Raw genomic sequence first — 115343 nt, forward strand, 5'->3', positions numbered from 1 at the left:
ACGAATCAGGGGAATGGCCAGACAACAACACCGGATGCAGGTACCTTTAATAGTGATACCACGGTAAATCCAGTTACCACGGATCCATCTACCACAGGAACCACACCGGATGGAAATCAGGAAACCAACTCCAACGGTCAGTCGAGCTCCAATCGTGGGCATCGCAACCGAGATTAGAAGAAGTATGCTGTGGGTGATTTGAATTTTTTATACTAGAGGTGTTTTCGGACCATATTATGGTCTGGGAATACCTTTTTTGTTGTGATAAAGGGTGTTATTTTTGAGTGTACAGATTAAATATGGTAAGCTGGTTTTACCAATGTTGGAGAGGAACATCATTTATGAAGCGCAAATTCGGAGATCGGGCCAACTGGCGCAGAATAACGAGCCGCAAGTTTGCTTGCCGGTATGTGGAAAGTGACGTGTTTACAGGATATGTGACCTTGTATACCATTTTGAGTCTCAAAGAGCCGTTATGGAAAAGCTACGGCAATCATACGTTTTGCATAGCGGACAAAGGATATTCCTGGTTGCAATACTATCCGAAGGGTGAGCATTATGTAGTAACTGCTATGTTCGACAATCGGGAGCAGATTGTGGAATGGTATATTGATACCTGCCGAAATCAGGGAGTGACCGATCAGGGAGTGCCCTGGTTTGACGATTTGTATTTGGATGTTGTTGTACTTAAAAATGGCGAAATCTTTTTAGTGGATGAGGATGAGTTGGAGGATGCGTTACAGCGCGGGCATATATCGACACAGGAGGCAGAACTGGCTAATCGTACTGCGGCTGAGGTTTTACGACGGATAGATGCCCATATATTCCCCTATTTTAAAATGTCGCTGAAACACCGGGCAGAATGGTTTCACAACGGTGATTTTAAGAGGGAACGATGAAGGTATTGCAGAGGATTAGAGGCACTGGGCCTAAAGATTTTGAATCAAAAAGCAGGCTGAACCGCCCAGAGAAAAAGTTTTCAGCAGCCAAACGTCTTATGCTTTGTCTGCTGGTTATCATCATAATCGGTTTGGTATGGGGAGGTATTCGATTTTGGGATATGAATAACGCTGCCTCTACCACTCCGCTTCAGCAAGCACAGGTAGGAATTGTACTTGGGGCTTCCATGTGGGGAGCAGAACCAAGTCCGGGGCTAAAGGAGAGGCTGAACGAGGCCCTGCAGCTATACCGTAACGGTACAGTAAAGCGTCTGATTGTAAGCGGAGGGCTGGACAAACCAACTTACCCGTATACAGAGGCTGAGGGGATGCAACGCTATTTGGTTGACAGAGGTATTCCAGCGCAGCATATTGTGTTGGAAAACCATGCGACCAGCACCTACGAAAATCTGTTGTATAGCCAGCGTATCATGCAGGAGTATGGTTGGACCTCGACTGTGATTATCACACATAGTTATCATGGCCCACGGGCGCTTGAGATTGCCCGATTTTTGAATTTGGAGCATCCCCAGATGGCTCTGGCGGAATCTAAAGTACTGAATATGCCGCTTCATCAATCGAGAGAGGTACTGGCTTACGCCAAATGGACGCTGCAAAAGTGGTGGCTCAGTGCCCAAACCTGGGTGTCCTGAAACGTACAACGTTTTCTCATAAAGGCATCTTCTCTATATACAAAATGCTTTGCACAAGCTCCTGTTGCTTTTATGCTAATAAGGACATGCCGGGCCGAATACATTAATAGGGTAAGCTGTGCCTGAAGAAATGTTGAGGTGATGGATGCATGAACGGACGGGGAATCGCTGCGGGCAAGCGGACGGAGGAAAGACCTTCCAGACAAATCAATGTCGTGCTGCGTAGCCCGGAGCCGATAGCTTCGGTAAATGTTGATGAGACGGATGCAGTAACTTCGACCAAGTCGCAGGCGTTACCGCAGTATCTTAGTCTCTATCAGGAAATTCAGAAGGAACTCGATCATCTCGTCGGCTTGGATAACATCAAAGACCTGGTATTTGAAGTATATGCTTTTTTGCAAATTGCCCATATGCGTACTGATGCGGGGCTGTTGAGTAACGCGCACGTATATCACATGATTTTCAAAGGGAACCCAGGTACAGGGAAAACGACGGTGGCCCGCATTATCGCTAAAATGCTGCAAAAAATGGGGGTACTGAGCAAGGGCCATCTGATTGAGGTGGAGAGGGCTGATTTGGTAGGCGAGTATATCGGACATACAGCGCAAAAAACGCGGGATCTGGTCAAGAAGTCTCTGGGTGGAGTGCTGTTTATTGATGAAGCCTACAGTTTGGCGCGGGGAGGGGAAAAGGATTTTGGAAAGGAAGCTATTGATACCTTAGTAAAATCCATGGAGGATCAGAAAAATCAATTTATTTTGATTCTCGCTGGATACTCGGGAGAGATGGACTTCTTTTTGCGTACGAATCCTGGATTGCCTTCCCGTTTTCCCATCCAGCTGGATTTTCCGGACTATACCGTGGATCAGCTTATCCAAATTTCCGAAATGATGGCCAAAGAACGGGATTATATTCTTATGCCTCAGTCCATACTCAAAATGAAAGAGTATCTGTTGAATGAACGCAACGACAGTATTCATGCATTTAGCAACGCACGTTATGTCCGCAATGTGATTGAAAAAGCGATTCGGCATCAGGCTGTCAGGTTGCTCAATCAGTACAGAAGCGGGCAGCCGGGAAAGCAGGAGTTGATGACGCTGCGTCCAGAGGATTTGAAAATGGACAAAAGATAGGCGATAATAGAAATCTGAATCACATCGAATTGTATAACGTCGAACGGGGGCCGGCCTGAATATCAGGTCGGTCTCTGTGCGAGAGTTAATATGGAAAATAAAGGAGCAAACAATATGGCGAACTCCACTTATGATACACAAACCGAAATGCAGGATAAAGCGGTACTTGTCAGTCTGATTACGGATGAAGTCAAACGTTCTGGGATTAATACAGAATACTCTCTGAATGAACTCGTGAAGCTGGCCGAGACCGCTGGTGTTGAAGTGCTTAGTGTTTTGACCCAGAACAAGGAAGCAAAGGATTCCAAATGGTTTATCGGTAAAGGTAAGGTAGAGGAACTGCGTGCGGCAGCCGAGGAATTGGGTGCGAATACGGCTATTTTTGATCAGGAGCTTTCGGGGGCTCAGGTGCGAAATCTGGAAGAAAGTCTGGATCTCAAAATTATCGACCGTACGCAGCTTATTCTGGATATTTTTGCTCAGCGTGCGAAAACACGGGAGGGCATTATTCAGGTTGAACTGGCGCAGCTGTCCTATTTGTTGCCCCGCTTGTCTGGACACGGCAAAAATCTGTCACGACTTGGTGGCGGTATTGGAACACGTGGTCCCGGTGAAAGCAAGCTGGAGACAGATCGTCGTCACATCCGTGATCGTATCAGCGATTTAAAACGTCAGTTGGAGGAAGTGACCCGTCATCGGTATTTACATAGAGAGCGCAGACAAAAGAGTGGTATTGTGCAGGTAGCGCTTGTTGGCTATACCAATGCGGGGAAATCGACGCTGCTAAAGCAATTGACGGCGGCTGATGTATATATTGAGAACCAACTGTTTGCGACGCTGGACCCTACCTCCAGAACGATGGAACTGCCGAGCGGCAAAGAGATTATTCTTACGGATACCGTTGGTTTTATTCAAAATCTGCCTCATGATTTGGTTGCTTCTTTCCGTGCTACTCTGGAGGAAGCTAATGAGGCTCATCTTATTTTGCATGTGGTAGACGCTTCTTCGGATATGCGTGACGAACAGATGAAGGTCGTGGAAACGATTTTGGAGCAACTGGGAGCGGCGGACAAGCCGCAGATCGTATTGTTTAATAAAAAAGATGCTTGTACTCCTGACCAACTGGAAATGCTTCCTTCCGGCGAGGGATATTTGAAAATCAGTTCATTTGACGAAAGTGATCTGCTGCGTCTTCGTGAGCTGATTCAGGAGCATCTGAGCGGAGATACGCTGAGATTCCGTATTCCGGCGGAACGTGGGGACTTGACATCGGTGCTTTACCGGATTGGGGATGTACTTCTGACCGAGTATGATGGTAATGATGTCATTTATGAGGTAGAAGTTCAGCGAGGCGAGTATGAAAAATATGGTCATGTCCTCAAGGACTTCACAGAAGGATAACTTCTGATGACGTTTTTAGGTCAATTCAATGATAAATGCACACCATTCCGAGGGAAAGATGTTATAACAACAATAGCCTAAGGCTGCGTAAAGAGAGAGGGTCACGAAGGTAAAATGGTAGTTTTTAGTCCGGAAATCCAACAAATACAAGAAACAGCAGAACGCAAAATACAGGAACGGCTACAGCGCATAGATCATATTGTAGATGCAAATCAGTGGAAGGTTATTCAGGCATTCCAGCGGAAGCAAGTGAGCGATTTTCATTTTGCCGGCTCTACGGGATATGCGTACAATGACCGAGGGCGTGAGGTACTGGAGGAGGTCTATGCCGATGTGTTCGGTGCGGAGGCGGCATTGGTCCGCCCGCATTTTGCCTCGGGAACTCATACGATTTCCACTGCTTTATTCGGCGTTCTACGTCCAGGTGATGAGCTGTTGTATATTACGGGGCAACCGTATGATACGCTTCACAAAGTGATCGGCAAGCCCGGCGATGGGACCGGGTCATTGCAGGATTTTGGCATTACTTATGGAGAAACAGCGCTGACAGCAGAAGGTAAGGTAGATTGGAAAGCAGTGGAGGCTACAATCCATGCCAATACGAAGGTGATCGGCATCCAGCGTTCACGCGGCTATGATTGGAGAGCTTCCTTTAGTGTGGCAGATATCGAGGAAATGACAGCCCGTGTAAAGGCGATTAAACCTGACGTTATTGTCTTTGTGGACAATTGTTATGGTGAATTTACCGAAAAGCTGGAGCCTACGCAGGTCGGTGTCGATTTGATGGCAGGTTCACTGATTAAAAATCCCGGCGGCGGCATTGCCGAAACGGGAGGATATATTTGCGGTAAACAGGAGTATGTTGAGCTGGCAGCCTACCGCTTAACTGCGCCTGGAATCGGTGGTGAAGTAGGGGCCATGTTAGGTACCACGAGAGGTATCTTTCAGGGCTTATTTCTTGCTCCAACACTGGTTGGGCAAGCGGTTAAAGGAAGTATATTCGCAGCTGCGGTCTTTGAAGACATGGGATTTGAAACGAAACCTGCCTGGCATGAGGAACGCACCGATTTGATTCAGGCCATTTCTTTTAACGGACCGGAGCATTTAATTGCTTTTGTCCAAGGAATTCAGCGTGCTGCCGCTGTGGATAGTCATGTGGTACCGGAGCCGTGGGATATGCCGGGCTACGAGCATCCGGTTATTATGGCTGCAGGCACTTTTATACAAGGAGGAAGTCTGGAATTATCTGCAGATGCTCCGATTCGTGAACCCTATATTGGTTACATGCAAGGGGGGTTAACCTACTCTCATGTGAAATATGGAGTGCTGATGGCCCTACAAACCATGAAAGATCGTAAATTATTGTGAGTTTTTCTAACATGTCATTGACACTTTGCATCAGCTAAATGTACAATAAGGTGAATAATAGATCACTGGAAGGTTGATGACAAATGGGCGACGAAATTCGCAGAAACATGGCCTTATTTCCAATAGGTATTGTCATGAAGCTAACGGACTTGTCAGCACGTCAGATTCGTTATTATGAACAACATAACTTGATAGTTCCTGCCCGCACGTCGGGTAACCAACGTCTTTTTTCCTTTAATGATGTAGAGCGTTTGCTTGAAATCAAGGCGTTGATTGAGAAGGGTGTTAACATTGCGGGAATTAAACAAGTCATGAATCCGGTCACCAAGGAATCGGAAGAAGCAACAGTTATTACTGCAGATACGGAAGTTAAACGTCGTGAAATGTCCGATACCCAGCTTCACCGCTTGCTGAAACAACAGCTTGTGGCAGGTAAAAGACCGGGACAGGTATCCCTGATCCAAGGTGAATTATCACGTTTTTTCAATAAGAGATAATATATTGCCTGCATTTTGGCATACTACCGCTTTACTTGCAGACCAGGCCTCATTATTTAAAAGGATTATGGAACAGCTGATTTGTAATACTCGTTACAGAAAGGGAGAGGTTAGTGTGAGTTATACCAGAGAAGATATTCTTCGGATTGCCAAAGAAGAAAATGTTCGTTTTATTCGTTTGCAGTTTACAGATTTGCTTGGTACGATCAAGAACGTAGAAATTCCGGTTAGTCAACTGCCAAAAGCGCTGGATAACAAAATGATGTTTGACGGTTCTTCCATTGAAGGTTATGTGCGCATTGAAGAATCTGACATGTACTTATACCCTGATCTGGATACATGGGTAGTTTTCCCTTGGGTAACCTCGGATCGTGTAGCTCGTCTGATCTGCGATATTTATAAGCCGGACGGAGTTCCATTTGCCGGCGACCCGCGCGGTATCTTGAAACGTGTACTCAAGGAAGCAGAAGAAATGGGTTATACTTCGATGAATGTCGGACCGGAGCCTGAATTCTTTCTGTTCAAAACCGATGAAAAAGGCGAACCGACTACAGAATTGAATGACCAAGGTGGATATTTTGACTTGGCACCGATGGATCTGGGTGAAAACTGCCGTCGGGAAATTGTTCTTAAGCTTGAAGAGATGGGCTTTGAAATTGAAGCGTCCCATCATGAAGTTGCACCTGGACAGCATGAGATTGACTTTAAATATGCGGATGCAGTTAAGGCTGCCGATCAGATCCAAACGTTCAAGCTCGTTGTTAAGACGATTGCACGCCAGCATGGTCTGCACGCCACCTTTATGCCAAAACCTTTGTTTGGCGTGAATGGCTCCGGTATGCACTGTAACCAATCGTTGTTCAAGGACAATGAAAACGTATTTTATGATGAATCAGACGAACTCGGATTGAGCAAGACGGCCCGCCATTATATGGCTGGTATTCTTAAGCACGCACGTGCGATGGCAGCAATCACGAATCCAACGGTGAATTCATATAAACGTCTTGTACCAGGTTATGAAGCTCCTTGTTATGTTGCCTGGTCTGCCAGTAACCGTAGTCCGATGATTCGAATTCCGGCATCTCGTGGCTTGAGTACCCGCGTCGAAGTTCGTAATCCTGACCCGGCTGCGAATCCTTATTTGGCACTGGCTGTGATGCTGAGAGCCGGTTTGGATGGTATCAAACGTCAAATGGCTCTGCCAACTCCGATTGATCGTAACATCTATGTTATGTCTGAGGAAGAGCGGATTGAAGAAGGGATTCCAAGCCTGCCAGCAGACTTGAAAGAAGCTTTGTCCGAGCTTATTCGAAGCGAAGTTATCTCTGACGCTCTGGGTGACCATGCGCTGGCTTACTTCTATGAGCTTAAGGAAATTGAATGGGATATGTACCGGACCCAAGTGCATCAATGGGAACGTGATCAATATCTGACGCTTTACTAAAATGTGGAATCCCTTGGCGCTCTAAGCGTTGAGGGATTTTTAGTTTGGGGGCAGTGAGTAAAATTATATGGCGGGAAACCGCATTTTTCAATTGGAGGTACTAAAAGAATTGCAAGGAAGAGTTTGCGAGTTGGATCGAAGCCCGTAAGCAAGAACATCGTGTATTAATACTATGTTGTCCTGTCTCTTTTGGCTGATTGTATTTTATGATTTTTTTGATCGTTTGTATCATCCTAAATAATTAAAGAAGAGAACCTGTATGAATTGGAATGAAATTCTAGATACATTTTTCCATGATCCGGGACTTATCAACGAAAAGTGGGAGGAAGATGGTATTTTCCAACTCGTGAAATATGAGTTTTTTTGAAATATGGCTCTTAGAGCAATAAACATATTGTAAGGAAACGTGCGAAAAATATTTACCCAGCATAATACATAAAATATTCCAAATAAACAGGTAATTGTATTTCTATACTGTTATAGCAAATATAGAATTATAGTGTTGGTTACAATGGTGAGAAGGGGATATGTGTTATGTGGGAGCCTATACGGTTCTTGCTTTTTTCTAATGTTGAAACATTTGCGGCGTTTGTTTTAATGCTTACTATTTTCAGAATCCGAGCTTTAGATTTTATCTGGCCTGCATTGTTTATCGGCCTGATCATGAATTTGCAAAGTCTGGTGTTAAGAGAAGAAATGTCGTTGTCTTTTTTTGCTCCGAGTATAAACATTATATTATTCACATTATTGATAACTACTGTTGTAAGGATGCCTATTATTTGGTCAGCTATTATATCCATTACAGGTACGTTTTTGTATACGCTGCTCCAAGCAATAATTATAGTAATGCTCTTTGGTACATTGACATCAGACATGGAGACCTCTCCAGAGGGATCGTTAGCTCAAGCGGTAACCAGTGCATGGGTATTAGCTATATCATGGTTAGTATTTAAATTCAAAATAGGCTTTACAGCAGATTATGAAAGCTTGCGTTTTAGGTGGGAACATGTACTTGTTGTTATTTTAATAATTGGGGTACTAGGCGCTAGTACATTTATGTTCTACGTCAATAATTTTCCTCTGAGTATTTTATTTATAGGTTTGGCATCTGGAATGTTCCTGTACTATGCGCTAAAAACGGAGCGTGATTATTATAAAAAATCTTGATTCTATTGCTCTTGATATTGCAACTCATATCAAAACAGTTGTACCGGATCATCCATCTTCTATTGCGGTTTTAAAACATGGAGTAGCCGTTGTGATTAATACAGTTTCCATCATTTTGTTAACTATTGGTATTTCATTTATTACGGGGAAGGTGCAGGAAACTGTACTGGCAATGATATCTTTTTCTATACTGCGTCAAGTTGTAGGAGGAATACATTTAAAGAGCAATATAGTATGCATTGTTGTCTCTACAGCTTTACTTACTGCCCTGTCCTTTGTGAATTTAAACTATAATTGGATAGTTATTACTTCGATATTAAGTATAATACTTGTCTTAGTTTATGCTCCGTCTAGAATAGACGGGAAGACTCGTATATCTAAACGGCACTACCCATTGTTAAAAATTTGCGGAGTTGCAATAATAACACTTAATTTGTGGCTGGCTTTTCCGGTGGTAGCGGCTAGTTTTTTTGTTCAGAGCTTAACATTAATAGAGAGGAGGTGCGAAAAATGAAAAGTCCTAAATTTAGTAAATTTAAGATTGGCATGTACTACAATGCTGCCATATTACTTACTTCACTTGCAGTTGTATCAGTGAGTACAGCGAGTTTGTCTTGGATTCACAGTCCCGAACCACCTGAAGAACTGTTGAAATAAAGTGGGAGATATATGAAATGCTAAACTTAACCGTCTCAGCTGATGATTCTCGAGGTATGAACAAGGGCGAAAACATACCAGTGGACAAGGTTCTTTTTATATCTAAAGGACGTAAGAGGGATCAGATTCTAGTTCACACATTCGAAAAAACATATTACATGATCGGCACCCTAAAGCATTGGGAAAGCTTTCTAAATAATAATGGGTTCCATTTCTTGAATGTGGATAGAAGTAATACACTGAATGTGGAGAAGGTGAAAATTGTTAATGGCATTTTCAAAGACGCTTACTTTGAATGTGAGATAACAAAAACGTCGAAGAGGTGTCCGATCTCTTATCACCGATTTGGCGAGGTTATAGAGGAAATGGGTTTCATAAATTCGAACATAATTTTCACTGGAGTTGCTACTAGATAGCGGCTCTTTTTTTTCAAAACACTCGACTTATTCGAATCATAAGAGACATTCAGCACCCTGATTTTTGTTCAGAATCTAAAGGATCATGATCATACAGTAAAGATAAAGACACAATAGTTCAAGGAGGAGAATAGACATGAAAAAAGCTTTTTTTGAATTTTCTCAGGGCTGGGATTTAAAGTGCCACTTTTTATTGTACAACTTCCGTTTTACACTAGAATGTGGCACAAAAAAGCGGGAAGAAATCCTTCCCACTTTTCGCTTAAAAACAATCATTATCGTCTGCGTTGTCTATCATTTACACTAAACAGATTAACAGCCAATGCGTTACCTCTAGCACGTGCAATAGCTCTCTGATTTGAACGGATGGATAATCCTCTTCCTCTCACGTGACGTTTGAAATGTCTTTTACACATGATATCACCTCCCTTCACAAGAAATGAAGGTACGGATGAATTTTAGAAGTGTTTATGCTTACGGTTACGTTTGGAAATTTTGATGTTCAATGCATTGGTGGCTAGTGCGTTACCGCTTCTTGTTTCGGCGGATGCGGCCTGAAAGACTTTTACGACCAGAAATTTGTTCTTGCCGATACGATGCTTATACGTTTTGACTCGATTTTTGATCATATGCTTATCTCCTTTGCTAAGGTCTACTTTATTCATATGCCAGTAGCGCTAGCATGTATCGGCATAAATCTATTAAAAGCAAAAAGAAGCTATCACCTATGATTCTAATATTCAGAAACTAATAAAGTATGGAGATACAGAATGTAAAAAAACTTATGCTTACCTGTCTTATCTTTTCCCACTTTATATTGTAGGAGAAAGTTCCAGCAGATTAGCATAAGCAGAATAGTAAAGAATGAAGTTAGTAGGTATAAACCGTCTATCTATGGGCTATCAAAGGAAAAAGAATAGCTGTGAGAAACATTTTGTGTACATAATATCAATACAAAACCGGCTTGCCATGGGCAGCCGGTTTTGTTGTAGCGGAAGAATAACGGGGCTGAAAAATGAAAAATTAGTGGAAGTCCCGGAAGAGTCCTACAACCTTACCCAAAATACTGACGTGCGTCAGACGAAGCGGTTCAAAGGCCGGATTTTCCGGTTGAAGTCGAATATGATCTTTTTCCTTGTAAAAAGTTTTAACAGTAGCCTCGTCCTCGTCTGTCATGGCCACGACAATATCGCCATTATCGGCTGTCTGCTGTTGACGTACGATGACATAATCTCCGTTGGCAATACCAGCTTCAATCATGCTTTCTCCTACAACAGATAACATGAATATTTTATCCTCACCAACAAAATGCTGGGGAAGAGGAAAGTAATCTTCAATATTTTCTGTTGCTGTAATAGGCAGACCAGCTGTAACTTTGCCGACGACCGGAACACGACTAATTGAGTAATTAATCAAGTTGCTGTTATCCGATTCGTCTTGGCCGAGTAACTCGATGGCCCGCGGTTTCGTTGGATCACGACGAATCAGTCCCTTTTTCTCCAGACGATCCAAATGACCGTGAACCGTAGAACTGGAGGCCAATCCAACAGCCTCACCTATTTCGCGTACAGAAGGGGGATAACCCTTTAGACGCACTTCATTGCGGATAAATTCAAGAATGGCCTGCTGGCGGCTTGAAATCTTAGACATACCGTATCAACCCCATTTAGTAACGTTTGGGAAAATTATAGCATAGAACCTCCGTTCGTACAAACGTAAGTTCTAAATAATCCCTAAAAAACAATCGCGAACTTTTGTTCTCTTTTCTATTGAACAAAACAGATGTTCGTGTTATATTGTGAAAAACATAGGAACAAACGTTTGGAGGACGTAGACAATGATGAAATATAGCACATATCAAAGTATTTTTCCAATGAATTTAGAAAAGATGCAAAATGTCCGTAATGAGAGAGAGGCACAGCTTGTACGGCCCATTTCTAATAGTCTTCTGTCCAAACTTCTTATTCTGGTTACCGTTTTCTGGATTGCGGATGCAGGTGTGCTGACGGTATTCGCGGCCCCTTCGGTTTCTAATGAAGAGGTAACCAAACTTATTGTACAACCTGGGGATACATTGTGGCAGATTGCCTCCAATCATAAACCGGAACGAATGGATACAAGGGTATATATAGATGGAATTGTTCGGATTAACGGACTGGAAGATCGGGGAGTGCAGGCAGGCCAGCTTTTAAAGCTTCCGCATTTCTGATCTGTCACGATTGATTAGAGCTTGTCAGAGGACGTAATGAGGGAACCTTGACAAGCTCTTTTCTACATGTCAAAGTGTATTATATCTTTGCTTATATGGAGGGGACAGAATTTGGATATAGACAGCTTGGTACAGCGCATCAATGAATTGGCTCGCAAAGCAAAAGCCGAAGGATTGACTGAAGAGGAAACAACAGAGCGCGCCAATCTTCGGGAAATTTATTTGGATAACATTCGCCGTAATTTCCGGCAGCAACTTGATACGATTGAAATTGTGGACGAAGATACGTCGAAGGGAAATGGTGGGCTGACGCATTAATGTCGCTAAAGCGGCTTAGCCCGCGTAATTTGCTTTTCGTTTTTTTAAGGTATCTATTTTGGTATCTATATAGATTAGGATGGGTGGCAATTGTTTTTAAGCAATATATTTGGGAAGGGAATTGAGAGATGGCCCGATCATTTGAAAGAAAAGTACGCAAAAACACAGCGCATTTGAATAAATCGCGCAAAAAACAAGGCATCCAAACCATTAGTGGTGCCGGTTCTGCAATGGATATTTTCCGTGGACGTAATATTACCGTGCCAATCATGTTGGCTGGACTTGCAGTTCTGTACATGCTCATGAGTTATTTTTTGACTAAGACTGGCATGCGCGGCATGGACTGGCTTGTATTTGGCTTGTATTTGATGCTGGCAGTTATCTTTTTCATACGCCGTCCTTATTTGAAGGTTGGAAAGAGCACGCTGTATATGTTGAAGGGTGGCAGAGAGCGTCCAATGACGACAGAGGATATGAAAGCCATCAAGATTGAAAAGGGTTACGTAACGGTTGAAAGAAAAGGTAAGGGTGGCAACTTTATTTTTACAAAATCACTGGGCCGTTATGATACGGATGCCATTGCAGAGCGGCTTGAGAAGTTTGCGCTATCTAATCAGGTTCAAGTAGACAAAAAATAGCGACTTCTGTTGGTACGAATCGTTTAAATTGTTTGTGGACCTGTAGCCTCTGTAAATAAGGTCGCATGATGTTATTTCATATAACACATTGCGGCCTATTGATTAATATGGGCACATAATAATTGGAATGCTTGTAGGCTCAACATGGGAGAACAAGCGTACATATAAAGTGGAAAGAGAGTGGATAATTCAGATGACGATTCAGGCGGTAATGTTCGATCTTGATGATACACTTCTGTGGGATGAGCGTAGTGTAGAAGAGGCATTTGACGCGACGTGCCAGACAGGTTCCCTGGAAGCAGACGTTGATCCGAAGGCTTTGGAAGAAGCAGTCCGCAAGGAAGCGCGTGCTTTGTATGAGTCTTATGAAACCTTTAGTTTTACTCAATTGATTGGCATTAATCCGTTTGAGGGATTGTGGGCGAATTTTAAGTCAGGAGAGCAGCCTGAGTTCCGGCAATTGGAACAGTTGGCCCCTGCTTATCGAAAGGAATCTTGGCGTAGAGGTCTGCAACAGTTGGGGATAGATAATGAAGAGTTAGCGCAAAAACTGGCAACGCAATTTGCCTTGGAAAGACGCACCCGTCCCCATGTTTATGAAGAAACATTTGAGATTCTGGAGCAATTAAAGGGGAAGTATAAGCTTCTTTTGTTGACAAACGGCTCCCCTGATCTACAGCAGGAAAAGCTGGATGGGGTTCCGCAGCTAGCTCCATTTTTTGATGACGTTGTTATTTCAGGTTCGTTTGGTAAAGGTAAGCCGGACCCGTCTATTTTTCTACATGCTTTGGGGCTTCTCGGTATTGAGCCTGAACATGCTTTAATGGTGGGGGATAAGCTGACGACTGATATTCAAGGCGCTCTGGCGGCAGGTGTGCACTCCGTGTGGGTGAACCGCAACGCCAAAACCAATACTACAGAAATCAAGCCAAAGTTTGAAATTAAGCATCTTTCTGAATTGGATGGAATTATTCAATCGTTTAAGTAAGTGCTTTTCGGATCTTATTATAGTAACAAGCCCAAAAAACTCCCTCCGCTCAGGTATCTCAGAGCAGAGGGAGTTGCTTTATCCACTTTGGATGGATTCGTAATGTAGTATTATGCTTTAATAAACGATGGATCTTCAAACGGTTCGGCAATCCACCCATTTTCTTCGATGAACAAACGTACTGCGACGATCTTCTGATTTTCCATTAAGGTAAAGAAGTGAGGAATATTTTCTGGTACGGAAATAACGTCACCAGGTGAAAGCTCGACATTAAAATATCCGATTTCTTCAGGACCTTTAATGATGAAAATGCCTTTGCCTGCTACAATAGCACGGATTTCATCTTCGGTATGAGTATGAATTTGCTCAAACTTGGCAAGCAGCTCGTCTAAATTCGGCGTTGCTTCGGACAAGGTGATAACGTCCCATATTTTATACCCACGGCGGGCGGCTAAGTCCTTGATTTCGGCTTCAAAAGTGTTTAGAACAGCTACTTTTTGCTCATCTGTCAGGGTGAAATTTTCTTGCAGCACCCCGGATAGCTTGGAATCATCCCAATGCTCGTACAATACCTCTTGACTCTCCAAAAATTCACGGACCTTGTCTTCATCGCTAATTCGTACATTCGTATTGCGTATTAAGATTTCAGCCATAGGTTATCCCTCTTTTCCACTTGGTTTAATGTTGTATACAGAATATCATGTCTTGAATCGTTGTACAATATAGGTTTGAAACATTTTATGTTGCAAATGACGGTTCGTCCTATTCCAATATAAAAGAACACCGACCTAAGTGCGTCTCATTATGCTGCAAACTGTAAAAATGAATATCGAGAGTCGTTTTTGTGCAGAAGAGGCTGTATAAAACGTATGTTTTTACTTCAATCTATCTAAATGATACGGTTTCTGCTAAACTAGGATTTAACGTTTTGCGGGGGTGAAGAGATTTTGGATAAAGTTAGCTTACAGGATGCATTACAACGAAGAATACTCATTCTTGACGGGGCCATGGGCACCATGATCCAGCAAGAGGATCTTTCCCCCGACGATTTTGGCGGGGAAGAGCTGGAGGGCTGCAACGAGATGTTGGTCTTAACCAGACCGGATGTCATTCAAGGGATACATGAAGCATACTTGGAGGCCGGATCAGACCTGATTGAAACGAACACTTTTGGAGCGACATCCGTTGTTTTGGCGGATTACGATATACCGGAGCGCGCCCGTGAAATTAACCTGGTTGCCGCTAAACTGGCGCGTAACGCGGCAGATAAGTATAGTACTGCGGACAAGCCTCGTTTTGTTGTAGGAGCTATGGGACCGACAACGAAAACATTATCCGTGACAGGTGGTGTTACGTTTGCGGAGCTAATTGAGAGCTATGAAGAGCAAGCCTTGGCGCTAATTGAAGGCGGCGTGGATGCCCTGCTTTTGGAGACCTCGCAGGATACGCTTAACGTCAAAGCCGGAAGTATTGGAATTCGGCAGGCTTTTGAGAAGACGGGTATCGAGCTTCCCATAATGATTTCGGGAACGATTGAACCCATGGGAACGACTTTGGCAGGGCAAAATATCGAATCCTTCTGCATTTCGCTGGAACACTTGCACCCGGTGTCGATCGGGCTGAATTGTGCTACAGGACCGGAGTTTATGCGGGATCACATTCGCTCTCTCTCCGATATGTCCTCAGCAGCCATTAGCTGTTATCCGAATGCAGGTTTGCCTGATGAAAACGGTCAATATCATGAATCACCTGATTCATTGGCCCGTAAAATGGCCGCTTTTGCCGAAAAAGGTTGGCTGAATATTGCAGGAGGCTGCTGTGGTACCACGCCTGAGCATATCCGGGTTATGAGTGAACGTATGGCGCAGTTTGAGCCGCGTCCGCTGGAAGGCCATCACCCACCGGCTGTATCGGGTATTGAGCCTGTATATATTGAACAGGAGAATCGTCCCTATATGGTTGGTGAACGAACGAATGTTCTTGGCTCCCGCAAATTTAAGCGTTTGATCGTGGAGGGCAAATATGAAGAGGCATCTGAAATTGCCCGTGCTCAGGTAAAGAGTGGGGCACATGTCATTGATATTTGTGTACAGGACCCGGACCGCGATGAAATGACGGATATGGAAGCCTTTTTGAAGCTGGTTGTGAATAAGGTAAAAGTCCCTCTCGTGATTGATACCACGGATATCGAGGTTATTGATACCGCCTTGCAATATTCGCAAGGGAAGGCGATCATTAACTCCATTAATTTGGAGGATGGCGAAGAGAAATTTGAGAAAATGGCACCTCTTATTCATAAATACGGCGCGGCTGTTGTTGTTGGAACCATTGATGAACGTGGTCAGGCTATTTCTCGTGAGGATAAGCTTGAAGTGGCCAAACGCTCTTATGATCTGCTGGTGAACCGTTACGGTCTGGCACCCGAGGATCTTATTTTTGATACCCTCGTATTTCCCGTGGGAACAGGTGATGAGCAGTACATCGGTTCAGCCAAGGAAACGATTGAGGGGATTCGGATTATTAAAGAGGCACTTCCAGGGGTTCACACCATTCTGGGTATCAGTAACGTGTCCTTTGGCTTACCGGAGGCGGGTCGTGAAGTGCTCAATTCCGTTTATCTATACGAATGTACCAAAGCAGGCTTGGACTATGCGATTGTAAATACGGAGAAGCTCGAACGTTATGCTTCGATACCCGAGCATGAACGGAAGCTCGCCGAAGACCTGATTTATAAAACGAACGACGATACTTTATCCGCTTTTGTAGCTGCTTTCCGTAATAAGAAAGTGGAGAAAAAAGAGAAGGTGTCCAATCTCTCGCTCGAAGAGCGGCTGGCTTCCTATGTAGTAGAGGGTAGTAAGGAGGGCCTGATTCCGGATCTGGAGCAAGCGCTTGCCAAATATTCTTCGCTGGAGATTATTAATGGACCGCTGATGAAGGGGATGGAAGAGGTAGGACGTCTCTTTAACAACAACGAATTGATCGTTGCAGAGGTGCTGCAAAGCGCTGAAGTCATGAAGGCGTCGGTTACTTTCTTGGAACCGTATATGGAAAAAAATGAATCCTCGGTCAAAGGTAAGATTTTGCTGGCTACGGTCAAAGGTGATGTGCATGACATCGGTAAAAACCTGGTGGAGATTATTCTATCCAACAATGGTTACCATATTGTAAATCTGGGTATAAAAGTACCACCAGAACGCATTATTGAGGCTTACCGTGAAGAAAAGGCCGACGCGATTGGCTTATCCGGTTTGCTTGTTAAATCCGCTCAACAAATGGTGTTGACTGCACAGGATTTGAAAAATGCGAATATTGATATCCCGATTATGGTTGGCGGAGCTGCTTTGACGCGTAAGTTTACGAAAAACCGTATCCGTCCCGAGTATGACGGCATGGTTGTCTATGCGAAGGATGCAATGGATGGTTTGGACATAGCTAACAAGCTGATGAATCCTGAGTCCCGCAAGAAAATGGCTGAGGAAATGGAAGCTGAACGGGAAGCGGAAGCCGCAACGGTTGTGGAAGCCAAGCCGTTGCCTAAACTTACCCGGGCTGTTCGCTCTAAAATCGCTCAGGATTTGCCCGTCTATATTCCGCCAGATACGGACCGTCATGTACTGCGTAACTATCCGCTCAATTATATTTTGCCTTATGTGAATATGCAGATGCTGATGGGGCACCATCTTGGATTAAAAGGAAATGTAGAGCAATTGCTGGCTTCGGGGAATCCGAAAGCGACTCAGTTGAAGGAAACCGTAGATAGCATCATGTTTGAAGCCGTTACGGATGGAATTATTCAGGCACATGCTGTATACCGTTTCTTCCCGGCGCAGTCACAGGGAGATCAGATTTTGGTTTATGATCCATCAGATGTGAGCAAGGTACTGCACACATTTACGTTTCCGCGTCAACAAGTAGAGCCTTATTTATGTCTGGCTGACTACTTGAAATCGGTGGAATTCGGAGTTATGGATTATGTAGGTTTTATGGTCGTTACGGCGGGTCATGGTATTCAGCAGCTTTCCACGCAATGGAAAGAAAAAGGGGATTATTTACGCTCTCATGCACTTCAGTCGGTAGCGCTGGAAGTGGCAGAAGGACTCGCCGAGCGACTTCATCATATTATAAGGGACAGCTGGGGTTTCCCGGACTCGGCAGACATGACGATGAAACAGCGGCATGGGGCTAGATATCAGGGCATACGGGTATCTTTTGGCTATCCGGCATGTCCTGATCTGGAGGATCAGGGGCCATTGTTCCAACTGTTGAAACCTGAGGATATTGGCGTTGAGCTGACGGAAGGGTTTATGATGGAACCGGAGGCTTCTGTATCAGCCATGGTGTTCAGTCACCCTCAGGCGCAGTATTTTAACGTCGAAAAGGTATAACACCTTTATCAGATGGGATAGCAAAGACCCTCCGAGCTTCGGAGGTTTTTTGCTGGTCAACAGGAAGAAGGTTAAAGTCATGGAATTTTATTTTCTTGGCACGAATGCAGGTGTGCCTACGATCCAGCGAAACGTGACGTCCATCGCACTCCGTTTGCTGGAGGAACGAAGAAGCATGTGGTTGTTTGATTGCGGCGAAGGAACTCAGCAGGAGATACTGCGTTCGCCGCTTAAGCTAAGCAGGCTTGAAAAAATATTCATTACCCATTTGCATGGAGATCATCTCTTTGGTCTGCCGGGCCTGCTGTCGAGCAGGGCGTATCAGGGAGGTACGACACCGTTAACTGTATATGGGCCGCCTGGCCTCAAGCAGTACATCGAATTATCTCTGGGCATCAGCCAATCCCGTATCAACTACCAACTACATATTGTGGAGCATACGGGGGGGCAGTTGTTTGATGACGGGCAATTCCGTGTGGAGTCGGCTCTGCTGGATCATCGTATTGACAGCTACGGTTATCGTATTGTAGAGATGGATAAGCCCGGCAAGCTCAATCAGGAACTGCTGGAGCGATACGGAATCAAGCCCGGCCCGGTGTATGGTAAGCTGAAACGTGGAGAAAGCGTAGAGGTGGAGGGTGGAGTCATGCTTCATCCCCAGGATGTATTGGGTGCACCGAAAAAGGGACGTATCATCACCATTCTCGGTGACACTCGACCTTGCCTGAATACCGTAGTACTAGCTCAGGATGCAACGGTTGTCGTTCATGAAGCCACTTTTCTGCATGAGCTGGCAGATACGGCGTATGAATATCATCATAGTACAGCGCTCCAGGCAGCGGAAGCAGCAAAAGCGGCAGGTGCGGGTCAGTTGATCATGACACATTTTAGTTCCAGATATAAAGATCAGGAGCAGCTCCAGCCTTTGCTGGAGGAAGCACGGATTGCATTCCCTAATTCATTGCTGGCGGAGCAGCATGTATTGTTACCAGTGCCCGATATTGGTTCATAAACGGTAGTTATAGAAGATAGACGTGTATGGGTGCCGGGGCTTGCTCCGGCGCCCTTGTTTTTCCTGTGAAATTATTTTCCGGGAAAGCGCAGGATGCGACAAGAGATGAGGACGACATATGGGTGAGACCGAATGAATATGTAATACCACATATGGAGACATGTCATATTTGGTTTTCTATATATCGAATTTTAAGGGGTTTGTATTTTGAGCAGGCTCAGGAAATACAGGAGATTTCCTTAGAAGACTAGGCATCTTCGATGGATTTCGACGGAGATGCAGCTTATTCCCTGGGAAAGCGACGGCTTTTAGCGAGGAATGGCACTATTTTGCACCGTTTACCAGCAATTCATGGACTTCATATGTATTTTTGACTTAAGATAGATAAAGTGAAATGGGGAGGCCGACTTATTTTATGACCTGAATGATTAAGGTGGTTAAATGAGAAGGTGAACATCATTCATGGGATGAATTATAATTTCAATGTTATGATGAATTGATTTGAAGTGCGGGAGGGAATTACGATAAAATCGTTACTGATTGATCTGGATGGAACATTGTATCATGGGGAACGGATGATCAAGGGTGCGGATCTGCTCATATCCCAATTGCGCACGAACCAGATACCTTACGCTTATGTTACGAACAATGCTTCACGCACACCCGAGTCGGTGGCGGAGCATTTGGTCGGTATGGGAATTGATGCAGTTAGCAATGAAGTATGTACTTCGGCGCTGGCGGCTGCACAATATGTTGCACAGCAAAGCCCTGGAGCACGTGTATATTGTATTGGTGAAACGGGATTACGTCAGGCTCTTACGGATGCCGGATTGCAGCTTGTGGAGGATCACCCTGATTATGTGGTGCAGGGGATAGATCGCCAATTTACATATGATAAGCTGGTTGCTGCTATGCGATGGATTCGGGAAGGAGCCACTTATATTTTGACAAACCCTGATCTTCAATTACCTTCACAAGATGGACTCATGCCGGGGGCAGGAACGATTGGAGCTGCGATTGAGGCGGCATCACAGGTAAAGCCCGTCGTCATCGGCAAGCCTTCAAGCGTGTTAATGAGCTATGCGCTGGATCGCTTGAACATTAGAGCGGATGAAGCTCTGGTTGTGGGCGATAATATGCTTACCGATATTGCGGCAGGTGCGGCGGCAGGTTGCAAAACAGCTCTCATACTATCGGGTGTTTCGACCCGCGCTAATATGGACGGACATATGCGTGCCGTTGGAGTAAAACCTGACCTGATATTTGACAATCTGGATGAATTGCAGGATTGGCTCCGGGAAGAGTTTAAGTAATAGTAAATATACATTTTAAAAAAATCTGCAAGAATCAAAAGTGATTTGCAGCTACGAAAGGAAAGATGTTGACATGCCGGAACTTCCTGAGATGGAGAACTACAGAACGCTATTGTCAAAACAAATTTTGGACATTCCGATTACCGGAGTGACGGTTAACCGTGTGAAATCCATTAATACCGAAGTGGAAACGTTTGAGAAGCAATTGCTGGGAACTACCGTTGTATATATGGAGCGTCGAGGCAAGCACTTGATTTTTCATCTGAACACGGGTGGGCGGCTCGTGCTGCATCTGATGCTGGGAGGACTGTTGTATCTGGGAACGGAGGAGCAGCGTCCTGATCGCACGGTTCAAATTGAACTGGATTTTAGTGGAGTAAAGCTTTATTTTATCGGGCTGCGCTTGGGTTACCTGCACCTGCTGACGGCTAAAGAAACAGAAGAGGCGATGTCTGAACTCGGACCTGACCCGCTGGATCGTCGTATGACATTAGAAAAGTTTACAGCATGTCTAAAGGGACGTCGGGGTATTTTGAAAACAACGCTGGTGAATCAGCATGTTTTTTCCGGTATTGGAAATTGTTATTCGGACGAAATTGCTTATATTGCCGGATTTACACCAGGTTCCAAAGTACAGAGCATCGTACAGTCACCGGAAAAAGTGGAAAAGCTGTATCATGCTACGCAATCCGTGCTTCGTGAAGCTACTGCGGAAGGCGGTTATATGGATATGCCTCTGATGGAGGGGGATACGCTAACGGGCGGCTTTGATCATCAGTGCCGGGTGTATGACCGTGAAGGAGAAGAATCTCCAAGTGGCGGGAAAATTGTGCGGGTTGAGCTGGCGGGAAAAAAAGCATTTTATTGCCCGGTACAGCAGCATGATGCCTAAACTGCTGATCGGCTCTCATGTTAGTACGCGAGGTGGTTTTTCCAAAGCCGCTGTACGTGCACGAGAGCAGGGTGGACGTTCTTTTCAATATTTTCCGAAAAATCCACGTAGTCTTAGAGTGAAGGAATGGAATGCTGCTGATGCGGCTGTCTGCAAAGCTTACTGTGTAAAGCATGAAATCCAATCTATTGGCCACTCCCCATATCCCGTTAATCCAGCTCACGGGCGCGAACGCGGACAGGAGCTTTATGAGCTGACAGTTGCTTCATTGCGAAACGATCTGGATATCGCTGAAGCCTGTGGCTCAAAGGGGATTGTCGTTCATTTTGGGCATACCCATGCGTCTGAACCGCTGGAGGGTTATCGAAATATCATTGTTTGTCTTGATGATGTGCTGGAAGGATGGCAGGGAAAGGCTAGAATACTGATTGAAAATCAGGCAGGGGATCACGGTCTGATGGGAACCACGTTGGAGGAAATGGTACAAATTCGCCAGTTGTGTCAATATCCTGATAGCATCGGCTTTTGTCTGGATACCTGTCATGCGTATGCGGCAGGATTGTGGAACGGTGGACGTGATGAGGCGTTGATCGAAAAAGGGGATCGTCTGGGCTATTGGCCAGCCCTGTGTGGAGTTCATTTGAACGATTCCAAATACCCGTATGGCTCTAAAAAAGACAGACATGCGCGTGTCGGGCAGGGTTGTATTGGTCTGGAGGGCATGTGTTGGATGACGGAACAGGAGCCAGTAAGGGGCATTCCTGTCGTTTTGGAAAGCGAAACGGGACCTGATGGGACACATCGCGAAGATATTCAAATGATCCAAAGCTGGCAGTTAAACGGTCTGAAGGATGATCTTCATCTTTGAGGCTTAAGAAGCTTGCATCGATGGGAAAAAGGAGGAGATGTTGATGCATTTGTTTATGGACGATTTTCGGCCTTGTCCTCCGGGCTTTAAGCTGGCAAGGGATGCGGAGGAGTGTTTGTTACTGCTTCAAGAATACCCGATTTCGGTGCTATCGCTGGATTATGATTTGGGACCGGGTCAGCCAACGGGGAAAGATGTGGCTGCTGCCATTGCAGGGCAGCAGTTGTATCCGCGTGAAATTTATTTGCATTCCTCCAGTGCGGAGGGCCGACGAGCCATGTATGAGCTGCTGTATGCCAATAAGCCGGAAGGAGTCACCGTGCATAACGGGCCGGTACCGGAGGAGCGCATGCACGAGATCCAAAAAGAGTCGGAACGATGAAGGAGCTGGGACAAAAGGAGGTGCGTCGCGCCATATGGGAGGGATGCAAGCTGGCTTTGTTTGTGTACACTCCCATGTGTGGAACCTGCGCGGCTACCCGGCGGATGCTGGAAGTGGCAGAGCATTTGCTCCCCGAAGGAGTCGTGGTGCAAAGCAACATTAACTATATTCCCGAACTGGTACAGGAGCACCGGATTTCCAGTGTTCCTGCGCTTCTTTTATATAACGGTGAGAACGGAAGTCCTGAAATCATTTACAAAATGGAATCTGTGGAACACTTGCTGAGCAGGATAAGGAGCGTGGTGGAATGATATCCATGAAGAACATCACATTGCAGCGGGATGAAAGCCGAATATTGGACGATGTGAATCTTGAAATACGGAAAAATGAGCACTGGGCCATTCTGGGGCGTAACGGCTCTGGTAAAACAACATTGCTGGAAATGATGACTGGGTATATGTTTCCGAGTCGTGGAACGGTCAAAGTGCTTGGGCAAACATATGGTCAATGTGACGTACGGGAAGTACGCAAGCAGATTGGATATATCAGCCAGACGTTGCTGGAAAAATTGGCTTTAAAAGATCCGGTATGGGAAGTAGTTGCTACTGGAGCGTATGCTTTTTTGCGTTTTTATCAGGAGATCCCTACAGAGACAAAGGAAAAAGCCGTATCTCTGCTGGAGGGGATGAATTTAGGTGCGCTGATGAATCATCCGTTGGGTACTTTATCTCAGGGGGAACGCAAAAAGGTTATGCTGGCCCGTTCACTGATGGCGGAGCCTCGTTTGCTGATTATGGATGAGCCTTGCGCCGGACTGGATCTATTTGAGCGGGAAAAAATGCTGGTTGAAATTGATCGGCTTCGCAAACGGGATTTGTCAGTGGTCTATGTAACCCATCATATTGAGGAGATAGTCCCCCTCTTTACCCATGTGGCGCTAATCCGTGATGGCAAGGTGGCAGCAGCCGGACCGAAAAAAGAGGTTTTAACGAAAGAATTGATTATGCACACTTATGAAGTTCCAGTTGAGCTGGATTGGGATGGCGAACGTCCCTGGATTCGGGTGTGCACTGGAGGGTAACGTTATTTTGGAGGAACTATACATGAGTAAAGATGTACAGGGTGGAACCGCTTTGTCATCGTCAAGATTTGTTTGCACTGCCAACCATGGGTTTGCACCTTATGCCCAGGAAGAGCTTAGAAGAATGTTTGGTTCTGTGAAAAGCACTATCCTTTTACCAGGTGAAATTTTTCTGGCTACATTACAATCGGATGCCAGTGAGGCAGTTGGGGCGATTACGGGTCAGCCGCCCATGTTTTTGCGTCACTTATTTCCTGTGCATTTTCAGGAGGAAGGTGCGGATTTGGCTCAGGTGCTGGAGCGTTTGGTTGCTTTTATCCGTAACCGCAGAGAACTGATAGACCAGCGTGTTGCTTTGCAGGTGCGTAAAGGAGCTGGCAGCAGTTGGACTGAAAACGCAGGTGCGCTCAAGCAGGCTTTGAGTGAGCAATTAAGTGATCTTCCTATGGAGCTTACGGTGCAGGGGGCAGAGGTTATTGTGTCCGTTTTTGCGGATATGGATACATGGTATGCAGGTGTGTCGCATCCACAGGACAATCTATCGGATTGGAGCGGAGGCGCAGTTCGTTTTCAGAAGGAGGACGGACAAATCTCTCGTGCCAAATTCAAGCTGCTGGAAGCAGAAGCAACGTTTGGCATTGATTTTAGCGCTTTTCATCAAGGGCTGGATATCGGGGCAGCACCAGGTGGGTGGACTTCCTTTTTGCTGGAGCGTGGACTCAAAGTAACTGCGGTTGATCCGGCAAAGATGGAGCCTTCGTTGATGAAGTATGCCAATCTGACTTTTTTACGTAAAAATGCGAGTGAGGTCAAATTCAAAGAAAATACATTCGATCTGCTGGTCTGTGATATGAGTTGGAGTCCCAAACAAATGGCGAGGCTCGTCACCGAATTGCTGTATAGTTTACGCAGTGGAGGTACTGCCATCGTAACGGTCAAGCTAATGCATAAAAAGCCTTTGGCGCTTATTCATGATGTGATCGCTTCGTTCGAGCAGTCCGGCATGCAGATTCAGCGGGCCAAGCAGCTATTCCATAACCGGGATGAGATCACACTGTATATGATCAAGTATGGAAAATAATGCTTTACAATCGATATAGGTGTGCTATATAATAAACCCAAATTGTTTCTTAAAAATAGTATAACCACGTATAAATAAAGGGAAAGCATCCCGCGAACATCATTTTCATGGTGACATGAAGATTGTGTTTTTGCGGTAGGCTTTCCCTTTTTTGTGTTGTTTGCTTATAGAAGGGAGGTAGGAGAGAAATGAAAAAACAATCGAATTTGGAATACGGTTCGATCGTGGGTGAGCGTTACCGGATTGTCCGCACGTTGGGTACGGGAGGTATGAGCAGCGTGTTTATGGCAGAGGATTTGAAGCTGCCAGGTAAGCAATGGGCTGTGAAGGAGTCCATTGCGGACCCGCAAATGATGAAGCTTGTACGTGCGGAGGCAGAGATGCTGATTTCGCTGAGTCATCCACGATTACCGAGAATTGTTGACTTCTTCGAGCATCCGCCATCCGGGGCGGTATATCTGGTTATGGACTATATTGAAGGGATTACGCTGGAAGCGTACATGAAGGGTTACCAAGGCCATATTCCGCAGGAGCAAATGGTTCCATTCGCTTTGCAGTTGCTGGATGTGCTGGATTACTTGCACACTCGCCAGTCGCCTGTTATTTATCGGGATCTGAAACCGACGAATATTATGCTGACACCAGAAATGGAATTTAAGCTGATTGATTTTGGCATAGCACGGAGCTATAAGGCTGAACTGGATCAGGATACGGTAAAGCTGGGCACGGTGGGATTCGCAGCCCCGGAGCAATATGGAGCAGGCCAAACGGATGCCCGTTCGGACTTGTACAGCTTGGGAGCGTTGTTGTTGTATCTCTGTACAGGTGGCAAATATAGCGAGTGGACGGCCGGAGTAGAAGGATATATTCGTGGGGAACTACCTCGTCATTTGATCCCGGTGATTCGCAAGCTGCTGCGTCATCATCCAGGGGAGCGATTTCAGTCTGCCGGAGAGGTGATCGGGGAGCTTCGACGTAGTGCAGATTTTCAACCTGCTCAACAAGGAGTGTCTGTTAGCGATGCTTCTATCGAATATGGAGGTACTAGGGTTGTAGCTGTGCTGGGCGTGTCTTCTGGTTCCGGTGCAACGCACACGGCGATTGTAGTGAGCCACTATCTGGCACGAAGGTCTCGTTCAGTGGCTTTGGTCGAACTGCATAGTACAGCCAAAGCATTTGCTAGGCTTCAAGAAGTGGTAGACGGAGTACCTGTTGGGCGAGCGAGTTCAAGTCGGCGCTTTGAGGTAGATGGAGTACATTATTGGCGGCAAACATCCCGTGCGGATGTCATTGCGTTACTGGGTGGCTCTTACCAATTTATCGTACTTGATTTGGGGAGTGGGCAGGACAATGAGCGGCTGGAAGAATTTTTGAGAGCGGATTACCCGCTAGTGGTCGGTTCTGGAGCCGAGTGGAGAATTCAGGATATAGCCGGGCTGTCCCGCTCACTTCAGCGCCACCCACAGCATAAATGGAATTACTGCTTGCCGCTGGCAGCATCGGAGGCTGTGCGCAGGCTACGTAAGGAATTAGATCACGATCAAGTATTTGCTTTACCGTTCCATTCCGATCCATTTGAGCAGGAAGAAGAGATGGATCAGGTGCTGGATGAGATATTTCGTGGAGCCATTCCCGATACCCGAAAGAGACGCTTCGGATTCCTCAAACGCAGTCACCGCTAGATAAAAGGTATATATCAAAAAGGCAGGGGAGAAGTTGTGTGTCCAAGCTAAGAAAAAGCAGTAAGCAAAAGCTTTACGCTGGTTGTATTGGTGCGGGTATTGTTGGCGTTGTCTTCGCGAGCTACCTTATAATTAACACCCATCAATTAAATGATGTCAGGAAACAGGCCGAAGTAGAAGCAGCACAAAAATGGAAAGGTTATGAGCAAGAACAACGAACCGCGAAAAAGGGTTGGGTTGTTGTTCGTGACATTTCTCCGGGTGAACAAATTACACCTAGTGATTTGAAGGGAATCACGGTTCCTGGCTCTCAGGCTCCAGCCAATTTGGTTGCGGGTAAAAATGAAGCTTCCGGCACCACGGCTAAAATTGAGCTGAAAAAAGGGTCCGTGCTTACATCAGCTATGATTACCACCGATGAACCCACTCCTAAAGACCTGCGTAACAGGGAGCTGAAGGTGGTGGTCCTCCCAAATAGCCTACAAGCCGGAAATGAAGTGGATATCCGCATTCAATTTCCAACGGGTCAGGATTATATTTTGTTATCCAAAAAGCGAATTTCCAAACTTGAAGGTCCGGTCATCTGGGTTACTTTGAATGAGCAGGAGATATTATCACTTTCGAGCGGAATTGTTGATGCCTATCTGCATAAAGCATCTATCTATGCATTAACGTATGTCGATCCGCAGTTCCAGCCGAGGGCGATCCCGACCTATCCACCTAATTCGAAGGTGTTAGAGTTAATGAACAGTGATCCTAATTTGATCCGCGTTGCTGAACAAAAGCTGTCCAAGCAGTTGCGGGAATCTCTTGAAAATGCAATTAGTGCATCAAACAATGTAATATCGACATCTGTAGAGAGAAGCCTGAGTGAGGAAGTTGCAGCACAGCATGCGGGAGCGAATGCAGATGGAGCTTTGAGCGAGCGTACTAATACAGGGGACGGATATGGAAACGGGCAGGATGCCAAAGAACAAGCAGATATCTTAACGCAGAGCGGTAGCTCTGATCTATATGGTAAATAAATCAGAGAAAAGGGACAAACGTATGAAAACTTGGATATTTGCCGGGCTATGTGATAAAAGCGATACCTTGTTATATATCAGCAGTATATTGGCAGCATCCGGTCAACGAGTGTTGCTTGTGGATGCTACGCTGCGGGGACAGTATCGATATAGCATAGGGATGCTCGACAAACCCCTCCCCATTGTGCAGTTTGGCGATTTTGATGTGGCCATGGGTTTTACATCTTGGGAGGATCTGCATATTGGTATGATGGCTGATCGGAAAGCAGGTTTGGCTTATGACATCGTTATTCTGGATGTAGAGTCGCCGGATTTCTGTCCGATATCTGCTTGGCAAGAGGCAGAACAGCGGATTTGGGTCAGTGACTATAGCCGGATGTTAATGGATAACGGACGGGTGTGGCTTGAGCGTTTGTTCAGTCAACCTGAATTTCCCAAAAATCTCGTATTTCACAAATTATTTATACAGGCTGTAGATTGTGGCGTGGAGGAGCCGTATTTGTGGGAATACATGAACCACTTCCCTGCCTCTTGGCAGCAGGAACCGTATGTCTTGCCATGGGATGAAGGGCATTTTGCCCTAAAGCTTGAAAATGAGCACAAACAACAGCTCAAGCTTAAGCCATTGTCTAGAGTGTACAAGAAAGAGCTGAGTCGTTGTATTGGAGAATTAATGGATTGGGAACCCAAAGAGAGCCGTCGTGCGTTAAAGCATGCGGAGAGGAGGAAAGCATGAGTACCATTTTGTTTTGGAGTCCGGTTAAGGGAGCGAGTGGAAGCAGTTCCTTAGCGGCTGCCATAGCCGTCACCATAGGTAATCTTTATAGAGGACGACTGCTGCTGACCCATTTGGGGCGCAGACATACCGGTATAGAGTCGGGATTTCCTATACAAGAACATCGTATGGACGATCCAAGCTTACAGCTTCAGGAGGGAGGTTGGGATGCTCTTGCACGATTAGCTCTGCGAGGGACATTGTCTAGAGAAAATATTCGTAATTATACGACGCCTGTACTGGAGCAGACTCTCGATGTGCTTGAGGGAACCTCAAGCTTTGGAGCCGCGCCGCCCCTGTTATCCTCTGCTCTTGTACGAGCAGTGATGGATACAGCGGATCAGTATTATGATTTGACGCTGGTTGATGCAGGGAGTGGAGCAGGATGGGGAGCTGTACAGCATGAAGCATGTGTGCGATCCAAGCTGGCGGTTCTTTCGCTAACTCAAAATATGAGAGAACTGGATGCCTACTTTGAATCAGTGTCTCCATTATCTATTTACTCGGAATTGCCACTATTGATCGTGCTTGGGAAATATGATGTGCATTCTCAAGCAAATGTGACGAATATTCGCAGGAGGTATGGCTACAAGGGAGCACTCCATACTGTTCCTTACAGCACCGAATTTATGGATGCGTGGAACCGCAGAGACATGATAGGTCATGTGCAACGGGATGTACGAAGCGGGAAAGAGAAGGACCGTAAGCTTTTTATGCCAGTAGGATGGGCACAGAGCATACGGCAGATTAGCAAGGCTATTCTGGAGGCGGCAGAGTCCGATCTTCGGCTCAAGGCTTTGGAGAGGGGCGCTTAAATGCTGTCCCCTCAAATGATCAACGTGCTAATTCTTACTTGCATCATTCTGTTGTGTATCATACTGGTTATCGTTAAATACCGAGGGAGCCTTCGCTTGCGGCATTCAACTACTCGAGTAGCTCCAGAGAGTGAAGATGCCACATTGGAGACGCTGATGGAGTACATCAAAAATGCGCTGCATGAGCTAAGTCATAGCCAGATGGCGGATGCCGGATTACATGAAGAGGAATACAGGCGGCGTATCCATCAAAGGGCCGAGCTGCGCAGGGCGTTAAAGGACTGCGCCAATGGCAGTAGTGGAGACAAACGGTTTGTTAAAAACCTGATGGCTGAGCTGCTGATTAACGGTTACGGCTTGAACGAAAAGATCGTCGATAGTGTTATGCCATTCTCCAGACCAGAGCTGTTTAGCGTACAGGACCAATTCGAAATTGTATTTTACCAATATCAGCAAAAGTTTGGTGTTGATGCTCTTTCACGCTTACTCGATACTTATGATTTGGCGGAAATGAGGTATTCGCAGCAAGGTGAAGAGGATGGAAGTTATCATATCACGGCGGAGGATATTCGCTATATCTATGACTGTGAGCATCGCCCTCTCTCCTTTCTGGAGAAGGTAGATATTATTGTACAGCGGATTTATCAGCACTATAAAGGCTTTTCCGTCATTGATGATATTCGTGACCAGCGGATCGACGGTGTCAGTGGGGGCGTTAGCGGTGTACCGGAAGGCGGAATACCTGTATCGGCGGATTGGCCTTCTGATCATTATACATCCGAACAAGTATCTGAACCGATAGCTAATGGCTATGAGAGCGTGTGGATTTTTTATAAAGGCAAGACCATTCACCTTTCGTTCCTTTCCTTCGGTTCAGAGCGGGAGCTTAAAAGGGTGTGCCAAAATATTTACAAATACAATTACCCCGGACAGCTTTCCGAAGCAAATGGATATAAGGTGAACGAAATGAAAGATGGGTCACGGGTCGTTGTAGTAAGACCTCCTTTTTCAGAATCGTGGGCTTTCTTTGTCCGTAAATTTGATATTCAAAGCGCATCGCTCGAGCAATTAATTAAGGGGGAAAATGCTGAGTTTCCGATACAGTTACTTTCTTATTTAATGAAAGGCAGCCGGATCACAGCAATCACCGGGGCGCAAGGCTCAGGTAAAACGACGCTTCTGATGGCGATGGTCAAGCATATTTACGCTTCGTATACGCTTCGTGTGCAGGAAATGGCCTTTGAGTTGCATCTGCGTAGCATTTACAGCCGCCGTAACATTCTGACCTTTCGGGAAACGGATCATATTTCAGGGCAACAAGGGCTTGATTTGCAGAAAAAGACAGATGGAACCGTCAATATCCTTGGTGAAGTAGCGAGTGACGAAGTAGCCGCATGGATGATTCAAATGTCGCAGGTTGCCAGTCTGTTCACCATTTTTACCCATCATGCCAAAACCTTTCGCGATCTTGTGTTCTCTCTTCGTAATTCACTGCTTAAAACAGGAGTGTTTCAGCATGAAGGTATTGCCGAGGAACAGGTCGTTCATGTCATTAACTTTGATGTGCATCTCAAGCGTGATGCTGAGGGACGGCGATATATTGAACGGATTACGGAATGTGTGCCGCACGATTCTGATCATATAGATTCAGGCTCCAACTCTGCGTCGAGCTATAGCTATCGTCATGTTATGGAATATCGGAATGGGAGATATATGGCGATCGAGCCTCTAACAGTCAAAAGTGCAGAAGAAATGTGTGAACAAATGAACGTCAAGGATGCCGGAGATTTTCGCAGATTCCTGACTCGCTATTGGGAGGAAGCCTATGAGTCTTAAAGTAATTTTACTGTGGGTTTTGCTCATTTCCGGTGGATGCTTTGCGCTCCTCTATGTGGCTTTGTGGTGGCTGCGTAAGCGCAATGGTCATGCAATCCGCGGAGGGCGAATTCATTCTGTGCGAGAGGGACGCAAGGGAAAAGCAGTACTGCAACGGCAAATGCAATCTGCAATGCACAAGTTGTACACGCTAGGCATGAGATACCCTATTACATCCGGGTACATCACGAGTGTACGCAAACGATTATCCGGTTTGCACGCCTATGATGAATATAAGCTTCGCCTTGAAACGATGAAAATGACGTTGTTCATCTGGGTGGCTTTTGCTTGTAGCGGCGTTGTGTTGCTTATGATGAAACCTGGGCTAGAGTTTGCCGTGCTGGCTTTGTTATGCGGAGTGGTGATTAATAGTCTCATTTTGGATATGGCGATTAGCCGGATGGAAAAAAGGCTGCTTGCACAGATGATCGAATTGTTCGACAATGTACGCCATCATTATCATCAGCACGGCATGGTGGAAGAGGCAATATCTGAGGCGGCCGATTTGGCAGGATCTGAGGCTGGAAGGCATGCGCGACTTATTCATGAGGCGCTGACGGACGCTGATCCGCACGAAGCGTTGGAAAGATACTATGAGTCTGCTCCTAATCGGTTTTTAAAAGCATTTGCCGGTATTTCATATATGGTAATGGAATTTGGTGACCGGATTGAAGAGGGAGGCTCCATTTATTTAAAGGGACTTGGCAGTCTTGCGCGCGAAATCCAACTGGAGCTACTGCGGAGAAATAAACTGGACTACCTGCTTAAAAGTTTAAATGTGATCGCACTTGCACCTGTTTTCTTTACAATGCCGATCGAAAGATGGGCAAGGTCCAGCTTTCCATCTATGGATGAGTTTTATCAGGGGAAATGGGGCTTTATCACAAAATTGTCTGTCTATATTGTAATTATTGTATCTTACTTCCTGCTACAAAAGCTGCAACAGACTGACGAGACTGGATATCGTGCGGGCAAAGGACGGCGGGTCTGGGAGCAAAAGCTGTACCGTTTCCCCATTATTCGTAATGTGGTGGATGCTTTAATTCCGCAGCAGCATATGCCCTCTTATTTCCAACTGACCCGGCTGCTAAAGGAAAGCGGTGCAGAGGTCAAACTGGAGTGGCTGTACATACGCAGAATCACTCTTTTTATCGCAGGATTGGTGCTCAGCATTAGCATGGTATTTATTTTACATGAAGCTGAGAAAACACATATTCTCCACGCTCCGGTTCAATCGGGACAAATGTTTGGGCGTTTGGGTCCAGCGGAGGAAAAAGAAGCTTTCAAGCAGAGTGAGATTGACCGCAAAATGATGCATGCGCTAAACATGAGGGCAGACAGCACCTATGAGCAGACGTATGCAGCATTGAAGCAGGTTTCTGGTAGCAGATATACTCCGGAGCAGCTATCCGAAAATACGCGTCGTATTCTGCAAAAGCTGGGAGCGTGGAACGCGGAATATATCAAGTGGTGGGAAGTGCTGATTAGTATGGTTGCTGGGTATGCAGCCTATCAGATGCCTATACTCTTGTTGTATGTGCAGCGAAAAATGCGGCGCTTGGATATGAGGCATGAGGTTTACCAGTTTCAAACGGTCATTTCGATTTTGCGAGCCATGGAACGAATGTCTGTGGAGGAAATATTGGAATGGCTGAACCGATTTTCGGTTATTTTCAAAAGACCTTTACAAAAATGCTTGCTTCATTATGAGCACGGGCCTGAGGCAGCACTTGACTTGTTGAAAGAAGAAGCGCCACTCCCCGAATTTCAACGCCTAGTGGACAAGCTGCATCTGTCTTTGGGCAAAATTACGATTCGAGAGGCCTTCGACGATTTGGATTCCCATATGTCTTACTATTTTGAACAAAGAAAACAGGAGTATGAAAAAATTATAGACAGTAAGGCCATCTGGGGAAGGATGATTGGTTTTGCTCCGATGTACGGTCTTATCTTTTTGTATTTGGTCATCCCTTTGATTGGTATGAGCTTTGTCCAAATGGATAGCTATTATGAGCAAATACAAAAAATTCAGTAAGTAGTTCTATTACGATATCACAGCTAAGGAGAGAAAAATAATGAATAACGCATCAACAGCCTTAAAAGTAGCTGCTGGCATATTTTTGACCATTGCACTGATCACAATTGTAGTTATTTTGTTTATTTCGGCACAGGAGGCAACCAAAACAGCACAAAACAATTTTGCCGATATCCAGACCGAGTTGTCTCAAGCCTCTTTTACGGTGTATGACGGTACAACGATCAGCGGGTCCCAGGTGACTAATGCACTGCGAAAATTTCAGGGTAAGGACCAATTTGGTATTCAGATTAAAACTGGAAAAAACATGGCAGGTCAGTGGTACGGTAATGCTCTGAACATTAGCACAGACAGTGAACAGTATGGAGCGGTGAATGGTGGAAGTGATAAGACAGGAAAAATAACGAATACGCTGAGTGAGAAAGAAAACGAATATGTAAATCCAAGTGGTAAATTCAAGGCGGAAATCGTCAAGGATAAATCAAACGTTGTACGTGGGTTGTTGTTCACCCAATCCTAGGAAGAAGAATAAGGATATTAATTGTAAGGGAGATGGGTAGCATGTCTGATCACGCTTCAAGTATGCTGCGGCTTGGTGTGTCAGTTACGCTGTTTATAACCGCATGTGCAACGGCCGCAGAGCTGTCCAGTCAGATGGGTACTGCACTGGAATTAAGATCGCAGCAGGAGGAGCATTCCGAGGGGCGTATCAATCGTACTTTAAAGGTGAGTATGCCAGAACGGGTCAAAGGAACTCAAGTTATGCAGGCAATCCGCATGAACTTGCAGGAAGGCATTTCTGTTCAAGTCGATGGTACAGTATACGATATGTATTCCGAACCGTTTGAGCCCGATGTATCAGCCCTTGATGCTTCCTCTTTATATTCCATGCATCCACAGCGTGATCAGTATGGAGAAATACAATCCATACGTTTTGAGAAATTGGGGGAGGACTGAAGTGGTTCAATCTATATCCAAGCTGTTAGGGGCATTGCTCGCTATACTGCTTTTGTACATAGTACCCGCAGCTCAAGCCGCTGAACGACAGGACGATATATCCGGGTTAAATACGTATCATTCAACCGTACGTTTTGTTGATATGGTGAGAACCAAGGGATATATTACACCGACGATGTATAACGATTTTATGCGTGAGCTAGAGCTGACGGGTAATACGTATGAGGTTGAATTGGAGCATATGCACAAAAAATATGTACCGGACTATGCAGATGCGGCGAGGCCGGATAGCTTTCTCGGCTACTATTCCTCCGTATATGACGGTTACTATAACCCGCAAATCTTGCCTGTACTGTTTCCAGACAATCAGCAGCCAAAGTCAGATCAAACACGTCGGTATACCATGATGTCAGGAGATTATTTTACAGTGAGGGTACACAATACGAATCGAACTCCTGCGGACTTGTACAAATCATGGCTCCTTGGTGGGGCAAATAGCGGCAAACCTGCGGTTACAGCTTCTTACGGAGGCATGGTTCTGAATGAAGATTACTGATTTTGCAGTTATATTTATCGTGTTGTTTTTGCCCTTTGGCGTAGTTAGTGACCTGCGGGTGCAGAATCAGCGCGAAGTACAGCAATTGGAAATGAAATATACCTCTGCCCTCCGTACCGCAATTCAGGATGCAGGTGTCGTGCTTTCACAGAATGAGCGTCAGGAACGAGAGGCCGGGTATGGATCGGACAAGTTTTTTCGTGTAGATAAAGAAGAAGCGCTGCACACGTTCCTGCGTACCCTATTTCTTAATATGGGAATTGATGGGGATACAGTGGCACAACGCGCATTATTGGATTATATGCCTGCACTTACGATTCTGGACTATGACGGCTATTATGTGTTCGCTTCCGAATCTTACACAGATGAGCATGGACAAGCTGTCCAGGAACCCAAATGGAGTGAAAAAAAACCTTATGCCTACGTTGATTCGGCAGGTAACAGTGTAGGGTTTACTTTGGATAATTATGTACATGCCTACGATGCTAGGAATCACAGGTGGGTAGAGGGCTTTCAGAAGGAGCTTCAGGGACAGACAACGATCTCGTTGCTGAATGACCCGGAAGCTTTTGAGCAAGCACGACGTTCCACCATTGTCCACAGCATTCAGGAGGATCTGGGCCGACTTATTAATCTCTATAACGAGAAAGCAGTACATAATGGTATATCGTATACATTCACGCTGCCGCTTATCTCGCAAGAGGAATGGTATAACACGGTAGATGATGTGGGGCTGATGGCGTTTATCCAGGGAATCCCGGTTGGAGACAGATACTACAATAACTATGGGTTTGGTGGGGGGAGAGTCGTCAGGAAACAAGCCATGATCGGCGGCGTAGAGCCGGATACCGGAATGAAATATTTTTACAGAGATTCCTGCCCTGCTCCCTTTAAAGCGACAGAGCGTTTTACAGATGAAAAATCTGCGGCAGCCGCAGGGTATTTTGAATACAAATGTGATAATGATAATAGATAAAATCTTTAAACAATCTTTAAATAAATCACTCCTACGAGTGGTTTTCTTTTTTTATAAGCAGACAATATCAAAATCCTTCAAATTCACCCATTTTCAATATTCCGATAAGGCTACTGGATGTGCTACAATAAGGCTTTGAAAGAAATGCATATGAAATAAGAACAGTCGGCATCGCCGATGATAATAAGGAGCCAAAAACAGCTTATGAGTTTATTGACTGTAGAAAATGTATCCCATAATTTTGGGGACCGCACATTGTTTAAAAATGTATCCTTTCGATTGCTCGGAGGGGAACGTGTAGGTTTGGTGGGAGCCAATGGTGTAGGTAAATCGACACTGATGAACATCCTGACCGGAAAATTGCTTAAGGATGAAGGCAAAGTGGAATGGACTCCACGTGTACGTTATGGGTATTTGGATCAGCACACCAAGCTTACACCTGGTAAAACGGTGCGGGATGTACTGAAGGACGCCTTTCTCCCGTTGTTGGAATTGGAAAAGGAAATGATGCAGATCACTGACAAGATGGGGGAAGCTTCTCCCGAAGAACTGGAAGTGCTGCTGGAAGAGATGGGTGAAATTCAGGAACAACTGGATATGGGGGATTTTTACCTCATTGATGTGAAGGTTGAAGAAATGGCGAATGGATTGGGCCTTTCCGCAATAGGACTGGAGCGGGATGTTTCCGCACTTAGTGGTGGACAACGAACGAAGGTCCTACTTGCCAAGCTGCTATTGGAAAAGCCAAATGTGTTACTGCTGGATGAGCCTACCAACTATTTGGATGTAGAGCATATTGAATGGCTTACACGTTATCTGAGGGATTATCCATATGCGTTTATTCTTATTTCTCATGATACTGAATTTATGAATCAGGTCGTTAATGTCATCTATCATCTTGAATTTGCCAAGCTGACCCGTTATTCAGCCAACTATGAAAAGTTCCTTGAAATGGCAGACCTGAACAAAAGCCAGCATATTGAAGCTTATGAGAAGCAGCAGGATTTTATTAAGAAGCAGGAAGATTTCATTCAACGCAATAAGGCGCGCGCCTCTACGTCAGGTCGGGCGAAGAGTCGTGAGAAGCAGCTTGATCGAATCGAGCGCATTGATAAACCGGAAGAAGCGGCTAAGCCAACATTCCAATTTAAAGAAGCGCGTGCGAGTGGGAAAACGGTGTTTGAGGGTATTGATTTTGAAATTGGCTACACCCATGCTCTGTTGCCTAGAATGTCCATGACGATTGAACGTGGCGATAAAATTGCGATTGTGGGCTATAATGGTGTCGGTAAATCGACATTGCTCAAAACCATTCTGGGAAAAATTCCGCCGATCAGCGGCAAGACCTATCAAGGGGATTTCTTGCAGTCAGCTTATTTTGAGCAAGAGGTACGAGCAGAGAAAGTTACACCGATTGAGGATGTGTGGAATGAATTCCCGCACTTGAACCAGCATGAAGTACGGGCGCATTTGGCGCGTTGCGGTTTGAAAAATGAGCATATCACCCGTCCGCTATCCGCGCTCAGTGGTGGTGAGCAGGCCAAAGTCCGCCTATGCAAACTGTTAATGCGGGAAAGCAATTGGGTGCTTTTCGATGAGCCTACCAATCACTTGGACATCAAAGCGAAGGATGAGCTGAAGCGTGCCTTGAAGGAGTACAAAGGAACGGTGCTGCTCGTATCTCACGAACCGGACTTTTATGAGGATTGGGTAACCAAAACGTGGAATGTGGAAGAATGGACAAGTAAAGTCAACTAAATATCCAGTTCTGTACCAAGCTTCACAAGAAGCAGGGTTTGCAGGATTAGGAAATTATGCTAAGCTATCTTTAGCTGATACAATAAAATAGTTACACTAGGGGAGCCGCCCATGCGGCTGAGACGGAATAACCGGATTTCGGACCCTTTGCACCTGATCTGGGTTATGCCAGCGTAGGGAAGTGAGCGCCATACAAACGAGGTAACGAATTTATTACTTTGTTTGTATGTGGGACGATATACGTATACGGATATAATGATCCGTTTGGTTATTGGACGTACGTTAAACCACTTCCTTCGGGAAGTGGTTTTTTTGCGTTTTCGTTCGTATTCATATACCGTACCCCTTCATTTTTTTGCTGGTAAACGTGGTTAGTCCATAACGTATAGCACGATATGAGACTGTAAAGATACAGGGTCAGCTTACAACCATTTAGTCCATTGTGAGGTGAGAATAAGATCGAATTGCACGTAATTACGATGGAAGGCGACTCCAGTGCACATGCACATACTGCCCAGGTGGCTGCTGCTATTCATCCGTATGTTCATTATGTACATGTGCGCTTGAAGCAGAAGAGCGCATCTGAATTGCTCGATTTAACCCGCAGTATGGTGAATCGAGGAGTTCCTTTACAGCAAATTGCAGTAAATGACCGGGTGGATGTTGCTTTGCTGACCTCCGTTGGAGCTATCCAGCTACCGGCTGACGGATTACCTGTTGCAGCTGTCAAAAGCTTACTCTCAGAGGATATGCGCTGTGGGGTGTCGGTGCATTCCTTGGAGGAGGCACAGGCTGCCGAACGGGCAGGAGCGCATTATGTACTCTATGGACATGTGTATGAGACTCACTGCAAGCCTGGTGTTACTCCGCGAGGTATAGCACAGCTTGAGCGCATAAGCAGGTTGTTGAGCATCCCTGTGATTGCTCTAGGCGGCATACAACCACGCCATATTCACGAGCTGTATACTGCGGGTGCAAGTGGAATTGCCGTAATGTCCGGCATCTGGAAGGCAGAGTTCCCTGTTGCGGCTGCGAGGGCATATAGGCGGATGACAGATCGAGTAGTTCACGGCCTGTAGTGGTGAAACGAAAATAGGAGTTTGCTGCAAGCACAATCGTAAGTGGAGGGGAGAGATGAAACATATGCCAGAGATAAAAACAAAGGCACCAGCTATTGGACACGCTGAATGCTTGATCATTGGTGGAGGTGTTATCGGTAGCTCGATTGCTTATCATATGGCCAAGGAGGGGCGCAGTACGATATTGCTGGAGCGCTTCATTCCGGGCGAGGGAGCCTCAGGAGCTGCGGTCGGGATGCTGGCAGCAGAGAGTGATGATTTCACCGACCCGGAGTTGGCACAGTTCGCTCGCTCAAGCCGGGATGCATTTCCCGAGCTGGTTCGTGACCTAGAGCGTTTGTCCGGTGTTCAGGTAGAATTCCGAACAGAAGGATTTGTGACCCCCTTCCGGTCTGAAGCCGAGGGACAAAGACGCTGGGCTGCGGCTATTGCGCGAGAGGATGATCATCCTGTTTGGTGGGATGCCAAAGAATTGGCCCGCCGAATTCCAGGTTTGGATGGTCAAGCGATCGGGGCTATATACCGCTCAAAGGAGACGCAGATTTCTCCGGTCCAGCTTTGTTGTGCTTATGCAAGGGCAGCTACGGTGCTCGGAGCAACAATATGGACGGGTACACAGGCTGAGTATCTCATAGTACAGCATGGGCGAATTTGTGGCGTACAAACAAACAGAGGCATTTTTTCCTGCGAACAGGTCATTATTGCTGGAGGCTTGGATAGTATGAGGCTGCTGGAGCAGGTTGGTTTTGAATATCCGCTTTATCCGGTCAAGGGTGAGGCTATTGCTATCTCCTTGAAGGATCATCCCTTGGAATATACCATCTACGCCGATGATATTTACTTGGTGCCCAAGCGGAATAACGAGCTTTGGATTGGAGCGACGAGTCTGCCGCATCAGCATGACAAAGAGGTGACCATTGGAAGCCTGGAGGCGCTGCTGGCCCGTGCTTCTGCCTGGCTGCCTCGTGTCCGTGAAGCCTCTTTTTTACGCACTTGGGCGGGCTTGCGTCCGCAGGCAGCGGCGCGGCGTCCTTGTATTGGGCCTGTTCCCGGCGTTGAAGGAGTATATGCCGCAGTCGGGCACTACCGGAACGGCGTGTTGCTGAGCGAAGCTACCGGGTTTGCGATAGCAGCTCTGTTAAAAGGGGTTGGTGTGGCTGAGCTTGGAATAAGCGGCTTTTCTCCTGAACATATAAAGGAGGCGAGTAAATGAAGCTGACGATTAACGGTCAGAGCATGACCTTTTCCAGTCGGATCATTCATGTGGATCAACTGCTGAAGGAGCTGGATTTGAAAGTGAAAACTGTAGTAGTGGAGCTGAATCGTCACATATTGACTCGTGAGGATCATGATGAAGCGATACTGAAAGATGGAGATAGATTGGAAATTATACATTTTGTGGGAGGTGGTTAATGATGTTAACGATTGGTAAAGCATCTTTTACGTCAAGGCTGTTATTGGGTACAGGAAAATTCGTCGATCTGGATATTCAATCCAAAGCTGTGGAAGCTGCGGAGACCGAAATATTAACATTTGCCGTGCGAAGATTAAATCTGGAGGAACGGGATAAGCAACATTTTCTAGATACACTGGATTTGAGTCGTTATGCACTGCTTCCCAATACGGCAGGAGCGACAACGGCGGACGAGGCAGTGCGCATCGCTAAGCTGGCGAGAGCCTCAGGTCTATGCGACATGATTAAGGTGGAGGTCATTGGGGATAGCAAGACATTGCTGCCTGATCCTTTTGAAACACTCAAGGCTAGTGAAAAGCTGCTGGAGGAAGGTTTTATCGTGCTGCCCTACATATCAGATGATGTGATTCTGGCCAAAAGGCTGCAAAAGCTTGGCGTACATGCTGTTATGCCTGGAGCTTCACCTATTGGTACAGGACGCGGCCTGCTAAACCCGTTTTCATTAGAGCTAATAATTGAGCAAGCGGAGGTTCCGGTTATCGTCGATGCCGGCATTCGCTCGCCTGGCGATGCGGCAATGGCGATGCAACTGGGGGCAGATGCCGTACTTTTGAATACAGCTGTATCAGGAGCTCAGGACCCTGTGAAAATGGCTGAGGCGATGAAGCTGGCTGTTTGCGCGGGCAGATATGGTTTTGAAGCGGGCATGATTTCTGTACAGCGTTATGCCTCGGCAAGCAGCCCGACAGAAGGCTTGGTTCAGGCATGAAGGCGACTGAAAAAACGGGTGTGCAAGTACAACCCAATGATCGTTATTCCAGACAAGAAAGATTCGCCCCTTTCGGGCCGGAAGGACAACGCCGGCTGGGTTCGTCCCACGTACTGATCATTGGTGCTGGAGCGCTGGGGACCGGGATTGCGGAAACGCTCGTTCGCGGAGGCGTAGGCACAGTGACCATCGCAGACCGGGATTATGTGGAATGGAGTAACTTGCAGCGCCAGCAGCTTTTTCAGGAGAGTGACGCCGCAGAGAGGTGCCCCAAAGCAGTAGCTGCCCAGCGAAGACTACAGGAAATCAATTCGGAAACGATCATACACGCACAAGTTCTGGATGTCGGGGTAGAGGAATTGGAGGAGCTGATTCAGGGAGTAGACCTCATTATGGATGCCACCGACAACTTTGATACCCGGTTACTTATGAACGATGTGGCACAAAAGCATCGCATTCCCTGGATTTATGGGGGATGTGTTGGCAGCTATGGTGTAACCTATACCATTTTACCAGGGAAAACGCCTTGTCTTCATTGTCTGCTTGGAACTGTACCGCTTGGCGGAGAAACCTGTGATACCGTGGGGATCATTCCACAGGCGGTGCAGATGGTCACGGCCAACCAGACCACGGAAGCCTTCAAGCTACTTGGTGGATACCGTGTTGATCTCAGGGGCAAGCTGCTTTCGTTTGATTTGTGGAAAAATGAGCATGTAGCGATAACAGTGGATAGCGTCAAAAAAACGGATTGTCCTTCTTGCGGTAGCCACCCGACGTATCCGTATTTGTCGGCAGCCCATCGCCAGAAAATAGATGTGCTGTGCGGCCGGGATACCGTTCAAATTAGACCAGCAGAACCGAGACAGGTGAATCTTAAAGAAACAGCAGACAGGCTGGCTTCTTTGGAAGAGGGAACAGTGGAGCAAAATCCGTTTCTGGTTTCTTTTAGTGTTGAGACGCACCGTTTGGTTATTTTTGCAGATGGGAGAGCATTAATACACGGAACAAAAGACGTCACAGAAGCAAGGAAAATCTATCATCGTTATTTAGGCTAAACCATAAAAGCAGGAAGTCTTCCTTTGTGGAATGATTTCACTGCTTTTTTGTTACAATATAATAAATAGGTTCGAATCGTTTGTATCAAATACGTCTGTATCCATATTGCAGTCCTATGTCCAAACACAGGTGGGTGAGAAGAATGAACCCGTTAATTTTACTCGTGGATGGGAATGAAGCATCTGCTACTACGTATACACGTCAGTTGGAGGAGGAAAGCTATCGGGTGGTTAACGCCCGCAATATAGCAGAGGGAAAGTATTATTTAGACGAGAATTCTGTGAATTTGCTGCTTCTGAATATGGATACTGAGCAGCCTGATACACAAGGCTTGATCCGTACCATGCAACAAAATGATCCCACTGTTCCAATATTCGTAATGACCTCATCAGATGATGAGAACCATATTGTTTCCTGTTTTGAGCAGGGAGCACACGATGTGATTGTCCAACCCTTTTCCCCTAGAGTATTTCAAGCCAGAGTGGCTAATTTATTGTGGATTTTTGGTGCTGCACGTGATGTGAAAAGGCCGATACAGGCGGGTGATTTACATATTGATAGTGGAAGCAGACTGGTAAGCAGAGGCGGGCAGAAGCTGGAATTAACTCCAAAGGAATTTGATCTTTTGCTTCATCTGGCTATACATCTTAATCAGGTTTGCAGCAGGCAGCAAATTTTGAAGGATGTTTGGAAGCATGATTATATTGTAGATACGAACGTAGTGGACGTGTATATCAGGCATTTGAGAGTCAAGGTAGACAAAGGGCAAAGATTCAAAATGATTCGCACGCAACGAGGTATAGGCTATTCACTCAGGACACCCCCGGAAGCAGAGTAGTATAGTATTGGAAAATATAAAAAAGCCGAGATCCTGTGTCCCGGCTTAAATACGTTAAATCAAATGAATACTACAGCACGCGGCGTGCTTTGATGTATGTTCTTTTCCAGTTACCGGAATTCAAATCGGAGATGGTAACGCCCGGACTACCGTATGTGTGTAAAATTTTACCTCCGCCTGCATAGACCGCTACATGTGTAATGTTGCGACCCGTGGCGCGACTACCGCTCGAAAAGAACACAAGATCACCCTTTTTCAAATTGGACTTGGATACGGCATGTCCAACATTCGATTGTGCAACAGAGGTACGTGGCAAGTCGATGCCGTATTTCTGAAATATATGTTTCGTAAAGGAAGAGCAATCAAAATTGCGTGTAGTGCTTGTGGAAGCTCCGAATTTGTAGGGAGTTCCCATATAGTTTTCACCGTAGTTAATTATTTTTTGACCTACAGAAGTAGTAGCTGTGGCAGCTTGAGCCGTATTTGTTCCCTCTAACGCAAACGTTCCAAAGCCGATAGTGGCTGTCATTCCTGTGATAATTGCCTTTTTTATGATTTTATGCATGTTCATGTTGTAAGTACCTCCAGAAATTGATTTGTACAATATTTTGCTGAGTTGCTAACTAACTTACAGCGTTGAGTATAACAGCTTTAAAACCGCCTAATAGTTGGAAAAGCACGCTCAAATGCTTGAGGGACAAGGCTTACACGCCAATTATTAAAAAACGATTAAAAATTACAATTTGTAAAAAATATCGAATCTCAAAAATCGGAATACATGATAAAACTCTTGATTAGCAAGGGATTCAAGCAGAAAAAGTTCTTTCGAAAAGATTACAATAATGTCATATTTAATCTTTGCTTTGGATCACAAGCAGCAGTCCGCTTTCAATGGAAATCGTTCCTTTTGGAGCGATCAGCTTGTTACTGACACCGCGTGATTGCCCCATTTTAAGTGTGGCATTGTGCAGTGGATACATAAATCCATCCAGCTCTATACCGGTTACTTCGGCAGTCATAGGAACTAGTGATGTATATGTATAGCCCATAGGCTCAATCTCCAGCGTTGATCCAGTGAGTTCAATATAGTTATGGGCGTCCATAATGGCACAGCCTATATGATGTTGCATTGCACGTACCAATATTTGAATATTAGCCAGCGTATGATCCATCCTTGTACCCGTAACGCCAAGCATAAGCACATGCTCTGCCTGCTCATCCATGGCAATTTCCAGAGCAAGCTCTGTATCTGTCAGATCCTTGAGTACCGGATCGCACGAAAGCATACGTTTACTTGCAGATTCAACCCGTAACTTTTCCTCAGGTGTTACTGAATCAAAGTCTCCTACAGATACGTGTGGCGTAATGCCGTGTTCGATCAGGAATAGGGCACCTTTATCTGCACCAATAATGAAATCCCCGGGTTGTATTTGTTGTAGATCTTCCTCGCCAAGACGACCGCCGGAAAATACAATGGCGCGCTTCTTCGTCATATCCAACATCCTTTCTTCTGCCATACGTCTACATAGCTCATCAGCTTTTAAGTATAACGCCTTAAATATGGCTTGCACAATTTTGGAGGGCATAGCTACAATGGAACAGAAAAAAGGAATTGTAGCGTGTAATTAGGAAGGAGAGCGAAATGATTAACGTTTTGTTTGTGTGTTTGGGTAATATTTGCCGTTCCCCTATGGGGGAGGCGGTACTGAGACATAAAGCGCAGGAACGGGGACTAGGTGCGAAAATCCGGGTAGACTCGGCAGGAACAGGAGACTGGCATATCGGAAATCCACCGCATGAGGGAACGCTAAAGCAGCTCAAGCTGCACGGAATTAGTGAACAAGGTATACAGGCGCGACAGATGAAAGGCCATGATTTTGAAGCGTTTGATTATATTGTGTGTATGGATGATTCCAATGAGCGAAACATACGCAAACTCGCGGGCGGAGCGGAGGCTGACATTTTAAAATTTATGGACCTGCTGCCACAAGAAAAGCTGAGAGAGGTGCCGGACCCGTATTTTACCGGAAATTTTAAAGAAACATACCGATTAATGGACGCGGGCTGCAATGCCTTGCTGGACAAAATCATAGAAGAAAAGCTATAATGTGAACGACAGAAGACGGCAAAAAATGCCGTTTTTCGTTACATTTTTGAAAGCGTATCCAACATGCGGAGAAGAAAGAGGAAAGAGCATAACGACCTAATCTGGTCAACAAATGCTCAATCCCTGGTCATCTCTGTAGCTTTGGAAAAGCTTCACTCAGGAGCGATCTAAAAAATACATTAGCGCGTCAGGTAGCTCATTTTGCCAAAAGCCCCATAAATGCTTGCCATCCTTTTCTCGATAGGAAACATCGGCGTTCCGTACGAGCAGCAAATTTGCGCATTGGCGGTTAAGCTCTACAAAATTGTAAATGCCGGTGTCGCTCTCAAACGCATCTTCTTGAAGACCAACCGTCATCCACACCCGCAGATGGGACAGATCACGCTCACGAGCGATAATTTCTTGTGAAGCTTCATAGTAAGCACCGGACAGGCTGATAATACGATTGAACAGTTGGGGATACAGCAAGGCCAAATGCAGAGACACACTGCCTCCTAGTGAATCTCCAGCCAGAATCCGGGACGATGCATCTCTTCTTATAGGATACTTCTGTTCCACATAGGGAATAATCTCTTCTGCAAAACAGGCAGTGTACGCTTCAAAGCGATTGCCAAAGGGAGCATACTCCTGAGTTCTGATTTTCGTGTTGACTTCCACGCCGACGATGATGAAAGGCTCAACGCCTTCGTCCAGAATGAGACGGTTTGCCTGTGTTGCTATACGGCCAAAATTGAAAAATTCCTCTCCGTCCTGACAGTAAACGACCGGGTAGCTCAAAATTTCATTATAGCCGGGAGGTAAATAAATACGGAGTGTTCTGGGTTCGCCAAGAAAGCGGCTGTTTATTTCGTCTTTTAGGATGGTTCGTTTCAAGTACCGGGAATCCGTCATTATTTGTCACCTTTCTGGGGTATAATTTTGCATTCGGGATCACAATAAGTTAAGATTACCCTGATTGCAATAGATGTTTAAAATTTCAATCATGTACTAAGCTGTTATAGTAAAAAATGTTTCCTGTTACACACACAAAAATGTGGTGGACTCAAAAAAAATAACTAAATCTTTGACGCAAGCAATATAACAGGTGTATAATAATCCTATAACAGCGGAACTTGATATTCAAATTTTTTTGTTGAGGTGAAGAAAATGAGCAAGGTTCCTTATGAAGTGTACACAGAGGAAGTTGAGGCTCTGTCCGTGCTTTCTCCGGATGGTGAAATTATCAATAAAGATATGTTGCCTAAACTTACAGATGATCAATTGAAAGAAATTATGTATCGAATGGTATTTACACGTACTTGGGATGACCGTGCCGTTAACTTAGGGCGTCAAGGACGTCTCGGCTTCTACGCTCCGGTATCCGGACAAGAAGCAACAATGATTGGTAGTGAATATGCACTCCAAAAAGAAGACTTTATTGCACCAGGCTACCGCGATATTCCGCAAATCGTTTGGCATGGCCTGCCATTATATCAAGCATTCCTGTATTCCCGTGGTCATCAACACGGCGGCCAAGTGCCGGACGGTGTTAATGTATTGATGCCGCAAATCATCATCGGCGCGCAGATTTTGCACGCTATGGGCATTGCAATGGGATACAAACTGAAAAAACAAAAACATGTCGCCATTACATATACAGGTGACGGCGGTTCTTCCGAAGGTGACTTCTACGAAGGCCTGAACTATGCCGGTGTTTACAAGCTGCCAGTTATTTTCTTTGTGCAAAACAATGGCTACGCAATCACAACTCCATTTGCGAAGCAAACGGCTGCTCTTTCGATCGCTCACAAAGCGATTGCTGCCGGTATCAAAGGCGTGAAAATCGACGGAATGGACGTACTCGCAGTTATCAAGGCTGTTCAAGAAGCTGCTGAACGCGGACGTAACGGCGAAGGCGCAACATTGATCGAAGCTGTAACTTACCGTTTCCGTCCACATTCCCTGTCTGACGATGCAAGTAAGTATCGTTCGAAAGAAGAAGAGGGCGAATGGAATGCGAAAGATCCGATTGCCCGTTTTGCGAAATACCTTGAGAAAAAAGGTCTTTGGACTGAAGAAGATACAGCTCGCGTAAAAGAAGAAGCTAAAGCGAAAGTGAACGAAGAGATCAAAAAAGCCGAGAAAACAGAAAAAATGACTATTTCCGGTCTGATCGACAGCATGTTCGAATCTACGCCTAAGCATCTGGAAGAACAAAAAGCTGATTTTAAATAATTGAGCTTGAAATAAATCAGAGAGACCGGGCGGCATCCCGATCCGGTCTGTCTTTTAATTGGATCTGAACTGAAACTGATCTGTCAATGTTTAAGGAGGAAATGAAGCAAATGGCACAAATGAACATGAAAGAAGCGATTCGTGACGCACTGCGCGTAGAGTTGAAACGCGACCCTAACGTCCTGCTTTTCGGTGAAGATGTAGGTCATGTAGGCGGTGTATTCCGCGCAACAGAAGGTCTGCAAAAAGAGTTTGGCGAAGAACGTGTATTTGATACTCCGTTGGCGGAATCCGCAATCGGGGGTCTTGCTGTGGGTCTGGGTATCCAAGGTTTCCGCCCTGTAGCTGAAATCCAGTTCGTAGGCTTTATCTTTGAAGCACTCGACCAAATGGCAATTCAAGCATCCCGTATGCGCTACCGTTCCGGTGGACGCTACAATTCTCCAATCGTATTCCGTACGCCTTTTGGCGGCGGGGTTAAAGCTGCTGAGCTGCATACAGATTCCCTGGAAGGACTTCTGGCTCAAACACCAGGTATCAAGGTTGTTGTCCCTTCCAATCCTTACGATGCAAAAGGTCTGATGATCGCCGCTATTCGCGATAACGATCCAGTATTTTTCATGGAGCATTTGAACTTGTACCATGCATTCCGCGCTGAAGTTCCTGAGGATGATTACACAGTTGAACTGGGTAAAGCGAACGTAGTTCGTGAAGGTTCCGATGTTACAATCATCACTTATGGTTTGATGGTACACACTTCTGTCAAAGCTGCTGATGAACTGGAAAAAACAAAAGGTATTAAAGTCGAAATTATTGACCTGCGTACCGTTAGCCCAATTGACATTGATACAATCGTGGCTTCCATTCAAAAAACAAATCGTGCCATCGTTGTTCAAGAAGCACAAAAGAGCTCTGGCGTAGCTGCTGAAGTGATTGCACAAATTAACGAAAAAGCAATTCTGCATCTGGAAGCGCCCGTTTTGCGTGTGGCAGGTCCGGATACCATTTATCCTTTTGCTCAAATTGAAGATACTTGGTTGCCAACGCCAACACGTATCATTGATGCGGTTAATAAAGTACTGGAATTTTAATTAAAGCACACCGTAAATTTGGGAGGTTTTAAACGTGGCTAAATTTGAATATAAATTTCCGGAGCTGGGTGAAGGTCTTCACGAAGGCGAAATCATCAAGATGCACATCAAGCCCGGCGACAAAGTAACAGATGAAGATATCATCATGGAAGTACAAAATGACAAGGCTGTAGTTGAAGTTCCATGTCCGGTCAATGGTACGGTTCAAGAAGTATTTGCCAAAGACGGAGACATCTTTAACATAGGTCAAGTCGTAGCTGTAATCGATGCAGAAGGTGAACTTCCTGAACAGGAAGAAGCACCAGCTGCTAGCTCTGAGCCAAGTGCTGCTGCACAAGGCGGAGCTGCAGGTACAGCTAGATTTGAATATAAATTCCCAGAGCTGGGCGAAGGTCTTCACGAAGGCGAAATCATCAAGATGCACATCAAGCCCGGCGATAAAGTAACAGATGAAGATATCATCATGGAAGTACAAAACGACAAGGCTGTAGTTGAAGTTCCATGTCCAGTCAATGGTACGATTCAAGAAGTATTTGCCAAAGACGGAGATATCTTTAACGTAGGTCAAGTTGTGGCAGTAATTGCTGCAGAGGGTGAGCTTCCTGAACAAGAAGAAGCACCGGCTGCCGCTAAACAAGAACAGGATGCTGCACAAGGCGGAGCTAACACAAAACCAGTTGCAACTCCTGCTGCAACTAATAAAGACGTGCTGGCTACTCCTAGTGTACGCAAATTTGCACGTGAGCAAGGTGTAAACATCGCTCAAGTGAGTGGATCTGGGAAAAATGGTAAAATCACTAAAGAAGATGTAGAAGCTTTCAAAAATGGTGGAGGCCAAGCGGCTGCACCAGCAGCGAAAGAAACTGCAAAAGCACAAGAGCCAGCTAAAAAAGAAGCGAAAGCTGCAGCGCCATCCGCGCCAGCAGCAGATCTGCGTGCTGAGGAAGATCGCGTACCATTTAAAGGTATCCGCAAAGCGATTTCCAACGCTATGGTTAAATCGGCTTACACAGCTCCACACGTTACGATTATGGACGAAGTGGACGTAACCGAGCTGGTTGCTTTCCGTACTCGTATGAAACCAATCGCTGAGAAGAAAGGCACAAAAGTAACATACCTGCCATTCATCGTAAAAGCATTGGTTGCAGCTTCCCGTCAATTCCCGGCTCTGAATGCCTCGATCGACGAAGAAGCAAATGAAATCGTCTACAAAAAATACTACAACATCGGTATTGCTACAGATACAGACAACGGTCTAATCGTTCCTGTAATTAAAGATGCTGACCGTAAGAGCATCTGGATGATTGCTGATTCCATTCGTGATCTGGCTGTACGCGGTCGTGATGGTAAACTGGCTGCCAATGAGATGAGAGGAAGCACAATTTCTATCTCTAACATCGGCTCTGCAGGCGGTATGTTCTTTACTCCAATCATCAACTTCCCTGAAGTTGCGATCTTGGGAACTGGCCGTATCAGTGAAAAAGCAGTCGTGAAAAACGGTGAAATTGTTGCCGCTCCTGTAATGGCTCTTTCTTTGAGCTTTGACCACCGTATTATTGACGGTGCAACTGCTCAAAACTTCATGAACTATATTAAACAGCTGCTCGCTAACCCTGAGTTGCTTGTTATGGAGGTGTAATCAATGGTAGTAGGAGACGCTTCTCTGGATATTGACACATTGGTTATCGGTGCGGGTCCTGGCGGCTATGTAGCTGCTATCCGTGCTGCACAATTGGGACAAAGCGTATTGATCGTTGACCAATCGGAGCTGGGCGGTGTCTGTCTGAACCGTGGATGTATTCCTTCCAAAGCTTTGATCTCTGCAGCTCATCAATACGAAGCTGCCCAACACGGCGAGTCTTTCGGTATTACTGCTGAGAACGTAAAAGTTGACTTTGCTAAAACACAAGAATTCAAAAACAGTGTTGTTAAGAAAATGACTGGCGGCGTAAGCGGTCTGCTCAAAGGCAACAAGGTTGAAGTTTTCAATGGTGAGTGTATGTTCATCAACGAAAACGAAGCGCGTGTATTCAACGAACATGAATCACCACGCTACCGTTTTAAAAATGCGATTATCGCAACTGGTTCCCGTCCAATCGAATTGAAACCATTTCCGTTTGGCGGACGTATTCTGTCTTCTACAGAAGCGTTGAACTTGCCTGAAATTCCGAAAAGCCTGATCGTAATCGGCGGTGGATACATTGGTGCAGAGCTTGGACAAATGTACTCCAAATTCGGTTCCAAAGTAACAATCATTGAAGGTATGGATACTGTTCTTCCTGGCTTCGACAAGGATATGACTTCAATCGTTGCGAAGAGCATGAAGAAAACCGGTATTGAAATCTTTACTGGTGCTAAAGCGGAAAGTGCAGAACAAACAGATAATGACGTAACGGTGAAATTCTCCGTTAACGGCGAAAGCAAAGAAGTAACTGCTGATTACCTGCTTGTGACCGTTGGACGTCGTCCAAACACGGACGGTGAACTGGGTCTGGATATGATCGGTGTAGAACTGGATGAGCGCGGACTGGTGAAAGTTGACCACCAAGGACGCACTAGCATTCCTCATATTTTTGCAATCGGCGATATCGTTGCTGGTCTTGCTCTGGCTCACAAAGCTTCTTACGAAGGTAAAGTGGCTGCTGAAGCGATCGCAGGCGAACCGTCTGTAGTAGACTACAAATGTATTCCAGCTGTTGTTTTCACAGATCCAGAATGCTCCAGCGTAGGCTACACTGAGACACAAGCCAAAGAAAAAGGCCACAATGTCAAAGTTGGCAAGTTCTCTTATGGAGCAAACGGTCGTGCCGTTTCCCTGAACGCTACTGAAGGCTTTGTTAAAATCGTAGCTGACGCAGACACAGGTCTGGTACTGGGTACGCAAATCGTAGGTCTGGAAGCTTCCAACCTTATTGCTGAGCTGGGTCTGGCGATTGAAATGGGTGCTACACTCGAAGATATCTCCTTGACTATTCATGCTCACCCTACATTGGGCGAAATCGTTATGGAAGCAGCGGAAGTCGTGCTGGGTCATCCGATCCATGCATTGGCACCACGTCGCTAATCCCAATTCATTATCTCGTTTTTGATTTTCATACATGGAAAGAGAGGCAAGGAGCGCTATATCTGCGTTCTTTGCCTCTTTTTTTCATATTTTAGGATTTTCAGGACGACGATGAAAATTCACACAGTGGATAGTCAATAATGCGTAGTCCATGATAAACTAAATATAGATATGGGTGCAGAATAGCAGGTCTTTTCCAGATTAGAATTTGACGCTGCGGGCTTTGGAATACTGGATGCTGTTCGTTAACGTGAAACGGTTTTACGTTCAGTTACGTCCAGATTTTATGAATACTGGTGTTTATTCATGCTTAAAGGAGAGAAATAAAGTGCGCAATTACTTGGAACTGCTGGAGGATATATTGGAGAATGGAGTAAAAAAAGAGGACCGTACAGGGACGGGAACACTTTCTGTTTTTGGAAGACAGCTCCGCTTTGATCTGGCCAAGGGTTTTCCCTTGATGACAACGAAAAGAGTACATTTAAAATCCGTTATCCATGAGTTGCTGTGGTTCTTGCGGGGAGATACCAACATTTCTTATCTCAAGGAGAACGGGGTTACCATTTGGGACGAATGGGCAGATGAGCAGGGGAATCTGGGCCCTGTATATGGATCGCAATGGCGTGCGTGGGAAACAACAGACGGACAACATATCGATCAGATTGCAAATGTCATTGAAGCGATTAAAAACAACCCGGATTCCCGACGACATATCGTCAGCGCCTGGAATGTGGCTGAAATCGATTCTATGAAGCTCCCGCCATGCCATTTTGTATTTCAGTTTTATGTGGCCAGAGGGAAGCTTTCCTGCATGCTGACCATGCGTTCAGTCGATACCTTCCTTGGCCTTCCTTTCAATATCGCCAGTTATGCATTGCTAACGCATATGGTTGCACAGCAGTGTGGTTTGGAGCCGGGCGAATTCATTTGGTCAGGCGGCGATGTGCATATTTATTCAAATCATATGCAACAAGTGCATACGCAGCTGGAGCGTGATCCTTATCCGTTGCCTCAGCTCAAAATCCTTCGTAAACCGGATTCGATATTTGATTATACGTACGAGGACTTTACTTTTGAGAACTATGAATATCATCCGGGTATCAAGGCGCCAGTCGCTATCTGATTTGGGGGAGCTGTGAGTTATGAGCATTTCGATGATCTGGGCTATGGCACAAAACGACGTCATTGGCCGGGATAACAGCCTTCCTTGGCGCCTGCCGAGAGATATGGCATTTTTCAAGGAGCAGACGGTCGGAAAAACCGTACTTATGGGGCGTAAAACATGGGAATCCTTTGGCGGAAAAAGCCTGCCTAAGCGGCGTAACGTTATTTTGACCCGTGATCAGAGCTATCTGGCGGAGGGCGCAGAAGTGATCCATTATATGGAAGAAGGTCTCCGATTGGCGGCTCAGGAAGAACTGATGATCATCGGCGGTGCAGAGATTTATTCACTGTTCTGGACACATGCTGATCGGCTAATCGTCACCAGGATTGATGAGAATTTCGAGGGAGATACGACTTTTCCTGAGCTGGATTGGAACGGCTGGAATGTAGTCAGTGAGACTCCCGGTGTCAAGGATGAAAGAAACCCGTATGACTACCGTTTTGTCGTTTACGAGAGGACGAAGTAAGATTGGGATACATTTGACCTCACTCATTTGAAAAATTAATGAACCATATAAAAAATCCTTTTGGCTGTTGATGCAGAAAGTTGCATAAGTTTTCATTACTTTTGCGCTGTATTGTGATACAATAAATCAAATTCAACGAGAATAGATCCTTTCATGATACAAACAGACAAATTCGAATTTTAGCTCAAATTCTGAATGGATGAACGGGGTTCATAAGCGAAGAGATGGGGGAACGTAACATGTCTACACCAACTGGATTTATGGAATACACACGACAGCTTCCTACAGATCGGGATCCGGCAGAGCGTATTAAAGATTGGGAAGAATTCCATAAGCATATGTCCGAAGAAGAGCTGCGTACCCAAGGGGCACGTTGTATGGACTGCGGAACTCCTTATTGTCATACGGGAATGGACATTATGGGAGCGACTTTGGGCTGCCCGGTTCATAATCTTATTCCAGAATGGAACAATCTCGTATATCGCGGTTTGTGGAAGGAAGCACTGGATCGGCTACACAAAACAAATAATTTCCCGGAATTTACTGGGCGTGTCTGTCCTGCACCTTGTGAAGGTTCCTGTACGGTCGGCCTGATCGGGCAATCTGTTACAATCAAGACGATTGAGGAAGCTATTATCGAAAAAGGCTTTGAGGAAGGCTGGGTTGTCCCTAATCCGCCGGAGAAGCGTACAGGCAGACGAGTGGCTATTGTCGGCTCGGGTCCGGCAGGACTGGCTGCTGCTGCGCAGCTTAACAAAGCAGGACACAGCGTAACTGTGTATGAGCGTGCGGATCGTGTTGGCGGGCTGCTGATGTATGGCATCCCTTCCATGAAGCTGGACAAAAAGGTTGTTCAGCGTCGTGTGGATTTACTGGAGGCGGAGGGCATTCAGTTCATTACGAATACAGAGATTGGAAAGGATATTCCTACCGATCAGCTGAATGCTGAGTATGATGCGGTTGTACTGTGTGGTGGCTCCACAAAGCCGAGAGAATTCAACATTGAAGGTAGCGATTTGAATGGCGTTCATTATGCGATGGATTATTTGAACGGTACCATCAAGAGCTACCTGGATTCCAACCTGGAAGATGGCAACTATTTGTCCTCTCAAGGTAAGGATGTTATTGTAATCGGTGGTGGTGATACAGGTTCGGATTGTGTAGCTACTTCTTTACGTCATGGCTGTCGAAGCGTCACTCAATTTGGCACACATGCCAAAGCTCCTTTGGAACGTGACCCAATTGCCAATCCTTGGCCACAATTTCCAAACGTGTACTCTCTCGATTATGCACAGCAGGAAGCGAAGGCGATATTCGGGGAAGATCCGCGTGAGTTCTCCATCATGACAACGAAGTTTGTAGGTGATGAGAACGGTAATTTGAAAGAGCTGCACACGATTCAAATTCAGCGTATTGTCGATGAAACGGGGTGTAAAATCTATCAGCCGGTTCCGGGTACGGAGCGCGTATTCCCGGCACAGATTGCTCTCATTGCGATTGGATTCGACGGTCCTGAGCAAACGATTGTGGAGCAAATGGGTTTGGAAACGGATCGTCGTTCCAACGTGAAAGCACGTTACGGGAAATATGTTACGAATGTAGATAAGGTTTTTGCTGCTGGTGATATGCGTCGCGGGCAAAGCCTTGTCGTGTGGGCCATTAATGAAGGTCGGGAAGCCGCACGTGAGGTCGATAAATACCTGATGGGCGCTACCGTTTTGGTGTAAATATAATTTATATATTAGTTATCCAGTCAAAGCTCCATCCTCGGATGGGGCTTTGTTGCGTTTAAAGGACTAGCGTGCTCAGGTTAGTAAAATGCGAATGGATACCATTGAATTACGAGATTTTTCTAAAACATTATTTGTTATCATTGTATGTAAAGGGATGTGAATTTAATGTCATATAATATGACTTTATTAAAATTTCTAGATCTGTTTTATACAGCGATCATAACATAAAAACAGGAGTGAAGTATAGCTTTTTTATTGAAAAATGAAATTATTTTGCGGTAATAATCAAAAATTTGTTTTATGTGTTATATATAATAACATAAATATAACTCTTGTGGTTATGTGGGGAGTGATTTTAGATGAAAATTCATTTAAATCATCTTCCTGTATAGCTCTTTTACATAGACCTTATGGATAATGACAGTAACTATTAGCGTTACAAGGCTTCGTAAATCATCACCTGAGAGAATGTTGGTATCTATGGTATAATACACGTATATTGTTGGAGCGCTAGACCAAATGAATGGACAAAGGAGCTTTCGCCGGGAGAAGGCTCCTTTTGCGTGAGGCCCTGCCTGTATTTCATTTACCTTTCGTTTATTACGTGTGAGTCAAGGAAGGGAAGCAGAAGGCCGTCAGGAAGGAATGGAATATGAATGAAGACGTTAATTATTGCTGAAAAACCGGATATGGGACGCACTATTGCGGCTGTTATGGAGCCGAGGGCCAAAAATAACCGTACCTATTTGGAGGGGGAGAAATACATTGTAACTTGGGCGATCGGCCATTTGTTGGGTCTCGCTGAGCCGGATGCATACGATGCCAAGTACAAACGATGGAATATTAAAGATCTTCCGATTATCCCTGAGCAGTTTAAAATTGTACCGAATCCGAAAACAAAAGATCAGCTGAAAATAATTGGTGAGTTGGCCAAACGCTGTAATGCAGTCGTGAATGCTTGTGATGCGGGGCGAGAGGGGCAATATATTTTTGCCTTGATTCAACAGCAGTTAAAGCTTCGTCAGCCGGTCAAGCGACTTTGGATCTCAGATTTAACGGCGGAGAGTATTGCAGTAGGCTTTGAACGTTTGCGAGATGCATCGGAGTTTGAATTTCTAACTCAGGCTGCGCGGGCACGAAGTGAAGCAGACTGGTTAATCGGTATGAATGCTTCCAGAGCCTTTACAACACGGCATAACGCGTTACTGTCGGTCGGACGGGTGCAGACTCCTGTACTGGCATTGATTCATGACCGGGAAAAGGAAATTGAAGCGTTTCAGTCTCAAACCTTTTATGACGTGTGGGCAGAGTTTAAGCAAGATCAGACCAAGTATAAAGGTGCGTGGCAAGGAGATCGGCTGACCAAGCCGGAAGAAGCTGAGGCGATAGCAGCGGCAGTTCGCGGAAAAACAGGTGAAATCACAAAATATGATACGAAGCAGACGAAGGAATATCCTTTCAAGCTGTACGATTTGACACTGCTTCAACGTGAGGCGAATGCCAAGTATAGTTATTCAGCCAAAAAAACACTGGATGTAGCACAAGCGCTCTATGAGCGGCATAAGGTCATTTCCTATCCGCGTACTAATTCCAACTATGTAACGGATCAAAATATAGACGGTATGCACAAGGCGCTTCGTATGCTGGGCACAGGTCCTTATGCTGATCTGGTACAGCAAGCGAACCCCAATTTGGTCCATAAACAGAATAAAGCTGTCTGCAATCCAGCCCGTGTTGAGGATCACCATGCTATATTGCCTACGCTGAAAAGACCGGGAACGCTCAGTAAGGAGGAACAAAATGTATATGACCTGATCATCCGCAGGTTTTTGTCACATTTCTTCCCGCCTGCCGAATATAAAATGCATACTGTGATAACCCAAGTGGACAAGCATCTGTTCAAAACAAGTATTAAGGAGCTTCTGTCCTTGGGTTGGAAAGTAGTTCTGAGCAAGGCTGATCAGGATAAAGGAAAAAAGAACAAAGCACCGAAGAAAGAGGAAGAAGAGGAAACAGATGAATGGACGGACAAAAAGTTTGAGATTGATGCAGGCCGTCTGGTGGATTGTATTCGCGCCGAGATGAAAGAGAAGGCGACACAGCCGCCTAAAAGCTACACAGAGGGCACATTGCTAAAAGCAATGGAGAGCGCAGGCAAGCAGATGGAGAACGAGGAATTACGTGAGGTCATGAAGGATGCTGGATTAGGTACGCCTGCGACACGTGCTGCCACCATTGAACGTTTGAAGAAGGTCGGCTACATTGAAATGAAAGGCAAAAAGATTCTCATTACGGATAAGGGGAAAATGGCAATTGACCTGATCCGCAACGCGGGGGTCGACCTGCTAGCTTCGCCGGAGATGACAGGACATTGGGAACGCCGTCTGCATCAAATTTCCAAGGGAGAAGCTGCCCAGGAAAAGTTTATGGATAACGTTAAAAAGTTTACGTTATCCATTATTGACAAGGTGAGGCAGCAACCACCGGCTCCAGCAAACGCTTTTGGCGAGGAAGCGAGGGGCAAACGCTCAGGTAGTAAGGGAGCCACCCGTAGTGGAGACGCAAGCGGAAGCATCACCACCCAAGGGGCAGCACGCGCTCCGTCACGGCGTACCAACAACTCGGTCGGAATATCGTCACTGGAGCAAGTGCCATCGGGCGCAGGAGGGCGTACTGCTTCTGCATCGGGTTCAGCTGGGAGTAGTTCAAGCGCCGGGGCAGCGCGAGCTTCGTCCGCCGAGCCGTTGGGCACTTCGCCGGGCCAAAGGCAGGCTTTAGGCAGCTGCCCGCGGTCGAATTGTGGCGGGAGCATTATCGAAGGCCGCAAGGGGTATGGGTGCAGCCACTACAAGCAGGGCTGCGGCTTTGTCGTCTGGAAGGAATATGCTGGCAAGCAGATTACGGAAACGATGCTCAAGTCTCTGTTGACGAAGGGGCAGACACAGCTGCTATCTTTTAAACGTAAAGATGGATCGAACGTCAAAGCAAGAATTGTTCTGAATGAACCAGGTACAGGGCAACTTAGCGTTCGTGAGGAAAACTGAACCAGGTACAGAGTATGTTTTTCGACAGATTGAAAAAGAAAGCTTTTTTGGCTGTCATCAGATGATTACTGAATTCATCAGGAGTCATCTTTTTTCTTGTTACGCACCCCAAAATTCCCCATAAGAGATGCTTATATAACATTTTATTAAATATTTGTAAGCTTCCAACCGATAAAATAAATAAGGGTTATGCAAAAGTACAAGCTCACTTATCACGGGGCAATCATGGATTTGGATGATGAAAGCCTAAGGCATATAGAGCTAGACCATGCCAATCTGGAGTCTGTTAACAAGCCGGAGGATTTGGCTTATATCATCTATACCTCGGGTTCCGCGTGGAAACCCAAAGGGGTCATGGTAGAACATCAGGGAATCATCAACCTCCAGCATTTCTTTCAGGAACAATGGGGTGTGGACGGATCGGACCGGATGCTGCAATTTGCCAGCAGTTCGTTTGATGCCTCGGTCTGGGAAATGTTCACGATTTTGTTGGGAGGCGGAACGCTGTATCTGGTTTCGCGGGATATTATTAATAATCTGAACGAATTTGCACGGTTCATGAACGAAAACCAAATTACGATTGCGCTGCTGCTGCCGCCTACCTATCTGGCAGGGATTGAGCCGGACAGGCTGCCGACGCTGAAAAAACTGGTGACAGGTGGATCAGCGATTACCAAAGAGCTGGTTATGCGGTGGAAGGACAGCATGAAGTATATGTACGCCTATGGTCCGAGCGAATCGAGCGTAATTGCAACCGCGTGGACGTACCGGGAAGAGGATATGGGGTATCCATCGGTAACGATTGGAAAACCGATTGCCAATACCCGGATTTACATTTTGGACAGGAACCAAAAGCTGCTGCCGCTCGGAGCAGCCGAGGATATGTGCATTGCAGGAGACGGATTGACCAGGGGATATCTGCACCGGTCGGAGCTAACGGCGGAGAAGTTTGTGGCGAATCCTTACGAAGCTGGAGAGAAGCTGTACCGGACAGGGGATCTGGTGCGTTGGCTGCCGGACGGGAATATCGAATTTTTGGGAAGAATCGACGATCAGGTGAAAATTCGGGGCTTTCGCATTGAGCTGAGGGAAATCGAAGCGCAGCTAATGAAGCAGCCGCTTGTCCGGGAAGTGGCGGTGATCGCGAGGGAAGATAAGCAAGGCGAGAAGTATCTGGCGGCGTATTTTACAGCAGAGGACGAACCGGGAGCGGAAGAGCTACGGGGACAGTTTATGCAGGAGCTGCCTGATTATATGGTGCCGTCCAGCTTATGCAACTGGATGGCATGCCGATGACTCCGAGCGGAAAAATTGACCGGAAGGCACTACCCGAGCCTGAATGGCAGGGAAGCGACCACACAGTCAGCAGCCCAAGAAATGACTTTGATTTGAAAATCCAGAAGGTATGGCAGGAGATTCTCGGCATAGAGTCGATTGGAATTGATGAGCATTTCTTTAGCTGGGTGGTAATTTCGATCAAGGCGATTCAGGTGGTTTCGAGGCTGGCGCTTGATTTTGAAGTGGGCATTAACGACATCTTTCAATATCCGACGATTCGGGCCTTGGCGGATAACATTAAGTATTCCAAAGACAGATTAAAACAATTTGTGTACACCTTACGGGAAGCGGCAGCTTCCGGAGAAAACGGCGTACCTGGTGTTGTCTGGAAAATGCGCGAGAGTCTCAAAGAATACCGGAAGAAAAATCAGGGTTATGAAAACATCGATCTTTCTGAACGGGCTGACTACCGTAATGTTCTGCTGGTAGGAGGAACCGGGTATCTGGGAATCCATATTTTGTTTCAACTGCTGCAAAATACGGAATATAAGGTGTATGTACCTGTTCGGGGAACGAATGACGAAGAGGCGCTCGAAAGACTATGGGCGAAGCTGAAGTTCCATTTTGGCCTTGAGCTTGATGGGCAGAATGTCTGGAAAGACAGAGTATGCGTGTTTTGCGGAGATTTAACCGAGGACCTGCTTTGGACTGAGCCGGGAGCACTATAGGGATTTGGTCGGAAGCATTGATACGATCATTAACTCGGCGGCAAATGTGAAGCATTTTGGGCATTACTCGGAATTTCAAGCGGTCAATGTGGAAGGGAACGCAAGACTGATCAAATTTGCTGGCACAGGGAAGAAAAAGACCTACAATTTCGTTTCCACCACCAGCGTAGGTAGTGGCTGGATAGAAGACCAGAGCAGCATCATGTTCACTGAATATGATTGCAATGTCGAACAAAGCTCTGATAACTATTACGTGATGACGAAGCTCGAAGCCGAGAAAGAGATTGTAAGAGCAAGGGAAGTAGGGCTTGATTCCAATGTGTTCAGGGTCGGAACCTCGTGTTTGATTCTAATTCGGGGATATTCCAGGAAAATATTTCGGATAATGTATTTTATTCGTTGGTAAAGTCGATGATCAAACTTGGCCGATTACCCACAATTCAAGATAAAACCATGGACTTCTTCTTTGTGGATGAGGTGGCCAAGGCAGTTGTACTCCTGTTCGACCGGAAAAATCTAATCAACGAAACCTATCATCTGTTTAACAGCCATCAGGTTAGCATGATAGCTTTTGCCAAGCTTTTGAAGCAGGCGGATATAAATGTAAAGCCGATGTCAGTGGAGGATTTTACCGAATACATGTTTGAAAAGTACGATGAATCAGAGACAGAGCAGAAGGTTGCCCGGATTCTTCATTCCAATGTCTTTTTTGAGGGAGCAAACAAAACATTGTTCATGACGATGAACAAGAAGACTGATGGTATTTTGCAGGAGCTGGGGTTTGAGTGGTCCAGGCTGGACGGTCAAAAAGCGAAGCTAATGATGGATCATGCCAGAAAAGTAGGGTTTATATAAAAGAACGAAGGGAAGGAGGGAGAAAAATGGATGCGATTAAACTGGCGAGCACCTACTTTTTCGGAACTGAAGATTATATATTATCCAACAGCATGATCGCAACGGTTACTTTTAAAAGAAGAATCGACGCTGAAAAATTGTTTTCCAGCTACCGTTCGCTCATCCTGGACAACCCTTTGCTGCAAGCCAAAAGGGTGGAACCATTCGAAAAAGACACGTTTGTATGGGGGCGTTTTTCTCAGGAAGAGCTGGAACAATTTCTGGAGGCTGAAAATCTGAAGCTTTCCCAATATTTTACGGAGAAGGAGGTACTGGCCCAGTACAGACCGACCAATGCCAGACTTCCGTTTCGTATTTACCCTATAAATGAATATACAATGATATTTGCGATGAACCATGCGGTGGCTAATGGGCTGAGCCTGGTTTTCTGGATCAAGAGATGGCTGGAATATTACTCAGGCGAACCAGATCCCGAGTCGGAAAATAAGGCGGCAAAGGGCGACGTCTCCAAAGACAGGCTGTTACGTATGAAAAGAAGATTCTCCGCTTTTATGTGGATGCCGGTTTTTGTTGCCGGTTTTATGTCCAGGGTTAGGGGAAAAGGGACAAGCGCTGGCGAAACCGTTGATTTGAGTTATGGCAGAAGGCCAGAGCAAGGCGGCGGTTATATTAAAAAATCGTATAGATTCAGCAAAGAGGAGACTGGTGAGATTTTACGGCGCTGCCGGAGCCTAAAAATGACATTAACCGAATACATCTGTTATCGAATGACTGATGGACTATTGCAGCATGCTCCCGACAAGCAACGCGTGTTTGTCTCCATGTCTATGGATTTGAAGTTTCTGCATAACTACTCGCCGGAAACTATGCACGGCAATTACGTCGCAAGCCTACCAATGCAATTTTTCCGGGCTGGAAATTTGGAAAAACAGGTGAAATCCGCGTTCAAATGGTTCAAAAGGGGGGTTCCTTATGCGTTGTCGCTCTTTTTTGCTTCGTTTTCCAATTCATATCGGAAATATAAACAAGAGTGTCTTGAATTGGTTATGAAAACAATGCCTGAAAGATCCCACCTGTGGAATTTTACCATCACCTTGTCCAATCTGGGAGTTATATCGTATCCGATTATGGAGGAATGGGTGGATACCATCTATTTTTCCATCAAAAACCAGTCGTTATTGCTCACAACGGCTACGCTTTCGGGACGTTTAATGATGGAGGTCAGCGTATTGGAGAATCTTTACGATTCGGAAGAAGTCTTTAGTCTTTTTGACCGGATTTTATCCGTGGAACATTTATTGAATGGTTATATCACTGACAATTAGATAAGTGAAAAAAATATCCACTCCAAGTTCTCTCTAGCCTCATGATACCATGTGGACTTTTTGGAGTGTCTACTTGAAGGGGATATTAGCGGTGCTCTCTAGCCGAGAGTCCTTTTTTGTTGATGCAATTGAATGCTTTCGTGTATGACTCGGGGTACTTCTGTTAGCTTCTGTATCGTATACATCACGGAGTTAACGCTTTTTTGCAGCTCAATCATATTGTAAACCCATTCTTTGGGCTGCTTGAGATACACGGCATGAATGCCTGCCGCAAGGGCGGGAGATATATCGGTGCGCAGGGAGTTTCCAATCATCCAGGTGATGCTTCGGTCAAAACGGTTCGTCTGAATAATTTCCTCCAGAGCCTCGACATTTTTATGCTGGCGAATGTAGATGCGATCATCAAAATAGTTAGTCAGTTTCATCTGTTCAATCTTCTTTTCCTGAATGACCTGCTCACCGCCAGTGTAGAGATGCAGGGAATGTCCGGCTTTTTGGAGCGAGTTTAACGTTTCGACCATTCCGGGATATGGCTCAATTTCCTGCTCGTACACACTTCGGCCAAGCGAGCGAAGCTCCTGCTCTTCCCGAGGATCTGTACGGCGTCCGAATTGCTCCGAGAAAAAGTGGTACGTATCAATCAAGGACTGAGGAAAATGCTCACTGGCAAATCCCACCTGATGGACACCAGCCACATCAATTTCGATTTGTTTTTCACGAATTGTATCTTTTATCAGGTTATGGGCTGCAAACCATTCCTGAAGCAAATCGAAAAAGTGGTTGAGAATAAGATCAAAATACTTGTTGCAGTGGACCAAAGTGTCATCAAGATCGAATAATATGTGCTGTTTCGGATACGACATGTTGCATACTCCTTCCAAGCCAATGCTTTAACGAAGTTCGGTTATAACGTAGGGCACAGCTCCATTTACAGTCCGATATAGGATTCCAAAAATACCTGTATATCAGCCGCTCCGTCGGGGCGAATACTGAATTTTTCCTTGTGATAACGTCCAATGTGGATACGGAGCAGGCCAGCTACTCGCAAAATCATCATATCAGACATGAGCGTGTCTTCCAATCGGCTCAAATCATGACGCATATCTTCGAGAGATTTAGGGCCTTGAGCCACGTAACGCAGAATCCGCAGACGTTGCGGGTCATTTACCGCCCGAGTCAGCCGAAGCAGGAGTGTAGGCGGTTCTTCCTCGCTTTCTTCGGGAACGTCTACCGGATACTGGATTAGCAGCATGCGGGTATAAAAACAGTACGAATTGATCGGACGGTTATGGACGACTGGAAACAGAACAACTGTATCCAAATCTTCCATATGAGGCACGATCAGTCCGGCTGTGGCGTATTCAACCAATGCTTCCGGTTCCATTTTGTTCAGAAGCATACGTTTTTCTGCAGCGTCTTCCTCTGCCAGCACACGCAGTTCGCTTTCCATTGCCCGGAAGTAGTCCCGGTCCCATAATTTGAGGAGAGGGGCGTACACCTTGCGAATGCGCAAAGATTCTTCAAAGGTTAAAAAAGGAACATGAGGAACAATCAGCTCGAACATATCTTCATCTGGGCCGTGGTCCAAATAAGCGATATAATCAGATATTTCATCCGATTCCGGTCGAAGCAAAGCCCAAACATAAAGCGCGTCATAATCGCTAAAAGGGCAATTCTGCGTTGTAGCCAGCTCGGTGCGAACTTCGTTTTGTAGCCGTGCATCCACTTTGTCGATCCACTCATGGCCCAGGTCCATATCGTGTACCCATTTTTTGGTTACATAGGCCATAAAGCTGCCTAGTAATTCGTAAATTGGAGAAGTGTCTATTTTAATTTGATAACTCATGGAATCAAATGCCTCCTATTCTGTCTTCGAGCCCAGAGCGGTGAACGTAATTAAGCCCGTCCATAAGCAAAACATGAGCAATTTCAAAATGCTCACTTATTTATTATGGCTTGTTCTGCTGGGCATTGTCCACTATAATATAAAATAGTGCGCTGTGACGTGATTGGGTTCGGATTGAACATACAAGACTCTCTAACGATGCGGAGTCGATTACATATCAGACAGAATTTCCGTAAAATCGTCATCTCAGATGGCGATTTTTTTCATCTTTTCTTTTATGCACTAAAAATACCGAAATTCGCATGTATTCTGCTGTATTTGCATGACCGCTATACATGGTAGTAAGAATATCTATTGATTATGGAATCAAATGCAAATCATTCCTTAACATTCATTTTAAGATATTGAGCTGGGGTTTGCATTGGGTCTGCTTGGATTGTGGTTGGACCTAACATTAGCGGAGCGCTACTGGACTATGAAACCCAAGGCAGCATGTTTCTGGTTCTCGGGGGCAGATAAATCGTTTTCGGGTTGTTGGGATTGTTATTTCGAAAAATAATATCGACGGCATAAAACTGCGGTTTGCATGGTATTTGTTTCACATTTACTATAAACTATAGATAGTATTGATGGCGGACAAAGGGGAATCACAAAGATGATTAGAATACAGAAGCTGACCAAGCAAGTGGGGCCTGAACGGACCCCATTACTTCGCGGGATTAATGCTGAAATTCACCCGGGCGAACTGATAGCCGTAGTGGGACCGAGCGGAAGTGGAAAAACCACACTGCTGCGCTGTCTTGCTTTGCAGGAGCCATGGGAGGAAGGCAGCCTGATGGTAGATGGCCAGGATGTGCTGAAATCCGGATGGACGGGCAAAATGAAAATAAAGCGGGAATGGGCATATCTGGAGCAAAATCCGCATTTAAATATGAATCGGACCGCTCTCAAAAATGTGCTGATCGGCAGATCGGGTCAGACTCCATTATGGAGAATGGTGACCGGGATGGTGCGTTCTGACGATTATATGGGAGCAATGGATGTATTGGAGGATTTGGGCTTGCTGGATAAGGCGCATGACAAATGCGACAAGCTTAGCGGCGGTGAGCGGCAACGGGTAGCGACTGCGCGTGCGCTCGTTCACGGGGCTAAGGTCATTTTGGCTGATGAGCCTGTAAATGGACTTGATCCGACTTCAGCAGCTCATGTGATGGATACCTTCCGCAAGCTTTGCTCTGACGAACGGGTGACGGTAATCACCGTACTGCCGCTGGAGATGGCTGAACGCTTTGCTTCCCGTATATGGGGATTGAACGGCGGCGAACTCGTATTTGATATTCAGGGCAGACGACTGACACAGGCGGAAAAGAACAAATTGTGAAGGGGACGGCAAGAGAAGTGAAAATGATGTTGTTGAGAATGTTAACCGGTTGCTGCACATCACTGCTTCTTGTTGGATTTTTAAGCGGCTGTAATGTCATTAGCGATCCAATTTCGCTGATGCAGGCACCGATGATGTCTGACGAGAAACAGCAGCTGAATGGTGCTGTGATTACTCAGCTTGGAATGGTACAGCCTCTGCGACCCAATGACCCCGATGACCCCACGCCCATTCGGACGGGGGATCTGAACAATGATGGTACGGACGAAGCAGTGCTTTTTTACGAAACGCCAGATGAAAGTGTAAAAATACACGGGGCCTTGTTCGAGGATCAGAACGGAACGTGGGTAAAGAAGCTGACGTTTGACGGGGAAGGTACGGTGCTGGAATCGTTCAAGCTGGTCGACGTAACGAATGATGGCACGCTCGATATTGTAGCAGGCTTTTCCAGCGGGGATAGCAGTGAGGGTGGCGATCAGAAGGGACTTATCGTGTATTCCTATACCGGAGGAACTTTGGAGAAAATATATGCTACAGGTTATACGGACTTCGTCGTAGACGACTTTAATCATAACAAGATGGACCTGAACGGGGACAATTTGAATGACTTGACGATTATCCTGCTGCGTCGCAATGAATTTTTCACGGTCAAAACATTCCAATTCAGCGGGGGAACCTTTAAGGAAATCGGATCGCTGGATTTGGACAGTCAGGCTCTTAGTATCTACAATGTGGTCGCTGGTAAGGTAGCCGAGGGTAGGCAGGGGATCATTATAGATACCAAGATTGCTCAGACGACTACGGTGTCCAATGTCATTGTGATGGACCACGGCAAGCTCAAAAAGCTTGATCTCATGGATGTGACCTTTAAGGATGCTACCATTACTAGCGGTGATGTAGATGGTGATGGCATTCTGGAATTTGGCAATTTGGAGAAGCCGAAAGGCTGGTCCAACAGGCCACTGGATGAGGTTCCGTATTTTGTTTCGTTCTATCAGTGGGATGGGGCCAAGGGAACGATTTTCAAGCAGCAGCAGTATCGAGATTCCAATGATCAGGTCTATTTCAGGCTGCCAAAGGAACTGCATGGCAAAGTGACTATTGATCCGAAAGCATCAAAGAAGGACAGCTATTTGCGGTTCATTTTGGATAATACAGACAAAACGATTGCAGAAATTAAATATTTCTCATTGTCGCAATGGGAGCGAAACAATGAAGGCTATAGCCAGCTATGGCGAACCAATGCACAGGTGATTGGTATCAAGCGATCCAGCGAGCTGGAACCACGTAAAACCATTAAAAACAAGTTGGGGGAAAGGCAGGTAGAATAGAGTGAGTAAAGTTTTGATCATGGAAGACGAGGAATCCATTCGCAGCTTTATCGTCATAAACTTGAAACGAAACGGTTTCGAGGTGCTGGAGGCAGCAGATGGGCATGAGGCTCTTAATATTTTGAACACGGTGCGGGATATTGATATCGCGTTGCTCGACGTAATGGTGCCCGGTATGGACGGTTTCGAGGTCTGTCGAAGAATTCGGGAAACGAATGAGCGCATTGGTATTATCTTTCTCACGGCGAAGGTACAGGAGCAGGATAAGGTGTATGCCTTGTCTGTAGGGGCTGATGATCATGTGAGCAAGCCTTTCAGCCCGACGGAACTCATTGCCCGTATTCAGTCGCTGCTGCGTAGGGTGAATGTACACCGCGAGACGGCGGCTAAAGTATCCTTCCAGTCTGGTCCGTTCACGCTGGATCTGATTGCCAAGCAATTTAAGAAAAACGGGCAGTTGATTGAGCTGACGCCAACAGAGTTTTCCCTGATTCAATTTTTTCTGGAAAAAGAAAATACACCGCTCAGCCGGGATGTTTTGCTTGACCATGTGTGGGGCAAGGAATATATGGGCGATCCAAAAATCGTGGATGTGAACATCCGGCGGTTGCGGCAAAAAATTGAAAACAATCCTTCCGAACCCGCCTTTTTGCAAACGGTATGGGGGCATGGGTATAAATGGAAAGGTCAGGCTCAATGATCAAAAAAGGGATTGGCAGACAGATTGTGCTTCACTATTTTTTTGTGGTGTTCTTGGCGCTTCTGTTGGTAGAAGTCATTTTCATGATTGTAATCCGTGCATACTATTACGACACGATTTATAAGCACGTGGAAAGTCGCATCCAATCGGTAAGTGAGTTTGCACCCAAATTCAAGGAGCCGGGACAGTCTTTGCAGTCGTATCTGCTTAATACGTTTTCATTAGGGGATACGGAACTGCAATTGCTCGATGAGAAGGGGAATGTAATAGATAATTCCACGAACTTTGCGGCAGAAACAAGTGTACAAACCAGTGATGTGACGCAAGCATTAGCGGGGGATACGGGGAGCTGGATTGGGAAGCAACCTGGTACGGGTCAGCAAGTTATGGCGGTATCCAAAAAACTGGATAATATCGTCGGAGATCAGGTGTATATTGTTCGGTATACGACCTCGCTGGAAAAGGTCAACGATAAGCTATTTACCATTACGCTCTTCTCCGTGGGCATCATGGTAGCTGTACTGGTTATCGTATTCGTAGTCAGTACAGGACTAGCTAATTCCATCGTTAGGCCGATTAATAATATCCGTGATGTATCAGCTCAGATGGCGCAAGGGCGATTTGATGCACGAATTAAAGGAGATTATCGCTTTGAGTTGGGTGAGCTGGCTTCGACACTAAACTACATGGCCCAGGAAATTGCTAGAACGAATCAAATCAAGGATGATTTTATCTCGTCCATTTCCCATGAGCTGCGTACGCCGCTGACTTCTATTAAGGGATGGAGTGAAACGCTAAATTCCGGCGGCTATGATCCAGAGGAGACGAAGATCGGGATGCAGATTATTTCCAAGGAGACGGATCGGTTGATTGGTTTGGTCGAGGAGATTCTTGATTTTTCCAAGCTGGAACAAGACGCAATGAAGCTTGTCATGGGAACGGTTGATCTGCGCGAGCTTTTGCAGGAGATTATGCTGAACGTATGGGCCAAAGCGGAAATGAAGCAAATTAAACTCCAACTGGACTCGGAGGAAACAGTATACCTGGTTCATGGAGACGGCAACCGTTTGAAACAGGTGTTTTTAAACATTGCGGATAATGCCATCAAGTTCTCGCATGAAAGCTCTATTATTTTTCTGTCACTGCAAAAGATCGGAGACAACATCGAGGTGTCTATGCAAGACACAGGAATCGGGATTAGCGCGGAGAATCTTGCCAGAGTAAGAGAACGATTCTTCCAAGTAGACCATCAGAATGGTGGTACGGGCTTGGGATTGGCAATCTCGCAGCAATTTGTGGAGCGCCATCAAGGGCAAATGCTCATCAAGAGTGAATTGGGAGCAGGTACCACGATTACAGTTTCATTGCCTGCTTTGCAAGCCGAGGAACCCGTAGAGCCACCGCAACTCACGGAAGTCTAGATATGTAACCGAAAGTTAGTTTTAAATAGATGTAAATTATAAAAACAGCCAGTCCCCATTATAGTGAAGGGCTGGCTGTTTGACATATTTCGTTCCATTAAGAAGTAAAGCCTTCAGCACGCAGGCGTGTGTTGCGCTCATAAGCTTCTTTCAATATGCGGGCTGTTTGTGGGCGTACCGCCATTTTACCGAATACCGTTTCATTCGGCCCGATAACCATAATTTCACCCGGATTACCCTTGATGACTGCACCGTCACGAATCACAGCACCTTCACCAATAATCGCGTGCTCAATATACACATTACGACCAATACGGGTGTCAGGCATAACGATACTTTCCTTAATAGCCGAGCCTTTACCTATTTCGACACCGCTAAATACGACGGAACGTTCAATTTGACCTTCTACTTGGCAAGAATCATGCAGGAGGCTGTCCAATGGCTCCGTTTTGCGGTTAGATAGCTTATGTGCGCTCAACCTTGTGCGGCGTTCACGCGTATACATAGGCCAGTCTGTCCGTTGCAGATCAATCGCGCAATCCTCTTGCAGCAGATCCATATGTGAATCCCACAGGCTTTTAACGGTACCTACGTCCTTCCAGTAGCCTTGAAATTCGTAAACATATAAGGATTCTTGATCCGCCAGCATTTTAGGAATGATGTCTTTACCGAAATCATGGCTGGATTGCTCATCCTCGGCGTCCTCCACCAAATACTTTCTTAAATAATCCCACTTAAACAGGTAAATCCCCATAGAGGCCAGATTACTTTCAGGTTTCTCCGGCTTTTCAGCGAATTCGGTTACACGCAGCTCCTCATCGGCACTCATGACGCCAAAGCGGTGCGCTTCATCCCAAGGTACTTCCATAACGGAAATCGTAGCCGCAGCAACTTTTTCCTTATGATAGTTCAGCATTTCACGATAATTCATATAGTAAATATGATCACCAGATAAAATAAGCACGTGTTCCGGGTTTTGACTGTCTATATATTCGATATTTTTATGAATGGCGTCTGCCGTTCCCAAATATTCAGCGTTGTCTGTATTATAAGATGGAAGTAAGGTAACTCCCTTGTCGTTCGTTTGAGTAAGACCCCAGGGAGTTCCATCCCCAATATGCTCGTGCAAGGATTCCGCCTCATATTGCGTGAGCACACCTACAGTATCGATGTCTGAATTAACACAGTTGCTGAGAGGAAAATCGATAATTCGGTAATGACCGCCAAAGGGTACGGCGGGTTTTGCAATCGTTGAAGTAAGGGGAGCAAGACGGCGTCCCTCTCCGCCTGCCAGCAGCATGGCAATGCATTCTTTATTAAACATTTCGTTTCCCTCCCGGTTTAGTTGTCTGTTGTAGTACATACATAAACGGTATGGGGTGCTCTTGAAACCATCAGGTGTGTAAGATCCCCCAAAATTTAAGGTTTATTTTTTTCATAGTCATTTTTCTGTTCATTGTGGCTAGAATGGGGTAATAACCCAAGTCAGCTTTGACTGGAAAGCAAATGTATTTCCGAATCATACATTTTGTTCTAACAAACATATAAGGGTGGTGACGTGATGACAGACCAAACTCTCCCGCAACAGGCTGTATCGCCGGAAGATATTTATTTGTTTCACGAAGGAACACTTTATCACAGCTACCGATCTTTGGGTTCCCGCCTTACTGTGGAGAACGGAGAACAGGGCGTCCGTTTTACGGTCTGGGCTCCTCATGCTCTCCATGTCGGGCTTGCTACAGATCGTAACAACTGGAATGGGGAACAGGATTCCTTATATAGAGTTCCCGAATCTGGCTTTTGGAGTCGTTTTTTTTCAGGTATATCCCAAGGAACTTTTTACAAATATGATATTACGGGTGCAAATGGTGAACGTTTTCTAAAAGCAGACCCTTATGCGGTACGCGCAGAATTAAGACCGGCAACGGCTTCCGTGGTCGCTTCACTGGAGGGCTACGTTTGGAACGACGCGGCTTGGCGGCGTAAACGAAGAGAGCCTTATGGAAAGCCCCTTCATATATATGAGCTGCATTTGGGCACCTGGAAACAAAAAGAAGACGGTACATTTTATACATACAGGGAAATGGCTGAGCTTCTTGTACCCTATGTAACGGAAATGGGTTACACGCATATTGAGCTTATGCCACTCAGTGAGCATCCGTATGATCTTTCCTGGGGATACCAGCTCACCGGATATTTTGCACTGACAAGCCGTTATGGGGAACCGCATGATTTTATGTATTTGGTGGATCGTTGTCATCAGGCAGGCATCGGGGTGCTTATGGATTGGGTTCCGGCTCATTTTGCCAAGGATGCTCATGGTTTGAGACTGTTTGATGGATCGCCGCTGTTCGAATACGCGGACCCGCTGATTGCAGAAAAGCCTGGTTGGGGGACACTGACGTTCGATTACAGCAAGCCGGAGGTGCGTTCTTTCCTGATATCCAATGCACTGTTCTGGATGGATGTGTACCACATTGACGGTCTGCGCGTAGATGCTGTGACGAGTATGTTGCGGCTGGATTTTGAAAAGCAGGACGGTCAATATTGTTTTAATTCCAAGGGAGGCATTGAAAATGAGGAGGCTATTGCCTTCCTTCAACAATTGAATGAAACAGTCTTCCGCTATTATCCGTATGCGCTGATGATGGCAGAGGAGTCCAGTGCCTGGCCGATGGTTACCTCCCTGGTAAGCGATGGAGGACTCGGCTTTAATTACAAATGGAATATGGGCTGGATGAACGATACGCTTGATTATATTGAAACGGTTTTCGATCAGAGGCCTGAGCGCCATAATTTGCTGACGTTCCCCATAGCCTATGCATACAGCGAGAATTTTACACTGCCGTTGTCACATGATGAGGTCGTTCATGGTAAAAAGTCGCTGCTTGATAAAATGCCGGGTAGCTATGAGCAAAAATTTGCCGGGCTTCGAGCGCTTCTCGGTTACCAAATCACCTCACCGGGCAAAAAGCTGTTATTTATGGGTGGGGAATTCGGCCAATTCATTGAATGGAAGGATGAGGAGCAGCTTGACTGGTTTCTGCTGGATTATGACAGTCACCGTTCGCTGCACGCTTTTACGAAAGCGCTGAATCATTTGTATATACAGGAAAAAGCATTATGGGAGCTGGATCATTCGTGGGATGGCTATCAGTGGATTGAGGCGGAGGACCGTGGGCAGAGCGTAATTACGTATTTGCGTAAAGGGAAAAAGCCGGGAGATACACTGGTCGTGCTTATTAACTTTCAGCCCGTGTCAAGAGATAACTACCGAATTGGTCTGGAAAAGGCGGGGAGCTATATTGAACTGCTGAACAGCGATCATTCGGACTTTAGCGGTAGTGGCCAGTTGAACACCGAAGTGTTGAGCACAGCCAAGATCCCTTGCCACGGACAACTCCACAGCTTGGAGCTGACCATTCCGCCGCTGAGTGTCGTTATACTGAAGAAAGCGCCCCGAAGGGCTAAAAAAGCAGATTAATCCATGTTACAACTGGTTTAAAATAGGGTTGAGGTCATTAGGAGGAAGCACATATGAACATTTTATTTGCGGCAGCAGAAGCACATCCATTTATTAAAACAGGCGGGCTGGCTGATGTCATTGGTGCACTGCCAAAGGCACTTCGTCAGGCGGGGTGCGATGTCCGGATCATCTTGCCTAAATATGCGGGGATCCCCGATCCTTATAAGGAGTCTCTGCGTCCGGTAACAGTCAAGCATGTCGCCGTAGGCTGGCGTGATCAGTATTGTGGAGTAGAGGAACTGATGTTGGACGGGATCAAGGTTTATTTTATAGATAATGAATATTACTTTGGTCGTGACGGAATTTACGGCTATATGGATGATGGCGAGCGTTTTTCCTTTTTCAACCGGGCGATCTTGGAAGTACTGCCTGATTTGAATTTTCAGCCTGATATTTTGCATTGTCATGACTGGCATACCGCGATGGCGCCGTTGCTATTGAATGCCAATTACCGTCATTTGCCCTTTTACAGTGATATTCGCACCGTGTTTACGATACATAACCTGTTGTATCAGGGGGATTTTCCATATGAGGTCTTAACGGAACTATTGAATCTGGACGGGAGCTATTTTACCCCTGAGGGTGTGGAATATCATGGCAGACTGAATTTTATGAAGGGTGGGCTGACCTACTCGGATCATGTCACCACTGTAAGTCCTACCTATGCAGAGGAGATACAGACGGAATTTTACGGATATGGGCTGGAAGGGCTGCTGCGTAAGCTGGGAGAGCAGGGGCGTTTGTCGGGTATTGTGAACGGAATTGATACCAAAAGCTACAATCCTGCTACGGACAACCGTATTTATACGAAGTACCGCACCAGTCTGGTCAAGAAAAAGAAAAACAAGATCGGTCTGCAAAAGGAACTGGGTCTGCCGGTACGACCGGATGTGCCTTTAATTGCGATGGTAACCCGACTTGTGGATATGAAGGGACTGAACCTGGTAACCAGGGTGCTTGATGAAATCATGTATGATGATGATATTCAGTTTGTTGTGCTGGGTACGGGAGATCCAGCCTTTGAGCATTGGTTCCGGGAAGCGGCTGGACGTTATCCCTTGAAAATGTCGGTGCAGCTCGCTTTTAGTGAGCCTTTGTCCCGTAAAATTTATGCTGCAAGCGATATGTACCTTATGCCGTCGAGGTTTGAGCCTTGCGGGATTAGCCAGCTGCTGGCGCTTCGTTATGGAAGCATCCCGATTGTGCGAGAAACGGGTGGTCTGAATGATACCGTACATGCTTACAATGAGTCCACAGGCGAAGGGAACGGCTTTAGCTTCAAAAATTACAATGCTCATGATATGCTGCATACGATTCGTCGTACGGCTGATTTTTATCGCCAGCCTGAGCATTGGTCCAAGCTTACACACACTGCTTTTGCAGGAGAGTACAGCTGGGATGTGTCGGCTGGAGCGTATCTGGATATTTACCGTTCACTGACAGGGAACGAATGAACTAAGTCGACCGGGCAGGAGTGTCTGAACAAGGCAGAATTGGCATAGTACAATGGAAAAAGGGCATCCCACAGAAGCCAATAGTGGCTGAGGAATGCCCTTTTTTGCTGCGATCAGTCGCCTCCGCCTCCACCACAGCTGCTTCCGCATGAGGAGCTACTGCTGCACGAGGAATGGCTACCGCCGGAATCACCCGAATCGTGGTGAGATGAGCCTCCATCATGGGAGCTTCCGTGGCAAGAGTGATGGTTCGAGTGGTGCGTATCCCAATTCGAGCAGCCACTTGCTGAACTACAGCCTGACGAGCTTGCTAATGCGGCACTTCCTGTAGCATCAGGATGCATCTGCAAGGCAAACTGATGGGGTTGATACCAGGAATACCATACGACGGCCAGCAGCAGATCATCTATTTGTAAATAGTTGACCTTCAGCAGCCGCTTGCCATCTGGATCATCCACTGCTTCATTCACCCGATTACGCAGATGGTTCATGATCCTCTGAACCGCTTGCTGTGCCTGCTGAGAGATGCCTATGCTCTCCTGCATATTCCAACGATCGCCTGCTGGCTGCCCGGAAGCTGTCAGCTTGTAATAGTGTGCAAGCTCGTTATTCGGTAATGGATGATTGAAAAAAGTCCCCCATAAGCTTGCACTATAGTGGTTCCAGCCAAAGCATTCCGCATACAGCCAGTCAAACCATGCCCGTTCATCTGGCATCGGCTGTGAGCCAGCGTGAGGGGCGTGGTGCAGCATACGACCAAAGAAGGCTTCCGAGAAATGCTGGTATTCCCGCGTAAACATCAGCATTTCGTGCCACAGTTCATCCACATCTGGACTGAACATGGGCACTCGATTCATAATCGCACATAGCATAAAATAGCGTTTGAGCTCATTCCAGCGCCAATCGTATTCCTGTTCCGTCAGGTGAGGATGGGTATCCATTACACGCCGCCTTACACTATGAGCGTAGGAGGCTGGAATAGATTGTTCCAGAAGCTGCACGAGCTCTATAATTTCCTTATACCGCCCCTGTTCAAGGGAAGAAGGGGACGGGGAGCGGAGAAAAAAAGCATTACGGCGGCGTGTCTTTCGATTTTCCCTGTTCCTTCGGTATAATGCTCGAAAAAAGAACCACAAAATAATGATGTCGACCACAATAAACAACGCCCAAAAGCTGCTCATATGATTCATAATGACTGCTCCTTTCTGGAGAGAAGACGGAAGACGAAATTAAAAATTTGGCGAAATTAAAATTTTAAATTTTTCTTTTCAGCAGAGAGAATTCTTCCTTAATCTGTGTCAGTAACTCAGGATTCGTGATTACATCACATGCGGTCCAGGCCAAGGTTCTGGCGGCTAGCAACATTCCTTCCAGCGCCCGGTCCTGCATCGCCAAATCGCGGAATTCAGGTGTATGCAAGGCGTGCTTCTCGTCAATAACTTGAATGTACGGATGAATGGCGGGACAGTGCAGCGACACATTTCCAATATCCATGGAGCCGTGATCTTCGCCCTCTGTGATGTCCTCCTGCGGAATGCCTGTCAGCACCAAATTTGCGGTAAAGGCATCGGAGAGCGCACGGTTGGTCACCATTTCATCATAAGATGTCTCATAATTCGAGGTTTTCAGACGACACCCGGCTTGTAGGGCCGCTCCTTCGGCAATTTGAATGACGCGGCGAGTCAATGAATTCAGTTCATGCCGTGTAGCAGCCCGTACATAAAATTGGGCAGAGGCATAATCAGGAATGATGTTTGCTGCCTGGCCTCCTTGATTAATGATGCCGTGAATACGTACCGTACTCTTCACCTGCTGGCGGAACGCATTAATGCCGTTGAACGTTTGAATCACCGCGTCCAACGCGTTAATACCTTCGTGGGGACTGGCCGCCGCGTGAGCGGATTGCCCAAAGAATTCGAATTGTACGGCATCAATCGCCAGCGATTTACCCGATTTTTCATAACCGTCGTAAGGATGCGTCATGAGTGCTATATCACAATCATCAAACAACCCGGCAGCCGCCATGGGGACCTTGGCACCGCGTGTTTCCTCGGCAGGTGTGCCGTATACTCGTACTTCTCCACCGATCTCGTCAATGACCGATTTGAGGCCAACAGCCGCTCCTGTACTCATCATACAGATCAGATGGTGTCCGCATGCGTGTCCCAGACCTTTCAGGGCGTCATATTCTGCTAGAAAAGCGATGACCGGACCGGGTTTTGCGGCTTTATAAGTCGCAATAAAAGCCGTTTCGATACCTAGAACAAGAGCCTGCACTTCAAATCCGTGAAAAGCCAATTCCTCTTTTAGACGAGCAGCCGCCAAAAACTCCTCATTCCCCAGCTCTGGGTTTGCGCCAATATATATAGAAATATCCTTAAAACTTTGGGCATGCTGCTCAATGGTACGTTGGATCGTCTGTTTAAAATCCATGCTAAAAACTCCTTTATATATGCTGTAATGTAGGTACTAAGCTAGAGTGCTGAATTTGTACTATAACATTCATTGCATAATCATGCATATTCATTTATAATGACACAATCTTATTTATTATAAAGAATTTAAGGAGAGAAAAAAAGATTGAAAAAGGCATATCGTTTTACCGCCCTTATTCTGACGGCGGTTATCTTGCTGTTGGCTGGTCTTCCGATGCTTACTGCATACGGGACGGAAGCGAAGACACAGTCAAAACTTGTACTCGGCATGAGTGCCGATTTTCCGCCTTATGAGTTTCATAAAGACATTAACGGCAAGGATACCATTGTAGGATTTGACGTTGATATCGCCAATGAAATTGCCAAGGATCTGGGTGCAGAGCTGGTCATTGAGGACATGAGCTTTGACTCGTTGCTGCCTGCCCTGCAAAGCGGTCGTGTAGACCTGGTACTGTCTGGTATGACACCAACGGATGAACGCAGAAAGAGCATTGATTTTTCGGATGTATACTACCACTCCAAGCAAGTCATTATGGTACGTCCGGAGGATAAGGACAAATATCCGATGATGGCTGCTTTGAAAGGCGAGAAGATCGGGGCACAAAAGGGCAGTATTCAGGAAGAGATTGCTCAAAAAGTGCCCAATTCCTCTGTAACTTCGCTGGATAAAATCTCCGACCTGGTACTCCAGCTTCGGACACAGCGTATTAACGCTGTCGTGATTGAGGATACAGTTGCTAAAGGATATACGTTGGACGGTACGGTAACGCTCGCCAAGGCGGTGCCAGAGGATGAGGGAGCAGAAACCGCTGTAGGTATTCGTAAAGGAAATGCTGAACTGCTGGCCTCTGTAAATAAAACGTTGACTCGCCTGAAAGCAGACGGTTCTATTGAAAAGTTTTCCACAGAAGCGAGTGCGCTCAATGCGGATCGACAGGTTTCATCCAATAACATCGTGGATATATTTTGGAAATATCGCAGCTTTTACGTTACGGGTATCGGCTACACGTTGTTGCTGTCTGCGCTCGGGGTACTGTTCGGATTTATCATTGGTCTGATCATCTCTCTGCTGCGGATGAGTGGTGTACGTATCATTGAATGGTTGGGTACGGCCTACGTAGAGGTACTACGTGGTACACCTATGCTGGTACAGCTTATGATCATCCATTATGGGGTTGCTTTGACGCTGGGCGTCAATTTTACGCCACTTCAGTCCGGTATTATTACGTTATCTCTGAATAGCTCGGCTTATCTGGCTGAAATTTTCCGTGCAGGTATCCAGGCAGTGGACCGTGGTCAGATGGAAGCAGCTCGTTCACTCGGTATGGGACGAGGCAAAGCTATGCGTCACGTCATTTTACCGCAAGCGTTCAAGTCTGTACTGCCTGCGATCGGCAATGAGTTTATTACGATTATTAAAGAGTCCTCCATCATTTCTACCATCGGTATCGTGGATATTATGTATCAGGCCCAAGTCATTAAGAACATCACCTACGAAGGATTAAGTCCGTTCGTCATCGCGGCTGCTATTTATTTTGTAATGACATTCAGCTTGTCGAAGCTGTTGGGTTTATGGGAAAGGAAGTTGAGAGCCAGTGATCACCGTTAAACAACTGCGTAAATCGTTCGGCAAAAGTGAAATTTTAAAAGGCATTGATATAGATATTGCCAAAGGCGAGGTTGTTGTCGTCATTGGCCCGAGTGGTTCGGGGAAAAGTACATTTTTACGTTGTATGAATCTGCTGGAGCAGCCGACCGACGGGGAGATTTTGTTTGAGGGCGAGCCGATCACAGCTCGTGGTCATAACATTAATGCGACTCGTGAAAAAATGGGGATGGTGTTCCAGCATTTCAACCTGTTCCCGCACAAAACGGTGCTGCAAAATCTGACGCTTGCGCCAACTCAGGTTAGGGGCCAGTCTGTGAAGGAAGCTGAGAAAATTGCGCTGGAGCTGCTGCGCACCGTTGGACTTGAAGACAAAAAGGCCACCTATCCAAATCAGTTATCCGGTGGACAGAAGCAGCGGATTGCGATTGCACGCGCCTTGGCGATGCAGCCGCATGTAATGCTCTTCGATGAGCCGACTTCGGCTTTGGACCCTGAAATGGTCGGGGAGGTGCTGGACGTGATGAAGAAACTGGCTGAGGGTGGCATGACGATGGTCATCGTGACCCATGAAATGGGCTTTGCCCGCGAGGTAGGAGACCGCATTATCTTTATGGATAACGGTCAAATTGTGGAGCAAGGTACACCGGAGCAGGTTTTTGGTACTCCAAGCCATGATCGTACCCGGGATTTTCTTGCCAAGGTTTTGTAAGAAATGAGCTTGTAAAGGCTATGAAGAAAGCTCTCCGCGTTGGAAGTTTGACGGGGGGCTTTTTCTTTTTTTTGTCATCCTCGTTCATATTTTTGTAACTAATTTCGATTTCATGATGACAAAATTGTAACACATGTAGTATGATGTTCAAGGTTCCCAACATTTTCATGCAGATAAGGTTACAAAATTGTGATATTATGCAGTGAGCCAAAACTTACCGGGGCAGCAGACAGCTACGACAGACGCTGAATGCGGGACCCAAAACCATGGGAAGTGCGGGGGACGTAACAACGGCAGTAACTTCTGATCCGTCTTCATACGAATGGATGGAAGGTTGCCTAGGGGTGAATTGCATTAAGCATAGGGCTTCTCCTGAGTCCGAATCCGACAGCTAACTTCGCAGGCATAACAGAGGAGGTACATATCTTTTGAAACATCTGAAACGTATTGGAAAAACAATGAAATTTGCGGTGCTGGCAGTAGCCATTGCAGGATTGGCGCAGACAGCCGGGGTAGCCGACGCTGCTTCGCTTCATACGGCCAAGGAAGGTGACACCTTCTTTTTACTTGCTCAACGTTACGGGGTATTTGTAGAAGATCTGCAAAAGGAGAACCCGGATGTTGCCGCCAGCAATATATATGCAGGAATGCAAATTAAGGTGCCGGACGAGAACAAGTTAAAGGCCGCTTCGGATTCGAAGCCTCAGCTTCTTTCCGAGAAAGCGCCAGCAGGTGACGGTCAACAGGTTGAAGCATGGGGCAAAACATTCAACTACAGAAAAGTAGTTGACGTGAAGGCCACAGCGTATTCCGCAGCAGCCAGTGAAAATGGAAAATGGGGAGCGGTGGACTATTTCGGAAATCCGCTTAAGCTCGGTACGATTGCGGTAGACCCCAACGTAATTCCGTTGGGTACGAAAGTGTTGGTTACAGGCTATTCCCACCCGGGGCTGCCGGATCAATCTTTTGTAGCAGTAGCACGTGATAAGGGCAGCGCCATCACGGGTAAACGGATTGATATTTTCATTCCAGGCAGCCCATCTTTTGTGAGTGACTTTGGTTTTCAGAATGTGAAGCTGTATGTCATTGATAAATAGACTATGTAAGCAAATGAATTAAGTGAACATAATATATATTATGTAAACTATAATCAAATAACGTAATCGCAGGTTCAGATCATATATGGGTCTTGTCGATTAGTAAAGGGCTGTCTTGACCGCAGAATGCATCTGCTGACAAGACAGCCCTTTACTGTTATTTCCGCTCCGAGGTGTGAAGTAGCCGGGGAACCGTGACAAATTTGTAGCCCTTGGCTTTCAGCGACTGAATGAGACCCGGCAGGGATTGAACAGTGCCTTTCAGATTGGAGCTTTGACCTCCACCTGCGTGCATTAAAATGATAGAGCCTGGTCCAGTAGCCGGGATCACATTACGCTGAATTTGTGTTTTACTGAGTCCCTTCCAATCGAGGGAGTCTACGTTCCAATTGACAATCATGTAGCCGTGACGACGCGCCCATCGGATCTGAGGCTCCGTAATTTCACCATAGGGCGGGCGGATCAGCTTGGGTCGAAAGCCTACAGTGGCCTCCAAAATATGTTCTGTTTTCTTAATCTGGTTGCGAAAGCGTTCCGGTGAAGCCTTCCTAAAATCCGGATGGGTATAGGAATGGTTGCCTAAGGCATGGCCTTCACGTACGATACGGCGAATCATGCCCGGGTGTTTTTCCGCACGGTGACCGACAATAAAGAAGGTGGCTTTGATCCCATTCGCATGCAAAATGTCCAGAACCTGCGGCGTATACCGGGAATCGGGCACGTCATCAAAAGTCAGGGCAATTTGCTGAGTGTGCGGGCCGCACATTTTGAAAATATCCGCATGTTTTTTTCGAAGCATGGCTAATGTGGGAGTGGCTCGTTCTCTGCTCTTATGTGCTGAAGAAACAACAGTCGCTTCCTTGGAATGAGTCGTTCCGATATCGGGAGGCGCATCCGCGTGAACGGGAAAACTCGAAAATGCTAGTAACAGTGACATGATTGGCAATATTCCCCTGTACGGCATATGTATCCCCCTTTCCGTGCAGTGGTTCCTTCTGTTGCTTTCATTTATTATGTACCTGACATGTTGAAATTATGCTGCTGAACAGGTTAGACTATTGAATGGTTGAGTGGAAATGCAGCACAATACGGATGTAAGTGCAGATCACGAAGCTAAACGAACATATTCTATTAAACCTGACCGAAAACAGCAGTATTTTCGCAGCTTTTAGCCTTTAAATGGATTCGGTATCCAGTGATTACTGGTGTATAATGGGGTTGCAATTCATATTGTACAGAGATGGAATTAAAGGAAGGATGGATCAAAGTGACCGACTTGTTTACTCCTTATCAATTAAAGGGACTCTCTTTAAAAAATCGAATTGTAATGCCCCCCATGTGCCAATACAGTGTGGAGGCCAAAGATGGAAAGCCAAATGATTGGCATCATGTCCATTACGTTAGCCGGGCAGTAGGTGGCACCGGGCTGATTATTGTGGAAATGACAGCGGTCCACCCGGATGGACGCATTACAGATCATGATCTGGGTATTTGGAGTGACGAGCATATTCCTGCATACCGTAAAATAGTGGAGGAAGTCCACAAGTACGGTGCCAAAATCGGAATTCAATTAGGTCATGCCGGACGAAAGGCTGAAGATGCCGACTTGCCTGTTGCACCGTCCTCGATAGCTTTTAGCGAACGTTTCAAGGAGCCGCATGCTTTGACGACAGCCGAAGCCAGGGAGCTGGTTCAGGCTTATAAGGAAGGCGCGCGCCGCGCGGTGGAAGCCGGGTTTGATACAGTAGAAATTCATGGCGCTCATGGTTATCTAATTCATCAATTTCATTCCCCTTTAACGAACACAAGAGAAGATGAGTATGGACAGGATTTATCGCTGTTCGGTGTTGAAGTGATTCAGGCTGTTAAAGAGGTGCTTCCGTCTGATATGCCTGTGTTGATGCGGATATCCGCCAAAGAGTATGTAGAAAACGGATATAATGTGGAATACATAGCGGGCATAGGGGAACGATATCGTGATGCAGGTGTGGATATTTTTCACATCTCCTCTGGTGGCGAGGGGCCGATTGGTTCCAATGGCGGTCCATCTGCGCGTGCGGGATATCAGGTGGATTTGGCACGTGATATACGTGAAAAGCTTAATGTGCCTGTAATCGCTGTCGGTCTACTGGACGATTATGAGGATGCCCGGCGGGTGATTCAGCAAAAAGAAGCTGATCTGGTAGCGATAGGACGCGCCATGCTGCGCGATCCGTATTGGGCGCTGCATGCGTCGCGGGAGCTGAAAGTACAGGCGGATATCCCGGAGCCTTACTTGCGCGGTTTTTAGAATGCACTTTATTTTTTAGAATGCACTTTGTCCGATAATATTTTTGAAACTCTATTTGCAAAGCTTGCGTAAACATGTGTACAGAGCTTAAAATTTAAGCATTCAACACTAGGAGGAACTTCACATGTCTATTTTCAAACGTTTAAGAGATCTTACCATGTCCAATATCAACTCCATTATTGACAAAGCCGAAGATCCAGTTAAAATGACAGATCAATACATTCGTGATATGCAAGAGGATCTGGAGGATGCAGAGAAAGCGGTAGCCGCTCAGATTGCCATTGAGAAGAGATTCAAACAGCAGTACGAAGAGCAGGCTGCTCTGGTAAAAAAACGTGAAGAGCAGGCCCATACAGCAGCAAAAGCGCAAAATGTGGATCTGGCTCGCCGCGCGTTGGAAGAAAAGAAATCTGCTGAGCAAAAAATGACCGAGTTTAAGGCTGGCTACGAGCAGAACAAGGCGGCAGCCGATAACCTGCGCGGTAAGCTGGATGAAATGCGCAGACAGCTGACGGAAATGAAGAACAAGCGTGAAACGCTGGTTGCCCGTTATAATGCAGCTAAAGCACAAACGGAAATTAACAAAGCAATGAACGGTTTTAGCTCCGATACGGCAACTGCCGGGCTGAAGCGCATGGAAGAAAAAATGCTGCAAGCAGAGGCGCGTGCTGAAGCAAGCAACGAAATGTCCTCTAAAGAAAAATCGCTGGATGAGGAATTCAAGGAGCTTGATAAGAAAAGTGCCGTGGACGATGAGCTTGCCGCTTTGTTGAAGCAATACGACAATAAATAAGGTTATAAGCATGGCCGCCTGTGTGGCTGCTAAGGAGCGAAGGGGAACCGTTTTCTCCTTCGCTTTTCCCTGCCCGGAGGCGTAAATCAACATATATGAAGGTCAAGATGATGTGGAGGATGGTATGAAATGCATTTTTTAGAAACGATGAAAGCGATGCTTGTATGGACTGGCGCGGGTGCCGTTTTGTTGTTCGTATTGATGTACATTGATTCTTTATTTACGAAGTATAAGGATTTTGCAGAAGTGAAAGCCGGTAATATGGCCGTAACAGTCCGGTTAATTATGAAGCTGTTTGCACAGGGGTATATTTTGTCAAGCTCCATTGCTACAGCTAACAATTTGCTGGAGGCGCTTGTGTATTCTGTGATCGCCTTTGTCATTCTGTTTGTTTTGGAAGTTGTCGTACGTCTATTGCTTCGGTACTGGGCACAGCTTGATCTGGATAAAGGCACACAGGAAGGAAAAATCGGCTTTGGTCTGTTTTCAGGTACGCTGCATCTGGTCGGCGCTTTAATCATTGCGGCATGCTTCTAGGCTAAAGAAAGGCAGGGGGAATCATCATGGGTGTATGGAAACGAATTTCGAATCTGTTTACCAAGCCAGAGCCGCCAAAAGCGGAAAAGAGTATGCTTCATTTAAATCCCGGCGATATCTGTGAAGTGTCGCTTGTCACATATGAAGTGGTGGGCCGAGTACATAACCGCGCTCGGAATGCCGTTGTTCTGACGCTTCAGGATGGTAATCAAGTCAGCTACCTTCACATTGAGGAACGGGAAACGCTGCAATTCGGACTGTACCAGGCTATCGATGGCAGACTGGACAACCCGGAGGAAGTGCCAACGATTCTGGAGCTGGATGATACAACATATCATTTGGAAGAGCAGTATTTTGGGCATGTTACGGTTATGGGCCGTGCTCCTTTTCGACAGGGTGGAGAGCAGCATGTTTGGCAGTATCAGTCGGATGATTACCATCTGCTGCGTGTAGAGTGGCAGGACGGCCGCTTTATGCTTTATGAAGGAGAAGAAGTAATTACCGGAGACGTCAAGGTTATTCGGGCAAGCTAGGAGAGGGTGACACATGAGCAAACGCACCTGGCAGTATGCATTAAAGGTCATTGTGGCGCTGAGCTTGTTCGTATCCGTGCTAAGCGGTTGCGGTGCGCCAAATGTGAAAGATACGTACCCATTGGAATCGGTCAGTGGCAGCGGCAACTCGACCTCGTACGTGTACCGGGCCGCAGGCAAGACGGTTCCAGAAGTGGCGGAGGAACTGAAAGAACAACGTGAACCGAAACAAATCTCGCCGCAGAGCAATGAGCGGATGTTTCTGGTGTACAGCGATGAATGGTATCATTTACAGCAAGATCCAGCCAAGAAGGAAGACACATTAATTGAAATCGACAGCAAGAAGTATGTCGAGCAAAATTACAGCTCCAGCTTTCTAAAAGGATACTTAACGGCAACCGTACTGGATGCTCTGTTTGATTCGTTGCGCGGATCAGGCTCTTACCGGGGGTATTCCAGCAGAGATGTATATCGGCCTTCTCAAGGCCAGTACCGTGCACCTACGGTGCAGGAGAAGAAAGCCATCCCGCCTATTACGGTGGAGCGGAAGGGTTCCGTTACCCGCAGGGGTACGGGGTCTGATTCCAGTGTCGGTTCCAGCGGAAGTCTGTTCGACAGAGGCTCCAGCAGTAGTTCACCGAGTAGAGGCTCGATTTCGCGTGACCGGGGCAGCAGCGGTGGTTCCAGCATTTTTAATTCGCCGCGCAAATCTTATAGTAAGCCTAAAACACGCAGCGGATCAGGTAAAATCAGCCGACGAAGTCGACGATGATGGGGTTAAGGTGTGTAATGACAAGCAAACTTTTAACGTAGAATCTGCAAAACAGTCCGGGAATGTGATCCCGGGCTGTTTTTTTTGCGTATAGAGACTTGTCGCTACTCAATAAACATGGCTCGGATTTGCCAGATAACGGTTTTAGCGTTATAACAGAAAGAGGGCATTTTCAGAAGAACGGGAGTGAAGATATGAATCAGGCACAACTCAATTCGAACAAATTTCAGCGCAAAGCGGTTCAAGTGGAAGAAGCGCAAAGCAGAATAGCTGCTCATGTTAAACAGGGAGAGCGGGAGGATGTAGGACTGGAGCAGGCGCATGGACGTTATTTGGCGATGGATTTGACCGCACCACACCCGTATCCCAGCTTCCGTCGTTCAGGCATGGATGGATACGCCATCCTTGGTTCGGACACTGAAGTCTGTTCGTCCGGTCAGGAAATCTGGCTACGCGTGATTGGTGAAATCCCATGCGGCACCGTATCGGACAAGCGGGTGGAGACGGGAATGGCGACCCGCATCATGACAGGAGCACAATTACCTGAAGGGGCCGATACGGTTGTTATGTTGGAAGCGACACAGCTACGTGAGGAAGATGGACAGGTATATGTCGGCTTGAAGAAGCGCATGGAAATCGGCAAAAATGTGACGACAATCGGCCATGAGATTCAGGAAGGTCAGCTTTTACTTAGTAAAGGAACCTGTCTGGGGGCAGGACACATCTCGGTGCTGGCTACCTTTGGTGTACATCGGGTACCCGTCTGTAGGAAGCCACGAGTAGCTGTTTTTTCCACAGGTTCGGAATTGCTTGCCGTGGATGAGCCGTTGCAGCCGGGGAAAATTCGGAACAGCAATACATATATGCTGGCTTCACAAATCAGGGAGGGAGGGGGGGAGCCGTTCATCCTGCAAGCCATTCATGATGATTTGGCTCTCGCCCGTGCTTCTGTGCGTGAAGCGATAGCTGCCTACGATATCGTCGTTACGAGTGGCGGAGTATCGGTGGGGGATTTTGATATTATGGGCGATCTGGTACGACAGGAGGATGTGGATATGCTGTTCAACAAGGTCACCATGCGTCCGGGTAGTGTGACCACAGCCGCGGTGATTGACGGCAAGCTACTATTTGCGCTTTCTGGCAATCCCGGTGCGTGCTTTGTAGGTTGTGAGTTGTTTGTGCGGCCCACCATCCAAATGATGCTGTCTTCAGAACAGCCGTATCTGCAAACCTGGACGGCGCGGTTGGGAGCAGATTATACGAAGGTGAATAATTTTACCCGTTTTGTACGCAGCTCCCTGGAAATATGCAGCGGGCAAGTATACGCAATTCCTGCGCGAGTAGATGAATCCAGCGTCATGGTGACGATTAAGGACGCCGACTGTCTGATCGTGGTTCCTCCAACAACAGAAGGCTTGCGTGCAGGGGAAGAGGTGCGTGTGCTGGTGCTTCAAGGCGGTCAGGTGACGTGAATACGACGAATCCGTATGTATGTCAGGTTGTCGGCTTCAAAAACACGGGGAAAACGACCTTCCTCGGAGGATTGATTGTTTATTTGCGGGAGTCTGGACTACGTGTAGCTGTGATCAAGCATGATGGACATGAGTTTGAGATGGATCATGAGGGAACAGATACGTACAAGCACCGACTAGCGGGAGCCGAAGGCGTAGCCATTGTTTCAGATGGAAGAACAGCCATTTTAGAGGAGCATAGTCGGCCTGTTGCCGGACTGATCCGGCATTTTCAGGCATACGACTGCGTGTTGCTGGAAGGCTTCAAGCAGGAGCATTATCCGAAGCTGGTTATGGTGCGGGAACAATCGGATGCCCAGCTTACTACTGAGCTGACCAATGTACAGGGAGTAGCGGTTTGGGAGGATCATACGGGCTGGGCACAGAGCCATTTTTCGGATCAAACGATGCAGATATTTCCCGCCGATGCCAACGGCCCGGCAGGCCTCTGGTTACTTGGACAGATTCAGAATCAGAGAGAAGGAGTCCGGGATGAGCAGGGCTGAGACATCAATCGGCTGAGTCGGTTTGAGTCTCCACCCGCCGTTCAATCGCTTGGGACATGGTCTTGTCGGTCAGATGGGCATAGACTTCTGTCGTTTCTGTGGAAGCATGACCGAGTTGTTCCTTCGTTTTGTAAATATCGTTTTGCAGATAGTAGTCGGTGGCAAAGGAATGACGGAGCTTGTGAACGGTCAGGTAAGGCTTGCCGAACCGTTTGGCATACTTGATAATCATCGCCTGAATCGCTCTTTTGGTCATCCGTTTGCCTTCCGTACTGCCGTTGGGACGTGCGACGAAGAGCGCTTTTTCCTTTTTGGGTGCGCGATAACGGGTATGCCGCAGGGATAAATAGAGTGCCAGATCATCTTTGGACTGCTCGCGGAAATATACTGGCGTTTTAAAGGTCTCATCGTTGTGGCCTTTACGGTACACATATAGTAATTTGTTGTTTACATCCAGATCGTCCAGATTCAGATTGACGATTTCAGATACGCGCAGGCCCGAGTTCAGAATGAGACTGGCAATACAGGCGTCCCGTTCCTTGTTCAGCTCATAGGAGTACAGTGCCTGCTTGTTACCGGCCAAATCTTGTCCATAGCCTTCATAAATATAGCCGATAAATTCAAGCAGCTCCTCCTCCTCTAGTATTTTTCCTTTGAGCTTGGCGGCCGTGTCCTTGGGTTTATGTATGCGCTTGATTTCGACCTTGGCCATAATGTTGCGTTTGAGCAAAGGATAAAAGTTTTCATCCTCAGCGATCTGGCTCAAATAATGAAAGAGGGAACGCAGGGACGAAAGCTTACGTGAAATCGTAATGCGGGAATTGGAGCCTTCACGCTTAGTCGATAGAAACAAACGATAGCCTGTAATACTATCCATATGGAGCGTCTCCAATTCTTCCAGTGTAACTTGGGCGTTCGTCTCTCCGGCAGACAAGCCCTCTGAGCGAAGCCATGTAAAAAAAGCTTCATAATCCCGCACATATTCCAGCAATGTGGAAGGGGACAGGTCGGGTAGCTTGTAATCCATAAATTGCTGCACGTACCATGGTAATCCCGGCATTTTTTCATCCAGTTTGCGCCGGTCGATGATCTTTTGTATATTCATTGGGCTCCACCTCGTCCGGTCATAATATATGTATTTTAGCATATTTTGAACAGCACCGGAGGGAATGTGAGATTGGGATGCAAATCGAAGTAAAGAACGAACTGATCCGTCAAGAGAGGTGAAGATATGGGGTATGACATTCAGTCGAAATTGAAGCTGTCCATAAAAAGTGCACCGGAGTCGCAGAAAGACATTATTGTGCAGCTCATGCAATTTTATTTATATGATTTTACAGCCTATCTTCAAATTGATGTTACAGAAAACGGCACCTTCCCGGCTTACCCGGACTTGTATCAATACTGGACAAGCGGTGAACAGAAGCTGCCTTTTCTAATCTGGAGGCAGGACGTTCCCGTAGGTTTCGCATTGGTTGACCAGATGTCCAGCAATCGGGAGGCTGACTACTACATGGCTGAGTTCTTTGTGCTTCGTCCTTATCGGCATAAGGGTGTCGGTACTTGGGCGGCTCATGAGCTGTTTGGACGTTTTGCCGGGCGTTGGAAGGTAACGCAGATGAGCACGAACAGGGCAGCGCAGTCCTTTTGGCGGAAGGTGATTGGCAGTTATACGGATGGGGACTACAGGGAGCAGACTCATCCAGTACGAGGGAGTATAAGTCAGTTTTTCAATACCTGAAAAATTCAAAACTGTAATTAGTAACAAAATGAGTCGGGGAGAGCCTCCTGTCGGCTCTTTTTTGCGTTTTCAATTTAAGTCTTCTATCCATCTATAGAGATGCTAAGCGGGAGGAAATTTACAAAAAGGTACAATAATTGATCTGTGATCAAGTTGTTATCATTCGATTTGTCGGCAGGCTGTATGGAGCAGAGGATTTTGCTTATTACTTGGAGAGACGGCCGGGAGCTTTCATTCATGTGGGGGCGCGTAATGAGGATGAACGAACACATTATGCTCAACACCTTCCTCATTTTGATTTTGATGAGCGTGCATTGCTTGTGTCAGGCCACATATTTTTGGTGTTGGCGCTTGAATAGTTGCAATAATAAAGGATATATTTAATGCTTATTGATAGCATTCACGTAAAATGGAACCGCGCATAGCGCGGTTTTTTGGCGTATATCAAAGTATTTTGACAGATATTAAAGAATGAGAAATGAATTGATTATTTCAATACATGAAAAATTCATAATAGAAGTATTTAAAAAGTATCAATGTCCAGGTGAAGGATCAAGCCCATACTGTAAGCTGTGAAGCAAGTAATGATATTAACATAATCTTGATTTTTTACACAAGGAAATGAGAAAAGGATGACGAATGTATTGAGCGAGACAAATGTAAGCGCTTTATAAAATGTGGTTCCTGTTGTATTTCATGGATAACGACTGGAGGTGAGACCGAGAGAAGCTTTTATCAGACTATGTTGGTTGTTGGAAAGACAATGATTAGGAACGAATCTGGAATCGACTGGTTTCTTTGATATGAAAAATATTTGCATATTCAAATGAAAATAGAGAAGGAGGTTGAATTCATTGACTAAGGTAAAAAGCAGGTTTAGGATCGCATGTTTGGCCCTTGTGGTAGCGGGTGCTTCCTGGACAGGGTTGATAACGCCCTCACATGCTGCTCCTCCAAGTGATGAGTACACCTGGAAGAGTGTGGTCACGGGTGGCGGTGGCGGTTTTGTGCCAGGTATCATTTTTAATGAGAAGGAAAAAAATCTGATCTATGCCCGTACGGATATCGGAGGTGCTTATCGCTGGAATCCCGCTGACGAGAGCTGGATTCCGTTGACGGATTCTGTGGGTTGGGAAGATTGGAACAAAAATGGCGTAGATGCGTTGGCGACCGATCCTGTTGATCCGAATCGTGTATATATAGCTACAGGTACGTATACCAATTCATGGGACAAGCAAAACGGGCAGATTATGCGGTCGACCGACCGGGGCAATACGTGGCAGACAACGAAGCTTCCTTTTAAGGTGGGAGGGAATATGCCAGGACGCTCGATGGGCGAGCGTCTGACAATTGATCCCAATAAGAACAATATTTTGTTCTTCGGGGCACGGAGCGGTAATGGACTATGGAAAAGCTCGGATTACGGGGTAACCTGGAGCAAGGTGAGCAGCTTCTCGAATCCGGGCACGTATGTTCAGGACCCTTCCAATGAGTACACCAGTGATATTGTCGGTTTGGCCTGGATTACGTTTGACAAAAAGACAGGCTCTGCCAGCAAAGCTACCCAGACGATTTATGTAGGGGTAGCTGATAAGAACCAAAGTGTCTATCGCAGTACGGATGGCGGGTCAACCTGGTCCGCTGTAGCAGGACAACCAACGGGCTATTTACCGCATCATGGCGTGTTGTCATCGGACGGCAACCTGTATATCTCTTATAGTGATGGGGCGGGTCCATATGACGGGACAAAGGGTGATGTATGGAAATTGAATACAGCCAGCGGTCAATGGACCAATATAAGTCCTATTGCCAGTAGCAGCACGGACAATTATTTTGGATATGGTGGATTGACAGTAGACGCGCAGAAGCCCGGTACTCTGATGGTGGCTACGCTGAATTCCTGGTGGCCGGATGCAACGATTTATCGCAGCATCGACAGCGGGTCAACCTGGAGCCCCATTTGGGAATTCGATGGTTATCCAACTCGCAAGCTGAAATATAATTTGGATATAACAGCTGCACCTTGGCTGACTTTTAATGCCAACCCTGCTCCGCCGGAAATATCGCCCAAGCTGGGCTGGATGATCGGGGATCTGGAGATTGATCCATTTAATTCAGACCATATGTTATACGGCACAGGAGCTACGATTTACGGCTCCAAAAATGTGACGAATTGGGACAAGGGCGGCAAGCTGGACATTTCGGTAGCCGCTAAGGGGGTAGAGGAAACGGCGATTTTGGATCTTGTAAGCCCTCCAACCGGTGCACCTTTGGTGAGTGCAGTAGGGGATGTCTCCGGTTTCAGACATGACGATCTGTTCAAGGCTCCAGCTAAAATGCTGGATAATCCCACTTTTACAAGCAGTGAAAGCATCGACTATGCCGAGCTGAATCCAGCTTTTATGGCGCGGGTAGGCAAAGCCGATTACCAAAAAGATCCGAATGCCAAATCCATTGGCTTCTCCAATGATGGCGGAGCAAACTGGCATAAAGCGAACAGTGAGCCTTCCGGTACAGCAGGAGGGGGAAGCGTAGCTGTTGCGGCAGATGGTAATGGCTTGCTTTGGAGCACATCGGACAAAGGCGTATTTTACTCCAAAACAGGCGGCAACTCATGGACCGCAAGTACAGGTATTCCAGCGAACGCGAAGATTGCCTCGGATCGGGTGAATCCCAACAAATACTATGCATTCGCCGACGGAAAAATATATGTCAGCACCAATGGAGGCGTATCGTTCACAGCCTCGGCGGTATCTGGCTTGCCAACCGTAGGTAATGCCGATATTGATGCAGTACGTGGAGTAGAAGGGGATGTGTGGTTCGCTGGGGGCTCTGAGGATGGAGGGCCATACGGCTTGTGGCATTCCAAGGATTCCGGTGTTACGTTCACCAAACTCGCTAATGTGCAGGAGGCAGACTTTGTAGGCTTTGGTAAAGCAGCACCGAATCGTACCAATGCAGCTGTATTCATCGTTGGTAAAATCGACGGTACACGCGGATTTTACCGTTCGGACGATGATGGCGCAAACTGGGTACGTATTAATGACGACAAGCATCAATATGCACGGGCGACGACCATTATCGGTGACCCCCGAGTTTATGGACGTGCTTATCTGGGAACGAATGGCCGCGGCATTCTGGTAGCAGATCGATTGGGCGGTGATCAACCATCTGCGGGTCAGTCTAGCATTACGCCGACAACTGCCACCTATGGACAAGATAACACAAATACCAATATTTCCGTCAAGCTTACACTGAACGGTAATACGTTAGACGCTATCCAGCAGGGTAGCGTAGTGCTGAATAAAGGTGAAGATTATACGCTCAATGGCGAAACGGTCACCTTCTCCAATAGTTATTTGTCCAAACTCCCTAAAGGAGATACAGCGCTAATGTTTCATTTTAATGCAGGTAGTGATGTGCAGTTTACGGTGACAGTAAAGGAAAATACACCAAGCGAGCCGGGAACAGAACAGGGTGTTCTCAAGGTACAGACCTTCAATGGGAATGTATCCGAAACAAGCAATACGATCAGCTCCAAGTTTAAAATTACGAATACAGGAGCTTCATCGGTTTCCCTTGCCGATGTGACGATGCGTTATTATTACACTATAAATGGGGAGAAGTCCCAAAATTTCTTCGCAGATTGGTCAAGTGTTGGTCCTGAGAATGTGATCGCTAGCTTCAAAACACTGTCCAATCCAAAACCGGGAGCAGATTCTTATATGGAAATGGGCTTTAAGCCAGGGACGGGTTCTTTAGATCCCGGTCAAAGTGTGGAGCTACAAACCAGGGTAACCAAAACGGACTGGAGCAATTACACCCAAACCGATGATTATTCCTTTGACGCCACAGCAACCAGTTTAAAAGATTCCACTAAGGTAACTGCTTATTTGTCTGGAAGCAAGCAATGGGGGATAGAGCCGTAAACCCTGTTAAGGTAAGCGAAATCCGAGCGAAAAGAGGACGATTGCTAAAATGGCTAACTGCTTTGCAGCATTTAGCATAAGAATAATCCTAAAGCCAGCCACTCCTGATGAGCGAGCTGGCTTTATTTGTGTTGGCATTGTTGATTCTCATTAACACACCAATATAATTATTTCACTATATGAAAAATTCATAATAGATAAACAATTCTTTCTCGCACGCAATCTCCACAAAACACACATACCACTTTAATCAGGAAAAAGGCAAATCATCCCGAACGTATGTTCTTTTTTTGAGAAAAAATGCTCTTGTCCTCAGACAAAAGCGGTTCCATATAAGTCGAACACGAAAAAATGAACGTTAAAAACGGAGTATGCGGAATAGTGCTGTACAAGCAAAGTGTTGGCGATGGGAAGCACTATTCGGCTTGTATAATCCAATCCAATCAAACAAGATACCGGGATGCTGAAATCAACAGTGTCATTGTAATGACATTCACAATGGTAGAAAGAAGTACCGTTTGAGCTGCGAAATCGGGTTCATTTTTATATTCTTCCGCCAGAATACTTGTATTAACACCGGTAGGCATACCAGAGGCAATCAGCAGGGCTTGAGCAGGAATCCCTTTAAGCCCCAGCAGGAGTACGATCAGAAAACCGACCGCAGGACCAACAATCAGACGCAGCACCATACTAATATACACGGCTGTACGCCGCAGACGAAAGGGATATTGCACAATTTGCGCTCCCAAGGTAAGCAGGGCAACGGCAACCATCGACTGACTGATATAATTCAACGGTTCTGCCAGTAAATTGGGCAATGGACTGTGCAACAGGTTCAACAGCAAGCCCAGCACGAGGGCGTAAGGAACTGGCATTTTTAAAAAATTAATCAGAATTTTTCGACTGTCGGCCTTGCCGTTTTGTACAACAAAAGTACCGTATGTAAACGTGACAAAGCTTTGAAAGGTCATAATCAGTGCTTGAACGGACGTAGCCAGCGGATCACCTTTGAATACTAGCTGATTGATCGGCAGACCGTAATTTCCAGAATTATCAAGCATGACACTGTTTGTAAAAGCTCCCCGCATTCCAGGGCTATACTTCAAAGATCTGGAAACAGTTGTACTGATGACGTACAAAATGGCTATGTACAAGGCGTAAAAAAGAGAAACCTCCCCCATGAGCATTAACGAAATTTCCGAGTTATAAAGACCGGTAAACACAACCGCAGGGGTAATATAGTAAAAATTGATCTTAGCTAAGGTATACAAATCCAGTCGAAAATAATATTGCATGATACAACCAAAACCGATGAGTACAAAAATAGGTAAAACTACGTCTAAAAGAATAGTGCCGAACATATCTGGTTCATCTTCTTTCTATTGTGCGATTTCTTAAAAATGCATGTGCATCGTCCATTATACTGTGGAAATAGGCTGGGCGTATAATAAAATTTTATATAACCCAAGAGGGGCTACTCGCATTACATGCTGTTCATATGTACAATTAAATAGAGAACACAGAGAAAAGGGAGTGGCATAGATGGATTTAGGATTAACGGGAAAAGCTGCCTTTGTTGCAGGCTCCAGCAAAGGACTTGGCAAGGCAAGCGCACGGGAGCTGGCGCGTGAAGGTGCGAATGTCGTGATTTCGGGACGGGACGAAGCGGAGCTTCAACATACACAGGCTGAACTCCAACAAACGGCCAGCGGGCGCGTCGAATATGTGGTTTGCGATGTAACGAAACCTGAACATATTTCCAAAGCTATCCGTCGTACAGCAGATTTGTTCGGCACCGTCGATATTTTAGTTAACAATGCGGGCGGGCCTCCTGCGGGAACCTTTGATGATTTTACGGATGAAGTTTGGCTGCAAGCCTTTGAGCAAAATTTGCTTAGTCATATCCGGTTAATTCGTGAAGCTCTACCTTATATGAAAAAACAACAAAGCGGCCGAATTTTAAATATTGCATCCTCCTCGGTTAAGCAGCCGATTCCGGGTCTTATTATCTCGAATACACTACGTACGGGTGTCGCTGGCTTGGCGAAAACACTGTCTCTGGAATTAGCTCCTTACAATATCCTGGTACATACCGTAGCGCCGGGAAGAATTGCAACCGATCGTGTGCGAAGCTTGGATGAGCATCGGGCCGAGAAGACTCAGCAAACATTGGATCAGGTTCGCAAGCAAGCTGAAGAAGGTATTCCGTTGGGAAGATATGGGGAGCCGGAAGAGTTCGGGAGAGTGATTGCTTTTCTGGCATCTGAAGCCTCGTCCTATTTGACAGGCAGCACCATTCTTGTCGATGGCGGGATGATCAAATCGATGTAACAAATATTTTAAAAAAGCGTGCCAGCATCAGAATGAATCGGATGTTAGCACGCTTTTTAGGAGGGTTAGTTAAGAAGCTGTGAATCGCTGTTCACTCATCGATCAGTTCTCGCGGCGTGGAAGCTCACAACCGTCGTCTGTGCATACACCACCTGCATCGTCTGCGGAGGAGCTTGCGCTTACCATCGTGAACGGAGAGCGTTGGTCCCATGCTTTTTGCAGGGCATCATGGAATACCTCGTCCGGTTGAGCACCCGAAACAGCAAATTTACGATCAAAAACAAAGAATGGCACACCACGAACACCCAACCCAGCACCCTCGGCTTCATCGGCTCTAACTTCATCCGTATAGCGATCACTGGCCAGCACAGCAGCGGCTTCGTCTCGATCCAGACCAACCTCGGCAGCCAACGCCGCCAGCACTTCAGGGTCACCTGTATGCTTGCCTTCTATGAACACAGCCTGGAATAAGCGCTCGCTCAGCTCCAGCATTTTGCCTTGTGTTTGAGCCCACAGCGTTAAGCGGTGGGCATCCAGCGAGTTGGTTGGCACCATCGCATGAATATTGTATTCCAGACCCGCCGAGCGTGCGTTTTCGTTCATACGATCATTCATAGCCTGAGCCTCTTGCAGACTGACGCCATACTTGGCCGACAGCTCTTCATTGATCGTTTTACCACTATCTTTTACAGCGTCCGGGTTCAGCTCAAAGCTCTTAAACGTCAATTTCACCTCATTGTGGTGCGGGAATTGCTGCAATACTTGTTCCAAACGGCGTTTGCCGATATAACAGAACGGACACATATAATCAGACCAAACTTCGATATTCATAAGGAAAAGCCTCCATGTATACGTATTTTATCGAGTAACCGGAAGTGAGTAAGCTCACGTTTAGATTTCTTATCGAAGGTGAAACTCAATCAGTTACATTAGAATTATAAGGCCAAAGCCTGCTGCGTGCAAATATTTAATACTTGTCAAAGAATAAATGCTGTGATATTTTATATTTGTAACCGGTTACATATTGGAGTTGAAACTACACAATGACAACAATTAAACAGGTCGCCAGCTTTGCAGGCGTTTCGGTAGCGACCGTATCCAGAGTTATTAATGAAACCGGATACGTGCATGAGGATACACGTCGCAAGGTTGAGGCCGCTGTTAAGCAACTAAATTACAAACCCAACGAAGTGGCTCGTTCTCTGTACAAAAAGAAATCCAAATTAATCGGCCTGCTTCTGCCGGATATTACGAATCCTTACTTTCCCTTGCTAGCTCGTGGAGTGGAGGATCGAATGCAGGAAAATGATTTTCGAATTATTTTTGGTAATTGTGATGAAGATCAGCAAAAAGAACTGGATTACATGGATACCTTTATTCAAAATAATGTCGTTGGCGTCATTTCATCTACAAATGATCCCAATGCTGATTGCTACGCCAAGCTGAAAATCCCTGTCGTTTTTCTCGATCGGACTTCCAATGATAGCCCCTCCGTATACGCCGATGGTGCTCATGGCGGTCGACTTGCAGCGCAGGAAATCGTGGCCCGTGGCAGCAAACAAATTACAGTCATGCAGGGCCCGGCACATATTCGTCCGGCGCAGGATCGTTTTCGCGGGGCGGTTGAAGAGCTTCAGCAATCGAATATTACTTATCATGTCGTCAAGACGACGTCCTTTTCGTTCAAGGAAGCCGAGCTGTGGGCCAAAGAGCTGTTCAACAAGCATCCTGATACAGACGGAGTCATTGCGAGTAACGATATTGTGGCTACAGCGGTGATGCACGAGGCACATCGATTAGGAAAGATAATCCCGGATGATGTTCAGATTATCGGGTTTGATGATATACCATTAAGCAGCTTGTTATTCCCGCCATTGTCAACGATCCGGCAGCCCGCTTATGAAATGGGATGGGAAGCAGCAGGTCTGCTGATTCAACTGATTGAGCAGTCACAAGTAACGAAGTCAAGCGTACCTAATCTTCATTCGAGCATACTTACCCATTCAAGCATACAATTGCCCGTCAAATTCATTGAACGGGAAACGACCAGAAAGGTGGATTATCATGGCTAAAATCACGATTGTTGGAAGCAGCTCTATGGATCTTGTAGTGACTTCATCCAAGCGCCCCGGCGCAGGAGAAACCGTACTGGGTGAAAGCTTTACAACCGTACCCGGAGGGAAAGGAGCCAATCAGGCAGTAGCTGCGGCCCGTCTCGGAGCGGAAGTTACGATGATTGGACGCGTAGGGGATGATCATTTTGGTCAACAGATTTTAAGGAACTTTGAAGAAAATCATGTTCATGTTGGCTATGTGAAACCGGTTACACATATGGAAAGTGGCACAGCACATATCGTACTGGCTGAAGGTGATAACAGTATTGTCGTTGTAAAAGCAGCGAATAATGAAATAACTCCAGCCTATGTAGAGGAAGCACTCGATGTGATCCGAAATTCGGATATGGTGCTCATCCAACAGGAAATACCGGAGGAAACGGTCGTATACGTGAGCAAAATTTGCGCCAAGTATGAGGTGCCGCTGCTGCTGAATCCTGCTCCGGCTCGTGAGGTGGAAGCAAATGTGATTGAGAACGCGACATACATTACGCCCAATGAGCATGAAGCTGCTATTATGTTCAAGGGCCAAAGCCTTCAAGAGGCTCTGCGTCAATATCCGAACAAGCTGTTTGTTACGGAAGGCAGCAACGGTGTACGATTCTTCGACGGAGAACAGGAGGTCGTTGTTCCTACTTATAAAGTAGAAGCCGTGGATACGACAGGTGCAGGGGATACATTTAACGCTGCATTTGCGGTGGCGCTGTCTGAGGGGAAATCGCTGGCAAATAGTGTGAAATTCGCCAATCGTGCTGCATCGCTGTCCGTTACCAAGTTTGGGGCACAGGGTGGTATGCCAACGCGGCGTGAAGTGGAGGAACAATTATAATATGAAAAAACATGGAATCCTGAACAGTCATATATCCAAAGTACTGTCGGATCTCGGCCACACGGACTATATTGTCGTGGCCGATGCCGGCTTACCCATTCCTGAAGGCGTTACCAAAATTGATTTGGCTCTCAAATGGGGAACTGATGGATCAGAAGAAATAAAATGGGCGTAACCCCCCATATATTTAAGATTTCGGGCTGATGCGAGAATGCGATCAGTCCGTTTTTTTATGAGACAGGAATCATTTGCTTCGTATAATATGGAAGTTTTTAATTTTAGTGTTGTAAGAAGTAGCGGTAAAAGATAGAATAACAATTGTATGATAATGAGAATCACTATCATTTTTTAGTGTATATACTTAAGGAGGACATCATCTTGCAACAAAGTAACGGGGTAAAATCGGGGATTACGCTGTGCCTCGTGGTTCTACTAACGTTTATACTGGGTGCTTGTGGAAACACAGATACCCGCAGTCAGACCAACGGAAAGACAAGCATTAACGACTCTTCCGGGCAATCCCAAACGGTTGCCATGCGTGAATATACAGATGCCACTGGCAACAAGATCAATATCCCTGTAAATCCGCAACGGGTTATTACGACGCAATATTTGGATGCCATACTCGCCTTGGGAGTTAAGCCGGTAGGTGCTGCTTCCCATTTGTTGGAGGGCGAATATTTAAAGGGTAAGATTGACGGAATTGCAGATATTGGGAACCCGACGAATGTAGAAAAGGTGCTGGAGCTACAGCCAGACCTGATCATAACAACAGAAGATATCACTCCCGAAGTGAAGGAGCAGCTGGAGAAAATTGCTCCAACCGTAGTCGTTTCTTTTGGAGCAGGGGATGTGTTCAAGCAATTTCGGGATGTTGCCGCCGTGCTAGGTAAGGACAAGGAAAAGGAAGCTGAGCAGTGGATTGTTAATCTGGATCAAAAGGCTGCCGAAGGCCGGAAGAAGCTGGCTGGAAAATTTAAGAAAGGCGAAACGGTCACGATTTACATGACTTACGGAAAGGATGTTCTAAGAGTGTATGGGGCGCGGAATGTAGGACATGTCATTTACCGTTCACTGGAATTGAATCCTCCTGAGTACATACGCCAAAAGCTGGCGAAGGACCCAAACTTTAATTTCGTTTACGATAGCATCTCTATGGAAAAGCTGCCTGAACTGTCAGGGGACCGAATTATTATGCTGGTTTATGATGAAGAGAGCAAGGATGGAATCCTCAAGGAAATCGAGCAAAGCGCACTGTGGAGAAATCTTCCTGCGGTTAAAAACCACAAAGTATATTTCATCAAAGCTGACCCGTGGTTTACGTACTCACCGCTTGCGATTGACAAATCGCTGGATGAAGCGGTTAACATGCTTTCCGTCGATCCTAAATAATCACTTGAAATAAGAAAGGAGAAGTCATATATGTTAAAACGTTTTTTTGAATATTACCGTCCTTACCGGACTTTGTTTATTATTGATTTCTCTTGCGCCTTGCTGGCTGCACTGCTGGAGTTGGCTTTTCCACTTGCCGTCAACCGGGTGGTCGATGATTTGCTACCTAGCGGGAACTGGAAGTGGATTTTATATGCTTGTATAGGACTGCTTGGTATTTATGTAGTCAGTGCCGGATTAAATTACGTGGTTACCTATTGGGGCCATAAGCTGGGGATTAACATCGAATCGGACATGCGTAAAAAGCTGTTTGATCGAATTCAAAAGCAATCCTTCCGTTTTTTTGATAATAACAAAACAGGGCATCTCGTCTCCCGTATGACCAACGATCTGATGGATATCGGGGAAATCGCCCACCACGGACCTGAAGATTTGTTTATCGCGTTGATGACACTGGGAGGGGCCTTCGGCATCATGCTAGGCATTAACTGGAAGCTGGCAGTGCTGACGTTCATTATTGTGCCGCTTATGATTTACTTGTCCTTGTATTTTAGCCGTAAAATGAATGCTGCTTTCCATCGCATGTTTTCGGATATCGCAGATTACAACGCACGCATCGAAAATAATGTCAGTGGTATCCGCGTTGTACAAGCATTTTCGAACGAAGAGCATGAAATGGAACGTTTTGCTGAGAACAATGGACGATTCCGTAAAACCAAGCTAATTGCTTACCGTATTATGGCTTGGAATTCTTCGATTAGTTTTGTTCTGATGAAACTGGTTTCGCTATTTGTACTCGTGTGCGGTACATGGTTTGTGATTGAAGGGCAAATGACGTACGGGGAATTTATCGCGTTTGTGATGCTGTCCAACGTATTTCTTGCACCAATCAAGCAGATTAACTCTGTTATTGAAACGTATCCCAAAGGCATTGCCGGCTTCCGCCGATACCTGGATTTATTGGAAAGTGAATCGGATGTAGAAGATCTGCCAGGGGCCAAGACCGTTACCCATCTGAATGGAGAAATCCAATTTACAGGTGTAACATTTGGCTATGAAAACAAAGACAAAGTATTGCGCAAAGTGGACCTATCCATCCATGCGGGAGAGACTGTAGCACTAGTCGGCCCTTCAGGAGCAGGTAAAACGACGCTTTGCAGCTTGTTGCCACGCTTCTATGATGTGGAGGAAGGCAGCATTACCATTGATGGTATGGATATCCGTGAAATGAACCTGGAATCGTTGCGCTCCATGATTGGGATCGTACAGCAGGATGTGTTCCTGTTCGATGGAACGGTTCGTGAAAATATTGCATATGGCAAGCTAGGTGCTTCGGAAGAAGAAATTTGGGATGCCGCCCGACGGGCTCAGATTGAAGACCTCGTTCGTACATATCCGGAAGGGTTGGATACGATGATTGGTGAACGGGGCGTGAAACTGTCCGGGGGTCAAAAGCAACGCTTGTCTATTGCCCGGATGTTCCTCAAAAATCCACCTATTCTCATTTTGGATGAAGCAACATCAGCACTGGATACAGAGACAGAAGCTGCGATTCAGCAGGCTTTGACAGAGTTGTCGCAAGGACGCACAACGCTCGTTATTGCGCATCGTCTGGCAACGATTAAAAACGCCGACCGCATTATCGTGGTTGCCGATCAGGGAATCGCCGAGCAAGGTAGACATGAAGAATTGCTGGCGGTAAAAGGTCCATATAGCCGTCTGCATCAAGCTCAGTACGGTACCTAAATGAAATAGTATGACATGTAAGCAGAGAGAGGAATGAATGTTTTGAAAAAGAAAATGTGGATTGCAATGCTGCTACTGTCATTCATCCTGGCTCTAACCGCTTGTGGAGGAGATACGGGGCAGGCTGACGGAAAGCAGAATCCAACTTCTACGAATCAGAAGTCAACTGCAACAAAGACAATCCAAACGATTCATGGTGATGTTACAATCCCAACTCATCCTCAACGGATCGTAGTAGATATGTATCAGAATGATTTATTAGCTCTCGGTATTAAACCTGTGGGGAGTGTGAAGTATTATTTGGACAATCCGTTTTCCAAGGATCTGGTACAGGGCATTACAAGCATTGGAGATCGTGGTAGCGTGTCCTTTGAAAAGGTACTTACTCTGGAGCCGGATTTGATTTTGATTGGTTCCAAAGATGCTACTGAATATGAGAAATACAGTAAAATTGCACCGACTGTCGCTATTCCTTATGGTACGTATAAGGATGTACATGAGGAATTAACTGCTTTTGGAGAGCTTCTTGGTAAGGATCAGGAGGCTAAAGCGTGGCTAGCGCAATACGATCAGCGGATGCAGGCAGCACGCGACAAATTAAAGGGAATGATTCAACCTGAGGATACCTTCACTGTCATGGAGGCTTCAACGAAGGAATATTATGTATATGGCGATAACTTTGGCAGAGGAGGACAGGCGGTATACAGAGGACTGGGTTTGACGCCTCCACCTCTTGTCCAAAAGGAATTATTAGGTGAGACTCAATGGAAATCGGTATCTAAAGAAGTGATTAATCAGTATGTCGGCTCTTTTATTTTTCTGACGGTTAACAAGGATACCGCCGGTTATACAGGGGACAGTATATGGAAGTCACTGGATGCCGTCCGAAATGGCAAGGTTTTTGAGTTACAGGAGGATCGATATTGGTACTTCGATCCGATTGCCATTGTAGGACAAGCAGAAGAAATCGCAGACATGCTCGTCCAACGGAATAAAGAGAAGGCTTCACAGAAGTAGTTACTCCGGTGTTGCTGGCAGCCCTTTGGTATTGATGCCAAAGGGCTTTATTTTTCACAAAATTGCAGGGCTTCATGGGTTCGTCGAAATTTACTATTGAAGCCATTGCCGCATTAATTTACAATAGTAAAGATTGCATGATAATAATTCTCATTATCAAATGCCTTCATGAGCACAGGTTTGTGTGATAGCCTACATACTATTCAACAAGTAAGGGTGAAAAATAGTCATGAAATTATCAGAATCATCGGAGAGTCCCGCCCAGAGTAACCATAGCCAGCCGCCGCCTCCATTCCACTCACGGCCATGGGCGGCTTCACTCATCTTAACAGCCGGACTAGCCCTTTTGGCGTTCGGTATCGCTTTATCCCTATCTTTTGGTGCAGCTCCTATTAGGCTGTTTGAGGTATGGAATGCAGTCTTTCATTTTAATCCTGAAATACAAAATCATCAAATTATTTGGGAAATCAGGCTACCACGGATTTTGGGTGGTGTGTTGATCGGAGTCTGCTTCGCTGTGGCGGGGGCGATTATGCAGGGGATGACCCGAAATCCGCTTGCTGACTCGGGTTTGCTTGGATTGAATTCGGGGGCCAGTTTGGCGATGGCGATTTGCTTTGCTATTTTTCCCGGGTCATCCTTTTTACAACTGATGCTGTACTCCTTTGTTGGCGCGGCCTTAGCTGTTGTGATGGTATATGGTACAAGCTCCATATCCAAGGGTGGACTTACGCCAGTACGCCTTGTATTGGCGGGTGCAGCTGTAACGGCATTGCTGTCTGCCTTGGGTGACGCGATCAGCTTGTATTTTAATGTCGGACAGGATCTGGCCTTCTGGTATGCAGGGGGACTTAGCGGAACCAAGTGGGTGCAACTGGGGATTGTCTTGCCTTGGGTTGTGGCAGCCTTTATCGGCGCTCTAATGCTGTCACGGTCTATTACGTTGCTCAGCCTCGGGGATGAAATTGCGCTCAGTCTCGGTCAGCGCACTGGCATTGTAAAGGTGCTTGGGATGATCTTGGTACTTATTCTGGCGGGGGCGGCAGTGTCGCTGGTAGGATCTATCGGCTTTGTAGGACTGATTATTCCTCATATGACCCGCAAGCTGGTAGGTGTCGATTATCGCTGGATCATTCCTTGCTCGGCCATTATGGGGGCTTTACTCATCGTGTTTGCCGATCTGGCGGCTCGTATGATTAATGCACCGGAGGAAACACCAGTAGGCGTGCTTATTGCCCTAATTGGGGTGCCATTCTTCCTTTATCTAGCTCGTAAAGAAAGGAGAGCACTGTAAGATGAATAACATCACGACTGGAGCTATTGCCAAAGCAGATCACCGTAAAAAAATCCATGATTGGATCGTTGTTATCGTTCTGCTCATTTTGCTCATTGTTGCATTCACCATTAGTGCGAATACAGGAACCATTCGACTTTCGCCAATGGAGCTTTTCAGAACCTTATTTGGGCAAGGGACTCCACAGCAGGAATTAATCTTATTTGAATTCCGATTGCCACGAATGGTTATTTCCGTTTTGATCGGTGCAGGTCTGGCGGTTTCTGGCTGTATCATGCAGGGAGTTTCACGTAATGGTTTGGCGGACCCTGGCATCTTGGGGATTAATGCTGGGGCCGGGCTGATGGTTATGCTGTTTGTATTACTGTTCCCAACGATGCAAACAACGAATTCATTGTTTTTACTACCTGCCCTTGCGCTGATTGGATCGGGAGCGGCTGCTATTTTGATCTACGCTCTTTCTTACAAAAAGGGTGAAGGGATTTCTCCGACAAGGTTACTGTTAAGCGGAATTGGTGTAGCTGCGGGGATCAGTGCTGCGATGATCATCTTGACTCTCAAGCTTACGCCTGAAAGTTATACGTTTGTTGCCAATTGGTTGGCAGGAAGTATATGGGGGTCCAACTGGAAATTTGTAATGGCACTGTTACCTTGGCTTGTGGTGCTGCTACCTTTCGCATACTACAAGGCCAATGTAATGAATGTGCTTAATTTGGGAGATCAGACGGCATCCGGGTTAGGTACATCTATTGAAAAAGAACGCATCCTTCTGCTCGCTGCTGCGGTTGGATTGGCCAGTTCTAGCGTATCGGTTAGCGGTGGAATCGGCTTCGTCGGTTTAGTTGCTCCGCATTTGGCGAGAAAACTGGTGGGGCCAAAGCATAAGATGCTGTTAGTGGCCTGTGCATTGGTTGGGGCACTGTTAGTGCTTGTGGCGGATACAATTACACGATCCTTACCTTTACAGAAAGAAATCCCGACAGGTTTGATCGTGGCGATCATTGGTGCTCCATACTTCCTATATCTGCTGAGTCGCTCCAAGGGATGACATCGTGAAGAAATCATAACTTATTCATTAAAAGCTATACACGACAAAATAACCTTCAACACCACTAAGGAAGTGGGGCTAAAGGTTATTTTGCATTTAAACATTCGTATTTTTCATATCAACGGGAAGTATTTAAGGCGTGAGAAGTTTGATGAAGCTCTCTGATCATTTTGTGCAAAGTGTAATTTTCTTGACGCGTCACGCCGTGTTGATTTTCCTGAACCAGCAACTGATGGATGTTCCGTTTTAAAATTTCACTTCGACGTTCCAGCATTTCGGTACTCATAAATAAATGAACACTCCCTTTGTCATGAATAACTTACATTTTTGAAATGAACATAAGCTGAAAATAAGTTTTCCTTTCGACTTCTTTAAGTATAGCGTGCTGAAAGATGAAGGGAAAATGGAGCGAGCCAGCAAAATTCCTTTTCACATCACCCATGTCCCGCCGACGGCTACTCACCCCATAGGTTCTTAGATATGCTTCCTAATGCTGGTGATAACGGTATCTAAGGAGAAAATCAGTCAAAATGGCAGTAGACAAGGCTATAGTGCTTTATTTATACTTAAAAAGCGGCCAAAATAATAGCGTATAATATAAATTATACGCAGTTTAGGTTTAAATCGACTTTCATTAGCCCTCACGCACAAGATGTCGATTGAATTGTCGATAAAAAGCAGGCGAAAATAGACGTTTTACAGTATATTGGGATGATGAATCGGAACGGAGGTAATCGGGATGAAAAAGGGGGATGGCAAATGGAGACGGATATGATTGATGATATTGATGAAGTGTATGCTGAGGAGCTGGAAGCTTTTTTGATCTGGATGAAAGATGCAGGTTATACGATACATACGCAAAAAAACTATACGGGGGATGTGAAGCAGTTCTTACGTACGCTGCGTGAAAAGCCACTTGATCAGGTGAAGAAAATTCATGTAATGTCATATCTGTCTAAAGCGCGGGAAAGTGGGGCCGGAGATAGTACGCGGAACCGAAAGCATGCGGCGGTAAGCAGCTTTTACAAAGCATTGCAGGAATTTGAATTGTGCAGCACGAATCCGGCATTTGGAATTAAAAAAGCAAAGACCGAGAAGAATCGTATGCCTGTCTATTTGGATGAAAAGGAAATTCAGCCGTTTTTGCTCGCAGTGGAGGGCAAATATGCAAATCGCAACATGGCTATTTTTCTGCTCATGGTATATATGGGATTACGGGTGGGAGAGGTTCATTCTTTAAATATCTCGGATTACAGCCGTGAACGACGTACCTTAGATGTGTTCGGTAAAGGACGCAAGTGGCGAACGCTTCCGGTGCCAGAGGGTGTGTGTGATATTGTGGAGCGTGCATTGGAGGAAAGATTAACCCCCTGGAGGGGGAAGGAGGACGCGATGTTTGTGTCGCAAAAAGGCCGCCGTTTGGCGGTGCGGTCTATTCAGCAGATTGCTACGGAAACATTCGAGCGATTCCAGCAGGATAAAGGTGCGCAAGGTCGAGTGGCCTACTCCAGCCATAAGCTGCGGCATACGTTTGCAACGATGCTTTTACGTAAGGGGGCAGATCTGCGTACTGTGCAGGAACTGCTAGGACACTCTTCCATCCAGACGACCACTGTATATACGCATGTCACCGATCGGGAAAAAGAAAAAGCGATGGATAAGCTGGATATTCAGATACCAATAACGGGATTGTAAGTATATACTATGGGTTCATTTTGAAAATAAATACGTTTAGTTTACATAAAAATTATTATGTTAACTAAATAAAAAGAATTGCACCCTGACTTGGAAATCGCATCAACGACTTTGTGTCATCCATATTGTGAACATTGTATTCTTTATCACGTCCAAACGATTTTTCAAGAATACTGTAGAAACATCGCAACACAAATCATTAATTTGCAATCAATTCTTGACCCTGAAAAGTTTGTTATTGGGGGAGGCATATCTGAAAATCCTTTACTGGTAATTACGATTAGGAAATGAAGCGAATCTGCTAGGTGCTATATACAACTACAAACAATCGTATCATCTTGAATGATGACCAAAGTTATTTTTCGACGAGTGCGGGATTGAGTAATGCTAACCAATAAAACACCAACAATAGAGCGTGCCTTTAACTTTGGACACGCCTTTTTGCATTACAGACGTTTTGAAATCAACAGGATTACATAATATATATTATGTTAATATAACAAGATTTATGAGTCCTATTCATGCATTCAAATGACAAAAGTAGAATCTGCAAGTGGATCACTCTTTCAAAGTGTCCGCTTGCAGATCAAAGTTTCACTGACATTCAAAAAAAGCTTATTTTCGATTGAGAAAATGCATGCGCGACTACATTTCATTTTCCGGAGGAGATTCAATGATCAGACCTTGGAGATGCTTGCGTCCCATAAGCTTCCGTTTTTTGCGGTTTCCCTTGGTTTCTAAAACAATATCCAGATCATAATCGTCAGGATATAATTCAGTAGCAGCTATGTGAAGGACGAGCCTCTTTTTGTTCATGGTCAGCTTTTGGCCTTAGATCAAAATCTTCACATTCCCGCGTTCATCCTCAGTTTTATATACAATTCCAGTCCGATTCAGGTAGCCTACATAAACACTATCGCCAAGGGCAAACGGCGTCGCTGAAGGGTCTGAAACTGCTCTTTTGGAGGGAGTTTTACTTGCAGCAACAGGCTTTTCATCATCAAGAGCGGGGGGGATAACGAACGAATCTTGTGTATTCCGAGATGCTCTGCTTGCAGAAATGGCCTGAGAACGCTCGATAATACGATTCCACATCCCCAGCTTCAAGGCAATGGCGTATGCATAGCTTTCTCCTGCTTCACCAATTCGGAGACGGTATAATGGTTGCAGCGTTTCGGTATCAAACTCCATTCGAGCATTCTGGAATCCTGGCGTATTTTCGGCAAAATGCTTAATCTCACTAAAGTGCGTGGTAGCCACAACGGTTGTCCGGCGGCGGTGGAATTCTTCCAGCAGAGCGATTGAGAGACCCACGCCTTCGCCCGGATCGGTTCCAGATGCCATTTCATCAATCAGGATCAGAGTGGAGTTTCCTGTTGTTTCCAAAATTCCGATCATGTTGCGGATATGTGCAGAAAAGGTGCTCAAGGCATGCTCGATGCTTTGTCCGTCTCCGATATCCACCTCGATGTTCTCGAATACAGCCATTCGTGAGCCTTCTGAAACAGGTACCAGTAGTCCGGATTGTACCATCAGAGTTAAGGCCGACACTTTTGAGGGCCATCGTTTTTCCACCTGTATTGGGTCCAGTAATGATGAGCGAGGAATAGCCTTCACCGATGGAGAAATCAAGTGGAACCATGGAATTTGCCATCAACGGGTGACGTGCACCTCGGATGTCAATAATCCCGTTGAGGTTAAGCTCCACAGGGACAGCATCTATAGCCTTGGCATATTTGGCTTTTGCTAATACAAAGTCGATTATACCTACCGTCTCTGTGTTGATGCTCAGCTCCCGGCTGTATGACTCAGTGAGTGCCGTCAGGTCTCCCAGCACCTTCATTTCTTCTTTGGATTCTTCGGCCATGTTCGCACTCTGATCGAATTGCAGACTTATGATCTCGGCAGGCTCGATATAAACCGTTTGACCACTGCCCGACTCATCCAGCACATTGCCTTTCACCTGTTTGCGGAACTCTTTTTTGATTGGAAGCACATAACGGCCACTGCGCTGACTAATCATATTTTCCTGCATGATGGATCGGTGACGGCTGGTGAGAGAATTAAATGTGTTCCATCCCTTCCAGTGAGGGGATAGGAACACTTGCACCGTGGCGAATGAGCTGCAAGGCTTCCGTTGCTTCGTCAAGGCGGATCTTGATCGTACGGATATCTGTAATGGGTTGCATGGCAGCGGCATGGCGCTTACCAAGGTAAGAAAAAGCACATTCGGAAACTCTTGTTTTGATCCGGTCATATTCCAAACGCTGCATTGTGGTTTCATTCATGAATAAATCTCTCCATTAGTGTGTGATTTTAGGATGGTTTAGAGCCTTCTCTGTGAAATAAAAAAAGGGCGGAGAATGAACAAATCGTTCATTCTCCGCCCTGAAGGAAAGAGGGAATTTATCGTCAAATAAGCCTATAATCCAGCTTTTGCAGCTCCAATTTATACGTCTCCAAATCATTCATGAGTAAACCAATTTGTAAGCTAATTAGCTATGAATAGGAGGTATATAAAGGAAGTTTACAAAATCTGAAAACAAAAAAACCGCGCTGAACACAGCACGGAATAAGGCCTAGAAGAAAATAATCCCTGAGGCGATTTATGATATCCGCATGTTCTTAACTAATGTCAGGGTAAAAACACAATAACAAACTAACCTGTCCCCGGAGGGCACAAGCGCCTGAATGGTCTTCCCTGAATATGAAGTTGCTTAGTTAAGAACGTTCACCGACATCAAAATCTCTCCCTTGATTACAGATATATCCACACTATACGATCAGTCAGCACCGAAGTCAAGCCATTCTTCTTCAAAGAACAAAAAAATATTACATAATAAATATTATGTTAACTAAAATGTATATCTGAACAATGAGGATTTGCATCCGATGTACGTTTTAAATCCATAGTGATATAATTACGCGTACATGCCTGAAAAGGAGCGTATGAAACGCAAATGAACTTTCAAGTGGACTTTTTATCTTTTTTTGTAATTCAGGTAGACGGAAAAGAAGGACAGGGTGGTAAGTCCTACAAGCATTATGCTACGATGGATGACTATGATTATGACGAAAGCGATGTTAAAAAATTTCTGGACGGGGAATTTGCCCGCATTAGCAAGCGGAAGGTCGAGAAAAATCCGAGTACAGAGCAGGCACCGACCAAAATTGGCCGCTTTATCGTCGAACCAGAGCATGAACTGAGCAGTAATCCGAATTTCAATATGTTCGCCCGGCTGCGGGCAGCAGAGGATAAGGAGGATTTTAAAAATGCCTGCGACGATCTGGTGCGGATGTATCTGGATACGAGCGCGGTACGCGGCGGAGCGTTGATCATTGTACAGGCTACCTTGAATACACACTCCGATGATCCCTTTATTTTTGTGCTCAAATGTGATTTTGAACCTAAAATTGCCCGGATTACCGAAAGCAATCTGGTCAGTGAGGTCGAAATGGCCATTTCAGCCCGTAATATGAAATCCATCATGTATCCTTACATGCTGGAGGAGGGGATGAACGATGAGTGGGAGCTTAAAATTCACCAGTCCTCGCATGCCCGGTATTTTGAGGATTTTCTGAAATTTGTGACCTACGAGCAATCCATGCCAGAAATCGTTAATGAGCATGTCATGGGCTTCGTCCAGAACTATGTAGAGACGAAATGGCCAGATGCTTCCAATGAGGAAAGACAGCAAGAGGAACGTGATCTGGAGCTGTGGGCGGCCAGTGAAAAACGGGATTTGCAAGGAAAATGGGAACCCCTTCAGGTCGTAGAGGCTGCACAGCATATTGTTGAGCTAAAGCCGGAAATTGAAGTTCGCTTCAAGCTGGATGATACGGCTGTGCGTGGACTGCTGTCCGACTTTGGGGCCAAGCTGCATATTACGAAGCTGCATGATAGATACGCGCTTATCATTGAAGGCGACGCATTTACGTTTGAAAAAGGCTTTTCACCGATTGAGCTGCTTCAACCTGAATCGTTCGAAACGGTGGCTGAGCGCTTGAAAGAGAAGCGCCAGCAAGAAGACGAGTATGCCGATGGCGATGCACCACCTTGGTAATCTGAATAAACGGTTTACGATAAGCTGAACTCCTTATATGAAATAATCAAAGGGCCTCTCAACGGTATTTTCGCCGCTGTGAAGGCCCTTTTTGTCTACAATTTCAGTTTGTTCATCTACAAGTCGAGTTTACTAATTTGATCTTTCAGCTTGTCCGCAGATTGATGCAGCCCTTGACGTTCTTTGTCATTCAGTGGAAGATCTAAAATTTCGCGTACCCCGGTGTGATCTACGATACTCGGGACACCCAGATAAACGTCAGACACTCCGTTATAATCTTCCAGCAAAGTGGACACATTAAGTACCGACCCTTCGTCCCCCAGAATGGCGGCTACGATCCGGTCGAGAGCCAGCCCGATGGCGTAAGAGGTCGCGCCTTTGGCATCTATAATTTCATAGGCTGCATTTTTGGTGCTTTCAAAAATTTCATTTTTTGTTTCTTCGCCCAGCTCCAATGGAGTTCCTGCGATGTTGGCCATGCTCCATACAGGCAGCTCTGAATCGCCATGTTCTCCAATAATATGGGCGTGGATGCTCCGAGGATCAATGCCCTTTTGCTTACCAATCAAATAACGGAAGCGTGCGCTGTCCAGCAGCGTACCCGAACCGATAACTCTGCTCGAAGGCCAGCCACTACGTTTCCAGGAGATGTAGGAGAGAATGTCCACCGGATTGGTTGCGATCAACAAAATGCCGTGTGTGTTTACCTTGACGATATTATCAATAATGCTTTCAAAAATTTCGGCATTACGCTTGAGCAGATCAATGCGTGTTTCTCCCGGTTTTTGTGATGCGCCCGCTGTAACAATGATGATATCCGCATCACGACAGTCTTCATAATCACCCGCCCACACTTTGACACCGCCGAGAAAGGGAAGCCCGTGATTCATATCGAGCATTTCCCCCTGCGCCTTTTTGACATTAACATCAATAAAGACAAGTTCTGACATGCGTTGGCGTAGCAGGAGGGTGTAACCGGTCGTTGTACCGACCGCTCCCATGCCGACAATGGCCACTCTGCTTCGTTTGTAAGGTTTTAAGCTCATAAAATCCTCATCTCCTTCTCGGGTTGAATACCTTTTCATATTTTAATAATACAAAATTTATCTTTCTAACTTAGTTTACCGTATATGTGCCCTCCACTGCAAAGAAATATGACATTTCTCCTTGACTTCAAACAGGGACTCGCTAATAATTAATCGAATGACAGGAACACACACTAAAGCGTTGAAGTAGCAATATTGGCGTAGGACATTATGGAAAGAGGATTATGATTATGGACTTATTTCGAAAAAAAACAGGGATGCTCCCGCATGGAGAAAACGAAACGACGGATCACTTGAAGAGAACGATGGGCGCCTTCGATCTGACTATGCTGGGTGTAGGATGTATCATCGGTACCGGGATTTTTGTGATCACAGGCAAGGCAGCAGCGGAAAATGCGGGTCCTGGCCTGATGATCTCCTTTGTTATTGCAGGAATTGCCTGCGTGCTGGCAGCCTTGTGCTATGCAGAGCTTTCATCTACGGTTCCCGCTGCCGGCAGCGCTTATGCGTATAGCTATATTGTGTTTGGGGAAATTCTGGCCTGGGTGCTGGGCTGGGACTTAATTCTGGAATACGGGGTGGCGGCCGCCTCAGTGAGCAGTGGCTGGTCTGCTTATTGTCAAGGTTTGCTGGCTGGGTTTGATATACATTTACCACTGGCTTTAACCGCAGCCTTTGATTCAGCCAAAGGAACCATTATTGACCTGCCTGCTGTGTGTATTATTATGTTGATCACACTGCTGTTGAGTCTCGGAGCCAAGGAAACGGTCCGATTTAATTTCATTATGGTTTGTGTCAAAGTGGGCGTTGTGCTGCTGTTTATCGGAATCGGAATTTTTTATGTTAAACCTGCGAACTGGACACCGTTTCTCCCCTATGGTTTTTCCGGTGTTTTGAGTGCCGCGGCAATCGTATTTTTTGCTTACTTGGGTTTCGATGCCATTTCAACGGCAGCAGAGGAGGTACGTAATCCGCAGCGGAATATGCCAATTGGTATTATTTCCTCGCTTGCGATTTGTACGGTGCTGTATATAGCGGTTTCGGTTGTACTTACCGGAATGGTGCCTTATACGCAGTTAGGGGTAAATGATCCTGTTGCGTTTGCTTTGCGCTTTATCCATCAGGACATTGCGGCCGGACTCATTTCTGTCGGTGCGATTGCCGGGATGACCACGGTTTTACTCGTACTGTTGTATGGTCAAACACGGTTAATTTTCTCGATGTCCCGTGATGGTCTGTTACCGATATTTTTATCTAAAATCAATCCCAAAACTCAAACACCCATCCGAAGCACTTGGCTGGTCGGAAGCATCATCGCATTGGCTAGTGGATTTTTTCCATTACATGCACTGACGAACCTGACGAGTATCGGAACCCTGTTCGCTTTTGCCGTTGTATCGGTTGGGGTGATCGTTCTGCGTAAGAAACGTCCCGATCTGAAAAGAGGCTTTACCGTACCTTGGGTCCCGTTACTCCCGCTTTTGAGTGCCCTGGTTTGCGTCGGTTTGATGCTTCAGCTTCATATCAGCACGTGGATTGGATTTATCGTTTGGCTTCTGCTAGGTCTACTGATTTATTTTTTCTATGGATATCACAAAAGTTTGTTAAACCATAAATCCTAATTTGTCTGAATGTTAAAAAGCCGGCATCCTGCACTATATGTAGAGGGTGGCCGGTTTTTTAGTATGAGTGCGCGAAAAGTGTCACATAAGGTCGTTTATGGTATAATTCTGTTTCAGATAAGGTTGTGGCACGGGATTACCGCATGCCATTGAGGGAGGATTTTTATATGAAACTGCGCTGGTGTGCGCTCCTGGGGGGAGTATTGCTGCTGACAGGTATCCTGCTGGCTGGCTGTTCTTCCGAACCCGCAGAAACCGTAACCAAACCTCCGATTGAGGAACCGGATGACCAGGGGCAAACGATAACTATTAATCCACCATTGACACCGAAGGTGGGCGATCCCAATGCCAAATATATAGTTCAGACACGAATAGCTGATTTTCATCTGATTGATAATACCAAAGCCTTCGTTTGGGGAGTTACTCGTAATGAGCTTCGGCTCTATTATACGCATGATGGTGGAAATACCTGGAATAATATTTCTCCTTCCGAAAACGTCCAATTTCAAGACAAGCTTGAATATGGGAAGGATATTAGCTTTACCGATTCCCGGCATGGATGGGTTGTCCGTCAAAATCTGGACAAAACCGCAACCGTCATCCTCAGAACCGCTGATGGGGGACAAAGCTGGGATATTTCAGCGCTCCCAAGCGGGGAGCATGTGAGCGCGATACAATATGTAAATCCGTCTACCGGATGGATTATGGCGTCTACAAACCTGAATGAGCAGGATCAACAAAAGTTGTTGTATCATACCACTGATGGAGGGGCCACATGGAAGAAGGTTGCGCAAAGTTCTGGCATGTCATCCAATGAGTCAAGCTCGGGCCTGCCCGACCAGGGCAGCATGGCGGGAATGAGCTTTGATGGCAACAAGCAGGGTTTTGTTGCGATTAATCTGGATAGCAGTGTTAAGCTTTATAAGACTTCGAATCAAGGGAAGACCTGGACCCCGGTAGCCAGCAAGATGCAGGGTTGTCCTCAAGCAGAAGCCGAAGCTCCGCAGTCTTTTAAAGGAAATAGTTCCTCGTATTGGATTCCTGTTCTCTGTTATTTAGACAGCGGTACAAAGTATAGCGGACTGTTTACTGTTGATGCAGGCATGCAATGGAACCATGTGTCTTTGGGGCTGATCAGTAAAAGAAACTCCGTTATTCCCGGCCGCACTTTTCTAAATGATAAGGAAGGGTGGATCGTAACTCCAGCCGGAATGAGCCGAACAATGGACGGGGGCAAGACGTGGACAACCCTTACTGGCAGCAAAGTGCTGCCATCGAAGCTAGAGGATTACCCGCGATCGGTCAAGCTCCGGTTCGCTTCTTCTACGGTAGGGTGGCTGCTTCTGGAACGATTGGACGACAAGAAATCACTGTTACTTAAAACGACGGATGGCGGTGCCAACTGGAGGATCCTATAACCCTTCACCAGAGCGATTGCCCTGTGCTTTTTCGTCTAATTTTGCACGTCCTCAAAAGGGCATGCAGATACAGGGAAGAGGCACAGGGCGTTTTATTTTTAAAAAACTTAAATTTTATACGACAACATGTGAAAAAAATCACAATCCATCGAATGAACCACTGTTATACTAAACATGTAAACAACGATAGGAGTGATAATCATGAGAGCGAATCAGGATCAAATGTTAACCCAATATTACCTTCAATTTTGTTACACTTGCCAGGATGCCTACGGTTGCACGACTGAAGAGGATTGTAAGCAGTGTGCAGAACGTTACGCCGAAACAGAAGAAAATGAAGTACTGGATGAGACACAACGTTATCTCCAGCTTGTACATGTATAAACAGATGCATCATTCTGATATCGCCATATGTTGAGCCTCCCGGATCATTCCGTGGAGGCTCTTGGCGTTCTTGAGGGTTGCTATCAAATTTGGGCAGGAACGTACATATACTATTATAGAAAGCTTAGGTCATGTGAGGATGCCCGGCCGTTTCCCTGTGGAATGCCTGGCGGAGAGGAGTGCGGTGCATGGGATTTGAGTCATTATGGATGTTCGATTGGCTGGGTACGGTACTGCCCGTATTTTTCGTAGTCGTGTTGGGTATTGTCGTACTGTCTGCGGGCAAGGAAGTCATGGAATGGAGCCGGAATAAAAGGCAGCCTGTATTGACGGTCGGTTCCCGAATTACGGCCAGAAGAACACATCTCCAACAGAGGCGGCAGGAGGAACAAGGGACTCGTACCTATACTTTCTATTATGTGACCTTCGAGGTGGAGAGTGGCGATCGGATGGAGTTTAAGGTGAGCGGGGAAGAATATGGTCAATGTTCCGAGGGAGATGAGGGACGGCTTACCTTTCAGGGTACACGGTACATCGGGTTCCAGCGTCTCAATCGCTATAGCTTGCAACAGGTTAAAATGTAAACGGTAGCTATATAAGGATACGTTATTGCAGGATAGTCCCGAGTTTCGGGGCTATTTTTTTGTTTATTTTTTCGTTGTCGCTGTCACCCATTGGGCATTTGTACCATACGATACGATATATGATTAAGCAGTAAGGAGGGGAGACGTTGGCTGTTATTAATGTCAACTCAGAGGATGTAAGGACACTGGCCCGGCTTATGCGAGCAGAGGCCGAAGGAGAAGGAGAGCAGGGAATGCTCATGGTCGGTAATGTCGGTGTTAATCGGATTTTGGCCAATTGCCTGGATTTTCAGGGAATTCGCCTCATGAATGACATGGTGTTTCAAAGTCCCGGTGGATTTGAAGCTACCCAAAAGGGGTACTTTTACCAAAGAGCCCGTGACCGTGACATTCGTCTTGCCCAGCGTGTCATTAATGGGGAAAAGATTCGCCCGGCTTCGAATGCATTGTGGTTTTTCAGACCTTCCGGGGACTGTCCGGATACCTGGTATAACCAGACTAACACCGGCCGTTACAAGGCCCATTGCTTCTTTAGTCCAACTGCACAGGATTGCCCTGCCGTCTATTAACACGTAACAACATGAGTGTGGATGATTTAAAACCATTTTAGGAGGAATTAACATGATTTCACAGCAAGCTTACCGTCCTGTCTCTTATCCTGCTGGCGGCGGGTTTCCCGAATGGCCTAGGTTGACTCCAATGGGAACCATGCAGCCCATGAGCGGCTTTCCCCCTCAAGTCAATAGTGGAAGCGCAATGACACCGACTGGCACAGTGGTACAGACTCAGACTCCACAATATGAGCAATCTTATATTGAAAATATTTTGCGCCTGAATCTGGGCAAAACGGGTACTTTTTATATGACCTATGAAAATAACCGCGAATGGAACGCGAAAATTTTCAAGGGTATTTTGGAAGCGGCTGGTCGTGACCACATTATTATCAGTGATCCTTCTACCGGAAGACGCACCATTCTGTTGATGGTGAATCTGGACTATGCGACTTTTGATGAGCCGCTGTTGTACCAATATCCTGGCGTCATGGGTAATCCGGGCTCGTCCCCGGTTCGCTGATGTCTTCATATATATAGTTTATTCCCCAATCCTCTGCCTT

Annotated in this window: 110 protein-coding genes, 2 pseudogenes and 2 riboswitches (1 of these 114 only partly in view); of the genes and pseudogenes, 94 read left to right on the forward strand and 18 right to left on the reverse strand. The window is 46.1% G+C overall.

The features are described from left to right. From ACIFQM_RS02460 to ACIFQM_RS02520, 13 genes are all read left to right on the forward strand, one after another. Positions 1 to 177, forward strand: partial view of a PBP1A family penicillin-binding protein gene (locus tag ACIFQM_RS02460; RefSeq protein ID WP_430043741.1) — the 3' portion only. The gene continues 2484 nt to the left of window position 1, outside the view; the window shows 177 of its 2661 coding nt (coding positions 2485-2661); its start codon lies beyond the left edge, outside the window; its stop codon occupies positions 175 to 177. Positions 178 to 341: 164 nt separating this feature from the next. Then, on the forward strand, positions 342 to 899 hold the full coding sequence (locus ACIFQM_RS02465; RefSeq protein ID WP_430043743.1) for a DUF402 domain-containing protein: 558 nt from the start codon (positions 342 to 344) through the stop codon (positions 897 to 899). After that, positions 896 to 1591, forward strand: coding sequence for a YdcF family protein (locus tag ACIFQM_RS02470; protein ID WP_430043745.1), 696 nt, complete (start codon positions 896 to 898; stop codon positions 1589 to 1591). Before ACIFQM_RS02465 ends, ACIFQM_RS02470 begins: the two co-directional genes overlap by 4 nt. Positions 1592 to 1740: 149 nt before the next feature. Then, a complete protein-coding gene (locus ACIFQM_RS02475; RefSeq protein WP_430043747.1) occupies positions 1741 to 2724 on the forward strand; it encodes an AAA family ATPase in 984 nt (327 codons plus the stop codon). A 114-nt stretch (positions 2725 to 2838) separates the two neighbouring features. After that, complete coding sequence (gene hflX, locus ACIFQM_RS02480) at positions 2839 to 4125, forward strand: GTPase HflX (RefSeq protein ID WP_430043749.1); 1287 nt, start codon at positions 2839 to 2841, stop codon at positions 4123 to 4125. 114 nt (positions 4126 to 4239) lie between these two features. After that, positions 4240 to 5493 (forward strand): aminotransferase class I/II-fold pyridoxal phosphate-dependent enzyme, encoded by a 1254-nt coding sequence (locus ACIFQM_RS02485; RefSeq protein ID WP_430043751.1) that lies wholly within the window; start codon positions 4240 to 4242, stop codon positions 5491 to 5493. 83 nt (positions 5494 to 5576) lie between these two features. Continuing rightward, positions 5577 to 5990 (forward strand): MerR family transcriptional regulator, encoded by a 414-nt coding sequence (locus ACIFQM_RS02490; protein ID WP_007430683.1) that lies wholly within the window; start codon positions 5577 to 5579, stop codon positions 5988 to 5990. A gap of 115 nt (positions 5991 to 6105) precedes the next feature. Continuing rightward, a complete protein-coding gene (glnA, locus tag ACIFQM_RS02495; protein WP_430043752.1) occupies positions 6106 to 7434 on the forward strand; it encodes a type I glutamate--ammonia ligase in 1329 nt (442 codons plus the stop codon). A gap of 534 nt (positions 7435 to 7968) precedes the next feature. Beyond that, positions 7969 to 8601 (forward strand): hypothetical protein, encoded by a 633-nt coding sequence (locus ACIFQM_RS02500; protein WP_430043754.1) that lies wholly within the window; start codon positions 7969 to 7971, stop codon positions 8599 to 8601. Next, the gene (locus tag ACIFQM_RS02505; RefSeq protein ID WP_430043756.1) at positions 8579 to 9115 is read left to right on the forward strand and encodes an accessory gene regulator ArgB-like protein; all 537 of its coding nucleotides are present in this window, start codon (positions 8579 to 8581) and stop codon (positions 9113 to 9115) included. Before ACIFQM_RS02500 ends, ACIFQM_RS02505 begins: the two co-directional genes overlap by 23 nt. Further along, positions 9112 to 9258, forward strand: a complete 147-nt coding sequence (locus tag ACIFQM_RS02510) for a cyclic lactone autoinducer peptide (protein ID WP_014281452.1) — start codon at positions 9112 to 9114, stop codon at positions 9256 to 9258. The genes ACIFQM_RS02505 and ACIFQM_RS02510 overlap by 4 nt, the downstream gene beginning before the upstream one ends. Before the next feature lie 17 nt (positions 9259 to 9275). Beyond that, on the forward strand, positions 9276 to 9674 hold the full coding sequence (locus tag ACIFQM_RS02515) for a LytTR family transcriptional regulator DNA-binding domain-containing protein (RefSeq protein WP_430047313.1): 399 nt from the start codon (positions 9276 to 9278) through the stop codon (positions 9672 to 9674). A 136-nt stretch (positions 9675 to 9810) separates the two neighbouring features. Next, entirely contained in the window at positions 9811 to 9981 is a 171-nt protein-coding gene (locus ACIFQM_RS02520) for a hypothetical protein (protein ID WP_430064995.1), read from the forward strand. A gap of 151 nt (positions 9982 to 10132) precedes the next feature. Here the strand turns inward: ACIFQM_RS02520 and ACIFQM_RS02525 are convergent, their stop codons facing one another. Then, positions 10133 to 10303 (reverse strand): hypothetical protein, encoded by a 171-nt coding sequence (locus ACIFQM_RS02525; protein WP_430043760.1) that lies wholly within the window; start codon positions 10301 to 10303, stop codon positions 10133 to 10135. A 394-nt stretch (positions 10304 to 10697) separates the two neighbouring features. Beyond that, positions 10698 to 11324, reverse strand: coding sequence for a transcriptional repressor LexA (gene lexA, locus ACIFQM_RS02530; RefSeq protein WP_013310545.1), 627 nt, complete (start codon positions 11322 to 11324; stop codon positions 10698 to 10700). Positions 11325 to 11514: 190 nt separating this feature from the next. On the opposite strand from lexA, the gene ACIFQM_RS02535 reads away from it, so the two are divergent. The 4 genes from ACIFQM_RS02535 to ACIFQM_RS02550 all read left to right on the forward strand — a co-directional run bounded on the left by ACIFQM_RS02535 (position 11515) and on the right by ACIFQM_RS02550 (position 13827). Next, on the forward strand, positions 11515 to 11883 hold the full coding sequence (locus ACIFQM_RS02535; protein WP_430043828.1) for a LysM peptidoglycan-binding domain-containing protein: 369 nt from the start codon (positions 11515 to 11517) through the stop codon (positions 11881 to 11883). Positions 11884 to 11994: 111 nt separating this feature from the next. After that, complete coding sequence (locus ACIFQM_RS02540) at positions 11995 to 12201, forward strand: DUF896 domain-containing protein (protein ID WP_044648282.1); 207 nt, start codon at positions 11995 to 11997, stop codon at positions 12199 to 12201. Between the two features lie 128 nt (positions 12202 to 12329). Then, positions 12330 to 12839 (forward strand): hypothetical protein, encoded by a 510-nt coding sequence (locus ACIFQM_RS02545; RefSeq protein ID WP_430043762.1) that lies wholly within the window; start codon positions 12330 to 12332, stop codon positions 12837 to 12839. Positions 12840 to 13032: 193 nt separating this feature from the next. Beyond that, entirely contained in the window at positions 13033 to 13827 is a 795-nt protein-coding gene (locus ACIFQM_RS02550; RefSeq protein ID WP_430043765.1) for an HAD family hydrolase, read from the forward strand. A 110-nt stretch (positions 13828 to 13937) separates the two neighbouring features. Here ACIFQM_RS02550 and ACIFQM_RS02555 read toward each other — a convergent pair whose 3' ends face one another. Then, entirely contained in the window at positions 13938 to 14480 is a 543-nt protein-coding gene (locus ACIFQM_RS02555; RefSeq protein ID WP_430043767.1) for a cupin domain-containing protein, read from the reverse strand. 294 nt (positions 14481 to 14774) lie between these two features. Between ACIFQM_RS02555 and metH the strand changes: the two genes are divergently transcribed. From metH to ACIFQM_RS02685, 26 genes are all read left to right on the forward strand, one after another. Then, positions 14775 to 18215: a methionine synthase gene (metH, locus tag ACIFQM_RS02560; protein ID WP_430043769.1), complete on the forward strand. Its 3441-nt coding sequence runs from the start codon at positions 14775 to 14777 to the stop codon at positions 18213 to 18215. A gap of 79 nt (positions 18216 to 18294) precedes the next feature. After that, the gene (gene rnz / locus ACIFQM_RS02565; RefSeq protein ID WP_430043771.1) at positions 18295 to 19227 is read left to right on the forward strand and encodes a ribonuclease Z; all 933 of its coding nucleotides are present in this window, start codon (positions 18295 to 18297) and stop codon (positions 19225 to 19227) included. A 506-nt stretch (positions 19228 to 19733) separates the two neighbouring features. After that, positions 19734 to 20540, forward strand: a complete 807-nt coding sequence (locus ACIFQM_RS02570; protein WP_430043774.1) for a TIGR01457 family HAD-type hydrolase — start codon at positions 19734 to 19736, stop codon at positions 20538 to 20540. Positions 20541 to 20613: 73 nt separating this feature from the next. Continuing rightward, entirely contained in the window at positions 20614 to 21432 is an 819-nt protein-coding gene (locus ACIFQM_RS02575; protein WP_430043776.1) for an Fpg/Nei family DNA glycosylase, read from the forward strand. Beyond that, positions 21422 to 22300: a deoxyribonuclease IV gene (locus ACIFQM_RS02580; RefSeq protein WP_430043831.1), complete on the forward strand. Its 879-nt coding sequence runs from the start codon at positions 21422 to 21424 to the stop codon at positions 22298 to 22300. Before ACIFQM_RS02575 ends, ACIFQM_RS02580 begins: the two co-directional genes overlap by 11 nt. Before the next feature lie 43 nt (positions 22301 to 22343). Further along, positions 22344 to 22682: a cyclic-phosphate processing receiver domain-containing protein gene (locus tag ACIFQM_RS02585; protein ID WP_430043778.1), complete on the forward strand. Its 339-nt coding sequence runs from the start codon at positions 22344 to 22346 to the stop codon at positions 22680 to 22682. Further along, entirely contained in the window at positions 22679 to 22993 is a 315-nt protein-coding gene (locus ACIFQM_RS02590) for a thioredoxin family protein (protein WP_430043780.1), read from the forward strand. The genes ACIFQM_RS02585 and ACIFQM_RS02590 overlap by 4 nt, the downstream gene beginning before the upstream one ends. Next, positions 22990 to 23763 carry an ABC transporter ATP-binding protein gene (locus ACIFQM_RS02595; protein WP_430043781.1) on the forward strand — a complete coding sequence of 258 codons (774 nt, stop codon included), beginning with the start codon at positions 22990 to 22992 and terminating at the stop codon, positions 23761 to 23763. The genes ACIFQM_RS02590 and ACIFQM_RS02595 overlap by 4 nt, the downstream gene beginning before the upstream one ends. Positions 23764 to 23785: 22 nt before the next feature. Beyond that, positions 23786 to 24844 (forward strand): SAM-dependent methyltransferase, encoded by a 1059-nt coding sequence (locus tag ACIFQM_RS02600; protein ID WP_430043783.1) that lies wholly within the window; start codon positions 23786 to 23788, stop codon positions 24842 to 24844. 188 nt (positions 24845 to 25032) lie between these two features. Beyond that, positions 25033 to 26526: a serine/threonine protein kinase gene (locus ACIFQM_RS02605; RefSeq protein ID WP_430043785.1), complete on the forward strand. Its 1494-nt coding sequence runs from the start codon at positions 25033 to 25035 to the stop codon at positions 26524 to 26526. Positions 26527 to 26564: 38 nt separating this feature from the next. Further along, positions 26565 to 27551 (forward strand): SAF domain-containing protein, encoded by a 987-nt coding sequence (locus ACIFQM_RS02610; RefSeq protein WP_430043787.1) that lies wholly within the window; start codon positions 26565 to 26567, stop codon positions 27549 to 27551. 22 nt (positions 27552 to 27573) lie between these two features. Beyond that, positions 27574 to 28287: a hypothetical protein gene (locus ACIFQM_RS02615; protein WP_430043788.1), complete on the forward strand. Its 714-nt coding sequence runs from the start codon at positions 27574 to 27576 to the stop codon at positions 28285 to 28287. Further along, on the forward strand, positions 28284 to 29141 hold the full coding sequence (locus ACIFQM_RS02620) for a hypothetical protein (RefSeq protein ID WP_430043790.1): 858 nt from the start codon (positions 28284 to 28286) through the stop codon (positions 29139 to 29141). The genes ACIFQM_RS02615 and ACIFQM_RS02620 overlap by 4 nt, the downstream gene beginning before the upstream one ends. After that, positions 29142 to 30977, forward strand: coding sequence for an ATPase, T2SS/T4P/T4SS family (locus ACIFQM_RS02625; protein ID WP_430043792.1), 1836 nt, complete (start codon positions 29142 to 29144; stop codon positions 30975 to 30977). It begins immediately after the preceding gene. After that, complete coding sequence (locus tag ACIFQM_RS02630) at positions 30967 to 33051, forward strand: hypothetical protein (RefSeq protein ID WP_430043794.1); 2085 nt, start codon at positions 30967 to 30969, stop codon at positions 33049 to 33051. Before ACIFQM_RS02625 ends, ACIFQM_RS02630 begins: the two co-directional genes overlap by 11 nt. A 40-nt stretch (positions 33052 to 33091) precedes the next feature. Beyond that, positions 33092 to 33571 carry an ABC transporter permease gene (locus ACIFQM_RS02635; protein WP_137063305.1) on the forward strand — a complete coding sequence of 160 codons (480 nt, stop codon included), beginning with the start codon at positions 33092 to 33094 and terminating at the stop codon, positions 33569 to 33571. Positions 33572 to 33612: 41 nt separating this feature from the next. Continuing rightward, positions 33613 to 34008, forward strand: a complete 396-nt coding sequence (locus ACIFQM_RS02640) for a hypothetical protein (RefSeq protein WP_430043796.1) — start codon at positions 33613 to 33615, stop codon at positions 34006 to 34008. Position 34009: 1 nt separating this feature from the next. Then, a complete protein-coding gene (locus tag ACIFQM_RS02645; RefSeq protein WP_430043798.1) occupies positions 34010 to 34564 on the forward strand; it encodes a hypothetical protein in 555 nt (184 codons plus the stop codon). After that, positions 34551 to 35540: a hypothetical protein gene (locus ACIFQM_RS02650; RefSeq protein ID WP_430043800.1), complete on the forward strand. Its 990-nt coding sequence runs from the start codon at positions 34551 to 34553 to the stop codon at positions 35538 to 35540. The genes ACIFQM_RS02645 and ACIFQM_RS02650 overlap by 14 nt, the downstream gene beginning before the upstream one ends. Before the next feature lie 204 nt (positions 35541 to 35744). Then, complete coding sequence (gene abc-f / locus ACIFQM_RS02655) at positions 35745 to 37298, forward strand: ribosomal protection-like ABC-F family protein (protein ID WP_430043801.1); 1554 nt, start codon at positions 35745 to 35747, stop codon at positions 37296 to 37298. A gap of 88 nt (positions 37299 to 37386) precedes the next feature. Further along, a riboswitch (TPP riboswitch) is annotated at positions 37387 to 37495 on the forward strand. A gap of 267 nt (positions 37496 to 37762) precedes the next feature. Beyond that, positions 37763 to 38377 (forward strand): thiamine phosphate synthase, encoded by a 615-nt coding sequence (locus ACIFQM_RS02660; protein WP_430043803.1) that lies wholly within the window; start codon positions 37763 to 37765, stop codon positions 38375 to 38377. Between the two features lie 64 nt (positions 38378 to 38441). After that, positions 38442 to 39590: a glycine oxidase ThiO gene (gene thiO, locus ACIFQM_RS02665; protein ID WP_430043805.1), complete on the forward strand. Its 1149-nt coding sequence runs from the start codon at positions 38442 to 38444 to the stop codon at positions 39588 to 39590. Continuing rightward, entirely contained in the window at positions 39587 to 39790 is a 204-nt protein-coding gene (thiS, locus tag ACIFQM_RS02670; protein ID WP_430043806.1) for a sulfur carrier protein ThiS, read from the forward strand. Before thiO ends, thiS begins: the two co-directional genes overlap by 4 nt. A gap of 2 nt (positions 39791 to 39792) precedes the next feature. Then, positions 39793 to 40560 carry a thiazole synthase gene (locus ACIFQM_RS02675; RefSeq protein ID WP_430043833.1) on the forward strand — a complete coding sequence of 256 codons (768 nt, stop codon included), beginning with the start codon at positions 39793 to 39795 and terminating at the stop codon, positions 40558 to 40560. Continuing rightward, the gene (locus ACIFQM_RS02680; RefSeq protein ID WP_430043808.1) at positions 40557 to 41615 is read left to right on the forward strand and encodes a ThiF family adenylyltransferase; all 1059 of its coding nucleotides are present in this window, start codon (positions 40557 to 40559) and stop codon (positions 41613 to 41615) included. The genes ACIFQM_RS02675 and ACIFQM_RS02680 overlap by 4 nt, the downstream gene beginning before the upstream one ends. A 143-nt stretch (positions 41616 to 41758) precedes the next feature. After that, positions 41759 to 42454, forward strand: coding sequence for a response regulator transcription factor (locus tag ACIFQM_RS02685; protein WP_430043810.1), 696 nt, complete (start codon positions 41759 to 41761; stop codon positions 42452 to 42454). Positions 42455 to 42524: 70 nt separating this feature from the next. On the opposite strand, the gene ACIFQM_RS02690 is transcribed toward ACIFQM_RS02685, so the two are convergent. Both ACIFQM_RS02690 and ACIFQM_RS02695 read right to left on the reverse strand, forming a co-directional pair. Then, entirely contained in the window at positions 42525 to 43025 is a 501-nt protein-coding gene (locus ACIFQM_RS02690; protein WP_430043812.1) for a C40 family peptidase, read from the reverse strand. A 280-nt stretch (positions 43026 to 43305) separates the two neighbouring features. Beyond that, entirely contained in the window at positions 43306 to 43947 is a 642-nt protein-coding gene (locus ACIFQM_RS02695) for a thiamine diphosphokinase (protein WP_430043814.1), read from the reverse strand. Between the two features lie 149 nt (positions 43948 to 44096). On the opposite strand from ACIFQM_RS02695, the gene ACIFQM_RS02700 reads away from it, so the two are divergent. Next, entirely contained in the window at positions 44097 to 44561 is a 465-nt protein-coding gene (locus tag ACIFQM_RS02700) for a low molecular weight protein-tyrosine-phosphatase (RefSeq protein WP_430043815.1), read from the forward strand. A gap of 156 nt (positions 44562 to 44717) precedes the next feature. Here ACIFQM_RS02700 and ACIFQM_RS02705 read toward each other — a convergent pair whose 3' ends face one another. Next, positions 44718 to 45452: an alpha/beta hydrolase gene (locus ACIFQM_RS02705; protein ID WP_430043817.1), complete on the reverse strand. Its 735-nt coding sequence runs from the start codon at positions 45450 to 45452 to the stop codon at positions 44718 to 44720. 255 nt (positions 45453 to 45707) lie between these two features. Here ACIFQM_RS02705 and pdhA point away from each other — a divergent pair, with 255 nt between their 5' ends. The 13 genes from pdhA (at position 45708) to ACIFQM_RS02770 (ending at position 61524) form a co-directional block, all read left to right on the forward strand. Next, positions 45708 to 46775 carry a pyruvate dehydrogenase (acetyl-transferring) E1 component subunit alpha gene (gene pdhA, locus ACIFQM_RS02710; protein WP_430043819.1) on the forward strand — a complete coding sequence of 356 codons (1068 nt, stop codon included), beginning with the start codon at positions 45708 to 45710 and terminating at the stop codon, positions 46773 to 46775. Positions 46776 to 46885: 110 nt separating this feature from the next. Beyond that, complete coding sequence (locus tag ACIFQM_RS02715) at positions 46886 to 47866, forward strand: alpha-ketoacid dehydrogenase subunit beta (RefSeq protein WP_430043820.1); 981 nt, start codon at positions 46886 to 46888, stop codon at positions 47864 to 47866. A 34-nt stretch (positions 47867 to 47900) separates the two neighbouring features. Beyond that, positions 47901 to 49505 (forward strand): 2-oxo acid dehydrogenase subunit E2, encoded by a 1605-nt coding sequence (locus ACIFQM_RS02720; RefSeq protein WP_430043823.1) that lies wholly within the window; start codon positions 47901 to 47903, stop codon positions 49503 to 49505. A gap of 3 nt (positions 49506 to 49508) precedes the next feature. After that, the gene (gene lpdA, locus ACIFQM_RS02725; RefSeq protein WP_430043825.1) at positions 49509 to 50930 is read left to right on the forward strand and encodes a dihydrolipoyl dehydrogenase; all 1422 of its coding nucleotides are present in this window, start codon (positions 49509 to 49511) and stop codon (positions 50928 to 50930) included. Positions 50931 to 51258: 328 nt separating this feature from the next. Then, positions 51259 to 52053: a thymidylate synthase gene (gene thyA, locus ACIFQM_RS02730; RefSeq protein ID WP_430041100.1), complete on the forward strand. Its 795-nt coding sequence runs from the start codon at positions 51259 to 51261 to the stop codon at positions 52051 to 52053. A 19-nt stretch (positions 52054 to 52072) separates the two neighbouring features. Further along, entirely contained in the window at positions 52073 to 52561 is a 489-nt protein-coding gene (locus ACIFQM_RS02735; protein WP_430041102.1) for a dihydrofolate reductase, read from the forward strand. Between the two features lie 239 nt (positions 52562 to 52800). After that, positions 52801 to 54288, forward strand: coding sequence for a glutamate synthase subunit beta (locus tag ACIFQM_RS02740; RefSeq protein ID WP_430041103.1), 1488 nt, complete (start codon positions 52801 to 52803; stop codon positions 54286 to 54288). 662 nt (positions 54289 to 54950) lie between these two features. After that, positions 54951 to 57338: a DNA topoisomerase 3 gene (locus tag ACIFQM_RS02745; RefSeq protein WP_430041104.1), complete on the forward strand. Its 2388-nt coding sequence runs from the start codon at positions 54951 to 54953 to the stop codon at positions 57336 to 57338. 225 nt (positions 57339 to 57563) lie between these two features. After that, complete coding sequence (locus ACIFQM_RS02750) at positions 57564 to 58634, forward strand: amino acid adenylation domain-containing protein (RefSeq protein WP_430041105.1); 1071 nt, start codon at positions 57564 to 57566, stop codon at positions 58632 to 58634. Beyond that, positions 58610 to 59344 carry an SDR family oxidoreductase gene (locus tag ACIFQM_RS02755; protein WP_430041106.1) on the forward strand — a complete coding sequence of 245 codons (735 nt, stop codon included), beginning with the start codon at positions 58610 to 58612 and terminating at the stop codon, positions 59342 to 59344. The genes ACIFQM_RS02750 and ACIFQM_RS02755 overlap by 25 nt, the downstream gene beginning before the upstream one ends. 4 nt (positions 59345 to 59348) lie before the next feature. Continuing rightward, entirely contained in the window at positions 59349 to 59750 is a 402-nt protein-coding gene (locus ACIFQM_RS02760; RefSeq protein WP_430041107.1) for an SDR family oxidoreductase, read from the forward strand. Between the two features lie 5 nt (positions 59751 to 59755). Then, the gene (locus ACIFQM_RS02765) at positions 59756 to 60199 is read left to right on the forward strand and encodes a hypothetical protein (RefSeq protein ID WP_430041108.1); all 444 of its coding nucleotides are present in this window, start codon (positions 59756 to 59758) and stop codon (positions 60197 to 60199) included. Positions 60200 to 60225: 26 nt separating this feature from the next. Beyond that, on the forward strand, positions 60226 to 61524 hold the full coding sequence (locus ACIFQM_RS02770) for a hypothetical protein (protein ID WP_430041109.1): 1299 nt from the start codon (positions 60226 to 60228) through the stop codon (positions 61522 to 61524). Between the two features lie 98 nt (positions 61525 to 61622). On the opposite strand, the gene ACIFQM_RS02775 is transcribed toward ACIFQM_RS02770, so the two are convergent. Then, complete coding sequence (locus ACIFQM_RS02775; protein WP_430041110.1) at positions 61623 to 62387, reverse strand: HAD family hydrolase; 765 nt, start codon at positions 62385 to 62387, stop codon at positions 61623 to 61625. Between the two features lie 65 nt (positions 62388 to 62452). After that, a complete protein-coding gene (locus ACIFQM_RS02780; protein ID WP_430041111.1) occupies positions 62453 to 63370 on the reverse strand; it encodes an ArsR family transcriptional regulator in 918 nt (305 codons plus the stop codon). A gap of 655 nt (positions 63371 to 64025) precedes the next feature. Between ACIFQM_RS02780 and ACIFQM_RS02785 the strand changes: the two genes are divergently transcribed. From ACIFQM_RS02785 to ACIFQM_RS02800, 4 genes are read left to right on the forward strand one after another with little or no spacing between them, the layout of a single operon-like run. Continuing rightward, complete coding sequence (locus tag ACIFQM_RS02785) at positions 64026 to 64751, forward strand: phosphonate ABC transporter ATP-binding protein (RefSeq protein ID WP_430041112.1); 726 nt, start codon at positions 64026 to 64028, stop codon at positions 64749 to 64751. Further along, positions 64748 to 66082, forward strand: a complete 1335-nt coding sequence (locus ACIFQM_RS02790) for a hypothetical protein (protein WP_044648477.1) — start codon at positions 64748 to 64750, stop codon at positions 66080 to 66082. The genes ACIFQM_RS02785 and ACIFQM_RS02790 overlap by 4 nt, the downstream gene beginning before the upstream one ends. A gap of 1 nt (position 66083) precedes the next feature. Continuing rightward, complete coding sequence (locus tag ACIFQM_RS02795) at positions 66084 to 66782, forward strand: response regulator transcription factor (RefSeq protein ID WP_014281511.1); 699 nt, start codon at positions 66084 to 66086, stop codon at positions 66780 to 66782. Next, the gene (locus ACIFQM_RS02800) at positions 66779 to 68203 is read left to right on the forward strand and encodes a HAMP domain-containing sensor histidine kinase (RefSeq protein WP_430041230.1); all 1425 of its coding nucleotides are present in this window, start codon (positions 66779 to 66781) and stop codon (positions 68201 to 68203) included. The genes ACIFQM_RS02795 and ACIFQM_RS02800 overlap by 4 nt, the downstream gene beginning before the upstream one ends. Before the next feature lie 97 nt (positions 68204 to 68300). On the opposite strand, the gene ACIFQM_RS02805 is transcribed toward ACIFQM_RS02800, so the two are convergent. Further along, positions 68301 to 69527 (reverse strand): glucose-1-phosphate adenylyltransferase, encoded by a 1227-nt coding sequence (locus ACIFQM_RS02805; protein WP_430041113.1) that lies wholly within the window; start codon positions 69525 to 69527, stop codon positions 68301 to 68303. Between the two features lie 237 nt (positions 69528 to 69764). On the opposite strand from ACIFQM_RS02805, the gene glgB reads away from it, so the two are divergent. Further along, positions 69765 to 71687: a 1,4-alpha-glucan branching protein GlgB gene (gene glgB / locus ACIFQM_RS02810; protein WP_430041114.1), complete on the forward strand. Its 1923-nt coding sequence runs from the start codon at positions 69765 to 69767 to the stop codon at positions 71685 to 71687. A gap of 53 nt (positions 71688 to 71740) precedes the next feature. Continuing rightward, complete coding sequence (gene glgA / locus ACIFQM_RS02815; protein WP_430041115.1) at positions 71741 to 73183, forward strand: glycogen synthase GlgA; 1443 nt, start codon at positions 71741 to 71743, stop codon at positions 73181 to 73183. A gap of 113 nt (positions 73184 to 73296) precedes the next feature. On the opposite strand, the gene ACIFQM_RS02820 is transcribed toward glgA, so the two are convergent. Further along, the gene (locus tag ACIFQM_RS02820; RefSeq protein ID WP_430041117.1) at positions 73297 to 74373 is read right to left on the reverse strand and encodes a hypothetical protein; all 1077 of its coding nucleotides are present in this window, start codon (positions 74371 to 74373) and stop codon (positions 73297 to 73299) included. A 64-nt stretch (positions 74374 to 74437) separates the two neighbouring features. Next, a complete protein-coding gene (locus ACIFQM_RS02825; RefSeq protein WP_430041118.1) occupies positions 74438 to 75616 on the reverse strand; it encodes a M20 family metallopeptidase in 1179 nt (392 codons plus the stop codon). A gap of 147 nt (positions 75617 to 75763) precedes the next feature. Between ACIFQM_RS02825 and ACIFQM_RS02830 the strand changes: the two genes are divergently transcribed. The 3 genes from ACIFQM_RS02830 (at position 75764) to ACIFQM_RS02840 (ending at position 79033) form a co-directional block, all read left to right on the forward strand. Further along, entirely contained in the window at positions 75764 to 77227 is a 1464-nt protein-coding gene (locus ACIFQM_RS02830; protein WP_430041119.1) for an ABC transporter substrate-binding protein/permease, read from the forward strand. Continuing rightward, on the forward strand, positions 77214 to 77936 hold the full coding sequence (locus ACIFQM_RS02835) for an amino acid ABC transporter ATP-binding protein (RefSeq protein ID WP_430041120.1): 723 nt from the start codon (positions 77214 to 77216) through the stop codon (positions 77934 to 77936). Before ACIFQM_RS02830 ends, ACIFQM_RS02835 begins: the two co-directional genes overlap by 14 nt. A 246-nt stretch (positions 77937 to 78182) precedes the next feature. Next, positions 78183 to 78357: riboswitch (cyclic di-AMP (ydaO/yuaA leader) on the forward strand. A gap of 7 nt (positions 78358 to 78364) precedes the next feature. Beyond that, positions 78365 to 79033 (forward strand): 3D domain-containing protein, encoded by a 669-nt coding sequence (locus ACIFQM_RS02840; protein WP_430041122.1) that lies wholly within the window; start codon positions 78365 to 78367, stop codon positions 79031 to 79033. Positions 79034 to 79190: 157 nt separating this feature from the next. Here ACIFQM_RS02840 and ACIFQM_RS02845 read toward each other — a convergent pair whose 3' ends face one another. Beyond that, the gene (locus ACIFQM_RS02845; RefSeq protein ID WP_430047145.1) at positions 79191 to 79997 is read right to left on the reverse strand and encodes a polysaccharide deacetylase family protein; all 807 of its coding nucleotides are present in this window, start codon (positions 79995 to 79997) and stop codon (positions 79191 to 79193) included. 303 nt (positions 79998 to 80300) lie between these two features. Between ACIFQM_RS02845 and ACIFQM_RS02850 the strand changes: the two genes are divergently transcribed. The 7 genes from ACIFQM_RS02850 to mobB all read left to right on the forward strand — a co-directional run bounded on the left by ACIFQM_RS02850 (position 80301) and on the right by mobB (position 85975). Next, positions 80301 to 81323, forward strand: coding sequence for an NADH:flavin oxidoreductase/NADH oxidase (locus ACIFQM_RS02850; protein WP_430064997.1), 1023 nt, complete (start codon positions 80301 to 80303; stop codon positions 81321 to 81323). A 124-nt stretch (positions 81324 to 81447) separates the two neighbouring features. Further along, complete coding sequence (locus tag ACIFQM_RS02855) at positions 81448 to 82116, forward strand: PspA/IM30 family protein (protein ID WP_014281523.1); 669 nt, start codon at positions 81448 to 81450, stop codon at positions 82114 to 82116. Between the two features lie 129 nt (positions 82117 to 82245). Continuing rightward, positions 82246 to 82653: a DUF350 domain-containing protein gene (locus ACIFQM_RS02860; protein ID WP_137063271.1), complete on the forward strand. Its 408-nt coding sequence runs from the start codon at positions 82246 to 82248 to the stop codon at positions 82651 to 82653. A gap of 26 nt (positions 82654 to 82679) precedes the next feature. Beyond that, entirely contained in the window at positions 82680 to 83186 is a 507-nt protein-coding gene (locus ACIFQM_RS02865; protein WP_430041125.1) for a DUF4178 domain-containing protein, read from the forward strand. Positions 83187 to 83199: 13 nt separating this feature from the next. Next, positions 83200 to 83958, forward strand: coding sequence for a DUF4247 domain-containing protein (locus tag ACIFQM_RS02870; RefSeq protein WP_430041126.1), 759 nt, complete (start codon positions 83200 to 83202; stop codon positions 83956 to 83958). Positions 83959 to 84152: 194 nt separating this feature from the next. Next, on the forward strand, positions 84153 to 85430 hold the full coding sequence (locus tag ACIFQM_RS02875) for a molybdopterin molybdotransferase MoeA (protein ID WP_430041127.1): 1278 nt from the start codon (positions 84153 to 84155) through the stop codon (positions 85428 to 85430). After that, positions 85427 to 85975 (forward strand): molybdopterin-guanine dinucleotide biosynthesis protein B, encoded by a 549-nt coding sequence (mobB, locus tag ACIFQM_RS02880; RefSeq protein WP_430064999.1) that lies wholly within the window; start codon positions 85427 to 85429, stop codon positions 85973 to 85975. Before ACIFQM_RS02875 ends, mobB begins: the two co-directional genes overlap by 4 nt. 4 nt (positions 85976 to 85979) lie before the next feature. Here mobB and xerS read toward each other — a convergent pair whose 3' ends face one another. Further along, positions 85980 to 87080 carry a tyrosine recombinase XerS gene (gene xerS / locus ACIFQM_RS02885; protein ID WP_430041129.1) on the reverse strand — a complete coding sequence of 367 codons (1101 nt, stop codon included), beginning with the start codon at positions 87078 to 87080 and terminating at the stop codon, positions 85980 to 85982. A gap of 126 nt (positions 87081 to 87206) precedes the next feature. Here xerS and ACIFQM_RS02890 point away from each other — a divergent pair, with 126 nt between their 5' ends. The 3 genes from ACIFQM_RS02890 (at position 87207) to ACIFQM_RS02900 (ending at position 91645) form a co-directional block, all read left to right on the forward strand. Beyond that, positions 87207 to 87716 carry a GNAT family N-acetyltransferase gene (locus tag ACIFQM_RS02890; RefSeq protein ID WP_430041130.1) on the forward strand — a complete coding sequence of 170 codons (510 nt, stop codon included), beginning with the start codon at positions 87207 to 87209 and terminating at the stop codon, positions 87714 to 87716. A 137-nt stretch (positions 87717 to 87853) separates the two neighbouring features. Continuing rightward, positions 87854 to 88075: a hypothetical protein gene (locus ACIFQM_RS02895; protein WP_430041131.1), complete on the forward strand. Its 222-nt coding sequence runs from the start codon at positions 87854 to 87856 to the stop codon at positions 88073 to 88075. A gap of 495 nt (positions 88076 to 88570) precedes the next feature. Continuing rightward, complete coding sequence (locus ACIFQM_RS02900) at positions 88571 to 91645, forward strand: X2-like carbohydrate binding domain-containing protein (protein ID WP_430065001.1); 3075 nt, start codon at positions 88571 to 88573, stop codon at positions 91643 to 91645. 443 nt (positions 91646 to 92088) lie between these two features. Here the strand turns inward: ACIFQM_RS02900 and ACIFQM_RS02905 are convergent, their stop codons facing one another. Next, complete coding sequence (locus ACIFQM_RS02905; protein ID WP_430041135.1) at positions 92089 to 93006, reverse strand: AEC family transporter; 918 nt, start codon at positions 93004 to 93006, stop codon at positions 92089 to 92091. Positions 93007 to 93187: 181 nt separating this feature from the next. On the opposite strand from ACIFQM_RS02905, the gene ACIFQM_RS02910 reads away from it, so the two are divergent. Continuing rightward, complete coding sequence (locus ACIFQM_RS02910) at positions 93188 to 93976, forward strand: SDR family oxidoreductase (protein WP_430041137.1); 789 nt, start codon at positions 93188 to 93190, stop codon at positions 93974 to 93976. 102 nt (positions 93977 to 94078) lie between these two features. On the opposite strand, the gene ACIFQM_RS02915 is transcribed toward ACIFQM_RS02910, so the two are convergent. Continuing rightward, positions 94079 to 94807 (reverse strand): DsbA family oxidoreductase, encoded by a 729-nt coding sequence (locus ACIFQM_RS02915; RefSeq protein ID WP_430041139.1) that lies wholly within the window; start codon positions 94805 to 94807, stop codon positions 94079 to 94081. Positions 94808 to 95019: 212 nt separating this feature from the next. Between ACIFQM_RS02915 and ACIFQM_RS02920 the strand changes: the two genes are divergently transcribed. From ACIFQM_RS02920 to ACIFQM_RS02955, 8 genes and pseudogenes are all read left to right on the forward strand, one after another. Further along, positions 95020 to 96048, forward strand: coding sequence for a LacI family DNA-binding transcriptional regulator (locus tag ACIFQM_RS02920; RefSeq protein ID WP_430041140.1), 1029 nt, complete (start codon positions 95020 to 95022; stop codon positions 96046 to 96048). Then, positions 96041 to 96919, forward strand: a complete 879-nt coding sequence (gene rbsK / locus ACIFQM_RS02925; protein WP_430041142.1) for a ribokinase — start codon at positions 96041 to 96043, stop codon at positions 96917 to 96919. The genes ACIFQM_RS02920 and rbsK overlap by 8 nt, the downstream gene beginning before the upstream one ends. 1 nt (position 96920) lies before the next feature. After that, positions 96921 to 97082 (forward strand): annotated as a pseudogene (locus ACIFQM_RS02930) (RbsD/FucU domain-containing protein); the annotation flags it as partial. 215 nt (positions 97083 to 97297) lie between these two features. Then, the gene (locus ACIFQM_RS02935; protein ID WP_430041143.1) at positions 97298 to 98311 is read left to right on the forward strand and encodes an ABC transporter substrate-binding protein; all 1014 of its coding nucleotides are present in this window, start codon (positions 97298 to 97300) and stop codon (positions 98309 to 98311) included. 30 nt (positions 98312 to 98341) lie between these two features. Next, positions 98342 to 100057, forward strand: a complete 1716-nt coding sequence (locus tag ACIFQM_RS02940) for an ABC transporter ATP-binding protein (protein ID WP_430041144.1) — start codon at positions 98342 to 98344, stop codon at positions 100055 to 100057. 33 nt (positions 100058 to 100090) lie between these two features. Continuing rightward, positions 100091 to 101074: an ABC transporter substrate-binding protein gene (locus tag ACIFQM_RS02945; RefSeq protein ID WP_430041145.1), complete on the forward strand. Its 984-nt coding sequence runs from the start codon at positions 100091 to 100093 to the stop codon at positions 101072 to 101074. Positions 101075 to 101303: 229 nt separating this feature from the next. After that, a complete protein-coding gene (locus ACIFQM_RS02950) occupies positions 101304 to 102368 on the forward strand; it encodes a FecCD family ABC transporter permease (protein ID WP_430041146.1) in 1065 nt (354 codons plus the stop codon). Between the two features lies 1 nt (position 102369). After that, positions 102370 to 103416: a FecCD family ABC transporter permease gene (locus ACIFQM_RS02955; protein ID WP_430041147.1), complete on the forward strand. Its 1047-nt coding sequence runs from the start codon at positions 102370 to 102372 to the stop codon at positions 103414 to 103416. Positions 103417 to 103534: 118 nt separating this feature from the next. On the opposite strand, the gene ACIFQM_RS02960 is transcribed toward ACIFQM_RS02955, so the two are convergent. Continuing rightward, a complete protein-coding gene (locus tag ACIFQM_RS02960; protein WP_007432475.1) occupies positions 103535 to 103702 on the reverse strand; it encodes a hypothetical protein in 168 nt (55 codons plus the stop codon). A gap of 473 nt (positions 103703 to 104175) precedes the next feature. Between ACIFQM_RS02960 and ACIFQM_RS02965 the strand changes: the two genes are divergently transcribed. Together ACIFQM_RS02965 and ACIFQM_RS02970 are read left to right on the forward strand one after the other, a co-directional pair. Then, a complete protein-coding gene (locus ACIFQM_RS02965) occupies positions 104176 to 105111 on the forward strand; it encodes a tyrosine-type recombinase/integrase (protein WP_430047137.1) in 936 nt (311 codons plus the stop codon). Between the two features lie 204 nt (positions 105112 to 105315). Next, entirely contained in the window at positions 105316 to 105402 is an 87-nt protein-coding gene (locus tag ACIFQM_RS02970) for a hypothetical protein (protein ID WP_430065011.1), read from the forward strand. Between the two features lie 354 nt (positions 105403 to 105756). On the opposite strand, the pseudogene ACIFQM_RS02975 reads toward ACIFQM_RS02970, so the two are convergent. Further along, positions 105757 to 107399, reverse strand: a pseudogene (locus tag ACIFQM_RS02975) (endonuclease MutS2). Positions 107400 to 108071: 672 nt separating this feature from the next. Between ACIFQM_RS02975 and ACIFQM_RS02980 the strand changes: the two are divergent. Further along, the gene (locus ACIFQM_RS02980; protein ID WP_430041149.1) at positions 108072 to 109175 is read left to right on the forward strand and encodes a DUF3900 domain-containing protein; all 1104 of its coding nucleotides are present in this window, start codon (positions 108072 to 108074) and stop codon (positions 109173 to 109175) included. Between the two features lie 116 nt (positions 109176 to 109291). Here the strand turns inward: ACIFQM_RS02980 and ACIFQM_RS02985 are convergent, their stop codons facing one another. Next, positions 109292 to 110221: an L-lactate dehydrogenase gene (locus ACIFQM_RS02985; RefSeq protein ID WP_430041150.1), complete on the reverse strand. Its 930-nt coding sequence runs from the start codon at positions 110219 to 110221 to the stop codon at positions 109292 to 109294. 230 nt (positions 110222 to 110451) lie between these two features. Between ACIFQM_RS02985 and ACIFQM_RS02990 the strand changes: the two genes are divergently transcribed. From ACIFQM_RS02990 to gerQ, 6 genes are all read left to right on the forward strand, one after another. Further along, entirely contained in the window at positions 110452 to 111843 is a 1392-nt protein-coding gene (locus tag ACIFQM_RS02990; RefSeq protein WP_430065003.1) for an amino acid permease, read from the forward strand. Between the two features lie 167 nt (positions 111844 to 112010). Then, entirely contained in the window at positions 112011 to 113261 is a 1251-nt protein-coding gene (locus ACIFQM_RS02995) for a WD40/YVTN/BNR-like repeat-containing protein (protein ID WP_430047132.1), read from the forward strand. Between the two features lie 201 nt (positions 113262 to 113462). Next, a complete protein-coding gene (locus ACIFQM_RS03000; protein ID WP_430041154.1) occupies positions 113463 to 113645 on the forward strand; it encodes a hypothetical protein in 183 nt (60 codons plus the stop codon). Between the two features lie 188 nt (positions 113646 to 113833). Next, positions 113834 to 114229, forward strand: a complete 396-nt coding sequence (locus ACIFQM_RS03005; protein ID WP_430041155.1) for a DUF2500 domain-containing protein — start codon at positions 113834 to 113836, stop codon at positions 114227 to 114229. Between the two features lie 146 nt (positions 114230 to 114375). Continuing rightward, complete coding sequence (locus ACIFQM_RS03010; RefSeq protein WP_430041156.1) at positions 114376 to 114798, forward strand: cell wall hydrolase; 423 nt, start codon at positions 114376 to 114378, stop codon at positions 114796 to 114798. A gap of 52 nt (positions 114799 to 114850) precedes the next feature. Beyond that, complete coding sequence (gene gerQ / locus ACIFQM_RS03015) at positions 114851 to 115303, forward strand: spore coat protein GerQ (RefSeq protein ID WP_430041157.1); 453 nt, start codon at positions 114851 to 114853, stop codon at positions 115301 to 115303. Positions 115304 to 115343 lie beyond the last annotated feature (40 nt).

Origin of the sequence: Paenibacillus sp. NRS-1782 (assembly GCF_050467685.1) — a bacterium.
GTDB classification, from domain to species: Bacteria; Bacillota; Bacilli; order Paenibacillales; family Paenibacillaceae; genus Paenibacillus; species Paenibacillus terrae_A.

Excerpts from the sequence above, each read along its gene's own strand:
- ACIFQM_RS02905 (WP_430041135.1), bottom strand. The coding sequence starts at position 93,006 with ATGTTCGGCACTATTCTTTTAGACGTAGTTTTACCTATTTTTGTACTC.
- thiS (WP_430043806.1), top strand. The coding sequence starts at position 39,587 with ATGAAGCTGACGATTAACGGTCAGAGCATGACCTTTTCCAGTCGGATC.
- ACIFQM_RS02960 (WP_007432475.1), bottom strand. The coding sequence starts at position 103,702 with ATGAGTACCGAAATGCTGGAACGTCGAAGTGAAATTTTAAAACGGAAC.
- ACIFQM_RS02820 (WP_430041117.1), bottom strand. The coding sequence starts at position 74,373 with ATGAATCATATGAGCAGCTTTTGGGCGTTGTTTATTGTGGTCGACATC.
- ACIFQM_RS02715 (WP_430043820.1), top strand. The coding sequence starts at position 46,886 with ATGGCACAAATGAACATGAAAGAAGCGATTCGTGACGCACTGCGCGTA.
- ACIFQM_RS02630 (WP_430043794.1), top strand. The coding sequence starts at position 30,967 with ATGAGTCTTAAAGTAATTTTACTGTGGGTTTTGCTCATTTCCGGTGGA.
- ACIFQM_RS02965 (WP_430047137.1), top strand. The coding sequence starts at position 104,176 with ATGGAGACGGATATGATTGATGATATTGATGAAGTGTATGCTGAGGAG.
- ACIFQM_RS02485 (WP_430043751.1), top strand. The coding sequence starts at position 4,240 with ATGGTAGTTTTTAGTCCGGAAATCCAACAAATACAAGAAACAGCAGAA.
- gerQ (WP_430041157.1), top strand. The coding sequence starts at position 114,851 with ATGATTTCACAGCAAGCTTACCGTCCTGTCTCTTATCCTGCTGGCGGC.
- ACIFQM_RS02500 (WP_430043754.1), top strand. The coding sequence starts at position 7,969 with ATGTGGGAGCCTATACGGTTCTTGCTTTTTTCTAATGTTGAAACATTT.
- ACIFQM_RS02625 (WP_430043792.1), top strand. The coding sequence starts at position 29,142 with ATGCTGTCCCCTCAAATGATCAACGTGCTAATTCTTACTTGCATCATT.
- ACIFQM_RS02620 (WP_430043790.1), top strand. The coding sequence starts at position 28,284 with ATGAGTACCATTTTGTTTTGGAGTCCGGTTAAGGGAGCGAGTGGAAGC.
- ACIFQM_RS02700 (WP_430043815.1), top strand. The coding sequence starts at position 44,097 with ATGATTAACGTTTTGTTTGTGTGTTTGGGTAATATTTGCCGTTCCCCT.
- ACIFQM_RS02470 (WP_430043745.1), top strand. The coding sequence starts at position 896 with ATGAAGGTATTGCAGAGGATTAGAGGCACTGGGCCTAAAGATTTTGAA.
- ACIFQM_RS02770 (WP_430041109.1), top strand. The coding sequence starts at position 60,226 with ATGGATGCGATTAAACTGGCGAGCACCTACTTTTTCGGAACTGAAGAT.
- ACIFQM_RS02515 (WP_430047313.1), top strand. The coding sequence starts at position 9,276 with ATGCTAAACTTAACCGTCTCAGCTGATGATTCTCGAGGTATGAACAAG.
- ACIFQM_RS02765 (WP_430041108.1), top strand. The coding sequence starts at position 59,756 with ATGATCAAACTTGGCCGATTACCCACAATTCAAGATAAAACCATGGAC.
- ACIFQM_RS02985 (WP_430041150.1), bottom strand. The coding sequence starts at position 110,221 with ATGAGCTTAAAACCTTACAAACGAAGCAGAGTGGCCATTGTCGGCATG.
- hflX (WP_430043749.1), top strand. The coding sequence starts at position 2,839 with ATGGCGAACTCCACTTATGATACACAAACCGAAATGCAGGATAAAGCG.
- ACIFQM_RS02825 (WP_430041118.1), bottom strand. The coding sequence starts at position 75,616 with ATGGATTTTAAACAGACGATCCAACGTACCATTGAGCAGCATGCCCAA.
- glgA (WP_430041115.1), top strand. The coding sequence starts at position 71,741 with ATGAACATTTTATTTGCGGCAGCAGAAGCACATCCATTTATTAAAACA.
- ACIFQM_RS02685 (WP_430043810.1), top strand. The coding sequence starts at position 41,759 with ATGAACCCGTTAATTTTACTCGTGGATGGGAATGAAGCATCTGCTACT.
- lexA (WP_013310545.1), bottom strand. The coding sequence starts at position 11,324 with ATGTCTAAGATTTCAAGCCGCCAGCAGGCCATTCTTGAATTTATCCGC.
- ACIFQM_RS02690 (WP_430043812.1), bottom strand. The coding sequence starts at position 43,025 with ATGAACATGCATAAAATCATAAAAAAGGCAATTATCACAGGAATGACA.
- ACIFQM_RS02910 (WP_430041137.1), top strand. The coding sequence starts at position 93,188 with ATGGATTTAGGATTAACGGGAAAAGCTGCCTTTGTTGCAGGCTCCAGC.
- ACIFQM_RS02915 (WP_430041139.1), bottom strand. The coding sequence starts at position 94,807 with ATGAATATCGAAGTTTGGTCTGATTATATGTGTCCGTTCTGTTATATC.
- ACIFQM_RS02605 (WP_430043785.1), top strand. The coding sequence starts at position 25,033 with ATGAAAAAACAATCGAATTTGGAATACGGTTCGATCGTGGGTGAGCGT.
- ACIFQM_RS02635 (WP_137063305.1), top strand. The coding sequence starts at position 33,092 with ATGAATAACGCATCAACAGCCTTAAAAGTAGCTGCTGGCATATTTTTG.
- ACIFQM_RS02945 (WP_430041145.1), top strand. The coding sequence starts at position 100,091 with ATGAATGTTTTGAAAAAGAAAATGTGGATTGCAATGCTGCTACTGTCA.
- thiO (WP_430043805.1), top strand. The coding sequence starts at position 38,442 with ATGCCAGAGATAAAAACAAAGGCACCAGCTATTGGACACGCTGAATGC.
- ACIFQM_RS02640 (WP_430043796.1), top strand. The coding sequence starts at position 33,613 with ATGTCTGATCACGCTTCAAGTATGCTGCGGCTTGGTGTGTCAGTTACG.
- ACIFQM_RS02705 (WP_430043817.1), bottom strand. The coding sequence starts at position 45,452 with ATGACGGATTCCCGGTACTTGAAACGAACCATCCTAAAAGACGAAATA.
- ACIFQM_RS02525 (WP_430043760.1), bottom strand. The coding sequence starts at position 10,303 with ATGATCAAAAATCGAGTCAAAACGTATAAGCATCGTATCGGCAAGAAC.
- ACIFQM_RS02845 (WP_430047145.1), bottom strand. The coding sequence starts at position 79,997 with ATGCCGTACAGGGGAATATTGCCAATCATGTCACTGTTACTAGCATTT.
- lpdA (WP_430043825.1), top strand. The coding sequence starts at position 49,509 with ATGGTAGTAGGAGACGCTTCTCTGGATATTGACACATTGGTTATCGGT.
- ACIFQM_RS02745 (WP_430041104.1), top strand. The coding sequence starts at position 54,951 with ATGAAGACGTTAATTATTGCTGAAAAACCGGATATGGGACGCACTATT.
- ACIFQM_RS02775 (WP_430041110.1), bottom strand. The coding sequence starts at position 62,387 with ATGTCGTATCCGAAACAGCACATATTATTCGATCTTGATGACACTTTG.
- ACIFQM_RS02535 (WP_430043828.1), top strand. The coding sequence starts at position 11,515 with ATGAAATATAGCACATATCAAAGTATTTTTCCAATGAATTTAGAAAAG.
- ACIFQM_RS02855 (WP_014281523.1), top strand. The coding sequence starts at position 81,448 with ATGTCTATTTTCAAACGTTTAAGAGATCTTACCATGTCCAATATCAAC.
- ACIFQM_RS02755 (WP_430041106.1), top strand. The coding sequence starts at position 58,610 with ATGCAACTGGATGGCATGCCGATGACTCCGAGCGGAAAAATTGACCGG.
- glgB (WP_430041114.1), top strand. The coding sequence starts at position 69,765 with ATGACAGACCAAACTCTCCCGCAACAGGCTGTATCGCCGGAAGATATT.
- ACIFQM_RS02920 (WP_430041140.1), top strand. The coding sequence starts at position 95,020 with ATGACAACAATTAAACAGGTCGCCAGCTTTGCAGGCGTTTCGGTAGCG.
- rbsK (WP_430041142.1), top strand. The coding sequence starts at position 96,041 with ATGGCTAAAATCACGATTGTTGGAAGCAGCTCTATGGATCTTGTAGTG.
- pdhA (WP_430043819.1), top strand. The coding sequence starts at position 45,708 with ATGAGCAAGGTTCCTTATGAAGTGTACACAGAGGAAGTTGAGGCTCTG.
- rnz (WP_430043771.1), top strand. The coding sequence starts at position 18,295 with ATGGAATTTTATTTTCTTGGCACGAATGCAGGTGTGCCTACGATCCAG.
- ACIFQM_RS02740 (WP_430041103.1), top strand. The coding sequence starts at position 52,801 with ATGTCTACACCAACTGGATTTATGGAATACACACGACAGCTTCCTACA.
- ACIFQM_RS02860 (WP_137063271.1), top strand. The coding sequence starts at position 82,246 with ATGCATTTTTTAGAAACGATGAAAGCGATGCTTGTATGGACTGGCGCG.
- ACIFQM_RS02780 (WP_430041111.1), bottom strand. The coding sequence starts at position 63,370 with ATGAGTTATCAAATTAAAATAGACACTTCTCCAATTTACGAATTACTA.
- ACIFQM_RS02695 (WP_430043814.1), bottom strand. The coding sequence starts at position 43,947 with ATGACGAAGAAGCGCGCCATTGTATTTTCCGGCGGTCGTCTTGGCGAG.
- ACIFQM_RS02785 (WP_430041112.1), top strand. The coding sequence starts at position 64,026 with ATGATTAGAATACAGAAGCTGACCAAGCAAGTGGGGCCTGAACGGACC.
- ACIFQM_RS02650 (WP_430043800.1), top strand. The coding sequence starts at position 34,551 with ATGAAGATTACTGATTTTGCAGTTATATTTATCGTGTTGTTTTTGCCC.
- ACIFQM_RS02955 (WP_430041147.1), top strand. The coding sequence starts at position 102,370 with ATGAATAACATCACGACTGGAGCTATTGCCAAAGCAGATCACCGTAAA.
- ACIFQM_RS02510 (WP_014281452.1), top strand. The coding sequence starts at position 9,112 with ATGAAAAGTCCTAAATTTAGTAAATTTAAGATTGGCATGTACTACAAT.
- ACIFQM_RS02580 (WP_430043831.1), top strand. The coding sequence starts at position 21,422 with ATGATGCCTAAACTGCTGATCGGCTCTCATGTTAGTACGCGAGGTGGT.
- ACIFQM_RS02490 (WP_007430683.1), top strand. The coding sequence starts at position 5,577 with ATGGGCGACGAAATTCGCAGAAACATGGCCTTATTTCCAATAGGTATT.
- ACIFQM_RS02585 (WP_430043778.1), top strand. The coding sequence starts at position 22,344 with ATGCATTTGTTTATGGACGATTTTCGGCCTTGTCCTCCGGGCTTTAAG.
- ACIFQM_RS02465 (WP_430043743.1), top strand. The coding sequence starts at position 342 with ATGAAGCGCAAATTCGGAGATCGGGCCAACTGGCGCAGAATAACGAGC.
- ACIFQM_RS02675 (WP_430043833.1), top strand. The coding sequence starts at position 39,793 with ATGTTAACGATTGGTAAAGCATCTTTTACGTCAAGGCTGTTATTGGGT.
- ACIFQM_RS02550 (WP_430043765.1), top strand. The coding sequence starts at position 13,033 with ATGACGATTCAGGCGGTAATGTTCGATCTTGATGATACACTTCTGTGG.
- ACIFQM_RS02870 (WP_430041126.1), top strand. The coding sequence starts at position 83,200 with ATGAGCAAACGCACCTGGCAGTATGCATTAAAGGTCATTGTGGCGCTG.
- abc-f (WP_430043801.1), top strand. The coding sequence starts at position 35,745 with ATGAGTTTATTGACTGTAGAAAATGTATCCCATAATTTTGGGGACCGC.
- ACIFQM_RS02590 (WP_430043780.1), top strand. The coding sequence starts at position 22,679 with ATGAAGGAGCTGGGACAAAAGGAGGTGCGTCGCGCCATATGGGAGGGA.
- ACIFQM_RS02555 (WP_430043767.1), bottom strand. The coding sequence starts at position 14,480 with ATGGCTGAAATCTTAATACGCAATACGAATGTACGAATTAGCGATGAA.
- ACIFQM_RS03000 (WP_430041154.1), top strand. The coding sequence starts at position 113,463 with ATGAGAGCGAATCAGGATCAAATGTTAACCCAATATTACCTTCAATTT.
- ACIFQM_RS02950 (WP_430041146.1), top strand. The coding sequence starts at position 101,304 with ATGAAATTATCAGAATCATCGGAGAGTCCCGCCCAGAGTAACCATAGC.
- ACIFQM_RS02980 (WP_430041149.1), top strand. The coding sequence starts at position 108,072 with ATGAACTTTCAAGTGGACTTTTTATCTTTTTTTGTAATTCAGGTAGAC.
- ACIFQM_RS02890 (WP_430041130.1), top strand. The coding sequence starts at position 87,207 with ATGGGGTATGACATTCAGTCGAAATTGAAGCTGTCCATAAAAAGTGCA.
- ACIFQM_RS02875 (WP_430041127.1), top strand. The coding sequence starts at position 84,153 with ATGAATCAGGCACAACTCAATTCGAACAAATTTCAGCGCAAAGCGGTT.
- ACIFQM_RS02940 (WP_430041144.1), top strand. The coding sequence starts at position 98,342 with ATGTTAAAACGTTTTTTTGAATATTACCGTCCTTACCGGACTTTGTTT.
- xerS (WP_430041129.1), bottom strand. The coding sequence starts at position 87,080 with ATGAATATACAAAAGATCATCGACCGGCGCAAACTGGATGAAAAAATG.
- ACIFQM_RS02680 (WP_430043808.1), top strand. The coding sequence starts at position 40,557 with ATGAAGGCGACTGAAAAAACGGGTGTGCAAGTACAACCCAATGATCGT.
- ACIFQM_RS03005 (WP_430041155.1), top strand. The coding sequence starts at position 113,834 with ATGGGATTTGAGTCATTATGGATGTTCGATTGGCTGGGTACGGTACTG.
- ACIFQM_RS02800 (WP_430041230.1), top strand. The coding sequence starts at position 66,779 with ATGATCAAAAAAGGGATTGGCAGACAGATTGTGCTTCACTATTTTTTT.
- ACIFQM_RS02735 (WP_430041102.1), top strand. The coding sequence starts at position 52,073 with ATGAGCATTTCGATGATCTGGGCTATGGCACAAAACGACGTCATTGGC.
- ACIFQM_RS02990 (WP_430065003.1), top strand. The coding sequence starts at position 110,452 with ATGGACTTATTTCGAAAAAAAACAGGGATGCTCCCGCATGGAGAAAAC.
- ACIFQM_RS02750 (WP_430041105.1), top strand. The coding sequence starts at position 57,564 with ATGGATTTGGATGATGAAAGCCTAAGGCATATAGAGCTAGACCATGCC.
- ACIFQM_RS02595 (WP_430043781.1), top strand. The coding sequence starts at position 22,990 with ATGATATCCATGAAGAACATCACATTGCAGCGGGATGAAAGCCGAATA.
- ACIFQM_RS02615 (WP_430043788.1), top strand. The coding sequence starts at position 27,574 with ATGAAAACTTGGATATTTGCCGGGCTATGTGATAAAAGCGATACCTTG.
- ACIFQM_RS02600 (WP_430043783.1), top strand. The coding sequence starts at position 23,786 with ATGAGTAAAGATGTACAGGGTGGAACCGCTTTGTCATCGTCAAGATTT.
- ACIFQM_RS02865 (WP_430041125.1), top strand. The coding sequence starts at position 82,680 with ATGGGTGTATGGAAACGAATTTCGAATCTGTTTACCAAGCCAGAGCCG.
- ACIFQM_RS02475 (WP_430043747.1), top strand. The coding sequence starts at position 1,741 with ATGAACGGACGGGGAATCGCTGCGGGCAAGCGGACGGAGGAAAGACCT.
- ACIFQM_RS02545 (WP_430043762.1), top strand. The coding sequence starts at position 12,330 with ATGGCCCGATCATTTGAAAGAAAAGTACGCAAAAACACAGCGCATTTG.
- ACIFQM_RS02575 (WP_430043776.1), top strand. The coding sequence starts at position 20,614 with ATGCCGGAACTTCCTGAGATGGAGAACTACAGAACGCTATTGTCAAAA.
- ACIFQM_RS02995 (WP_430047132.1), top strand. The coding sequence starts at position 112,011 with ATGAAACTGCGCTGGTGTGCGCTCCTGGGGGGAGTATTGCTGCTGACA.
- ACIFQM_RS02520 (WP_430064995.1), top strand. The coding sequence starts at position 9,811 with ATGAAAAAAGCTTTTTTTGAATTTTCTCAGGGCTGGGATTTAAAGTGC.
- ACIFQM_RS02805 (WP_430041113.1), bottom strand. The coding sequence starts at position 69,527 with ATGTTTAATAAAGAATGCATTGCCATGCTGCTGGCAGGCGGAGAGGGA.